Raw genomic sequence first — 115,343 nt, forward strand, 5'->3', positions numbered from 1 at the left:
TGCACGATCCAGCCGAGGTCACCGGGACCGGGCTCGCGCAGCAACACGTCCTCACGGCGGGGCGGCCGCCCCTCGGAGAGGAGGTCGCGGACGGTCCGCATGGCCTCCGCGAGCCGCGGCCGCTCGGCGGCGGGCACGGTGGCGAGCAGCGCGCCCACCGATTCGTCCGCCCGCTCGGCGAGCAGCGCGGCGGTCTCCCGCCCTCGGACGGTGAGCGTGACGCGCCGCCGCCGCGGGTCCCGCCGCGAGGCCGTCCGCTCGATCAGCCCGTCCTCCTCGAACTTGTTGAGAATCCGGCTCAAATAGCCCGCGTCCAGCGAGAGTTCGGTCCGCAGGTCGGCCGCGTCGGTACGCGGAGAGTGCGCGAGCTCGTACAGGACCCGGGACTCGGTGAGGGTGAACGGGGCGTAGAGGTGGCGGCTGTAGTCGAGGGCGCCGATGACGTTGGTGTAGAAGCGGTTGAAGGCGCGGATGTCCTGGACGGTCATGGCGGGCGACCCCCGGGTGGCGAGGCGGACAGGGCGGCTCGGATAGTTGACTCAGTCAGAGATAACCGTACGACCGCCCCGCCCCGCCGTCCAGATCCCGGCCGCACCGGCTCAGACCCGCACCGGCTCAGTCCCGCACCAGCTCAGACCCGCGCCGGCTCAGTCATACGTCGGCTCAGTCCCACCAGAACCGCCACTCCGTCCGACCGATCAGCGCGTCCGCGTATTCGGGGAAGGGGGTCGGCGGGTCGTCCACGATGTTGTCGGCGGTGGACAGCACGTGCTCCAGGGCGAGCCGGTCCGCGCTCGCCCGGTCGAGGGGCGGCCGGGCGACGGAGACGTGGACGTCACCGCCGTAGGCACCCACCACACGTGCCCCGAACCGGTCCTCCCAGCTGCGCAGGAGGGCGGTCAGAAGGGGGATGGGCGCTCCGTGGTTCCAGCCGATGACGGCCGGGACGTCGGCGGCGCGGTGGGCGGGGACGAGGGCGAGCGACGGCGTGAAGGGCTCGGTGGAGAGGAGGTCGGCGACGGTGCGCCGCGCGGCCTCTTCAGGTGTCGTACCGGGGCCGCCGTCCCCCGACCCCGGACCGGCGGGAGCGAGCCCCGGCCAGGTCTCGAAGGGCGGCCCGGGATCGTGTGGCCAGGGCTCGACGTCCTCAGGAGTGTCGTCCGGTGTCTCCGCGCCGGCGGGCGTGGACCACCACGGCGGCCGCTTCTGCCGGTACGCCGCGAAGTCGGCCGCGAGGACCTCGTCCAGGCGTATCGCGTCGGCGGCGGCCGGGTCCTCCGGCCGGTCGTGCGGGTCCGGCCGGCAGAGGTGCGGATACCGGCCGGTGACGGCGGCCTGACGCAGCAGCTCGGCGAACAACTCGTCGATGTCGTCCGGCAGTTCGTCGCAGACCCAGATCTCGGCCGGGCCGCGGCGCTCGAACCGACCCGGGGGCAGCCCGGCGGGCAGGGAGAAGACCATGCCGCGACGATAAGGGCGACCACTGACAACGCCGCATGTGCCGTGAGCGAACCGGGGTTTGTGCGGGGCGGGGTGTTCCCAGCGTCATAGGTATGACGACGACAGCGGCGTACGACGAACACGCGGACTGGTACAACGACTACATGTCGCCCGAAGCGGGCGGCGACTACATCCGCCAGGTGCACGGCACACTCGGCGACCTCCTGGGCCCCGGCGCGGGCGTCTGCCTGGACGTCTGCTGCGGCACCGGCGCCCACGCGGGCGTGACGGCGGACCTCGGCTGGACCCCGATCGGCGTCGACCTCTCACGCGGCCAGCTCCGCCATGCCGCCGCCCGGCTGCCGGTGGCGGTCGCCGACGCGGCGGTGCTCCCGCTGGCCGACGCCTCCGTGCCGGCCGCGGTGTGCGTGCTGGCCAGCACGGACGTCCCCGACTACGCCGCCGTGGTCGGCGAGATCGCCCGCGTCCTGGCTCCCGGTGGGCGGTTCGTGCACCTGGGCGTCCACCCCTGCTTCGTCGGCGCCTTCGCGGACCGGAGCGAGCCGGGGCGGGTGGTGCTGGACGAGGGGTACGCCGACCGCTCCCGGACCCTCGGCGGCTGGAACCCGGCGGGCGTACGGGCCCGGGTCGGCGCCTGGCACGTACCGCTGGCGGACCTGCTGAACGCGGCGCTCGCGGCTGGTCTGCGGCTGGAGCGGACGGTGGAGCGGGGGCGGGAGGGGGTGCCGGAGGTGTTCGGTTTCGCGGCGGTGAAGGGCGGTGTTCGGGGACGGTGAAGGGCGGTGTTCGGGGAAGGTGAAGCTCACCCACTGAAAGAAACGCTTGCGTTTCGCTAAGGGCCTCCGTAGCCTATCGGTACGAAACAGTTTCGTATTGATGCGGTCGGGCCTGTGCTCGGCCCGACAAGGAGGTGGGCCCGATGACAGCGTCCCCGGTGCTGCTGGCCGTGGCCCTCTCCCTCATCTCGACGGTGTGCTACGCCACGGCCGCCGTCGTCCAGGAACGGACGGCGGCGGCCACGCCGGGCATGCGCGGCGCGCTGGCCCGCGGCGCCTGGTGGGGGTCGGTGGCCCTCAACGCGGCCGGCGCGCTGCTCCACGTGGTCGCCCTGCGCTACGGCCCGCTGACCCTGGTCCAGCCGCTCGGCGCGCTGAGCCTGGTGCTGGCGGTGCCGCTGGGCTCGCTGGCCACGGGGCGCCGCACCTCCGGCACCCAGTGGCGGGGCGTCGCCTACACCCTCGTAGGCCTGAGCACGCTGCTCCTGGTCACGGCGACGGGTGGGGCGCCGCACGCCACGCTGGGCACCGCCGAGGTCATGGCCGTCGCGCTCTTCGCGGCGGGCGCGGTGGCGGTACTGGTGAGCGTGGGCACGGGAGGCCTGGCGTTCGCCGCGGCGTCCGGCATCGCGTCCGGCGTCGGTTCCACGCTGTCGCAGAAGCTGGCGGTGGGCCCGACGGTGTCCTGGGACACGGCTCTGGTGGGGGTCCTGACGGTGGGCTTCGCGGTCGGCGGCCTGCTGCTCTCCCAACAGGCCTACCGCAGCGGCCTCGGCGGCCCCCTCGCCCTCCTCACCCTGATCAACCCGGTCACCGCGTCCGCCATCGGCATCGCACTCCTGGGAGAGGGCTTCCAGTACGGCAGCACGGGCACGCTGCTCGCACTGGCAGGGGGAGCGGCGGCGGTCTACGGCGTGACGCTCCTGAGCCGCCCCCAGGGGACACCGAGCGGGCCGACGGCCACGAGCACCACACAGATTCCGAGCACACCGCCCACCGCAAGCCCCGGGCAGATCCCGAACGGGCTGACCGCCACGAGCACCTTGCAGACGCCGAGCGCCTTGGCCGCCACGAGCGCCGCGCAGGCATCGAGCGCCTTGGTCGCTGCGAGTACCGCGCAGGTTCCGAGTGCCTTGGTCGCCGCGAGCGCCTTGCAGACGCCGAGCGCCTTGGTCGCCGCGAGCACCGCGCAGACTCCGAGCGTCCTGGCCGCCACGAGCGCCGCGCAGGTTCCGAGTGGCCTGGCCGCCGCGATCGCCCCGCGGGCCCTCAGCCCTGCCGGCGCTCCGCGTGCTGCGAGCACTGCCGACGTTCCGGGCGCCGAGATCGCCCTGGGCTCTCCGCGCGCCGAGATCGCCCCGGCCGCACCGCTCGCCGCGAGTGGTGCGGCCGCTCAGCCGGCCTCGACCGGTCCGGACGCTCAGGGTGGTGCGACTGGCCCGGCCACTCGGCCCGCTGCAGGCGTCCTGACCGCTCCGCGCACGGCGAGCGCCCTGTCCGCATCGCCCGTTACGAGCGCCGCGCCCACGCCGCGTGCCACAAGCGCCCCAGTCACCTCGCAGGCCGCGAGCGCCTCGCCCCCTCCCGACCCTGCGAGCGCCCCGCCCACCGCGCCCACCCCCCGCCGGACGCCACCGGTCGTGCTACCCGGCCCTCGATCCCGCCTCGGCCCGGCCCTCCGCCTCCGCCCCCTCTTCGGCCCCCGCCCGGCCCTCACCCCCCTCACCCCCGCAACCGCAGAACTGACCGGCCCCGCCCGGTCGTTGTGAAAGGCAGACCACGAGCATGACGATCCTGCAGCTGCGCCCCCGTACCGCCGTCATCCGCCCGGCAGGCCTGGTCGACGTACCGGCGGTGGTGCGCCTGATCACCCCGCCGTCGCCCGCGCTCCGCTCGGGGGAGTGCCTCACCGACGACTGGGACCAGGCGCAGCGCGCCATGCGCCTGCTGCTGGCGCACCACGCCCTCGAGGAGGGCCAGGTGTGGGTGGCCGAGCGCGCGGACGGTGAACTTCTCGCGGCCGCCGTCTGGATGCCGCCGGACGCCGGCGCGGAGCCTCCGCACGCCCGTCTGGGCACCCTGTTCGCCCGCGAACTCACCGTCCGCCCGCCGGAGAACCCGATCCTCCCGGCGGCCCTGAAGAAGGCCGGCCCCGCCGAACCGCACTGGACTGTGGTCACCGTCTGCGCCCAGGACGACACGGAGGCCTGGGAGCCGACGCTGGTCGCCGATCTCCTCGCCCCCGGCCTGGCCGAGGTGGACGCGGAGACTGCAACGGCCGTGGCTCTCACACTCTCGGCCCGCCACACCGACCAGCTCCGCTCCCTGGGCTTCCGCCACCCCCAGCACGTCCCTCTGACGCCGGGCCTCGGCGTCTGGCTGACGACGCGCTATCCGGAGCAGCGCCTGGCGGCCTGACCCGACACGGCGACCTCGACCCCGACGCCCCGCAACCGACGCGCGAGCAACTCCGTCTCGGGCGCGATGACAGAGAACTCCCCGGCCAGGACCCGCTCCAGCAGAGCCTTGACCTGCGCGAGCCCGACCCCGTACGGGGAATCGCAGTACGGCGACCCCATGCGTCGCGAGCAGCAACTCCCGTACGTCGTCCGACAGTTCCCCACGCCACGGCACCTTGACGCCGGTCACCCCCTCACCGGCGGCGCGATCAACCCCGCGGCCCCCCGGTCGACCCCCGAACCATCAACTCCCCCCGAATCACAGCGATCCCCCCGGGCGGCGGCTCCTCCCGCCCCATCGCGATCCGCCCCGCCCGAGCCCCCGCCTCCGCCAACGGCAACCGCACCGTCGTCAGCGCAGGCACCGCGTCGATGCTGAACGGCAGGTCATCGAACCCGGCGACCGACACGTCGTCCGGAATCCGCAGCCCCGAGTCCCGCAGGGCCGCGCACGCCCCCAGCGCGACGGAGTCGTTCGCCGCGACCACCGCCGTGAGTGACGGGTCCCGCCGCAGCAGCTCCAGCGTGGCCTCGTACCCGGCCCGCCGGTCGTACGGCCCGTGCACGGTCCACCGCGGGTCCTCCTCGATCCCCGCGTCGGCGAGCGCGGCCCGGTGCCCCTCCAGCCGGTGCCGGGTGGTCGTCCGCTCCTCCGGGCCCGCGATGTACCCGAGCCGCCGGTGGCCGAGCCCGATCAGATGCTCGGTGAGCTCCCGCCCGCCCCCGCGGTTGTCGAAGGTCAGCGCGATCGCCGACGTGTCCGGCACCGCAGGGCGCCCGCACAGCACCACCCGCGTCCCCGCCTCGCCCAGCTTCCGCAGCTTCGCCGCCACGGCCGCCGCGTGCGGCGCGTCCTCGACGGCACCACCGGTCAGCACGACAGCTGCCGCGCGCTGTCTCTGCAGCAGCGTCAGATAGGTCAGTTCACGCTCCGGAGAGCCGCCCGTGTTGCAGGTCACCGCGAGCCGCTCACCGCCCGCGCGCCCGCCCGGCCCGCCGATCTCCGACTGGATCGCACTCGCCATGATCCCGAAGAAGGGGTCGGCGATGTCGTTGACGAGAATCCCCACCAGGTCGGACGTGGCCGCGGCCAGCGCGCTCGCCGGTCCGTTCAGTACGTAGTCCAGCTCGTCCACGGCCCGCAGCACCCGCTCGCGGGTGGAAGCGGCCACGGGATAGTTCCCGTTCAGCACGCGCGACACCGTCGCGGGCGAGACCTGTGCGCGCGCCGCCACGTCCGCCAGGGTCACCGTCATCTCGTCGTCCTCCGGTCGCGCATCTCAGTCGTACCTCGTTGTACACGCACAGGCGCCAGGCATTGGTTTCGTGCAGGTGGAGACCGCGCGAGCCGCGCAGCCAACCAGACCTTAAGGCCCGCACCCCCCGTTGTTCGCCCCCTCGAACAACTCAACCCCGTCACGGTCTTGTCCAGACCGCTGGTCAGAGGCTAGCTTCTTCGTAGATAGAAAGCGCTTGCTGTACCGCTCACCAGTCGAGGCGTACGCGGCGCGCACAACCGCGTACGGAATGCGCAGGGAACGCTGCGTACGACGCCTACGAAGGGATCGACGTGACACGCAAGACGGTGCGTATCGCCATGAACGGCGTGACCGGACGCATGGGCTACCGCCAGCACCTGGTCCGCTCCATCCTGGCCCTCCGCGAGCAGGGCGGCCTCGACCTCGGCGACGGCACCGTGCTGTGGCCCGAGCCGATCCTGGTCGGCCGCCGCGAGCACGCGCTGAAGGCGCTCGCCGAGAAGCACGGCCTGGAGCACTGGGCGACGGACGTGGACGAGGTCCTCGCCGACCCGACCGTCGACATCTTCTTCGACGCCGCGATGACCTCGGGCCGCGAGGAGGTCCTCAAGAAGGCCATCGCCGCCGGCAAGCACGTCTACACCGAGAAGCCGACCGCGGTCGGCCTCGAAGGCGCCATCGAGCTGGCCCGGCTGGCGCGCGAGGCGGGCGTCAAGTCCGGTGTCGTGCAGGACAAGCTGTTCCTGCCCGGCCTGCTCAAGCTCAAGCGGCTCATCGACGGCGGCTTCTTCGGCCGGATCCTGTCCGTGCGCGGCGAGTTCGGCTACTGGGTCTTCGAGGGCGACTGGCAGGAGGCCCAGCGCCCGTCGTGGAACTACCGCGCGGAGGACGGCGGCGGCATCGTCGTCGACATGTTCCCGCACTGGGAGTACGTCCTGCACGAGCTGTTCGGCCGCGTGACCTCGGTGAACGCGCTGGCCACCACGCACATCCCGACCCGCTGGGACGAGAACGGCAAGCCCTACTCCGCCACCGCCGACGACTCCGCGTACGGCATCTTCGAGATCGAGGGCGGTGTCGTCGCCCAGATCAACTCCAGCTGGGACGTGCGCGTCAACCGCGACGAGCTGGTCGAGTTCCAGGTGGACGGCACGGAGGGCTCGGCGGTCGCAGGGCTCCGCAACTGCCGTGTCCAGCACCGCAGCGCGACGCCGAAGCCGGTCTGGAACCCGGACCTGCCCGCCACCTACTCCTTCCGCGACCAGTGGCAGGAGATCCCGGACAACACGGAGTTCGACAACGGCTTCAAGGTCCAGTGGGAGCTCTTCCTCAAGCACGTGTACGCCGGTGCCGACTACCACTGGGACCTGCTCGCCGGTGCGCGCGGCGTGCAGATGGCCGAGCTGGGCCTGAAGTCGTCCGCCGAGGGCCGCCGTCTCGACGTTCCGGAGATCTCGCTGTGACCATCCAACTCCCGGACGCGACAGGGGCCTTGCGGGCGTACGAGCCCCGCCAGGAGCCCCTCGCCGTCACCACCGGTTCCCCCTTCACCTCCCGTACGGTCTTCTCGGCGGCGCACGTCGTGGCGGACCCGTTCGCGGACGCCACGCCCGACTCTCCCGCCGCCGTCGACTGGGACGCCACCCTCGCCTTCCGCCGCCACCTGTGGTCGCACGGCCTCGGTGTGGCGGAGGCGATGGACACCGCCCAGCGTGGCATGGGCCTGGACTGGGCGGGCGCGGCCGAGCTGATCCGCCGCAGCGCCGCCGAGGCCAAGGCGGTCGGCGGCCTCATCGCCTGCGGCGTCGGCACCGACCAGCTCACCGGCCCGGCGACCCTGGCCGAGGTACGGGCGGCCTACGAGGAGCAGCTCGCCCTCGTCGAGGAGTCCGGCGCGCAGGCCATCCTGATGGCCTCCCGCGCCCTCGCCGCGGCCGCCTCCGGCCCCGAGGACTACCTGGAGGTCTACGGCCACCTGCTCCGCCAGGCGTCCGAGCCGGTCGTCCTGCACTGGCTGGGCCCGATGTTCGACCCGGCGCTGGAGGGCTACTGGGGCTCGTCCGACCTGGACGCGGCCACGGACACCTTCCTGGAGGTCATCGCCGCCCACCCCGACAAGGTCGACGGCATCAAGGTCTCGCTCCTGGAGGCCCAGCGCGAGATCGACATCCGCCGCCGCCTCCCGCAGGGCGTCCGCTGCTACACCGGCGACGACTTCAACTACCCCGAGCTGATCGCGGGCGACGAGAAGGGCTTCAGCCACGCCCTGCTCGGCATCTTCGACCCGCTGGGCCCGCTGGCGGCGGAGGCGGTCCGCGTCCTGGACACCGGGAACGTGGCCGGCTTCCGTGAACTCCTCGACCCCACCGTCGAGTTGTCCCGCCACCTCTTCCAGGCCCCCACCCGCTTCTACAAGACGGGCGTGGTGTTCCTGGCGTGGCTGGCCGGCCACCAGAGTCACTTCACGATGGTCGGCGGCCTCCAGTCGGCCCGCTCCCTCCCGCACTTCGCGCGCGCCTACGAACTGGCGGACGGCCTGGGCCTGTTCCCGGACCCGAAGCTGGCGGAGGAACGCATGAAGAACCTGCTGAGCCTGTACGGAGTGAACCAGTGACCGGCGACCTCGCGCGCTTCTCCATCAACCAGATGACGGTCAAGCAGCTGTCGCTGCCGGAACTGGCCGATGCCTGCGGTCAGTTGGGCATTGTCAACGTCGGCCTGTGGCGGGAGCCGGTCCAGTCGTACGGCGTCGAGGCGACCGCCAAGCTGATCCGCGACGCGGGCCTGACCGTCACCACCCTCTGCCGGGGCGGCTTCTTCACGGCCATCAACCCGGCGGAGCGCACCGCGGCCCTGGCGGACAACCGCCGCGCGATCGACGAGGCGGCCACGCTGGGCACGGACACCCTGGTCCTGGTCTCCGGCGGCCTGCCCGCGGGCTCGAAGGACCTGCACGGCGCACGGGAACGGATCGCCGACGCGCTCGCCGAACTGGGCCCGTACGCCGAGCAGCACGGCGTACGCCTGGCCATCGAGCCCCTGCACCCCATGTACGCGTCGGACCGCTGCGTGGTGTCGACCCTGGCCCAGGCCCTGGACATCGCCGAACGCTTCCCGGCCCACCAGGTCGGCGTCACGGTCGACACGTACCACATCTGGTGGGACGACAACGCCCCCGCCCAGATCGCCCGCGCCGGCGCCTCGGGCCGCATCCACACCTTCCAACTCGCCGACTGGACCACCCCGTTGCCCGAGGGCGTCCTCAACGGCCGCGGCCAGGTCGGCGACGGCGCGATCGACATGCGCGAGTGGCAGCGCTACGTCGAGGCGGCCGGCTACACCGGCGCGATCGAGGTGGAACTGTTCAACGACGCGCTGTGGGCCCGGGACGGCCGCGAGGTACTGGCGGAGACGGCCCGACGGTTCGTGGAGAACACCGACTGAGCGCTCGCCGACCAGGGGCGGGCGGCGAGGAGTTGCCTCTTCGTCGCCCGCCCCGGGACTCATCGGTGCACGCTGGGCGTGGGCGGTTCCCGGCCGGTGCCGCCGGAGGCGCGGTCCTGTTCCGTGTCCCTGACCGTGATCAGGACGTCGGTGACCCGCGCGAGCCGCTCCCGCCCCAGACGGACCCGGGCCAGCACGGCGTTCGACGTCAGATGCAGCAGGTTCACGACGAGGATCGCCGGGGCGATGACGGCCACCGCCTTCGGCAGGGCGGGCTCCAGGAGCAGGGCCAGGATGATCGCCGTGATGCCGTTCTGCTGGCTCAGACAGAGGGAGTGGCGGTCGCGGGCCGGGAAGCCCAGGGTGACCACGGCACCGACCACACCCTGTGCCACGAACGTGGCGACTCCCAGCACCACGCCCACGGAGAAGTCGGCCCCCTCGGCCAGCAGCATCCCCAACAGGAACGTGGCCACCCACAACGCCGCGTTGGTCGCCCGCCCCAGCCACCGCCCCAGCGGCGGCCGGAAGAACAGTGCCGACACGGCCAGGCCCAGCATCAGGAACTGCCAGGTCGCCACGGCCAGCAGCGCCACCAGCACGGTGATCTGCACCGCCGCCCGCCGCGGCCCGACCGGCTCGTCCCGCCGTGCCCTCGGCTGCCGTACGACGAGCCACAGCCCGGCCGCGACCACCAGCAGCACCGCGTTCCCGGCCAGCGTCTGCGCGTACGACGTGGCGCCGGAGGAGATGCTGCCGGCGTCGGTCAGCACCATCGAGCCCAGGATCACCACGAGCACCGTCGTCACCGGGTCGTCGAACGACGCCCACGCCGCCAGCAGCGACTTCGCGCGCGGCGACATGTCGCGCGACTCCAGCATCGCCGACACCGACAGGGGATCGATCTGAGCCATCGCCACCGCGAGCACCAGATACTCCGGCTCCCCCCGGAACGCCAGCCACAACACCCCGGCGATGAAGGCCGCCTTGACACCCACGCCGAAGGTGATCGCGACGACGATCCGGTACACGTCACCCCGGCTCTCGGGCCGCCCGACGCCGCCGGCGCTGCCGTACAGACCGATCGCGAGCAGCCCCGCGGTCAGATGGCCGTAGAGCCCGCCCCCGGCCTGCGCCTCCATGGTCCAGAAGTGGCCGGTCAGCAGGCCCGCGCCCGCGATGAGCAGGGGCAGGACGAGAGTGAGCAGGAGGGCGTGGCGGCCACCCGCCCCGTGCCCTCCTGTCTCCCCGTCGGGTGACGGAGCGGCCTCCTCCTCAGCCATCCGTCAGCTCTCGCCCCAGCCGCGCGACCCGTTGGTCCGCCTCGGCCACCCGGGACTGGTCGAGGGTGACGCCCACGAGATACCGCTGGCCCGGCAGGGCGTGGTAGTACACGGCCCCCTGTTCGACGTCGAGGACGATCTGGAGGACCTCGCCCTCGAGGACGGCGTCCAGCGAGGCGTTCATCCGGCGGGCCACGCCGGGCAGCAGCAGGCCCATGCGGCCGTACTTGTCGCGGCGGCGCTGCGGGGTCGTCGCGACGAAGTACCGCCGGAGCGCCGGGTGGTGGAACATGTCCGCGCTGTACACGTCCCCGGCGTAGTAGGCGATGTAGTGGAGCCCGTCCAGATCCAGTGCCGTCCGCAGCGGATCGATCACCGGCCCGGGGGCAGGGTGGCTGGCGCTCACGACGTCGCCGTCCTCCGGGGCCGGATCGTCGGACCGGGACCAGGACGTGGGCCGCGCGGTCGTTTCCGACTTCAGACTCAGATAGGAACCGTAATCCAGCAGACTGTAATTGACCATTGCCCTCAGGTCGTTGACACAGTCGGCGACGAGTTCGTCGAGTTCGTCGATCCGGTGCGCTGCGGAAGTGGCGCCGTAAAGGTGGAGTCCGGGTTCCACGAGGTAATAGAAAATGGCGCCCGACGGGACGCGGAGCACGGTCCGGATGAGCGCTCCCGTACGTAATTCGGCGAAATCCGGCTCGAGTTCCTCGAGAAGGTAATAGAGGCGCCGCCCCGCCTGTTCGTGGAAGCGGGAGATCAGCGGGACGCCCTCGTCGTCCGTGTCGCCGGACACGTCGGCGTCCAGGACCACCTTCGCCAGGTCGCCGTCGTAGAGGACCAGATGGGCCAGGCCCTCGATACTGAGCAACCGCCGCAGGCGCTCGGCCAGTTCGGCCATCTGTGGGTTCTCGCCGTCGGGGTAACGCCCGTGAGCCTCGGCCGTGACGCCCGGGGGATCAGACACTCTGCACCTCCAGATCGGCTCCGTTCCTGCCGTACGGCTTGGCCAGCAGGGTCTTGGCGAGGGGGTGGCCCTTCAGGAAGTATTCGTCGACGCGGCGGGTGAGGATCGGTGCGAGTTCCTGGTGGGCCTCCGGCCGAGACGACAGGAGGTTGGCGATCGCCGTCAGGGTGACCGGGTGCCGAGTGCCCCACGCGGAGGGCTGCAGGCACCCCTCGTAGATGTCCTCGTCCTCGGTGGCCCGCTCGACGCTGGTCCCTTCCCCCAACACGGTCAGACAGTTGTTCTGGTTCATCCGGGCGACCAGGGTGAAGCGATGGGCGCGGCCGAAGCTCTCCTTGAGCTGGTGCACGGCCTTGCGGGCGTGCTCGGCGGCCTCCTCGGCGGTCTCCTCACGGGCGAGGAGGTACAGGGCCAGGTTGTTGTGACAGATGCCGGTGAAGGGGTGGCTGTCGCCGAACGCCCTGACGTACCGGTCGAGTTCCTCCCTGATGTACTCCGCGGCCTCGGTGGTCCGGTCCTTCGTCGTGAGCCCCTCCGCGTGCAGGCCGATGGCGACCGCCATGTGGCAGGACATCGTGCTCGGATGGTCGTCGCCCCACAGTTCGCGGAAGCCGACGTGGGCGTTCTGGAGCAGTGGCTGGCCGTGCTGCACCCGGCCCTGCCGGATCATCGTCAGCCCCAGGCTCGCGACCACGTTCAGGGTGTGCGGGGAGTGTTCCCCCGCGATGGCGTGCAGCTGGTTGCGCGCCTCCACCAGGCACTGCTCCGACGCCTCCAGCTGGCCCGCCTCCCGGTAGAAGGTGCCCAGATCGCCGTAGGCGACCCAGGTCCAGGGATCGTCCGGGGGCATGACCTGGCAGCGCTGGTCGTACGTCGACTGCTGCTGGCGTACGGCCGCCTCGGCGCCCTCCATGAAGTACTTGGACCAGGCGAGGTTGTGCGAGGCGGACAGGGTTGCGTTGTGTGAGCTGCCGATGAGCCGGTTCAGCCCCGAGAACGTCCGGCTGTCCTCCTCGTAGGCGTCCCGGAACTCGCCCTCGGCCCGCAGGTCCGCCGCGTACCCCCGGCTCGCCAGCAGGGTGTACAGGTCGGGTCCCGCGCCGCGGACCTGCTGCCGGCGCTGGGTGTGGACCGCGTGCCGGCTCAGCCGCAGCGAGTCGCGGTACCGGCCGAGCATCCGGCAGGCCGCGGCGACCTGCGACTCCATGCGCAGCACCATGGTGTCGTCGGGGCCCCGGGCGGTCCGCCACTGGTCGAGGACCAGTTCGCCCAGTTCCCGGGCTGCCTCCCAACGGCCCGACATCCAGCGGTGGTAGACCTGGCTGACCAGCCAGCCGTGCACCTTCGGGTTGTCGCTCTCCGGTGCCTTGGAGGGCAGGACGTGGCGGTCGAGTTCAGCGAAGATCTCGCGGAACTCCGGTTTGTGCCGGTCCATGTCCTCGGGAACCATGTCGGCCAGCACCGTCAGGGCCAGGTCGCGTGCCTGGTCGCGTTCCTCGTCGGACATCCAGTCGCGCACCAGGTCCTGCACGATCCGGTGCACCTTCAGGGTGCGCGAGCGGTAGTCCAGCACGCCGAGCACGTGATCGTCGATGCGCTTGACGCGGCTCTGCAGCTCGAGGGTGTCGGTCAGCCCCGGTTCCAGCCCCTGCACCACCGACAACATCCACTTCGACAGGATGACGTTCAGGCCGACGCCGTCGGGGGAGAGGAAGGAACACAGCTGGAGGATGCGCCCCGCGGCCGGCGAGCTCCGCAGCAGGTTGTCGTAGGCCTGGCGGTGGATGCGGGCGAAGGCGCCGTACTCGGAGTCGGGTTCCTCGTCGGTGCGCGGCAGGCCGCCGTCGTCGAGCCGGGCGATGTAGGCGTCGACGGACTGCGGGAAGCGCCGCAGATCGGCCGCCGCGGTCTGCTCGACCAGGGCCAGATGCCCGGTCCGTTCGGCCAGCCTGGACAGCTCCTCGTCGCTCGCGCCGGGCAGCTTCCGGCTGAGCAGGGCCAGGCTCTCCTCGGGCGTGAAGACGTCCACCAGGTGGGAGGTGAAGCGGTCCGACCAGCGGGAGTTGGTGGAGGTGAGCAGCACATGTCCCGTGCCGCCGCCCGGGATGAAGGGCTCGACGGTCGTCTCGCTCTCGGCGCCGTCGAAGACGAGCAGCCACCGGGAGGCGTGGCGGCGCTGCCGCAGGTCGTCCAGTACGGCCTCCGGATCCTCGCCGGTCCGGGCGCCGCCGGAGAGGCGGTTCAGGGCCCGGGCCAGCGCGGTGAAGGACTCCCGGATCAGCTCGGGGCCGGCGGCGGGAACCCACCAGACCAGGTCGTACTGGGAGGCGAAGCGGTGCGCGTACTCCAGGGCGATCTGCCGTTTGCCGACGCCCTTCATGCCGTACAGCACCTGGGGTGCGGAATAGGCGGACGCGCCGGACTCGAACTCCGCGCGCAGCGCGCTCAGTTGTTCGTCACGTCCGACGAACCCGGCGTTGGGCATGGGCAGGTTCCACACCGCCGGGCTCAGCCCGGGGAAGCGCGGGCCCGCCACCGGGGCCGGCTGGGGTTCCTCCCCGGGGCGCAGGCCGAACTGGGTCAGCAGGGTGCGCCGGGCCGACTCCTCGCTGGGCACGGCCAGGTCGGGTGTGCCCGGCCAGTCGAGGTACGTCGCGAGCCGGGCGGTGCCCAGACGCAGCCGGACGACCTGCTGCTCGCGGGGCCGACTGCCCAGCAAAGCCTCGCTGTTGAGGCGTCTGACCGTCTCCTCGGCCGGGGTTCCGGTCAGGTGCGGGGAGAGCAGGGCCAGGACGTAGTCCGGGTCGGGCAGTGCCTCGGCGGGTGCGCCGTGGTTCGGATGCGCCACGACCTCGAAGCCGGCCGGGCGCAGCTGCTCGGTGATCCAGTCGGCCCACAGCCGGTCGTTCGGCGCGTGGACGATGCTGAGGGTCTGCGGCTCGGTGACCTGCGCGGTCTTGTGCCGCAGGGAGTCGAGCAGCCGGTGGTAGCGGAGCAGGTCGGCGGGCGGGACCCGGTTGAACTCGGTGACGTCGCCGTCGGTGATCCGGGCGACGGCCTTCACGTACTCGGCGAGCAGGGAGTGGGACTGCCGGGGGTCCTCCTCCATCACGGCGAGCTCTTCCCCGTAGGCGTAGAACGCCCGGTACGGCACCTGCACCTGGCCCCAGTAGACGGCGAGCGCCGACTCGTCGGCGAGGTCCAGACAGGGGTCGAGCGCCTGGCGGGCCTCCGCCATGCAGTTCTCGAGCCTGATCTTCTCCGAGGTGTCGATGCGCATCGGCAGGACGTGCAGCCGGATGGGCCGGGGTGAGCGCTTGATGCGCTGGGCGATCTGGCGGGCACCCTGGATGGCCTGCCGGTTCATGGCCAAGGTGATGACGACGGTGTCCGGCAGCATGAGGGTGCAGATGCCCGCGCCGTCGGAGAAGCCGGTGCGGCTGTCGATGAGGATGTAGTCGTAGGGGCTCTCGTGCAGCATCCGGGCCCGCAGCGCCTCCAGGAACTCCCTGCCGTCGTCGCTGGCCTGGAACTTGCCCCAGTCGAACTCGTGCAGCCGGTTGGCGTAGTCGTCGTCCATGCGGCCGGGGCCGATGTAGTGCAGCTCGCCGCCCTTGGGGAACCGGTGGTCGAGTCTGACCCGGTAGCGGTCGAAGTTGGTGTGCTCGGCGTGCAGGGCCCGCAGGTCCTCCGGGATGTCGGCGCCGGTGGTGGCGGCGTCGGCGAACGCGGAGAACATGTCGAGCACCCCGGAGCCGTGGCTCAGATCGGACACCGGGAGGTAGGCCCCGTAGTAGAGGTGGAGTCCGGGCGCCTCCAGGTCCCAGTCCACGACCAGGACCGACTTTCCCTGACTCGCCATGATCCAGGCGGTGTTCGCGAGGGCCATGGTGCGCCCCGCCCCGCCTTTGAACGAATAGAACGAAATGATCTTTGCCGGTCGGCCGGTCGTCCCCATCCCCCGCCCCACGTGCTCATCCCCCGCCCAGCGACTCGCCAGGTGTTCTGCCCAGTAAGGGGGGCCACGGCCCCGCTCCTCGTTTCAGCCAGCCGACCCGCTCCCGCTGCCTGCGGATACGACGCTCGGCGGAGCTCTCCACGGACACGGCACCGGCGGGCACCGGCGGCGGCCCGGTGTCTCCCGCACCGGTTCCCCAGTCGGCCATCACGGCCGCCACGGCGAGCGTGAGCGATTCGGGCGAACCCACCTCGTGGTGGGAGGCGCCCAGCAGCCGGGCCGGGGTCAGCGCCAGCGACTCCCGCAGCGAGCCGGCGCTCTGCCGGCTCTCCTCGTCCAGCCGGGGCAGCACCACGACGACCGCGGCGATGTTCGCCCGGGCCCGGGCCAGCCGGTTCCACAGCGTGGAGAACGCCGGGTCCCGCGACAGCCAGGGATCGACCAGCAGTACGACGACCGCGGACTCGTCGACACCGGCCAGCACCTCCGGTTCGTCCAGCTCCGGGGTGCGGACGGTCAGTTGCTCGGTCCCGCAGGCCCGTACCGCGCGTCCGGCCACGGACAGGGCGGGTTCGTCGCTGTGCGGGCGAAAGGGACGCCACTCCTCAGGGGAGTCGCCGTACGCCCCGACGGAGCCGCGCAGGCCTCGCATCCGGTCCCGGGTGCCGGTCAGCAGGACCAGGACCGCCTGGCGTTCCCGCTCGGGCGGGCGCGGCGCGGGGGCGTCCTCGCGCTGCTGGGGGCCGGTCCGGCTCGGTCCGAAGCGGGACGGCACCTGGCGGCTCTCCGTCTCGGTCATGGCCGGCAGCGGTGCCCTGGAGGCCCTCAGCAGGCGCTCGGCGACCCTGCGGACGAGGTCGGGGTAGCGGCTGCGCCGGTCCGGGGCCTGGAGCAGGCCCATGACACCGGGGCCCTCGTACTCCTCGTCGACGATGTGTCCCGTGTTCGCCACCAGCCGCGGCAGCACCAGTCCCTCGGTGCGCCAGACCACGCCGACGAGACAGTCCGGCTGCTCACCGGTCTGCCGGGTACGGCGGTCCAGGCGCTCGCGGAAGACCGACCACTCCCGGGCGCACTGCGGGTCGGTGAGGTAGTCGGCCGAGTAGAGCACCAGCATCGAACGGCAGGACAGGACCGCCGGATCAGGGCCCGGAGCGGGCTCGGCGTGCTTCAGCCGGCCCTCGTGCGCGGGGCTGCGGCCCAACACGCTGTAGATCTCGTTCTGGACATCGATGTGAAACCGTTCGACCGGTCCTCTGTCACCGGTCGAACTGGCATAGCTGGTGTAGAACAAAGGCCCCACTGCAACCCCCCAAGGGCCTGCCTCCCGAACAACCCCGGCTTGGTCTTTGCTCCATAGCCCCACATCGACATCGGCGTGCGCAGCGACTTCGGCATGCTTGTGCGGCAACGTCAATTGAGCTCTAGCATAGGAGTTTTTGCCCTCGCCGAGCCCCGGAAAACTCGACATCAGGTCTCCTCTCGCTCAACAGAGAGTGAAGCGTTCGTCATTCGCGCTGGTCGGCGCCCCTGTGTGCGCCCCGTTTCCGGAAAACCTGTCAGCTTCCTTTCACTCTTGTCTGGATGTGTCGTATGAGCAGGGAGAGGTCCCTGCAATACACCGAGGGGTTGGCGAAGCCCCGTCCGCGGCCGTGGCGGTGAGCACGGAGTCCGGCGCCGCAGACGGTCACCAGGGGGCACTCGCGGCACGTGCGACACAGAGCTGCCACGCCGTGCTCCGGTGCCCCGGGAAGGGACAGCACGGCATCGAAGGAGTGGCTGAATATCGTTCCTCCGGTCTGTGCGGCACCGTCCGCGACGGCGTTCAGCGACCCCGCCCAGGTGATCGACCCGTCCGACTCGACGACCACGGCGGCGGCGGGCAGCGTTCCGATGACTTCGCTGCTGCTGCCGGCACCGTACTGGCACTCGGCCATGATCGACTCGAAGAGCCGGACCCGTGTCGGACGCCCGGAGGCCCACCAGCGGTCGAAGGCCGCGCACAGCCACCGTCCGTAGGCGCCGCTGCCGGCGCCCGGCGCCGGATGGTCCCAACTCCCGTAGGGCAGAAGGAAATCGACGGCCGGCGGGGCGTGATCGACGAGGGCGTCGAAGACGTCGGCCGCGTCGCCCGCCGCCGGGTCCACCACGCACAGCAGCCCGGCGAACAGGTGCCGGTAGCGCGGACCGGTCAGCCGGGCGAGCCCCGCGGTCACCCGTGCGTGGCTGCCCCGGTGCCGGCCGCCCGCCGGGCCGCGCCGGTGCCGGTCATGGCTGCGCTCGTCGCCGTCCAGGCTGACGCCGACTCGGATGCCCTGGCGCAGCAGCGTCTCCAGGGTCGGCTCGTCGAGCAGGACGCCGTTGGTCTGCAGGACGATCTCGGCCTCGGCTCCCGCCGCGGCGACGACCCGCCGGGCGGCCGCGCTGAACCGGGCGATCACGTCCCGGCCGGCGAGCAGCGGCTCACCGCCGTGCAACGCCACCTGAACGTGGGAGGGCCGATGTTGACGCACATGCTCCGCGATCCGCTCCAGGAGGCGTTCGCGCACCGCCTCGGGCATGGTCCGCGGACGCTCCCGCCATCCGGTGTCCTGTAATTCGTAGACGTAGCAGTAATCACAGGCCAGATTGCAGCGGCTGTGGAGTTTGACGACGAATTGGTCGAACGCCTTCAGTCGGGTCCGCCCTTCCGGCGTCACCGAAACAATAGGCTTTGGCCAAGGAATTGTGGGTGGGGAAGTGTCGTTCCACGTAGGTCCCTGATACCTGTCACCCGGCTCGCCGAATGCCGTACTGTCACCCCATGGCCGAACGGGTGGACATACGACGCCCCCGACAGATTCCCCGTACCGCGACAGCTCTTCCACCCTGACCCCCCGATCAACTCCAGGGGGCCGGTGCGTCTTTCGGGCCGCGACCATCGGCGGCATGGCTCTCGCAGACGTCCCCCACCCAACGTACGCAGAACCGCTGACCACGGGCGAGGTCTCAACTGGCCAACATCAGGCGGCCCTTGGGGTGGCCTGGGATGCCACGGGGCACAGGGGAGTGGAGGGGGCAGCCCATGTCGAACTTCTTCATCACCAGTTTCGCGCAGGCGGAGAACGAAAACTATGTGTGGCGGTTCCACGGCGATCTGACGCGAGCGGTCCGGGACCGCAGCGGGCACGAGGTCGTCACGGAGATATGCCGTGGCGGACGTGGGTCGGCGAACAGCGACCTCGTCGCCCGGACCGGCGTCCTGGTCGCGCTCTGCTCGCCGTCGTATTACGCCGATCCCGGCTGCCGCCAGGACCTGGCGCTCTTCCAGCACCGGCTGGGATTCGTCCCGGCGCAGCGGGGCCCGGCCCCGGCCGTGACCCCGGTGCTCGTGCGCTGGCTTCCGGCCGAGCCCCCGGCCGGCCTGCCCCGGGCGCCGGTGCTCACCGACCCCCACGACGTCTACGCCCGCAAGGGCCTGTTCACCGTCATCGACGACCTGGGCTGGAACTCCGGGGAGTACGCCACGGCCCTCCAGGAACTGGCCGAGCGGGTGTGCGCCGGCTACAAGAACCGACCGCCGGACCTGCCCGCGACCGACCGCCCGGCACCACCCCAGGCGTTCCCTGCGGCCCACACCGTCCCCGGCCCCCGCAGCGCGAGCCCCTCGGCGGCGCCGCCCCCATCCGGCCCACGCGTCTTCCTCTCCTACGCCCATGCCGACGCCCAGCCCGGCCACGCGGACAGCGTCCTCGCCCTGGCCGACCTGCTGAAGCGGCGGGGCATCAACGCGCGCACGGACCACGAGGCCGCCCAGGAACCGCAGATCTGGCGGCTGTGGATGCAGGAGGAACTCGACGCGGCCGACTACATCCTCACCGTGGCTTCCCCCGAATACCGGGTCCGGGCGGAGCAACGGCGGAGGGGAGGGGTCGGCCTCGGCGTGACCTGGGAGGGCAGTTACGTCCTGGACGAGGTGTACGAGAATCCGCAGACGTGGGTCAAGCGCGTCATCCGCGTCATCCTGCCCCCGTACGGCAGGGACGACCTGCCCGTCTTCCCGGGTTCCGCCTCCGCCACCTACTACCGCATCGACCCCAGCCCGGCGGCGGCCCCGGCCCACGATCAGCTGGACGCCCTGGTCCGCTACCTGAAACGCGGCCCCCGGCCATCGCCCTGAAAAAAATTCCGTCGGCCGTACAACCCTCCCCCCACCTGCCGAGTCGTACTTGGCATCAGGACTTCTGGGGAGGGGATCTGGGGGGATCGCGGGGGTTCTGATCTGGAGGGGGAAAGACCGAGGGGGCCTGGTCGACGGACCAGGCCCCCTCGAAGCATTCAGCGCGGGTTCAGAAGAACACCCCACAGCGCAGCAGCACATTCGCGTAGGGCCGCGCCTCGCCCGTCCGTACGACGAGCCGCGCTCCCGCCGACAGCTCCTTGAGCCGTTCATGGGAGACGAACTGCACGTCGGGGAAGGTCCCGCCCAGCAGCTCCGCCGCCGCCGGATTCGCCTCCCGCACCTCGGAAGCCGCCGTCGCCCCCTCCACCACCAGCTCCGCCAGCAGCCCCTCCAGCACCTCCGCGAAGGACGGCACCCCCGCCCGGAAGGCGAGGTCCACCACCCGGGGACCGTCGGGTATCGGCATGCCGGCGTCGCACACCAGCACCCCGTCACCGTGCCCCAACTCGGCCAGCGCGCCGGACAGATGACGGTTCAGGATTCCCGCCTTCTTCACAGCGCGTCGACCTCCGCCGCCGTCGGGAAGGAATCCTGCGCGCCCTCCTTCGTCACCGCCGCCGCCCCGACCCGGGCCGCGTACGCCGCCGCCTCCTCCAGGGACGCCCCCGTGCCCAGCCGGTAGGCCAGCGCCGCCGTGAACGCGTCGCCCGCGCCCGTCGTGTCCACCGCGTCGACCTTGACCGACGCCACCCGGCGCACACCGTCCTTGGACGCCACCAGCGCGCCTTCCGCGCCCAGGGTCACGACCACCGACCGCGGGCCCTTCGCCAGCAGGATGCGCGCCCAGTCCTCCGGGTCGTCCCCGATCGCCGAGTCGCCCAGGATGACCTTCGCCTCGTGCTCGTTGACGATCAGCGGGTCACAGGCCGCCAGCAGCACGGCGGGCAGCGGACGCGGCGGAGAGGGGTTCAGCACGAAACGGCTGTCCGGCGCCAGGCTCGACGCCACCGCCACGACCGTCTCCAACGGGATCTCCAACTGCGCCGACACCACCCGCGAGGCGTGGAACAGACTGCCCGCGGCCCGCACGTCCTCCGGCGTGAGACGGCCGTTCGCACCCGGCGACACCACGATGCTGTTGTCGCCCGACGGGTCCACCGTGATCAGCGCGACCCCCGTCGGCGCCCCGCCGACCAGCACGCCCACCGTGTCGACGCCGGCCGAGCGCAGCGAGTCCAGCAGCAGCCGGCCGTGCCCGTCGTCGCCGACCCGGGCCAGCAGGGCCGTGCTCGCGCCCAGCCGGGCGGCCGCGACCGCCTGGTTCGCGCCCTTGCCACCCGGGTGGACGGCCAGGTCGGAGCCGAGCACGGTCTCCCCGGCCGCCGGCCGGCGCTCGACACCGATCACCAGGTCGGCGTTGGCCGACCCTACGACCAGGAGGTCGTAGTCGTACATGAAGTAGCTCCCCTAGTAAGTGACTTCGGGTGAGCGGCCCTTGAAAGGTCTCCGGAGAGATCCCCGAACGGCCTCCGGGGAGTCCCCGCAAGGAACCGCCCACCCCGCTCGTCTCAGCCCGCGAAGTCGGCCACGTTCTCCTTCGTGACCACCTTCACCGGCACCATCACCGACTTCTCGACCTTGCCGCCCTCGGCCACCTTCACCGCGTTCTGCACGGCGATCCTGCCCAGTTCCGCCGGCTGCTGCGCCACCGACGCGTACAGCGTGCCTGCCTTGACGGCCTTCAGACCGTCCTCGGTTCCGTCGAAGCCGATCACCTGGACGGACTTTCCGGCCTTGGAACCGAGCGCCTTGATCGCGCCGAGCGCCATCTCGTCGTTCTCGGCGAAGACCCCGTCGATGTCCGGGTTGGCCTGGAGCAGGTTGGTCATGACGTCCAGGCCCTTGGTGCGGTCCCAGTCGGCGGGCTGCTTGGCGACCACCTCGATGCCCGGGTAGGCCTTGAGCCCCTCGGTGAAGCCGGCGCCGCGCTCCCGGCTGGCGGAGGTGCCGGCCTGGCCCTGCAGCACGACGATCTTCCCCTTGCCGCCCAGCTTCTCGGCGAGGTCCTTGGCGGCGAGCTTGCCGCCCGCCACGTTGTCGGAGGCGACGAGGGCGGCGGTGTCCGCGTTGTTGACCGCGCGGTCGACGGCGACCAGCGGGATGCCCGCCTTGTTGACGCCCTTCGCCGCCGGGGTCACCGCGTCGGAGTCGACGGCGTTGACGATGATCGTGCCGAGGCCCTCACTGGTGAAGTTCTGGAGCTGGTTGGCCTGCTGAGAGGCGTCGTTCTGCGCGTCGGTGACCGTCAGGTCCACGCCGAGCTTCTTCGCCTCGGCCTGCGCACCGGCGCGGATCTGCACGAAGAACGGGTTGTTGAGGGTCGACAGCGACAGACCGATCTTCTGGCTCTTCGCCTCCGAGGTGCCGCTGTGGAGGAGGGACGTGGCGCCGACGATCGCCGCCGCGACGACAGCCGCGAGTACATAAGTCGCCGCCTGCTTGCCCTTGTTGCCGCCCGTCCCGGCCGCGACCGGCGTCGCCCCCGCCTTGCGGCGGACCGTGTCGAGCAGCACCGCCAGCGCGATGACGACACCGATGACGACCTGCTGCCAGAACGCCGACACGGAGAGGAGGTTGAGGCCGTTCCTGAGCACCGCGAGGATCAGCGCGCCGATCAGCGTCCCGGACGCCTTGCCCGTACCACCGGCCAGCGACGCGCCACCGATGACCACCGCCGCGATCGCGTCCAACTCGTAGCCCTGCGCGGCCTGCGGCTGCGCGGAGGAGAGCCGGGCGGCCAGCACGATGCCGGCCGCGGCGGCGAACAGGCCCGAGAACGCGTAGATCGCGAGCTTCTGCTTCTTCACGCGGAGACCGGAGAGGCGGGCTGCCTCCTCATTGCCGCCGATCGCGTACATCGAACGCCCGATGTACGTCCGCCCGAGCACGAACGCCGTGATCAGCCCCATGCCGACCATCACCAGCACGGGCACCGGCAGCCAGCCGCCGAGCGTGTCACCGAGGTGCGAGATCGAGGACGGGAACGCGATCGGGGAGCCCTGCGAGATCACCAGCGACAGACCGCGCGCCACCGACAGCATGGCGAGCGTCGCGATGAACGGCGGCAGTTTGCCGTACGAGATCAGGAAGCCGTTGACCAGACCGCACGCTATGCCGGTCGCGATCGCGAGCAGTACGGCCAGGACGACCGGCATGCCCTCCGAAGTGGCGCTCCAGGCGAGGACGGTGGCCGACAGGGCGGCGACCGAGCCGACCGACAGGTCGATGCCCGCCGAGACGATCACGAAGGTCACGCCGAAGGCGAGGATGGCGGTCACGGCCGCCTGGACGCCGACGTTCAGCAGGTTGTCGGTGGTCAGGAAGTCGCCGGACAGTGCCGACATCGCGATGACGAGGACGATCAGCGCGGTCAGCGCGCCGTTGTCGAGGAGCAGCCGGCGCAGCCCTGAGGCGCCCGTCGTGCTCTTGAGCGTGTCAGTGGCCACGGGGGGCCTCCTTCTCAAGCGTGGTGGGGTTGCTGACGGCGAGCGCCATCACGGCGTCCTGGGTGGCTTCCGCGGCCGGGAGTTCACCGGCGATCCGGCCCTGGGCCATGACCAGGACCCGGTCGCTCATGCCGAGGACCTCCGGCAGATCGCTGGAGATCATCAGGACGGCGGCGCCCGCGGCCGTCAGTTCGTTGATCAGCTGGTAGATCTCGACCTTCGCGCCGACGTCGATGCCGCGCGTCGGCTCGTCGAGGATCAGCACCTTGGTGTCGGCGAGCAGCCACTTGCCGATGACGACCTTCTGCTGGTTGCCGCCGGACAACGTCCGTACGTGCTGGCCCAGTCCGGCCATCCGCACGCCCAGCTGCCCGGCGATCCGGGCGGCGGCCTCCCGCTGCCCCTTGAGATCGACGAGCCCCGCGCGCGTGGCCGAACGCAGCGTCACCAGACCGAGGTTCTCCTCGACGGACGCGTCAAGGACCAGCCCCTGGCCCTTGCGGTCCTCGGGGATCAGCCCGATGCCCGCCGCCATGGCCGCGTTGACGTCGTGCCGCCGCAGCGCGGCCCCGGCGACCTTCACCGCGCCCTTGTCGTACGGGTCCGCGCCGAACACCGCGCGCACCACCTCCGTACGCCCGGCGCCGACCAGCCCCGCGATGCCGACGACCTCACCGGCGTGCACCTCGAAGGACACGTCGTGGAAGACGCCGTCCCGGGTGAGCCCCTCGACGGTCAGCAACGCGGCGCCCTTCTCGGGCTGTTCGCGCGGGTACTGCTGCTCGATGGACCGCCCGACCATGAGCCGTACGAGCTCGTCCTCGGGCGTCGAGGCGGGCACCTGGCCGACCGACCTGCCGTCCCGGATGACCGTGACCCGGTCGCCCAGGGCCGCGATCTCCTCCAGGTGGTGCGTGATGAAGACGATCCCGACGCCGTCCTCGCGCAGCGTGCGCACGATCGCGAAGAGCTTCTCCACCTCCTCGGAGGTGAGCACCGCGGTCGGCTCGTCCATGATCAGCACGCGCGCGTTCAGGCTCAGCGCCTTGGCGATCTCGACCATCTGCAGGCGCGCGATGCCGAGTTCACGCACCCGCGCGCGGGGCGAGACGTTGACACCCACGCGCGCGAGCAGGACCTCGGCGTCGGCCTCCATCCGCTTGCGGTCGATCATGCCGAGGCGGCGCGGCTGGCGGCCCAGGAAGATGTTCTCGGCGACCGTCAGATCGGGGACGAGGTTGAACTCCTGGTAGATGGTGGCGATCCCGAGGCGCTCGGAGTCCTGGGCGCCATGGATGCGCACCTCCTCGCCGCCGGCCAGGATGCGGCCCTCGTCGGGCGTGTAGGCGCCGGAGAGCATCTTGATGAGGGTGCTCTTGCCCGCGCCGTTCTCACCGAGGAGGACATGCACCTCGCCCCGGCGCAGGTCGAAGTCGACGCCGTCCAGCGCGACCACGCCCGGGAAGGTCTTCCGGATGCCTTCGATGCGCAGCAACTCGTCCGGGTCGCTCACGACGTGCTCCTGTTCTGTACGGGGTCCGGCTCGGGGGAAGCCGGTTGCTCGCCGCACGAGCGGCGTACGACGAGACGGGCGGGGAGGGTGACGGACCGTGGCTCCCGGCCCTCGATGCGGTCGACGAGCGCGCGCACGGCGGCCCGCCCCAGCTCGCCCGTGGGCTGGGCGATCGCGGTGATCGGCGGATCGGTGTGCACGAACCACCGGATGTCGTCGAACGCGGCGAGCGCGAGGTCTTCGGGGACCCGCAGCCCACGCGCGCGTACGGCGTCCAGCGCGCCGAGCGCCATCAGGTTGTCCGCGGCGAACACGACCTCGGGCGGCTCGGGCAGGTCGAGGAAGCCCTCGGTGACCCGCCGCCCGCTCTCGGCCTGGAAGTCGCCCTGCCCTATGTAGGCCTCCGGGAGCGGGATGCCGTACTCGGCGAGGGCCTCGCGGAAGGCCTCGACGCGCTCGCTGCCGGTGGTGGTGGCGGCGGGGCCCGCGATGATCGCGAGCCGGCGGTGCCCGAGCGCGTGCAGATGCGCCACGAGGTCCCGGACGGCGGCCCGTCCGTCGGCCCTGACCACCGGCACGTCCACGCCCGGGATCCACCGGTCCACGAAGACCATCGGCGTCCCCGCGCGCGCGGCGTCCAGCATCAGCGGGGAGCCGCCGTCGGTGGGGGAGACCAGGAGGCCGTCGATACGGCGGTCCAGCAGGGTCCGTACGTGGTGGTCCTGGAGGTCGGGCCGCTCGTCGGCGTTGCCGATGATGACGCTGTAGCCGAGCGCGCGGGCCTCCTCCTCGACGGAGCGGGCCAGTTCGGTGAAGTACGGGTTGAGCACGTCGCTGATGACCAGGCCGAGGGTGCGGGTCTGGTCGGTGCGCAGCGAACGGGCGACGGCGTTCGGGCGGTAGCCCAGTGCCTCTACGGCGGCCAGCACGCGGGTGCGTGCGTCGGCGCTGACCGACGGATGGTCGTTCAGGACGCGCGACACCGTGGCGACGGAAACCCCCGCCTCGGCAGCGACGTCCTTGATGCTCGCCATCGCCGTTCCACCTCCTCGTGGATCGATCGTGTGCAGCCGTGCAACCGGTTCATGGAATCGATTACATCGGCGTGTACGGAGGATTGGAATCGATTACACGGCGATTAATCAAGCCCTCAACCACATCCCGAGACCGGATCGTGATGAAGGATGCTCAGGAGAGCGGCAACCGCATGATCGTCAGGTCCAGCCACCGCCCGAACTTGATCCCGACCTCCCGGACCGTCCCCGCGTGCTCGAACCCGTACCGCTCGTGCAGCCGGATCGACGCGGCGTTCCCGGCCTCGATGCCGGCGACCATCACGTGGTGACCTGCGGCCCGGGCCGAGTCGATGACGGCGGCCAGCAGGGCGGACCCGATGCCCAGACCGTGCCGCCCCTCACGGACGTAGACCGAGTTCTCCACGGTGTGGCGGTAGCCCTCCTTCTCGCGCCACGGTCCGTAGGTCGCGAAGCCCACCACCTCGCCGTCGGCCTCGGCGACGAACGCGGAGCCGCGCTCCAGATGGGCGGCCAGCCAGTCCGCCCCCTCCGCGGCGGACAGCGTCCGGTCCGTCCACAGGGCCGTGGAGTGCTCGATCGCGTGATTGCGGATGTCCCGGACGGCCTCGGCGTCCCCGGGAAGTGCCGGACGTACGGTCACCCCGGTGGCGGCCTTCTCGTATATTGGATTCATGTCCAACATAGTAGATCCGCTGGTCCGCCAGATCGCCGCACGCGTGCGTGCCGAGCGGGAGCGCCGCCGCTGGACCCTGGCCCAGCTCGCCGAGGCCTCCGGCGTCTCCCAGGCGATGATCAGCCGGATCGAACGGGAGGAGAGCAGCCCCACGGCGGTCGTCCTCGGCAAGCTGTCGGCCGCGTTCCAGCTCAGCGTGGCGTCGCTGCTGGCGTCGCCGGAGGGCGAGACCGCGACCGACGAGGAGCGCGTGCGCCGGCAGGCCGACGCGCCCGAATGGCGCGACCCCGAGACGGGTTACCGGCGCCGCCAGATCACCACCCCCCGCTTCCCCACGGACATCGCCGAGATCCGTCTGCCCGCCGGCGCGCGAGTCCCTTACCCGGCGGGGGCGTACGCGTTCATCCGGGGGCTGGTGTGGGTCCTCGACGGGCAACTGACCTTCCACGACGGCGGCCAGGTGCACGAGCTCCACCCCGGCGACACCATCGAGCTCGGCGAACCGGTCCCGCGCATCTTCGCCAACGACACCGACACGGAATGCCGTTACGTCGTCGTCCGGGCCCGGCACCAGCAGCCGTGAGGCGGCCGATACGACTCACCGGGCGCCGCGCATCGACGGCCCCCCGCGGCACCGCCGTCCCGGGGCCCCCGCCCTCGGTACCGGAGCCCGGCCGCCGGGGCCGTACCTTGCTGCTCGCCGTCGTCGCCGGCACCGCGATCGCCAACAACTACGCGATCCAGCCCGCGCTCACCGACATCGCCGCCCAGCTCCACGTCCCGCTGTCGGTCATCGGCCTCGTGCCCACCGCCGCCCTCCTCGGCTGCATGACCGGCTTCGTGCTGCTGCTCCCACTGGCCGACCGCGTGGCGCCCAACCGTCTGCTGGCCGCCCAGCTCACCGCCCTCGCCGCCGCCCTCACCCTGGCCGCGGCCGCCCCCGGCGCGGGCGTCCTGCTCGCCGCCTACCTCCTCGTCGGTGCCACGGCCGGCGTCGCCGCGCAGGCCGGCACCATCGCGGGCCGCCTCGCCCCGCACGGACGCCGCGCGCGTGCCGTGGCCGGCGTCGCCGCCGGGATGTCGGCCGGCATCCTGCTCAGCCGCCTCGTGGGCGGAGCCCTCGCGGACGCCCTCGGCTGGCGGGCCATGCTGCTGGTCTTCGCCACCGCCGTACTGCTGTGCGCGACCGCCGCCGTCAGGCTGCTGCCGGCCGAACGGCCGCCCGCGCGCGGCACGTACCCGGCCGCGCTCCGAGCACTGCCCCGTCTCCTGCGCCAACTCCCCGGCCTGCGCCGGGCGGTGGCCGCGGGAGGCCTGTGGTACCTCGCCTTCAACCTGATCTGGGTCGCCCTCGCCCTGGCCCTCGGCCGCCCGCCGTACTCCCTCGACCCCACCGCCATCGGCCTCTACAGCCTGGCGGGCCTCCTCGGCTTCGTCTCCCTGCCGGTCACCGGCCGCCTCGCCGACCGCCACAGCCCCCGTACGGTGATCACGGCCTCGCTGGCCACCGCCGCGACCGGCACCGCCCTGCTCGCCACCGGCCTCGGCAACCCTCTGGTCACCGCCCTCGGACTGGCCCTCTTCGACGCGGGCGCGTTCGCCGCCCAGGCGGCCAACCAGAGCCGGATCATGGCCCTCGACCCCGCCCGCAGCGGCAGCCTCAGCAGCGTGTACCTGGTGCTGTACTTCACGGTGGGAGCCGTCGGTACGACGATCGCGGCGCCGTTGCTCGAAGCCGTCGGCTGGACCGGCACCGCGCTCACGGCGCTCGCCGCGCTGCCGGCCGCCGCCGGCGTCGTACTCACCGGGGACAAGCGGTCCGCCGCCTAGCCGTCCGATCGCGCTGTCCGCGCCCCCCACGCGCGGGCGACGCGCTCGGCCACGGCGTACGCGTCGGCCGCGTGCCGCTCCTCGCCGAGGAACCGGTACAGGTCCCCGAGGGCATGGGCCAGGGGACGCGTCGCGTAGGCCCCGCCGGCCGTCCCGGCGAACTGCTCCCGCAAGGGCAGCAGATGGCCGATCAGCATGCGGGCGGCGTCCCGGTCGCCCAGCAGGACCGCGAGCTGGCTGCGGTAGTCGAGCTCCACGCCGTAGAGATGATCCGTCACCGGCCGCACCGGGAGCTCCACGGCCCGCGCCTCCGCCGGCCGCCCCAGCCGGGCCAGGACGAGCGCGAGGGCCACCGCGACGGGAGCGCCGACCGCCGCGTGCACCGCACGGACATCGGCCTCGATGTCCGCCTCCCGGCCCTGCGCGAGCCGGATCGTCCACAGGCCCAGCGTGCGCGGCCCCGTGGCGTGGTGCGTCCCGACCCGCTGGAAGAGCCCTTCGGCCTCGGCGTACCGGGCCTCCGCCTCCTCGAACCGGCCGGCGACCGTGGCCAGCATCGCCGAGGTGGCGACGTTGATGCCCTGCGCCCAGCGCATCCGGTAGCGGTGGGCGAGTTCCAGTCCGGCGGCGGTGTGCCGGCGTACCGCGTCCGGGTCGTTGCGGGTCGCGGCCGTCAGACCGTCGAGGTGTTCGCACACCCAGCGGTGGGCGGGCAGGTCATGAGCCCGGGCCAGCTCGCGCAGTTCGGCGACGAGCGGGGTGCGGGCCGTGCCCTGCGCCTCGTGCGGCAGCACCCGCGCGGACGTCATCAACGCCGAGGCCAGCAGCCGGGGTTCGCCGTCGGCGCGGGCCAGCGCCAGCTGGCTGTGTGCCGCGTCGAGGGCCCGTGGCGCGTCCTCGCCCGCCACCGCGTCGGCCAGCACCTGGAGCACGCGCGCGCGGGTCGGGCCGTCCAGCGCGGGGTCACGGGCGAGCCGCTCCAGATGGGCCAGGTCGGTCCGGTCCAGGAACCCCTCCAGGCGGCTGCGCCAGGGGGAGGGTTCGGTCCAGCCGCCGTAGACCGCCGCGGCGAGGTCGTCCCGGCCCGCCCGTACGGCCAGGTCGACCGCCCGCCCCCGGGTGCGCCGGGCGGCGTCCGTGGCACCGGCCCGCACCTGTACGCCGAGCAGCCGCACCAGCAGCGCGACGGTGCCGTCCGGATCGTCCGCGGGATCGGCGGTCGCCCCGGTGTGCGCCTCCAGTGCCTGCTCGATCAGTCCTACGGCCACGTCGTGGGCGTACCGCCGCTCGGCCCGCTCGGCGGCCTGCAGCGCGTAGTCGACGGCCAGGGGGGCGTTCGCCGTACGGCCGGAACGGGCGAAGTGGTGGGCCAGCGCGGCCAGATCGTCGGGTCGGTGGCGGCGCAGTTCGACGGCGATCCGGTCGTGCAGGCGGGCCCGCCGGGTGCCGGACAGGTCCGTGTACACGGTGTCGCGGACCAGCGCGTGCACGAACCGCACCCGCCCCGGCCGCGGCTCGGTCAGCAGATCCGCGGCGACGGCCGCGTCGAGTCCCGCCAGCACGGTCCCCTCGTCCGCCTCGGCCGCATCCGCGAGCAGCGCGACGTCCGACTCCAGCCCCGCCACCGCCGCGAGCCGTACGGCCGCGAGCGCTTCGGCGGGCAGCAGGGCGAGCCGCCTGCGCAGCACGTCCCGTACTCCTTGCGGCACTTCGGACACGGCGACCAGGGCGCCCTCGTCGGCCAGCAGACGCGCGCTCTCCCACACGTAGAACGGGTTGCCGCCGGTGCGCTCGGCGAGCGCCGTCACCGTAGCCGCGTCCACGGGCCCGCCGCGGACCGCGGTGACCACGGTGGCGATGTCCCGCCGGGACAGGCCGCCGAGGGTGATCCGGTGCGGGAACCGGGGCGCGAGGTGGGCCAGGCTCTTGGCCAGGTGCCCGTTCACCTCGGCCGGCCGGTAGCAGGCGACGGTGAGCAGCGGCACCCCGGTGATCGCGGCGGCCGCTTCGAGCAGGGCGAGGGTCTGTCCGTCGGCGCGGTGCAGGTCCTCGAGGACGACGGCGACCGGCCGCCCGCCCGCCGCCTCCCGCAACCAGCCGACGAAGGCCCGATGCAGCCGGAAGCGACCCGCGGTGGCCTCGTCGCGGGTGGTGGGGGTGGCGGCGGTGGAGGACGGGACCGGGGTGTCGCCGGCGGGCGTGGTGCCCTCCGAGTCCGTGCTCGCCATGCCGTCGGACTCGCGCAGCAGGGCCGCCAGTTCCTCCGGCCGCGCGGGGGGCGCCGTCCGCGCGAGTGCGCCGAGTGCCTCGGTCCAGGCCCAGGCCGGTGGGGCACCCTCGTCCTCCGGGCAGCGGCCGACGACCACCGTCCAACCGCTGCCGCGCAAGCGGTCGGTGAGCCGCGCGAGCAGGGCGGACTTGCCTGCCCCCGCCGCTCCGGTGACCAGCACCAGACCTCCGGCGTGCCGGGCCGCCTGCGCGGCACTGTCCAGGGCCCGCAGCTCCTCGTCCCGGCCGACGAAGAGGTCGTGACCGCCGCGGGGTGCGACAGGCTGGGACGGGGGAGCTATGGCCACCGTCCGCAGCGATGCCGGTACCGCCGCCCGCAGGACCTCCAGTCGTTGGGCGAGGATGGCGTGTTCCAGGTCGGTCAGGGCCGGTGAGGGGTCGCAGCCGAGTTCGTCGCGCAGGACCGCGCGCGCCCGGCGCAGCGCGGCGAGCGCGTCGGCGCGCCGGCCGCCCGCCCAGTGGGCGAGCGCCAGCAGCCGCCAGCCCTCCTCGCGCAGCGGCCGGTCGCGGACCATGGCCTCGGCGTCGAGGGTGGCCTCGGCGGTGTGCCCGGTGCGCAGACCGGCGGTGACGGCGAGTTCGTGGGCCTCCGCGCACAGCGCGTTCAGGCGGGCCGCTTCGGGCACCGCCCAGGTCTCGTCCGCGTGCTCCAGGAACGGTGGCCCCTGCCACCAGCTCAGGGCCTCGGTCAGCAACTCCCGGGCCTGCGCCGCGGGCGCGCGACGGGCGCGGCTCACCCAGGACTCGAAGCGCCAGGCGTCCACGGTGTCCTCGGGCAGCCGCACGGCGTATCCGGGAGCGGCGGAGACCAGCACGGACGCGGGTGTACGGGGCGGCCGCCCGGGTTCGAGCACACGGCGCAGGTTCGACACGTACGACTGGAGGGACACGGTCGCCTTGGCCGGAGGCGTCCCGCGCCACAGCTCGTCCACCATGCGGTCGACGGACGTCACCCTGCCGCGGGCGGCGACGAGGAGAGCGAGGACGGCCCGCTGCCGCGGAGGCCCCAACTCCACCGGCGCACCCGCGACATCGGCACCCAGGGGACCCAGGACTCTGATGGACAGCACGCCGCCGAAATGTAGCCGAGCCCGCTGCCCGCACCGTCAACAGGTGCTAAACGCGCTGGTCGGGCGGGACATCGGCAGCGGCGTCGAGGGGGCTCCAAGCGGACTCCATGCCACCGCCAAGCGGGCGCCGCGAGCGTGGCCACCGTCTGTATCCGAACGTCGAAGGACACCCGCGTGACCCCCAACCCCACACCGTCCGGCCTGCCCGCCGACGGCCGCCCCCACACCCACGAGATGGTCGTGGTGCACCGCGTCTTCCGCCGGGAGTCCGCGCTGCTGCCGCGCCTGGTCCGTGCCGTGCCGGACGGGGCGTCGGCCCGGGCCGGTGAGGTCGCGGCGTATCTGGACGACTACGTGATGGGGCTGCACCATCACCACACGCTGGAGGACGAGCTGATCTGGCCCCTGCTGCGGGCGCGGGCCGCCGCGCAGGACGATCTGGTGGCCCGGATGGAGGACCAGCACGGCCACATAGACCGGACCCTGGCGGCGGTCGGGGAGTGGGCACCCCAGTGGCGGCGCTCGGCCGACAGCGTCGCCGGGCAGGAGCTCGCCCTGGCGCTGGAGGAACACCGTCTCGCTCTCCTCGACCACCTGGACGACGAGGAGAAGCTGGTCCTACCGCTTGTCGCCGAGCATCTGACGGTCGCCGAGTGGGACGAGGTGGGCCGCCGTGGCCTGGAGACCCTCCCGAAGAACAAGGTCATGCTGGCCCTCGGCGCGATCCTGGAGGACGCCACGGAGGACGAGCGGGCCTACTTCCTGGGCCGGGCACCGCTGCTGGGACGGCTGCTGTGGCGGTGGGTGGGGCGGCGCCAGTACGCCGCGTTCTGCCACGCCATGCGGGGCCCGCTGGCCGGGGGGACGGGACGGTGACCGTACTCGACTCCGCCCCGTCGGCCGTCCTGGACGCCTACCGCACCTGCGAGTTCGTCACCCTGGGCCGGGACGGGACACCGCTCGCCTGGCCGACGGCGGTGCGGCGCCGTGCGGACGGGACGCTGGTGCTGACGACGTCCCTGGCCTTCGCGCAGAAGGCGCTGAACATCCGCCGGGACGGCCGCGTCGCGCTGCTCTTCTCCGACCCCACCGGCAGCGGTCTCACCGACGCCCCGCACCTCTTCGTCGGCGGCAGCGCCGAGTGCCCCGACGACATCAGGACGGGCCCGCAGGGCCTCGAGGACTACTGGCGGACGCTCTTCGAGCGGCAGCCCCACAGCCGGTCGTATCTCTCGCGCCCGATGCGGCGGCTGATGGACTGGTACTACCTGCGGCTCGTCATCACCGTCACCCCGGAACAGCTGATCGTGCGGTCCGCCGGGGCGCCCCCCTTCCTGAAGGTGTCCGCCGGGCCGGACGGCTCGCCCTTGCCCGGCGCGGAGCAGCTCGCCCGCCATCCCACGGCGGTCCTCGCCGCACGCGACGCCTCCGGGGCGCCCGCACTGGCCCGCACCAGGACCGCGCCCACGGTGGGCGGCTTCGCGGTGAGTCCGCCGGACGACCACGCGATGGTGCCCGGCCCCGCCTCGCTGCTGGTGCACCGGCACGACGAGAAGCTCAACCGGATGCGGAACGCGCTGGTCCGCGGCGAGTTGAGGCAGACCGACGACGGTTGGCTGCTCGTGCCCGCGAAGGTGCTGGAGCCGATGGGCTCGGGACGGCCGAGCGACGCGATACGGGTCCTGCGCCGCACCCAGCAGGCGACCGACCGCTATCTGCACCGCCGTGGTCTGACCCGGCCCCCGGTGGAGTGGGACCGGTTCCGCGCGCTCGCCGAGTCCGCCCGCCGGCACGGCACCCTCGACGAGGAAAGGCTGCGCACCACATTGCGCTCCCCGCACCACTGACCCCCACCTGTGGACAACCCCTGCCGCTGTCACACCCCACCGGTACCGTCGGATCATGGCTCAACAGGCGGGGAACGCGACGGGCGAGCGGCGACTCGCCGTCCTCGAGGGCGTGCTGGAGCGCATCACGTACGCCAACGAGGAGAACGGCTACACCGTCGCGCGCGTGGACACCGGCCGGGGCGGCGGCGACCTGCTCACGGTCGTCGGCGCGCTGCTCGGCGCCCAGGTCGGCGAGTCCCTGCGCATGGAGGGGCGTTGGGGCTCCCACCCGCAGTACGGCAAGCAGTTCACCGTGGAGAACTACACGACGGTGCTGCCCGCCACCGTCCAGGGCATCCGCCGTTACCTCGGCTCGGGCCTGGTCAAGGGCATCGGCCCGGTCTTCGCCGACCGCATCACCCAGCACTTCGGCCTGGACACCCTCCAGATCATCGAGGAGGAGCCCAAGCGGCTCATCGAGGTCCCCGGCCTCGGCCCGAAGCGCACCAAGAAGATCGCCGACGCCTGGGAGGAGCAGAAGGCGATCAAGGAGGTCATGCTCTTCCTCCAGACCGTCGAGGTGTCGACGTCGATCGCGGTCCGGATCTACAAGAAGTACGGCGACGCCTCCATCTCCGTCGTCAAGAACCAGCCCTACCGCCTCGCCGCCGACGTCTGGGGCATCGGCTTCCTCACCGCCGACAAGATCGCCCAGTCCGTCGGCATCCCGCACGACAGCCCGGAGCGCGTGAAGGCCGGCCTCCAGTACGCCCTCTCGCAGGCCACCGACCAGGGCAACTGCTACCTGCCCGAGGAGCGGCTGATCGCCGACGCGGTGAAGCTGCTCCAGGTCGACACCGGCCTGGTCATCGAGTGCCTCGCCGAACTGGCCGTACCGGCGGAGGAAGGCGAGGACCCGGGCGTCGTACGGGAGAAGGTCCCCGGGGAGCACGGCGAACCCGTCACCGCCGTCTATCTGGTCCCCTTCCACCGCGCCGAACTCTCCCTCGCCGCCCAGCTGCTGCGCCTCCTGCGCACCGACGAGGACCGGATGCCGGGCTTTAGGGACGTGGCCTGGGACAAGGCGCTGACCTGGCTCAAGGGCCGTACGGGAGCCGAGCTGGCGCCCGAGCAGGAGGCCGCCGTCAAGCTGGCGCTCACCGAGAAGGTCGCCGTCCTGACCGGCGGACCCGGCTGCGGCAAGTCCTTCACGGTCCGCTCGATCGTGGAGCTGGCCCGCGCCAAGAAGGCCAGGGTGGTGCTGGCCGCCCCCACCGGCCGCGCCGCCAAGCGCCTCGCCGAGCTCACCGGCGCCGAGGCCTCCACCGTCCACCGCCTCCTGGAGCTGAAGCCGGGCGGTGACGCGGCCTACGACAAGGACCGCCCGCTGGACGCCGACCTGGTCGTCGTGGACGAGGCGTCCATGCTGGACCTGCTGCTCGCCAACAAGCTGGTGAAGGCGGTGCCGCCGGGGGCGCATCTGCTGTTCGTGGGGGACGTGGACCAGCTGCCGTCCGTCGGCGCGGGCGAGGTGCTCCGGGACCTGCTCGCCGACGGCAGCCCGATCCCCGCCGTGCGCCTCACGCGCGTGTTCCGCCAGGCGCAGCAGTCCGGCGTGGTGACCAACGCGCACCGGATCAACGCCGGGCAGCATCCCGTCACCGACGGCATGAAGGACTTCTTCCTCTTCGTCGAGGACGACACGGAGGAGGCCGGGCGGCTCACGGTGGACGTGGCGGCCCGTCGGATTCCGGCCAAGTTCGGCCTCGACCCGCGCCGGGACGTCCAGGTGCTCGCGCCCATGCACCGCGGGCCCGCCGGCGCCGGCAACCTCAACGGCCTGTTGCAGCAGGCCATCACGCCCGGCCGGCCCGACGTGCCCGAGAAGCGGTTCGGCGGCCGGGTCTTCCGGGTCGGCGACAAGGTCACCCAGATTCGCAACAATTACGAGAAGGGCAAGAACGGTGTCTTCAACGGCACCGTGGGCGTGGTCACCTCGCTCGACCCGGTCGACCAGCGCCTGACGGTGCTGACCGACGAGGACGAGGAGGTGCCGTACGAGTTCGACGAACTGGACGAGCTGGCCCACGCGTACGCGGTGACCATTCACCGCTCCCAGGGCAGTGAATATCCGGCCGTGGTGATCCCGGTCACCACCGGCGCCTGGATGATGCTCCAGCGGAACCTGCTCTACACGGCGGTCACCCGGGCCAAGAAGCTGGTCGTCCTGGTCGGTTCGCGCAAGGCGATAGGCCAGGCGGTGCGCACGGTGTCGGCGGGGCGGCGCTGCACGGCGCTGGACTTCAGGCTCTCACCAAAAAATGATCGATCAAATGAGTCACCTAGGTCACAGAGCCCTTCCGGAACCGGGTAGAGGAGGGGCAGGATGGGCAAGTTGGCGGCACTGAGTGCCGCCAATAGGCCCAATGGTCGACCCCCAGTGCACTCTCCTGCGCCGAATGGGGGATGGTAGAGACAGTCAGGGCAACCTCGAAGATGAGGCACAACGTCGGGTGAGGGAAGACGTGAGCGACAACTCTGTAGTACTGCGGTACGGCGACGGCGAGTACACCTACCCGGTGATCGACAGCACCGTCGGCGACAAGGGCTTCGACATCGGCAAGCTCCGCGCCCAGACCGGTCTGGTGACGCTGGACAGCGGCTACGGCAACACGGCCGCGTACAAATCGGCGATCACCTACCTCGACGGCGAGGCGGGCATCCTCCGCTACCGCGGCTACCCGATCGAGCAGCTGGCCGAGCGCTCCACCTTCCTGGAGGTGGCGTACCTGCTGATCAACGGCGAGCTGCCGACGGTCGACGAGCTCACCGTGTTCAAGAACGACATCACGCAGCACACCCTGCTGCACGAGGACGTCAAGAACTTCTACCGCGGCTTCCCGCGCGACGCGCACCCGATGGCCATGCTGTCGTCGGTCGTCTCGGCGCTGTCCACCTTCTACCAGGACAGCCACAACCCGTTCGACGAGAAGCAGCGCAACCTCTCGACGGTCCGTCTGCTCGCCAAGCTTCCGACGATCGCCGCGTACGCCTACAAGAAGTCGGTCGGCCACCCGTTCGTCTACCCGCGCAACGACCTCGGCTACGTCGAGAACTTCCTGCGCATGACCTTCTCGGTGCCGGCGCAGGACTACGAGCTGGACCCGGTCGTCGTCTCCGCGCTGGACAAGCTGCTCATCCTGCACGCCGACCACGAGCAGAACTGTTCGACGTCGACGGTCCGCCTGGTCGGCTCGTCGCAGGCGAACATGTTCGCGTCGATCTCGGCCGGCATCTCCGCCCTCTGGGGCCCGCTGCACGGCGGCGCCAACCAGTCCGTCCTGGAGATGCTGGAAGGCATCCAGGCGACCGGCGGTGACGTCGACTCCTTCATCCGCAAGGTGAAGAACAAGGAGGACGGCGTCCGGCTGATGGGCTTCGGCCACCGGGTCTACAAGAACTTCGACCCGCGCGCGAAGATCATCAAGGCGGCGGCGCACGACGTCCTGTCGGCCCTCGGCAAGTCCGACGAGCTGCTGGACATCGCGCTGAAGCTGGAGGAGCACGCGCTCTCCGACGACTACTTCGTCTCGCGCAGCCTCTACCCGAACGTCGACTTCTACACGGGCCTCATCTACCGCGCGATGGGCTTCCCGACCGAGATGTTCACGGTCCTCTTCGCCCTCGGCCGCCTCCCGGGCTGGATCGCCCAGTGGCACGAGATGATCAAGGAGCCCGGCTCCCGCATCGGCCGCCCGCGCCAGATCTACACGGGCGTGGTCGAGCGCGACTTCGTCCCGGTCGAGGAGCGCTGACCGTTGCGCTGAGCCGCGCAGGCCACACAGGGCCCCGCATGCCGATGCCGGCTGCGGGGCCTCGTCGTATGCCGGGAAGTGAACGGTGAATAGAAGAAGGCGCCCTGGCGGCGGTCCCCCCACGGGCCGACGTCCAGGGCGCCTTCCCATGTCCCGGTGCGGATTCCCCCCACGGGATCCGGCCGGGCGTCTGTGAGAAAACAGCGCCTGAATCGCTGTGTTGAGCAGAACGAGCAAAACTCGTCGTACTCCTACTTGTGTGTACTGCTGTGTGCGATCTGCCGGGACAGCGCACGGTCGGGAGGGCCGCTCAAAGCTTCCCGACGTACGTGCCCCGGCAACGCATCTCTGAGGAAGTCCCCCAAGACATCCCCAGATGCCAGGATGCGCCCCCCAAGACGCGGCCTGACATCGTCAACTTAGACCTTCGAACCCCTTCGATGGTTACGTTCACATCACTGTGATCTGCGTCTCTTGCATTTGTCCGTTTGATACGCAAGGGGCCGAAACGTCGATCGGGACCCAAGCGTAAGGATGATGCGCGAGCCTTGTGAAGAGCTTATGTGAGCCTCGCGCCGGACTCCAGAGGGTCCCGCCTAACGGAATGACCGCAATCGCAGGCTGTTCGTCACGACGAAGACCGAGGAGAACGCCATGGCGGCGCCCGCGATCATCGGGTTCAGCAGTCCCGCGGCGGCCAGCGGCAGCGCGGCCACGTTGTAGCCGAAGGCCCACACCAGGTTCCCCTTGATCGTGGCCAGCGTCCGCCGCGACAGCCGGATCGCGTCCGCGGCCACCCGCAGATCCCCGCGCACCAGCGTCAGATCGCCCGCCTCGATCGCCGCGTCCGTCCCGGTCCCCATCGCGAGTCCCAGGTCGGCCGTCGCGAGTGCGGCGGCGTCGTTGACCCCGTCCCCGACCATGGCGACGACCCGCCCCTCGCCCTGCAACCGCCGTACGGCGTCGACCTTGTCCTCGGGCAGCACCTCGGCCACGACCCGCGTGATCCCGACCCGCTCGGCCACCGCCTCCGCGACCGTCCGGTTGTCCCCGGTCAGCAGCACCGGCGTGAGCCCCAGCGCCCGCAGCTCCCGCACCGCCTCGGCGCTGGTCTCCTTCACCGCGTCCGCGACGGCCACGACACCGCGTGCCACCCCGTCCCAGCCGACCACGACGGCCGTACGACCGCCCCTCTCGGCCTCCCCCTTGGCCCGGGCCAACTCCTCCGGCAGCGCATCGAAGAGGCGCCCCACGGCCACGTCATGGCCCTCCACGCGCCCGCGCACACCCCGCCCGGGGACGTTCACGAACCCCTCGGCCGCCGGCAGCGGCCCCACCCGCTCCTCCGCACCGGCGGCGACCGCCCGGGCGACGGGATGCTCGGAGGCGTGCTCCACGGCGCCCGCGAGTCGCAGTACCTGCTTCTCGTCGGCGCCCTGGACGACGTACACCTCCTGGAGGGTCATCCGGCCGGTGGTCACCGTTCCCGTCTTGTCGAGGACGACGGTGTCGACGCGGCGCGTGTTCTCCAGCACCTCGGGGCCCTTGATGAGGATGCCGAGCTGGGCGCCACGGCCCGTGCCGACCATCAGGGCGGTCGGGGTCGCCAGGCCCAGCGCGCAGGGGCAGGCGATGATCAGGACGGCGACGGCCGCGGTGAAGGCGGCGGCCAGGTCGCCGGTCGCGCCGAGCCAGCCGCCGAAGGTGGCGACGGCGATCGCGATGACCACCGGCACGAAGACGGCCGAGATCCGGTCGGCGAGCCGCTGCACCTCGGCTTTGCCGTTCTGCGCCTCCTCGACCAGCTTCGCCATCCGCGCGAGCTGCGTGTCCGCGCCCACGCGCGTGGCCTCGACGACGAGCCGCCCGCCGGCGTTCACGGTCGCGCCCGCGACCGCGTCCCCCACCGTCACGTCCACCGGCACCGACTCGCCGGTCAGCATGGCCGCGTCCACGGCGGAGACGCCCTCGACGACGGTGCCGTCGGTGGCGATCTTCTCCCCGGGACGTACGACGAAACAGTCCCCGACCGTGAGCCGGGACACCGGGACACGGACCTCACGGCCGTCCCGCAGGACCGCCACGTCCTTCGCGCCCAGTTCCATCAGGGCCCGCAGCGCGGCTCCCGCCCGCCGCTTGGAGCGGGCCTCGAGATAGCGGCCGAGCAGGATGAACGTGGTGACGCCCGCGGCCACTTCGAGGTAGATGGTGGAGGCGCTGTCCATGCGCGAGACGGTGAGCGTGAACTCGTCCTTCATGCCTGCCATGCCCGCGTCCCCGAAGAACAGCGCCCACAGCGACCAGCCGTACGCCGCGAGCGTGCCCAGCGAGACGAGGGTGTCCATGGTGGCCGCGCCGTGCCGGAGATTGGTCCAGGCGGCGCGGTGGAAGGGCAGCCCGCCCCAGACGACGACGGGGGAGGCGAGGGTGAGGGCCAGCCACTGCCAGTTGTCGAACTGGAGGGCCGGGATCATCGACAGCAGGACGACGGGCACGGCGAGGAGCGCGGAGACGACGAGCCGCTGCCGCAGGGTCGCGAGCTCGGGGTCCTCCTCGGCCACGGGTTCCTCGACCCGTACCGGTTCCTCGGCCGTGTACCCCGTCCTCACCACCGTCGCGATGAGATCCGCGACCTCGACGCCGTCGGCGTAGGTGACCTTCGCCTTCTCCGTCGCGTAGTTGACGGTGGCGGTCACGCCGTCCATCCGGTTGAGCTTCTTCTCCACGCGGGCGGCGCAGGAGGCGCAGGTCATGCCGCCGATGAGGAGCTCGACCTCGGCGGGCGGAGCTATCGGGGCGGTGGTGCCGGACATGTTCCGTACTCCGGTCGGTGCTGGTTACGCCTTGCCGACGAGCTCGAAGCCGGCCTCGTCGACGGCCGCGCGCACGGCTTCCTCGTCGAGCTCGGCGGTGGAGACGACGGTGACCTCGCCGGTGGAGGCGACGGCCTTCACGGAGCTGACGCCGGGGAGCTCGGAGATCTCGCCGGAGACCGAGCCCTCGCAGTGGCCGCAGCTCATGCCGCTCACCTTGTAGACGGTGGTGACCTGGGTGTCGCTCTGGGCGGTCATCTCGTTCTCCTCTTCGAGGCGTGTGGGTTCTACGGGACCCGCGGTGGCGTCCACGCATTCCACACTATACCCCTAGGGGGTATTTCTCCAAGAGGGGTCGCGGCGGTCCGGCGACCGGGGAATTACCGGGACTTTATGGTAGATACCGATCATGTCGCAGGCCGGGACGCTCATCCTGATCATGTCCATCGCGGTGCTGGCACCCCTGCTGGCCTACGGGATCAGCCGCTGGCTGCCGGTGCCGCTCGTCATCTTCGAGATCCTGCTGGGCATCCTGTCCGGCCCGGACGTGCTGGGCTGGGCGGGCGACGGGCAGGTCATCGACACGCTGTCCGACCTCGGGCTGGCGATGCTGATCTTCCTCGCCGGGTACGAGATCGAGTTCGACCGGGTCCGCGGCGCCACCCTGAAGCGCTCGCTGTGGGCGTGGCTGACCGCACTAGTCGTCGGCCTGGCGCTCGCCTCCGCCCTCACCGGTCTGTCCAAGGGCGTCTACATCGGTACGGCCCTCACCAGCACCGCCCTCGGCACGGTCCTGCCGGTGCTGCGGGACGCGGGGGACCTGCACACGCGGTTCGGTTCGGTGATGACGACGTTCGGCGCGGTCGGCGAGTTCGGGCCGATCATCGCCATCGCGCTGCTGCTGAGCGGGCGTTCGCCGGGTCGCTCGACGGCGGTCCTCGCGGCGTTCGCGCTGCTGACGGCCGCCGCGGTGTGGTGGGCGATGCGTCCGCGCCCGCCGTGGTTCCCGCGGGTGATCGCCAGGACCCTGCACAGCAGCGGCCAGTTCGCCGTACGCCTGGTCGTGCTGCTCCTCGCCGTGATGCTCGGCATCTCCCAGGCCCTCGGCCTCGACACCCTGCTCGGCGCGTTCGCCGCCGGCATGCTCACCCGGCTGCTGCTGCACGGGGCGGCACCGGAGAGCGCGGGGCCGGTCCTGGAGAAGGTCGAGGCGATGGGGTTCGGCTTCCTGGTGCCGGTGTTCTACGTCGTCACCGGCATCGAGTTCGACCTGGACGCGCTGCTGTCCGGCGGCAGGGCGCTGCTGCTCCTGCCGGTCTTCCTGCTGCTGTTCCTGGCGGTCCGCGGCCTGCCGGTGTACGCGCTGGCCCCGCCGGATCTCGTACGACGCGATCGGCGCGCCCTGACCCTCTTCGCGTCCACCGCGCTGCCGCTGGTCGTTGCCATCACCACGATCGGCGTCGACGACGGGGTCCTGAAGACGGAGGAGGCGGCGGCGCTGGTCGGTGCAGCGATGCTGTCGGTGCTGCTGTTCCCGCTGGCGGGGCTGAGGCTGCGCGGGGAGCGGAGGGTGGTGGAGGAGCCGCTCGGGGGGTCGGAGTCGTGGTGAGAGCGGGCCACCGGCCACCTGCGGCGGCGTGCTGCCGGGTCAGGATGTACCCGGCAGACATGCACGTCGATGGGAGCGCACATGCGGGCAGTGGTGTTCGAGCGGTACGGCGAGCCGGCCGAGGTGCGGGAGGTGCCCGACCCGGAACCGGCCCCGCACGGGGTCGTCGTCCGCGTGGCGGCCACCGGCCTGTGCCGCAGCGACTGGCACGGCTGGCAGGGCCACGACCCTGACATCACGCTCCCGCACGTGCCCGGCCATGAACTCGCCGGAGTCGTCGAGGCGGTCGGCGACCGGGTCACCGGCTGGCGCCCCGGCGACCGTGTCACCGTCCCCTTCGTGTGCGCCTGCGGAAGCTGCGCCGCCTGCGCGGCCGGCGACCACCAGATCTGCGAGCGGCAGACCCAGCCCGGCTTCACCCACTGGGGTTCCTTCGCGCAGTACGTGGCGCTGGACCATGCCGACGTGAACCTGGTGGCGGTCCCGGAGGACCTCTCCTTCGCCACCGCCGCCTCCCTAGGCTGCCGGTTCGCCACGGCGTTCCGGGCGGTGGTGCAGCAGGGGCGGGTCGCGGCGGGGGAGTGGGTCGCGGTGCACGGCTGCGGCGGGGTGGGTCTGTCGGCGGTGATGATCGCGGCGGCTTCCGGAGCGCGGGTGGTGGCGGTGGACGTGTCGCCCCAAGCGCTGGAGCTGGCACGGAAGTTCGGGGCGGTGGCGGCCGTGGACGCGTCGGCGGTCGGTGACACGGCCGCGGCGGTACGTGAACTGACCGGTGGCGGCGCCCACTTGTCGCTGGACGCGCTGGGCTCCCCGGTCACCTGCGCGGCCTCCGTCAACTCCCTGCGCCGCCGTGGCCGGCACCTCCAGGTCGGCCTGCTGCCCTCGGCGGACGGCACGACCCCCGTCCCGATGGCCCGCGTGATCGCCCTGGAGCTGGAGATCCTGGGCAGCCACGGCATGGCGGCGCACACCTATCCCGGGATGCTGGAACTGGTACGGGCGGGCGTGCTCCGGCCGGACCTGCTGGTGACGTCCACGATCGACCTGACCGCGACCCCGGCCGCCCTGGCGTCGATGGCCACGACACCCGGCGCCGGGGTGACGGTCATCGAGCCGTGGAGCTGAGAGAGCGGCGGCCGATCAAGGAGCCGTGACGTTGAGGGCGGCCCACTCCGGCCCGGGTGTTGTGCCCGTAGACCTCCAACTAGACGCGATGCAGCCCGAGTTCCTCGAAGCCGTACCCGACGACGAGGCGCGTCGCCTCGGTGCCGAGGCCGCGGTCACGGCCCCGGGGTCCGAGGAGCGTGCGGAACGTACAGCAGCGCGCCCGCGCGTCCCACTCGTACAGCACGACCTCGCCGACGAGTTCGCCGGTGGCACGGTCGGTGACGGCGAGATCGAGACGGTCGGGCTGGGCGGACCGGGAGCCGTACCAGGAGCGCAGGTGCTCCAGGGTGAACTCGGCGTCCGGCCCGCCGGTGAAGCGGACGACCTCGGGGTCGGCAAGCGTGTTTCCGCTCAGTCCTCTCGTCTGCCGCGGTTGCCCGGCCGGGCGGCGACCCACGCCCGTACGGTGTCCGCGTACCAGAAGGGCTTGCCGCCCTCCACATGGTCGGGTGGCGGCAGGAGCCCGTGCTTGCGGTACGACCGCACGGTGTCCGGCTGCACCTTGATGTGCGCGGCGATCTCCTTGTACGACCAGAGCCTTCGGTCGGTCATGAGGTGCACCTCCCTGCGCGCGCCGCGGCGGCGGCCGGGAACGGCCGTCGGGGGTACCGGGCGCTGCGCTGGCGTCACAAAGCCTGTGCCCCGTGAACGACGGAGAGTGAGCGCAGGTCAGGCGCTGTGCACCGGGTGTGACGCAAGACCCGCGTATCCGCGACATGCGTGACACACAAGGGGCGTTCGTGACACGAGTGCAGCAAAGGCGCACGCGGGCGCGTGGGCGCGGCGCGTTGACAGGGCGACGCAAGAGCGTCCACACAGGTGGAGCCGGACCCGCTGCGCCGGGCCCGGCTCCACCAGCTCCCCCGCCTCCCCGGTGGCCACTAGGGCGCACAACGGCCGGGAGCCACAGACTGCATTCAGCCAACCCCGGGGGTCTTGGAAAAATCCGCACTCCCCCTCGATCCGGGCGCCGCGAGCACCAGACTCGTCGCCTCGCCGCTGATCCGGTCGCCCGCGGCCGGACCGTGTGCCCCGCGCCGGGCGAGCGTGAACTCCCGCGGCGTGCACCCGGTCATCGCCTTGAACTCCCCGCTGAGATGGGCCTGGTCGTAGAACCCGCACATCGCCGCGGTCTCCGCCTGCCCCCGCCCCGCGGCCAGCAGCCGCCGCGCCCGCTGCAACCGCAGCACCCGCGCCGCCGCCTTCGGCCCGAGGCCGATCTGCTCCCGGAACCGGCTCTCCAACTGCCGCACACTCCAGCCGACATCCTCGGCGAGCCGCGGCACGGGGATCGCCCCACCCGTCCGCACCAACTCCGCCCACGCCCGCACCACCCGAGCCGACGGAGCCGTACCGCCCCGCGACCACCGCACCAACACATCGTCCAGCAGCCCGAACCGGGCCCCCCAGGACGGCAAAGCACCGAGTGCGGCGGCGAGTTCATCGACCCGCCCGGGCAGCACATGCGGCAACTCGTCAGGATCGACGGTCCGGTTGGCGAGCTCGTACTGCGGCGTCCCGAACAACGAGAAGGCGGCCCAGGGAGCGAGCAACACCTCGATCCCCGAGAGCCGCCCGTTGTGCTCACCGATGGCAGGGGTGGTGGTCGGACCGCAGTAGACCGACACCAGCGTGTCCGGCGCCCGCCCCGCCCGACTGATGCGCACCGACTCCCCGAACCCCAACAGCAGCGTGGCCGCCCCGATGGGCGCCTCCAGCCGCCGCCGGGGCCGATCAAGCGCCAGCCGAACCCCGCGATACGAGATGACACCAGGCCGAAGGCGGGCATGAGGCAGCGAGAGCGCAACTTCCCAGGACCCCAACGGCCCATGTCCAGAACGGACACTTGTCATCGCCCCATGCTGCAACACCCCCAGGGGCGCGGGGAACTGCGCGACAAGCCACGAACAACCCGCACCCACCACCTCACAGCCCCCGGCACCCCATTAGGCGCCCCTCAAGCCCCGCAGCTCCTCAAAAACGCCCGAGTCCGCTGAGCAATAGGCAACGGCTTGTCCGGGTCACACGGATACATGTCCTGTTCCACGATCGCGAACAGATCCACATCCAGAGCCTGCGCAGCCTCCAGCACCGGCCCCAACGCCGGCACCCCGGACGGCGGTTCACACATCACACCCTGCGCCACCGCAGGCCCGAACGGCGTCCCCTTGGCCCGCACGTCGGCGAGGATCTCGGGATCGACCTGCTTGAGATGCAGGTACCCGATCCGAGAGCCGTACGTCTCGATGAGCTTCACGCTGTCCCCGCCGCAGTACGCGTAGTGCCCCGTGTCGAGACACAGCGACACCAGCGACGAGTCCGTCCCGTCCAGGAACCGCACGACGTTCGACTCGGAGTCGATGTGCGTGTCGGCATGCGGGTGGACGACGATCTGGAGCCCGTACTCCTCCCGCACCCGCCGCCCCAGCCGCTCGGTCAGCGACGTGAGGTTCCGCCACTGCTCCGGCGTCAGCGTGTCCGACTCCAGCACCTCACCGGTCTTGTCGTCCCGCCAGAAGGACGGGATGACGACGAGGTGCTTCGCGCCCATGGCCTGCGCCAGCACCGCGTTGTCGGCGACATGCGCCCAGGTCTTCTCCCAGACGGACTCCCCGTGGTGCAGCCCGGTGAAGACCGTGCCGGCCGACACCTTCAGCCCGCGCCGGCCCACCTCCTCGGTGAGCACCGCGGGATCGGTCGGCAGATACCCGTAAGGGCCAAGCTCGATCCACTCGTAACCGGAATCCGCGACCTCGTCGAGGAAGCGCTGCCAGGGGACCTGCTGGGGGTCGTCGGGGAACCACACACCCCAGGAGTCGGGAGCCGACCCGATCCGGATGCGGGACAGTGAGGAAGAGGGTGACAACGACGTCATGCCGGTCAGCTTCCGCGTGAGCGGTAAGCGCTGTCAAGGGCTGGTCCGAATGTCTGGACAAAACATTGACAGGGCTCCTCGTCGGGGGCTACAAAGCCGTGGAGAGCCGATTGCGAAGTCCGGGGCGAGACGTGAGGGTCCGACCGGCATGAAGGGAACTCGATGGCGTACGACCTGATCACCATGGGGCGGATCGGAGTGGACCTCTATCCGCTGCAGACGGGCGTCCCGCTGCCGCAGGTGTCGTCCTTCGGCAAGTTCCTCGGCGGCTCGGCGGCGAACGTCGCGGTCGCCGCGGCCCGCCTGGGACGGCGGAGCGCGGTGATCACCCGGACCGGCGCCGACCCCTTCGGCACCTACCTCCACGAGGCCCTGAAGGGCTTCGGCGTGGACGACCGCTGGGTCACCCCGGTCGCGGGCCTGCCGACCCCGGTCACGTTCTGCGAGATCTTCCCGCCGGACGACTTCCCGCTGTACTTCTACCGGCAGCCCAAGGCCCCCGACCTGGAGATCGACGCCCACGAGCTCGACCTCGACGCCATCCGTGAGGCCCGTATCTTCTGGGTCACCGGCACCGGCCTGAGCGAGGAGCCCAGCCGTACGGCGACCCTCGCGGCCCTCGCCCACCGCGCCAAGGCGGGCATCACCGTCTTCGACCTGGACTGGCGCCCGATGTTCTGGAGCGACCCGGACGCGGCCCGCCCGTTCTACGCCGAGGCCCTCAAGCACACCACCGTCGCGGTCGGGAACCTCGACGAGGTCGAGGTCGCGACGGGCGTCCGCGAGCCCCGTGCGGCCGCCGAGGCGCTCCTCGACGCGGGTGTCGAGCTCGCCGTCGTCAAGCAGGGCCCCAAGGGCGTCCTCGCGGTCGACCGGAACGGCAACTCCGCCGAGGTCCCGCCGCTCCCGGTGGACGTTCTCAACGGACTCGGCGCCGGAGACGCCTTCGGCGGCTCCCTGTGCCACGGCCTCCTCGACGGCTGGGACCTGGAGAAGATCATGCGGCACGCCAACGCGGCCGGCGCGATCGTCGCCTCCCGCCTGGAGTGCAGCTCGGCGATGCCCACACCGCAAGAGATCGAGACCGCGATCGCGGCGGGAGCTGTCAAGTGAGCGTCGACATCGCCGAACTCGTCCGCCTGCGCACCCGCCACCCCGAGGCGATCGCCGAGGCCGCCGCCCGCCGCACCCGCAGGCCGCTCCTCGGCGACACCGACCGTCTCATGATCGTCGCCGCCGACCACCCCGCCCGGGGCGCACTCGGCGTCGGCGGCAACCCGAAGGCCATGGCCAACCGAGCCGACCTGCTGGAACGCCTCTGCCTCGCGCTCTCCCGCCCCGGCGTCGACGGCGTCCTCGCGACGGCCGACATCCTCGACGACCTGCTGCTGCTCGGCGCCCTCGACGGCAAGGTCGTCATGGGCTCGATGAACCGCGGCGGCCTCCAGGGCGCCAGCTTCGAACTCGACGACCGCTTCACCGGCCACCGCGCCGAGGACATCGAGCGGCTCGGCTTCGACGCGGGCAAACTGCTCCTCCGTATCGACTACGACGACCCGGGCTCCCTCACCACCATGGAGTCCACCGCCCGCGCCATCGACGACATGGCCGCGCGCCGACTCCCGGTCTTCGTCGAGCCGTTCATCAGCAGCCGCACGGCCGAGGGCAAGGTACGGAACGACCTCTCCGCCGAGGCCGTCACCCGGTCCATCGCCATCGCCTCGGGCCTGGGCGGCAGTTCGGCCTACACCTGGCTGAAGGTGCCGGTCACCGAGAACCCGGACGACATGGCCGAGGTCATGGCCACCTCCACGCTGCCCGCCGTCCTGCTGGGCGGCGAGGTCGGTGGCTCCATGGAAGAGCAAGCCGGGGCGTACGAGAAGTGGCGGGGCGCACTCCAACTGCCCACCGTGCGCGGACTCGTGGTCGGCCGTTCGCTGCTCTACCCGGCGGACGGGGACGTCGCCGCCGCCGTGGACACCGCCGTAGGACTCCTGTGAGGGCCGCATGAGTAACGATCTCCACATCCCCAAGGGTTCCTCCACCAACTCCCTGTACACAGTGGACATCGATCCGAAGCGGGCCGGCTGGACGTACTGCGCTCTGCGGATCGTCGCGCTGGAACCGGGTGGCACGCACACCTTCACCACCGGTGACAGTGAGTGGATCGTGCTTCCGCTGAAAGGCGGATGTACCGTACAAACGGAAGAAAAGGAGTTCCAACTCCTGGGCAGGGAAAGCGTGTTCGCGTCGGTATCCGACTTCGCGTACGTGCCCCGCGACGCCCAGGCTTCGATCGCCTCCGGCGCGGGAGGCCGCTTCGCCCTGGCAGGAGCGAAGTGCGAGCGACGACTCCCCGCCCGCTACGGCCCCGCGCCGGAGGTCCCCACCGAGGAACGCGGCAGCGGCAACCGGCTGCGCCACGTCCGCAACTTCGCCTCAGCCGACGCCTTCGACTGCGACAAGCTGATCGCCGTCGAGGTCATCACCCCCGGCGGCAACTGGTCCTCGTACCCGCCCCACAAGCACGACGAGCACCGGCCGGGCGTGGAAGCGGAGTTGGAGGAGATCTACTACTTCGAGATCGACGGCCCGAACGGTTTCGGCTATCAGCGCGTATCCCCTTCCCGTGAGGGCGGATCGGACGTCCTCGCGGAGGTCCGCTCCGGTGACGCCGTCCTCGTCCCCGACGGATGGCACGGCCCGTCGATCGCCCAGCCCGACCACGACATGTACTACCTGAACGTCATGGCGGGCCCGGGTGAGACGCGGGAGTGGCGGATCTGCTTCCACCCGGACCACACGGAGGGGTACCGATGACGACCACCCGGCTCACGGTCGCGCAGGCCCTTGTACGTTTCCTCGCCGCCCAGTACACCGAACGCGACGGCACCCGGCAGCGGTTGATCTCCGCGACCTGGGGCATCTTCGGCCACGGCAACGTGGCCGGCCTCGGCCAGGCGCTCGTCGAGTACGCCGACGACATGCCGTACCACCAGGGCCGCAACGAGCAGTCGATGGTGCACGCGGCGGTCGGCTACGCCCGCCAGTCCAACCGCCTGTCCACGCACGCCGTCACCACCTCCATCGGCCCCGGCGCGACCAACCTGGTGACGGGCGCGGCCCTCGCGACCATCAACCACCTCCCGGTCCTGCTCCTCCCCGGCGACATCTTCGCCACCCGCCCCGCCGACCCGGTCCTCCAGCAGCTGGAGGTCCCGTACGCGGGCGACCTCAGCGTCAACGACTGTCTGCGCCCGGTGTCGAGGTACTTCGACCGCGTCACCCGCCCCGAGGCCCTCATCCCGGCCGCCCTCCAGGCGATGCGGGTCCTCACCGACCCGGTGGAGACGGGCGCGGTCACCCTCGCCCTCCCGCAGGACGTCCAGGCCGAGGCGTACGACTGGCCCGAGGAGTTCTTCGCCGAGCGCACCTGGGTCGTACGACGTCCGGGCGCCGATCCGACCGAACTCGCCGAAGCCATCGCGGCGATCAGGTCGGCCCGCAGGCCGCTGGTCGTCGCGGGCGGCGGAGTCCACCACAGCCGCGCCGAGGAGGCCCTCGCCGAGTTCGCCGAGGCGACCGGCGTCCCCGTCGCCTCCACCCACGCCGGCAAGGGCTCGCTGCGCCACGACCACCCCCAGGACGTCGGCGGCGTCGGCCACACCGGTACCGCCACCGCCAACGAACTCGCCCGCCAGGCCGACCTGGTGATCGGTGTCGGCACCCGTTACACCGACTTCACCACCGCCTCCGGGACGCTCTTCGAGACGCCCGGCGTCCGCTTCCTCAACCTCAACATCGCGCCCTTCGACGGCCACAAGCTCGCCGGACAGCCGCTGGTCGCGGACGCCCGCAGCGGCCTCGCCGAGCTCACCGAGGCCCTGGGCATGCACGGCCACCGGGTCGCCGACTCGTACGTCGCCGAGTACACCGAGGACAAGCAGCGCTGGGAGCACCGCGTCGACGCCTGCTACGAGGCCGACGAGATAGACGTACGCCCCACCCAGCCCCAGGTCCTCGGCGCCCTGGACGCCCTGGTGGACGAGAGCGACATCATCATCAACGCGGCCGGCTCCCTCCCCGGCGACCTGCACAAACTGTGGCGGGCGCGCTCCCGGGACCAGTACCACCTGGAGTACGGCTACTCCTGCATGGGCTACGAGATCCCGGCCGCGATCGGCGTGAAGATGGCCGCCCCCGAGCGCAATGTCTGGGCGCTCGTCGGCGACGGGACCTACCTCATGATGCCGACCGAGATCGTGACCGCCGTCCAGGAGGGCGTCGCGATCAAGATGCTGCTGATCCAGAACCACGGGTACGCCTCGATCGGCGGCCTGTCGGAGTCGGTGGGCGGCGAGCGGTTCGGCACCGCGTACCGGTACCAGTCGGACGACGGTACCTACACCGGGGCGCCGCTCCCGGTGGACCTGGCCGCCAACGCGGCCAGCCTGGGCATGCGCGTTCTGCGCGCGAAGACCGTGGGTGACCTGCGCGAGGCTCTCGCCCAGGCACGCGCGGCGGACACTCCCACATGTGTCTACGTCGAGACCGAAACGGCAGACACAGTGTCGGGCGCGCCTCCGGCGCAAGCCTGGTGGGATGTACCTGTGGCCGAGACGGCGACCCGACCGTCCGCGGTGAAGGCACGTGAGCTGTACGACCGGCACGTCTCTACCCGACGCCGCCATCTGTGAAGGAGCAACTGGGCATGACGAAGATCGTCAACCACTGGATCGGCGGCAAGACCGTCGAAGGCGCGTCGGGGAACTACGGGCCGGTCACCGACCCTGCGACCGGCGCGGTCACCACGAAGGTCGCGTTCGCGTCGGTCGACGAGGTCGACTCCGCGGTCGCCGCCGCCAAGGACGCGTTCCAGACCTGGGGCACCTCGTCGCTGGCCAAGCGGACCACCATCCTGTTCAAGTTCCGGGCGCTGCTCGAAGCCAACCGGGACGCGATCGCCGAGCTGATCACCGCCGAGCACGGCAAGGTGCACAGCGACGCGCTGGGCGAGGTCGCGCGCGGTCTGGAGATCGTCGACCTGGCGTGCGGCATCACCGTGCAGCTGAAGGGCGAGCTGTCGACCGAGGTCGCCAGCCGCGTGGACGTCGCCTCGATCCGCCAGCCGCTGGGTGTCGTCGCCGGCATCACGCCGTTCAACTTCCCGGCGATGGTCCCGATGTGGATGTTCCCGATCGCCATCGCGACCGGCAACACCTTCGTGCTGAAGCCGTCCGAGAAGGACCCGTCGGCGTCGATCAAGATCGCCGAGCTGCTGGCCGAGGCCGGTCTGCCCGACGGCGTCTTCAACGTCGTCCACGGCGACAAGGTGGCCGTCGACCGCCTCCTGGAGCACCCGGACGTCAAGGCCGTCTCCTTCGTCGGCTCGACCCCGATCGCCCGCTACATCCACACCACCGCCTCCGCGAACGGCAAGCGCGTCCAGGCCCTGGGCGGCGCCAAGAACCACATGCTGGTCCTCCCGGACGCCGACCTCGACGCGGCTGCCGACGCGGCCGTGAGCGCCGCCTACGGCTCCGCGGGCGAGCGCTGCATGGCGATCTCCGCGGTCGTGGCGGTCGGCTCGATCGGCGACGAGCTGGTGGACAAGATCCGCGAGCGCGCCGAGAAGATCAAGATCGGCCCCGGCAACGACCCGACCTCGGAGATGGGCCCGCTCATCACCAAGGTCCACCGCGACAAGGTGGCGTCCTACGTCACCGGCGCCGCGGCCGAGGGCTGCGAGGTCGTCCTGGACGGCTCCGGCTACACGGTCGAGGGCTACGAGGACGGCCACTGGATCGGCATCTCGCTCCTCGACAAGGTGCCGACCACCGCGAAGGCCTACCAGGACGAGATCTTCGGCCCCGTCCTGACCGTCCTGCGCGTCGACACGTACGACGAGGGCATCGCGCTCATCAACGCCTCGCCGTTCGGCAACGGCACCGCGATCTTCACCCGGGACGGCGGCGCCGCCCGCCGCTTCCAGCTGGAGGTCGAGGCCGGCATGGTCGGCGTGAACGTCCCGATCCCGGTCCCCGTCGGCTACCACAGCTTCGGTGGCTGGAAGGACTCGCTCTTCGGCGACCACCACATCTACGGCAACGACGGCACCCACTTCTACACCCGCGGCAAGGTCGTCACGACCCGCTGGCCGGACCCGGCCGACGCACCCGCGGGCGTCGACCTGGGCTTCCCGCGCAACCACTGAGTGGCTCCTGAGCCCGGGCACCTGAAGGCAGGCGCCCGGGCTCCGTCATGTCCTACTGCCCCTGGGCTTCCTTGAGCGCCTCGGTCATGTCGGCGGTCTCGGCGGCCGGGGGAGCCTTGATGGTGGCGGTGTCCCCGAACTCGGCGAAGTCCATGGTGACGGTGATCTTGCCCATCTCCTGGACCAGGCGGACGGGCAGGTCCTTCTCGCCCAGCCAGACGTCCATGGTGATGGTGTCCGCGCCGCCGGTCATCTGGTTGAGCAGGCTGCCGTCGCCGGTGTAGGCCTCCTTGAAGCTGCCCATGTGCTCCTGGTCGATCACGGCCCGGTAGTGGGTGGCCTTCTGGCCGTTGACGGTCTGCGAGCCGAGGTCCTCGACGTCGCTCGCGTACTTCAGGCCCTTCAGCGAGGCCGTCGGGTTGCCGCCCGCGTTCATCGAGGCGGCGCCGCTCTCGCCGAACACGGCGGAGGCGTCGACCTTCATCCACTCCTTGCCCTCGAGCGGGCCCGAGGCCTGCGGGTCGACGTCGTAGTAGTAGACGCCGTCGACGAGCAGGCAGTGGATCTTCGGGTCGTCCTGCACGGCCTGCATCTGGGCCGCGGCGGTGTCCATCCGTACGTCGTAGGCCATGCCGTCGCCCCACGAGTACGTGCCGTCCATCGCGATCGGCGTGCCGGTCCCGAGGTCGGTCGACACCTTCACCTCAGCCGACCCCAGCTGCTCCGTCCGGTCCGTGGCCCGGGCGAGCGCCGCCATGATCGCGTCGGTCTTGTCGACCGCCTCGGCGGCCTGCTTCACGGAGTCCGCGCCGCACGCCGACGTCGTCAGAAGCGCCGCCGCCGTGAACCCCACCCAGGCAGCCGTGTGCTTCACCTTCATCTGTCCCCACCCCACGCTGTGAAATCTGTGCGTCCACTGTGACTGGTGACTCTAGCGGGAGCCACTGACTTGTTCGGATTCCGGACACCCTGACGATTTTTTGACGCCCGAGCTGCGATTCTCGTACAGCTGCGAGAAGCGGAATACCTTGCCTTGAATTGCCGTATCCGCGATTTAGGCGCTCTTGATCTACGGATTCCGTAGGTAAACGGCTATTGACGGTTGGGTTTTCGTCGGGGTTCGATGCACCGCAATCCAGTAGCGCAGCGCTCTGCACGAGTCGATCGGAACCGCCGCATGACCGACACGCTCCGCCCGCCCGCGACCATCACCCCAGAGGCCTCGGACAACCCCCGGAAGCTCAAGCGCTCGATCGGCGTCGTCGGCGGCACCCTCCTCACGCTCTCCTGCGTGACACCCGCCTCCACGCTCTTCGTGGTCGTCCCCGACCTCTTCGGCTCCCTCGGCACCGCGACCGCCCTGACGATCGCGATCGGCTCCCTCCTCTGTATCGCCGTGGCCTTCTGCTACTCCGAGCTGGGCACCCTCATCCCCAGCGCGGGCGGCGAGTACGCGATGGTCTCGACGCTGGCGGGCCGTCTCGCCGGCTGGCTCGTCTTCGTCCTCTCGCTCCTGGTCGTGATGATCGTCCCGCCGGTGATCGCGATGGGCACGGCGGACTACCTTGCCCCCGTGATCCACCTGGACCCCTCCCTCGCGGGCGCCGGCGTGATGCTCCTGGCCACCCTCGCCGGCCTCCTCGACCTGCGCGCGAACGCCTGGATCACGGGCGTCTTCCTGGTCCTGGAGGTGATCGCGGCGGCGGTCGTCGCGGTGCTGGGCTTCGCCCATGCCGAGCGCGGCGCGGACAGCCTGGTGTCGATGCAGGTGGCGGGGTCGAACGGCGGTACGGACACGGTGACGGCCATGCTGGTCGTCTCCGGCCTGGCGATCGCCCTGTTCGTCACCCAGGGCTTCTCGACGGCCGTCTACCTCTCCGAGGAACTGGAGCACCCGCGCCGCAACGTCGCCCGCACGGTGCTCGCCACCCTCGCCATCTCCTCGGTGATCATCCTGGTCCCGGTGGTGGCGATCACCATGGGCGCGAGCGACCTGTCGGAGCTGACCGGCGGTGACATCAGCGCGATGGTCACGGCCTGGTCCAACTCGGCGGTCGGCACCTTCGTCAGCCTCTGCGTGGCCCTCGCGATCATCAACGCGGGCATCGTCATGGTCATCCAGAACTCCCGCGTCCTCTTCGCCTCGGCCCGCGACAAGGCCTGGCCCCAGCCGGTCAACGACGTCTTCTCCAAGCTCGGCCGCTTCGGCTCCCCCTGGGTCGCCACCCTCGCCGTCGGCATCCCCGGCGCGGCCCTCTGCTTCGTCAACCTGGACACCCTGTACGGCGTGACGGGCGTCTCGGTGACCGGCATGTACCTGCTGGTCGCGGTGGCCGCCCTCCTGGCCCGCCGGGGCAGCCACCGGCACACCCCGGCCTGGCGGATGCCCCTGTGGCCCGCGATGCCGGTCCTGCTGATCGGGGTCCTGGCCTACATCCTCAGCCAGCAGGAGACCCAGTACCTGCTGTGGACGGGTGGCATCACGGCGGCGGCGACGCTCTACTGGGCCCTCTACCTCCGCCCGCGCAAGGACACCCGCTGGCTGGTGGAGATCCCCGAGGACGCACGCGCCTAGGACGGGCCGCCCGCCGACACCATCAACGCCCGCAGCCTCTCCACGTACAGCCGCATGTTCTTGTAGGCGACATCGGTGTCCGGGTACCGGCAGGCGAACCACACCCCGTCGTGCAGCCGGTTCAGCCACACGCACACCTGGTCGCCGTACGACACCCGGATCAGCCCGTACGCCGACAGCGCGTCCCACCGCTCGGCCCCCGGCAGGGCGCGCGCGTCGGTGAACGACACGATGGAGTACAGGTCGGGCGAGGTGGGCCGGAAGTCGGTGCCCAGCAGGCGCAGCATCCGGGCCAGCGGCATCCGGGACAGCGGCCGGGCGGCCTGCAACTGCGCGCGTACGGCGGGCAGCGCGCTCCGGAAGTCCGCGGGCACCGGCACCTCGATCGGTGCCCCGCCGACGTACCAGCCCACCGAGTCGGACCACTTGGACTTCACCCGGGTGTGGAAGGGCACCACCGTCCGGTAGACGGAGGCGCCCCCGATCTCGCCGGCGATCAGCGCGGTGGCCGCGAGCACCCCGACCAGGCTCCCGCCGTACGGCCGGCAGTACGCCTCGAAGGCGGCGGCGTCCTCGGGACCGACGAGCATCTCGCACATCATCTTCTGCTCGGGCAGCGGACCACCCGGCTCCACCCCCAGGTCCAGGGGAAAGGTCGGCAGCGTCCCGTCGCACCGGCGGATGAACTCCCGCCAGCGCGCGACGGCCTCGTGGTCCTCGTCGATCCGGTCCGCGTCGGCCCGCTCGATCCGGCAGAAGTCGATGTAACTGCTCACCGGCGCCCCGTCGTCGGTCCCGCCCCGGCCCGCGTACAGCTCGTGGATCTCCGAGGGAATCCGGTAGATCGAGTACGCGTCGACGTTGCTGTGGTCGAACGCCATGTACACACTCGCCGAGTCGTCCCGGACGACCGCCGCGTACATCAGGTTCGGCCAGCGCAGCGCGTCCGCCGTGACGTCGAAGCGGTCCTGGAGGTGCCGGACCAGAGCGGTCGCGTCCGTGAACTGTCCGGCGTCCTCCCGGTGCAGGGACACGTCCCCGGCGTCCAGTGTGAACCGCCGCAGCGCGTCCCCGTCCGCCCGGAACCCGCTGCGCAGCGTCTCGTGCCGCAGGGTCCACGCGCGCAGGGCCCCTTCCAGGGCGTCGAGGTCGACCGGCCCCGGGATGTCGAAGGCGGCGCCGAGCCAGGTCGGGACGAAGAGGCCGTCCTCGCGGACCGTGCGGGCGGTCCGGATGTGCGACTCCTGGATGTACGCCGGTGGCCGGGTGTCCTCCGGCAGCCCCCGCGCCGCGGCCACGGTCGCCGGACTGAGCGTCCACTCGACGAGCCGTCCGGGCCGGATGTCGCAGCGCTGGATGTCGGTGATACGCACGAGGGCGTCTCCATTCGCAAAGGGGCGGACCCTCAAGCGAAGACCGCGCTTGCCGCGGACACGCTCACTTTCCCCGCTTTTCAATGCATCGGGTGGTACCTCGAACACTGTTCCTCGTACTTCGACCGCGGTACACGCGAGGACAGGCGTACGCCCGTGGGAGGTCGGCCGGTTCGGTCTGTGGTCGATAACTCCCCGACAGCTTCAGCCCGTACCGTTGAAGCATGGATCTTCGACTGCGAGGGCTGCCGCGGCGGCCCCGGCGACTGCTGGCCGCCGGGGCCGCCGTCGTCGTACTCGCGGGGGCCGGTACCTGGACGGCGGTCGCCGACGACGACCCGTCCCCGGTGCGCGCGACCGACCAGGTCATGGCGGTGAACGGCGTCCGCATAGACACCTCGTACTTCGTCTCGGGAGGCTCCGGGCGCCGCCCGGCCGTCCTGCTGGGCCACGGCTTCGGCGGCTCCAAGGACGACGTACGCCAACAGGCCGAGGACCTCGCCCGGGACGGCTACGCGGTCCTCACCTGGTCGGCGAGAGGCTTCGGCAGGTCGACCGGCAAGATCGGCCTCAACGACCCCGACGCCGAGGTCGCCGACGTCTCGAAGCTCATCGACTGGCTGGCGCGGCAGCCCCAGGTCCAGCTCGACAAGAAGGGCGACCCGCGCGTGGGCATGGCGGGCGCCTCCTACGGCGGAGCCATCGCCCTCCTCACCGCGGGCCACGACGACCGCGTGGACGCCATCGCCCCCGCGATCACGTACTGGAACCTCTCGGACGCCCTGTTCCCGAACGGCGTCTTCAAGAAGCTCTGGGCCGGCATCTTCGTGAACACCGGCGGCGGCTGCGACAAGTTCGAGAAGCAGATCTGCGCGATGTACGACCGGGTCGCCGAGTCCGGCACCCCGGACGCTGCCGCCGAGAAGATGCTCACCGAACGCTCCCCCTCCGCGGTCGGCGACAAGATCAAGGTCCCCACCCTGCTCTTCCAGGGCCAGACCGACTCCCTCTTCACCCTCGACCAGTCCGACGCCGCCGCGAAGGCGATCAAGGCCAACGGCGCCCCCGTCGACGTCGACTGGATCGCGGGCGGCCACGACGGCGGCGACATGGAGGGCAGCCGCGTCCAGGCCCGCACGGAGTCCTGGTTCGACCGCTACCTCAAGAAGGACACGGGGGTCGACACCGGCCCCGCCTTCCGCGTCACCCGCACCGGAGGCGTCGACTCCACCGACGGCGCCGCCCAGCTCAGGGGCGCGAGCTCCGACACCTACCCCGGCCTGCACAGCGGCGACCGCACGTTCACCCTCACCGGCCGCGAGGAGCAGCGGGTCACCAACCCGGCCGGCGCCAACCCGCCCGGCGTCTCCGCCCTCCCCGGCCTCGGCAGCGCGGGCGGCCTCGCCCAGCTCTCCTCCCTCGGCGTCGGCGTCTCCCTGGACTTCCCGGGCCAGTACGCCCAGTTCGAGTCCGCGCCGGTCACCGACGACCTCCGCATCACCGGCGCCCCGACGGCCACGGTCCACGTGCAGTCCACGTCCGACGACGCCGTCCTGTTCGCCAAGCTGTACGACGTCGGCCCCGGCGGCACACAGCAAGTGCTGCCCTCCCAGCTGGTGATGCCCCTGCGCGTCGAGGGCGCCAAGTCCGGCAAGGACGTGACCGTCACCCTCCCGGCGATCGACCACAAGATCGAGAACGGCCACCGGCTCCGCCTGGTCCTCGCCTCCACGGACCTCGGCTACGCCTCCCCGGCGGCCCCGGCGACGTACACCGTCTCCCTGAAGGGCGACCTGACGGTCCCGACCGCCCCCGGCGTGGAGACCGCCGCCGCCCCGCTGCCCTCCTGGGTCTGGTGGCTGCCGCTCGCGGGCGCGATCGTCGCCCTGACCCTGCTCCTGACGGCCCGCCGTCGCACGGCCACCCCCGCCCCGGACCCGGAGCTGGCCGAAGTCCCGCTCCAGATCATGGACTTGAGCAAGAAGTACCCGGGCAGCGACCGCTACAGCGTCCGCGACCTCTCCTTCCGCGTCGAGAAGGGCCAGGTCCTGGGGCTCCTCGGCCCGAACGGTGCCGGCAAGACCACGTCCCTGCGCATGCTGATGGGCCTGATCAAGCCGGACGGCGGCGAGATCCGCGTCTTCGGCCACGCCATCCGCCCGGGCGCCCCGGTGCTCTCCCGGGTCGGCGCCTTCGTCGAGGGCGCGGGCTTCCTGCCGCACCTGTCCGGCCGGGAGAACCTGGAGCTGTACTGGGCGGCGACCGGCCGCCCGCCCGAGGACGCCCACCTGGACGAGGCGTTGGAGATCGCGGGCCTCGGCGACGCGCTGGCCCGCGCGGTCCGCACCTACTCCCAGGGCATGCGCCAGCGCCTGGCCATCGCCCAGGCCATGCTCGGCCTCCCCGACCTCCTCATCCTCGACGAACCGACCAACGGCCTCGACCCGCCACAGATCCGCGAGATGCGCGAGGTGATGATCCGTTACGCGGCGGCAGGACGCACGGTCATAGTCTCCAGCCACCTCCTGGCCGAGGTAGAACAGACCTGCACCCACCTGGTGGTGATGGACCGAGGCCAACTGGTCCAGACGGGCCCGGTGGCAGAGATCATCGGCGCGGGCGACACGCTGCTGGTCGGCCTGGCGGCCGACATCGACGATCCCTTGGTGGAGAAGGTGGCGGCTCTGCCGCAGGTCGCTTCGGCAACGAGGACAGAGGGTGGCCTCTTGGTGCGCCTGGGATCGTCGCCGCTCAGGGGCGCGGGGAACTGCGCGCCAAGCCACGACGAGCCCGCAGCCGAACAACAACCCGCCGCCACCCTTCTCGTGGACCTGGTTCGCCTAGAAGTACCGGTCGCCTCCCTGGGCCCCCACCGCCGCCTGGAAGACGCCTTCCTCACCCTGATCGGAGGCTCCGCATGACCACGCTCACCGAAACGGCCTCCGGTTACACGGCACGCCACACCCTCCCCCTCCGCGTAGAGCTGGTCCGCCAACTAAAACGCCGCCGCACGATGGTGATGTTCGGCATCCTCGCCGCCCTCCCCTTCGTGCTGCTGATCGCGTTCGCGATCGGCGGCGAGCCCGGCGGCCGCAACAACACCGTCTCCCTGATGGACACGGCGACGGCGTCCGGCGCCAACTTCGCCGCCGTCAACCTGTTCGTGTCCGCGGGCTTCCTGCTGGTCATCCCGGTCGCCCTGTTCTGCGGGGACACGGTCGCGTCGGAGGCGGGTTGGTCCTCCCTGCGCTATCTCCTCGCGGCGCCCGTACCCCGGGCCCGCCTCCTCTGGTCCAAGCTCGTCGTCGGCCTCGGCCTGAGCCTGGCCGCGATGATCCTGCTGCCGGTGGTGGCGCTGGCGGTGGGCACGGCCGCGTACGGCTGGGGTTCGCTGGAGATCCCGACCGGCGGTGCCCTCTCGCCCGGCACGGCGGCCGGACGACTCGTGATCGTCGTAGCGTTCATCTTCGTGTCCCAACTCGTCACAGCCGGACTGGCGTTCTGGCTGTCCACCCGCACCGACGCCCCGCTCGGCGCGGTCGGCGGTGCGGTGGGCCTGACGATCGTCGGTAACGTCCTGGACGCGGTGACCGCCCTCGGCGACTGGCGTGACTTCCTGCCCGCGCACTGGCAGTTCGCGTGGGCGGACGCCGTACAGCCCAGCATGGAGTGGTCCGGCATGATCCAGGGCACCGCGGTCTCGGTAACGTACGCCCTCGTGCTGTTCGCGCTGGCCTTCCGCGGTTTCGCCCGCAAGGACGTGGTCTCCTAGGTCAACGGAAGATCGCATACCGGTCTCAACGGCCCTGCACCGTGCCCTCTTCGAGACACTTCCGCAACGCTCCGTAGCGCACGTTCCGGCCCCCTGGCCCGTCACAGTCACAGAAGTCGACGTCAACGGACCAAGGGGGCACGGAAGATGGAGCGGTATCGAATACGACGCCTGCGCGTGGCGTTGCTCGCGGTGACCGCGGCGAGCGGTCTGCTGCTGACAGGTTGCAGCGGCACGGACGACAGCGGCAGCGGCAAGGCGTCGGACAGCTCGGGCAGGGGATACGCCCCCGCGCCCGGCGGCGAACAGCACAGCAGCCCGGACGACGGCTCGCAGGACGACTCCCGCGAGGTGGCCCCGTCGCCCGACTACCTCTCCACCTTCGCCCTCGACGTCGACACAGCCTCGTACGGCTACGCTCGCCGCACCCTCGCCGACGGCCGGCTGCCCGACCCGTCGACGGTCCGGCCGGAGGAGTTCGTCAACAGCTTCCGCCAGGACTACGACCGCCCCGACGGCAACGGCTTCACGGTCACCGTGGACGGCGCCCGCACCACCGAGGACGACTGGTCCCTGGTCCGCGTCGGCCTCGCCACCCGCAGCGCCGGGGATCCCGACGACCGTCCGCCCGCCGCACTGACCTTCGTCATCGACATCTCCGGCTCGATGGGCGAACCGGGCCGCCTCGACCTGGCCAAGGACTCCCTGGACACGATGACGGACCAGCTCCGCGACGACGACTCCGTCGCGATCGTCACCTTCAGCGACGAGGCCGAGCGGGTCCTGCCGATGACCCGTCTCGACGGCAACCGCGACGACGTCCACGACGCGATCGACAGCCTGGAGCCCACCGACTCCACCAACCTCGGCGCGGGCGTCGAGACCGGCTACGAGACCGCCGAGGACGGCCTGCGTGACGGCGCCACCAACCGCGTCGTCCTCATCTCCGACGCCCTCGCCAACACCGGCGACACCGACTCGGAGACCATCCTCGAACGCATCGCGAGCGAGCGCCGCGAGCACGGCATCACCCTCTTCGGCGTCGGCGTCGGCAGCGACTACGGCGACGCACTGATGGAGGAGCTCGCCGACAAGGGCGACGGCCACACCGCGTACGTCTCCGACGACGAGGACGCCCGCAAGGTCTTCGTCGAGCAGCTCCCGCAGAACATCGACCTGACCGCCCGCGACGCCAAGGCCCAGGTCGCCTTCGACCCGGAGACGGTCGAGGAGTTCCGCCTGGTCGGCTACGACAACCGCAAGGTCGCCGACGACGACTTCCGTGACGACAGCGTCGACGGCGGCGAGGTCGGCCCCGGCCACACCGTCACCGCCCTGTACGCCGTCCGCACCAAGGAGGGCGCCGACGGCCACCTCGCCACGGCGAGCGTCCGCTGGCTCGACCCCGACACCCGCGATCCCCACGAGGAATCAGGCCAGTTGGAGACCGACGCCCTGGACACCTCGGTTCACCAGGCCGGCTCCCGCTTCCAAGTCACCACCCTGGCCGCCTACTTCGCCGACACCCTCCGCTCCACCGACGGCGACCGCACCTCGCTGCCCGGCTGCCCCTCCCTGTCCGAACTGAGCGAACAGGCCCGGGACTTGGCACGGACCACGGAGGACGAGGACGTCTCACAACTGGCCGCCACGATCGAGGACGCCCAGCGCCTCCGCGACTGACTCGCACACCAGTCCAGGTGCTGCCGGCCCCATTGACCTTTCCTTACGCGTGAGTAAGTTGACGTCCCAGTCAGCGCCGACCGGGGAGCCGTCATGGGCGTACGCAAGGATCTGAAGCGGGCGAAACAGCGCACCGACCTGGCGAACCGCACCAAGGTCGAGATCGTCAGGGACGAGAGGGGAGTGGTCCGCGAGGCCCGCACCACCCCCCTCGCGCCGCCCGCCCCGACCGGCAGCACCGCCGACATCCCGTTCACCAACGCGGCCGAGGCCCCCGGCACGGTGGTCCTGCGCCGCAAGCGGGGGACCACCTGGCAGCCCGTCACGGCCGCCGCGTTCGCCCGCGAAGTCACCGCCGTGGCCAAGGGATTGATCGCGGCGGGCCTCGAACCCGGCGGCCGCGTCGCGGTGATGTCCCGCACCCGCTACGAGTGGACGGTCCTGGACTTCGCGATCTGGGCGGCGGGCGGCCAGAGCGTCCCGATCTACGCCACCTCCTCGGCGGAGCAGGTGGAGTGGATCGTCCGCGACTCGGGCGCCCGCCACGTCATCACCGAGACCGCGGAGAACGCCGTCACGGTGACGACCGGCACCGCCCGCCACCAAGAGCTGCCGCGCATCTGGCAGTTGGAAGCCCAAGGCCTGGCCGAACTCGAAGAACTCGGCCGCGACCTCCCCGACGAGGAGGTCACCAAGCGCCGCACGAGCCTGACCCCCGACACCGTCGCGACGATCTGCTACACCTCCGGCACCACCGGAAAACCCAAGGGCTGCGTCCTCACCCACGCCAACCTGTACGCCGAGGCCGCCAACACCGTCGAGCTGCTCCACCCCATCTTCAAGGAGGTCACCCGCCAGGTCGCCTCGACCCTGCTCTTCCTCCCGCTCGCCCACATCCTCGGCCGCACCCTCCAGATCGCCTGCCTGATGGCCCGCATCGAGATCGGCCACTGCCCGAGCATCAAGCCCGACGAACTCCGGCCCGCCCTCAAGGAGTTCCGCCCCACCTTCCTCGTCGGCGTCCCGTACCTCTTCGAGAAGATCCACGACACCGGCCGCGCCACCGCCGAGAAGATGGGCCGCGCCGCCTCCTTCGACCGCGCCGACCGCATCGCCGTCCGCTTCGGCGAGCGCTACCTGGAGAAGTTCCTCGACCGCGGCAAGGGCCCCGGCCCCGGCCTCTACGCCGCCTGGGCCCTGTACGACCTGCTGGTCTACCGCCGGGTCCGCAAGGAGCTCGGCGGCCGCATGCGCTACGCCATCAGCGGCGGCTCCCCGCTCGACCGCGACCTCAACCTGTTCTTCTACGCCGCCGGGATCATCGTCTACGAGGGCTACGGCCTGACCGAGACGAGCGCGGCCGCCACGATCGTCCCGCCCCTGCGCCCCCGCCCCGGCACGGTCGGCATCCCGGTCCCCGGCACCGCGGTCCGCATCGCCGACGACGGTGAGGTGCTCATCAAGGGCGGCATCGTCTTCGGCGCGTACTGGAACAACCCGGCCGCCACCGACGCCGTGCTCCAGGACGACTGGTTCGCCACCGGCGACCTCGGCTCCCTCGACGAGGACGGCTATCTCACCATCACCGGCCGCAAGAAGGACATCCTCGTCACCTCCGGCGGCAAGAACGTCTCACCGGCCGTCCTGGAGGACCGGCTGCGCAGCCGCTCGCCGGTCGGCCAGTGCCTCGTCGTCGGCGACAACCGCCCCTTCGTCGCCGCCCTGATCACCCTCGACCCCGACGCGGTCGCCCACTGGCTGGCGGTCCGCAAACGCCCCGCCGACACCCCGCTGTCCGAACTCGTCCGCGACCCCGCGCTGCGCGCCGCCGTCCAGAAAGCCGTGGACCACGCCAACGAGGCCGTCTCGCGCGCCGAGTCGATCCGCGCCTTCACCCTCGTCGAGGGCGAGTTCAGCGAGGACAACGGCCTGCTCACGCCGTCCCTGAAGGTCAAGCGGCACGCGGTCCTCGCGGCGTACGCCGAGGAGATCGAGGCGCTCTACCGCAAGCAGAAGTAGCCGCACCTGCCGGAACAGCCGAACGGCGGGCCACCGGAGGAACCGGTGACCCGCCGCGGCGGGAGATCCGAGGATCAGCCGTTGCCCTGGCCGTTGCCGGAGAGGGCCGAGATGTCGTCCAGGATGTGCGACAGCGGCTCGTCACCCTTGGCCTGGGTGGAGTTCTCGACACACTGCTGGTTCTGCGGCGCCGACAGGATCGGAACGTCCTGGAGCACACCGACGGCGACGATGCCGAGGAGGCCCTGGGCGTTCAGCTTCGCAGGCAGGCCGACACAGGGCTTGTTCAGCGAACCCTGGACCAGCGAGAGCTGCGGGCTCATGTCGCCGAAGGTCGCCGAGTTGCCGAACTCCTGCGAGGCGCCGTTGCCGCTGGCGGACGTGGTGCCGTCGTCACCGATGGCCATGGCGGGGGAGCCGGCGCCGACAACGGTGGCGGCGATAGCCGCGGTTGCCCACAGCTTCTTCATGTTCATTCCCTTCGAGAAGCGGACTCCGGTGAGGAGCTGCGTGATCGTCAACGGGCGCACCCCGGCCGGGGTTGCGCTCTTTGCCCCGATTGGCCCAGCGCGTGTCCGGGCCGTCCGGGCGCCCCCGCCGCGCTCACTTGCAGGCGAACCGGCTGCCCCGCACCGGGGCGTAACCCATCAGGCCGGGCGGGTCCTTGGGCTTGGGGTCGGCGTCGGCCTTCAGCAGCGGCCGGTCGGCGCGCAGCTTGTCGAACATCGCGTCCGCGCGCTTGCGGTCCCAGGCCAGCGTCGAGCCGATGTCCGGCCTGGTCGCGTTGAACCCGGCGATCGGCACGGTCGTGAACTCCAGGGCCCGCGCGGGCACCTTGTCCAGCGCCGCCGCCAGCTGCACCAGCTCGCCCGCGGCGAAGCCCTGCTCGACCTTCCCGGACCCGAGCAGCGTCTCCACCACCCGCGCCATGCCCACCGGGTCGGTCAGCACCTTCTTCGCCTTCAGCCCGCGCAGGGCGTTCACCAGGAACCGCTGCTGGCGCTGGATCCGCCCGAGGTCGGCACTGCCGTCGACATGGCGGGAGCGCACGTACTGCAACGCCGGCCCGCCCTTCAGGCGGTGTTTGCCGGGCTTGAGGTTCAGCTTGGTGGCCGAGTCCTTCAACGTCCGCGGTGTGCACACCTCCACCCCGCCGACCTCGTTCACGGCGTCGATGAAACGCCGGAAGTCCACCTGGAGGAAGCGATCGATCCGCACCCCGGTCATCGACTCGACCGTGTTCACGGTGAGCGCGGGACCGCCCTCGGCGTACGCGCCGTTGATCTTCGAGGGATGCGGGCCGCGCTCCTCGCCGCTGTCGGAGTCGCGGTACGGCGGGATGTCCGCGTAGGAGTCACGCGGCATGCTCACCACGCTGACCCGGTCCCGGCGCGCGGAGACGTGCACCAGCATCAGGACGTCGGTGCAGTTGCAGGCGATGCCACCGGCGTGGAACTCGCGCTTCTCGGCGGCGGTGATGGTGTCCCGGCCGTCCGTACCCATCAGCACGATGTTGAGGGGGCGGGGGGCCTGCCGCTCGGGGAAGGGGGCACTGCCGAGCAGGGTCGAGCCGGCGGCGAGGACGAGTACGGGGATGGCCAGGGAAGAAAGGGTTCTCTTCGTCGTCACGCGACGCACGCTAAAACAGCGGGCCGCCGGGAAACCGGCGGCCCGCTGACGCAGACTCAGATTGCAGCCCCAAGGCTCAGCGACCGGAGCCCCTGAGGACGGCTCAGTGGTTGTCCTTGCCGTTGCCGGCCAGCACGGAGATGTCGTCCAGGATGTGCGACAGCGGCTCGTCGCCCTTGGCCTGCGTGGAGTTCTCGACACACTGCTGGTTCTGCGGCGCCGACAGGATCGGCACATCCTGCAGAACGCCGACGGCGGCGATGCCGAGGAGACCCTGGAGGTTCGCCTTGGCCGGCAGGCCGATGCAGGGCTTGTTGAACGAGCCCTGGATGAGCGCCATCTGCGGGCTCATGTTGCCGTACGTGGCCGAGTTGCCGAACGACTGGTGCGCACCGTTGCCACTGGCGGAGGTGGTGCCGTCGTTCCCGATGGCCATGGCGGGGGAGGCGACACCGACGACGGAAGCGGCGACCGCGGCGGAAGCCAGAACCTTCTTGATCACTTGCTAGTCCCTTCTGAGGAAACCCCGTCCACCGGAGCGCACTGGTCAACTGCCCCGGACCCGCATGGTTCCTGACATTCACTCCGATGGCCCACAAAGGAAGCGGGTGGAACCCGATAGTCGGGCCGGTCGGGCCTTTCCGTTAATTCGCCGTGCGTACGCGGCCCGATCGAGTGAAGCCTCGAAACCATTCCCCGTGCAGGGGGTTGATGCGGAGGCAGGAGCATGCGTCGTGGTGATGCACGCCAGGAAAGGAAACCCAAATGCTGAAGAAGGCAATGGCCGCTGCGGCGGTCGCCGCCTCCGTCGTCGGTGCGGCCTCCCCGGCCATGGCCATCGGGAACGACGGCACCACCTCGGCCAGCGGCAACGAGGCCCACTCGAAGTTCGGCAACTCGATCACCAAGGGCAAGATGAGCCCGCAGGCCACGCTCGTCCAGGGCACCGCCAACAAGCTCTGCCTCGGCGTGCCGGTGAAGGCCAACGCCCAGGCCATCCTGGGTATCATCGCCGCCGTCGGTGTCGCCCAGGACGTGCCGATCCTGTCGGCCCCGCAGAACCAGCAGTGCGCCGACAACTCCACCCAGGCCAAGGGTGACGAGCCGGTGTCGCACATCCTGGACGACATCTCCGTCCTGGCGGGCAACGGCACGGGCAACCACTGATCCTTCCGCTCGAAAGAGCTCGGATCTGAACGGCTCGGGCCGCCTGAATTCCCCGCAGGCTGCCCGGGCCTTTTTCCGCCACTCAGGCGAAGCGTTTCTCCTCGTATGGGGGGCCGGTGTCAATTCTGTGAAGGCGTTCGAGTGAATTACCAGGCGCCACACGTTCCGTAGTTTCCCTGGATGTCTATCCCTCGTTTACAGCCTGCAGGTCACGTCATTGGGGCATGACCGCAGAGAAGGGATAGCTCATGAAGAAGACCGCTGCTGTCGTCGCGGGCGCGATCATGGCCCTGGGTATGGCCGCCCCCGCATTCGCCGACGCGGGTGCCGAGGGTGCCGCCTTCGGTTCGCCGGGCGTTCTCTCGGGCAACGTGGTCCAGGTCCCGATCCACGTGCCGATCAACGTGTGCGGCAACTCGATCGACATCATCGCCCTGCTGAACCCCGCGTTCGGCAACACCTGCATCAACAAGTGACGTCGTAACGCATCGGCCGCTCCGGCTATGTGACAGCCGGCCTTGGACTGCTTCGTTGCCTTCCAAGGCCGGCTTTTCCCACTTCTTCAAGCAGGAAGACAACGAGATTGCGACAGACCCTGAGTAGGGGAATGGTCGCGGCGGCCGCCGCGACAAGCATTCTGTCCCTGTGCGGCAGCAGCCCCGTCCACGCCGACTCGGACGCGAGCGGGGCGACCAAGGGTTCGCCGGGAGTCCTGTCCGGCAACAACGTCCAGGTCCCGGTCGACGCACCGGTCAACGCCTGCGGCAACTCGGTGGACGCCATCGCCCTGTTGAACCCCGCGTTCGGCAACTCCTGTGCCAACGACTCGGGTTCCTCCAGGGGCGGGTCGTACGGGGGACCGTACGGCGGCGGCGACTCCGGACACGGCTCCGGGCACGACACGACCGGCTCCGGTTCCTCGACGCACGGCCGCACCGAGGGCTCGCCCGGCGTGGGCTCCGGCAACAACGCCGGCGCGCCGGTCGACGTGCCGGTGAACGCGTGCGGGAACACCGTGGACGTGATCAGCGGGCTCAACCCCGCGTTCGGCGACGACTGCGACAGCGGTGGCTACGGCGACGAGCACACGGCGCCGCCGTACGGCGGGGAGGACACCCCCACCCCCACGCCGACGCACACGCCGCCGAACGGTGGTGACCACCCGACGCCCACGCCGACGCAGACACCGCCGAACGGTGGTGGCCAGCCGACGCCCACGCCGACGCACACGCCGCCGAACGGTGGTGGCCAGCCGTCGACCAGCCCGACGCACACGCCGCCCACGGGCGGCGGCCAGCCCTCGTCCCCCGGGCACCACAGTCCGCCGCCCCACCTGCCCGACACCGGCGCCAGCAGCGAGGCCCTGCTCGCCGCGTCCGGTGCCAGCGCCGCCCTGATCGCGGCCGGGGCCGTCCTGTACCGCCGGGGCAGAAACGCATCCCACCGCTGAAGCGCCGGGTGCCGGACCCCCTGTCCGGCACCCGCGCCCCTTCATCGCCCGGCTGTCTCCGGCGTCCCGTGCCGGCCCGGTGCCGGGATCAGGGGCGGGCCCGTTCGCAGGCGGCGCCGCACCCCTCGTACGAGTGCAGCCGCCGTGTAGGTCGCGCCGTGCACGAAGCGCATCGCCGGGCCGAAGGCGGAGGCCGTGGTCAGGCCGGCCAGGAACAGGCCGGGGTGGGAGGGGGACTCGAAGTCCCGGGTGACCTGCGGGGAGCCGTCGGCGGCCGTGGCCAGGGCGGTGCGCAGGTCGGCGGGGAGGAGGGTGAGGCGGTCGGTGGTCGCCTTGAAACCCGTGGCGGCGATGACGTGTTCGGTCTCCAGGGTGTGCTCGGAGCCTGCGCCGTCCGTCACGTCCAGGCGTAGTCCGCCCGGCACCGCACGTGCCGCCGCCACCTCGTGGCCCAGCCGCACCTCCACGGCCGGCTCGAATCGGTCCCGTACCCACCAGGCGCCCGCCGGGCCCAGCGCCGTCGCTGCGATCCGCGCCCGTGTCGGCTCCGGGAGGCGGCGGAAGAGACCGGGGCGCTCGGCGTAGAACCAGTTCCGCCAGCCGCAGCCCAGGCCGCTGTGCGGGGAGCGGGCCGACCGCCACCACGGGCGCTCCCACGGCGGGGGCACGTCGTTCCAGCGCAGCTGCCCCGTCCGGGCCAGCACCCGTACCCGCGTGCCCTGTTCGGCGAGGAGCGCCGCCGTCTCCAGCGCCGCCTGGCCGCCGCCGACGACCGTGACGTCCTTGTCCCGGAAGCGGTCGAGGTCGCTGTGATGGCTGCTGTGTGTCACGAGCGACGCGTCGAGGCCGGTGAGGGAGGCGGGGATCTCGACGAACGGCATGACGCCGACCGCGAGCGCGACCGTACGGGCGGACACCACCTCCCCGTCGTCCGTCACCGCCTCGAAGCCGCCCGCGCGCCGGGCCACCCGGGTCACCATCCGCTCGTCCACCTCGGGACAGGCGTTGCGGGCGAACCACAGGCCGTACTCGGCGAACACCTCCACCGGGATCGGCTCGCCGTGCCGGGCCGTCATGCCCCGCTCGGCGCAGTAGACGTCGAGGCGCCGGCGGCGGTCGGGGTCGGACAGGTGGGACGCCCAGGGCTCCGACTTCAGGAACATCCCGCGCGGCATGTGGTCGCGCCAGGACGCCATGGGCCGTCCGAAGACGCCCACCCGCAGCCCGGCGGCCGCGGCGTGGGACGCGACGGACAGGCCGTACGGGCCCGCGCCCACCACCAGCAGGTCGTACATCAGCGGCTGCTCGCTTTCTCGTCGTCCGACAGGCCGGTCAGGTCCGGCGAGGATCCCTGACGCACCACACGCGCGCCCGCCCCTTCACCGGGCGGCGCGCACACCCCGCGCAACCGCTCCAGGACCCGCCGGGACACGTGCCGGGCCCACCGTCCCCACATCGCCAGTCCCGGCCCCCGGTCGTCCCGGGCGTACCAGGCCGGCTCCCGGCCGTCGGGCGCCGGGCGCAGCGCGGTCAGCGGGGCGTAGTTCTCCACCACGAACTCCCGCCCGGCCCGCGGCACCCCGTCCGGCAGCGGACGGTGTGTCAGGTCCAGGTGCAGGGCGCGCACGACGTCCAGCTCGGCGGTGTCGCAGAACAGCCGGAACTGGGCGCCCGGGCGCGGGTTGAAGTCGAGGAGGTGAGGGTGGCCGTCCGGGCCGCGGCGGAAGTCGAGGTCGAAGATGCCGCGGTAGCCCAGTTCGGCGGTGAGGCGTTCGGCGAGCTCCTGCACGATCGGGTCCGGTGTCCACCGGCCCACCGCCGTCAACCCGGCGCCGCGCGGCCAGGACCGCAGCTTGACGCCGGCACCGCCGCCGCGGACGGCGCCCGAGCGGTCGGCGTACCCGTGGCAGAAGAGGTCGCCGTCCGGTTCCGGCGGCAGGAACGCCTGGAGCAGCAGCCGGCTGCCCGCCTCCGCGGAGCGCCGGTACAGCTCGCCGGCCTCGTGTGCGGAACGCAGCAGGACCGTGCTGCGCAGGCCGCTGCCGGCCGGCAGCAGCCAGGGGCGGCTCCACTTCGCCACCACCGGCAGCCCGAGATGCCAGGCGGCGGCAGCGGCGTCGGCGGGGCTGTCCGGGATCAGCGTGAGCGGATGCGGCACGTCCACGGACGCACACAGAGCGGCCAGTTCCGCCTTGTCGGCGACCTGCTCGGCCAGCGGACCCGGCGTCGCGGGCAGCAGATAGGAGGGCGCCAGCTCCGCCCGCAGCCGGCTCACCGCGACCGCGCTCGCGTCGTCCATCGGGATCAGCACCGCGGGGCGCGCGATCCGGGCGGCGATCCGGCGCAGGGCGACGGCGACGTCGGCGGCGGGCGCGCCCGGGGGCGGCGGGGGATGGAGCTGCCGTACAAAACGCGATCGGGACACCGGACTTCCGGTGGAATCCGCGATCACATGCACCTCCACTCCGGCCCGGCCGAGCGAGCGCACGGCTCCGAGCGTTCCGTGGTGAAAGGGATTCCGGTCGATCCGCAGCAGAACGGCGGGGACGCGGGTGTCGAACAGCGACACGGATTCAATTCCTTCGGTCGTTTCACCCGTGCGGGCGATCGGGCCACCCGAAAGCCGTAAGCACGGTGGCGTCGTTCATATTCATATGACTGAGTGTCAGGTAACGCGTTTCAGCTGTCCCCAGAGCGCGAGAGTGAGAAAGGAGCAGGCATGGACTCACAGCAGCGAAGGGCCCGGACCGGTCGGCTGGCGTTCATCGCGGTGGCGACCGCCGCGTCCGCCGCCCTGGCCGCGGGGCCCGGATTCGCCGCGGGGGTGGGGGCCGCCGATCCGCCCGCTCCCACGCCCGCCGTGCCCGCGGTCCCGGCGGAGCCGTCCCCGGCCGCCGACCCCGTGATCGAACCCGAGACCAAGCCCGCCCCCAAGGTGCCCGCCTTCGGCGCCTACCTCGACTACGGGCCGCGCGGCGTGGCCCGGATGGCCGAGCTCAGCCGCTGGCTGGGCGGCGCCGACCTGCGCGTCGGCCACACCTATCTGCCCGGCGACCGCTGGAGCAACATCGAGGGCGCCCCCGGCTTCCTCGACGTGTGGGCGGACTGGCGCAACGAGAAGGACGACCGGATGTTCGTCCTCAACGTCCCCATGCTGGAGCGCAACGAGGACCATGTCTCCGACGCCGAGGTGCGGCTGCTGCTGCGCCGGGGCGCGGCGGGGCAGTTCGACGATCACTTCCGCCGCCTCGCCGAGCGGCTGGTCGAGCTGAACGTGCCGGACACGGTGATCGTGCTCGGCTGGGAGATGAACGGCATCACGTACACCCATCGCTGCGGGCCGGACCCGGAGGCCTGGAAGACGTACTGGAACAGGATCGTCACCACCATGCGTTCGGTGCCGGGCCAGAAATTCCGCTTCGATTTCACGCCCAGCCGGGGCCGGGACGCGATCGCCTGGACGAAGTGCTATCCGGGTGACGACACCGTCGACATCATCGGCATGGACTCGTACGACCAGCCGGAAGGACTCTCGTTCGACGAGCAGGTGAAAGAGCCCTACGGACTTCAGGAGCACGTGGATTTCGCCAAATCCCACGGCAAGGCAATTTCCTATCCTGAATGGGGACTCTTCCGCAACGGTGACAACGCCGAATACATGCGGCGCATGCTCGCGTGGATGGACGAGCACAAGCCGCTGTACAACACGCTGACCGACTACTGCCCGCACGGCGTGTGGCAGTGCGAGGACAACCCGAAGGCGTCCGACGTCTACCGGTCGATCCTCTTCGGCCGCACTCCCGAGGAGCCGACGACGGAACCGACGCCGGTCGACCCGACGCCCGAGCCGACCCCCGACCCCACCCCGACCAACCCGCCCAACTGTTCGCCGATGGACCTGGGCGAGTGGGTCGAGTACTGGATCGGCGGGAAGCTGTGCATGCGCTTCGACTGGTGGTCGCGCAGCCGGTGACGGAAGGCAGTCTCGGTGGCGGTGGGTCGTTCACGATCCGCCGCCACCGCCGCGTTCGCGCCACCGGCGCAGCACCTCCTTGCCGTGCCGGCGGGCCGCGACGTCGCACAGCGCGGCCGCCAGCAGCGGGGCGGTGTGCCGGCGGGCCAGCAGCAGCCGCTGGTTGGCGACCGGTTCGGGCTTCCAGTGGTGCTTGTACGGCTCGTTGCCGCGCAGCAGGCTCAGCGTGCCGCGGGCATGTCCGGTGCACGCGTCCAGCAACATCACCGCCACGTCCGCCTTGCGTTCCCGCAGGCACGGATGGGCGCCGTACAGATAGCCGCCCGTCAGCCGCCGCGACTGCAGGGTCAGGTCGACGGCGACCACGTCGTCGTCCAGCCGGAACTCGGTGACGACCGCGTCCCCTTCCGCCACCATCGGCCCGACCGAGCGCACCAGATGGTCGCGGAACCGGGACCGCAGGTGCTCGCTCGTCACCTTCCGTCCCTGCCACTGGAGTTGATGCAGCTCCAGCAGCCGGCGCAGTGCCTTGTCGACCTCGTCCGGCTCGACGACGTGCCGTTCGACGCCGAGCGAGGTCAGCTTGCGCAGCTTGGCGCGCACCCGCTGCTGGGCCTTGGCGGACGGCAGCCGGGCGACCAGTTCGTCCATGGGTACGGCGGGCAGCTCCAGGCACAGCGAGTCGTCGACCCGGCGCCGGAGGCCCGGCCAGTGGTCGTAGAGCCGCTCGGCCGCGCCGCCGGGGCGCACTTCGCGCAGGTCGACCAGCGCGGTGCGGGCGGCCGCCGCGAGCCCCTCCGCCAGCGCGGCCACCGCCTCCTCGCCCCGCTCGTCGTCCAGCAGGACGTCCCCGTAGTCGGAGATCGCCCCGCCCAGCGGCACGAGCGACGGCACGGGACGGTGGACGCGCATCAGGGGCGCGGCGGCCACCAGGTCGCCGTGGTCGCGCACGACGAGGACGCGCAGCCGGCCGCGACGGCCGTAGGAGAGCCACCAGGAGTGCAGCCAGGCGTGGCTCTGGAACGGGGTCGCGGCGGAGCAACGGCGGTACAGGCGCGCCCAGTCGGGGGCGAGGGCGGCGAAGACGGTGTCGTCGGTGACGAGTTCCGTCGTGTACGTCACAGCTGGCCGTGGGCGTCGGCGGCGACGGCCGGGCCGGGCACGGAGGCCGGGCGTCCCGGCTCCTCGCTGGTGCGGCGCGGCCGGACCAGCAGCACCAGGCCGGCGAGGAGCCCGCCCGCGCTCGCCCCGACCAGGCCGGTCAGCACGGGCGAGGCCGAGGAGGGCTCGGTGGGCTTGGTGGCGCGGGCGAACTGCTGGAGCTCGACGTTGGTGGCCGACTCGGTGTTGTCGGCGTGCCGGGTCAGGGCGCGGGCCACCGCGTTGGCCATGTCGGCGGCCAGGTCCGGACGGGAGGACGTCGCCGTGATCGCCACCATCGGCGCGTCCGGCGAAGTCGCCGTCTGCACACTGGACTTCAGCGTCTTCACGGGCACGCCCGCCCACACCTGAGCGTCCCCGAGGACCGCGAGCTGGGTGGCGACCCGGCCGTATGCCTGCGCGAAGCCCAGCGCGGACGCCGGGTCGGACTTCTCGGTGGGGACGGCGATGACATAGCTGGTCGCCGTGTAGGTGGGCGTCTTGGCGAGGCCGTACACGCCGCCGAGCAGGCCGCCCGCGACGGCGCCGGCCGCGAGCAGGGACCAGGCGGGGAGCGTCTTGGCGCGGGTGAGGACCGCCGGGCGGCGCGGTCCGGTGGGGTTCTCGGTCATGAGGAACTGACTCCCTGGGGTGACGGGGACGACGAGGATGCGGCCGCGTAGACGTCCATCAGCTGGGCGGCGCTGCGGGTGATGCAGTAGTGGTGGGCGGCTTCGGGGGCGGTGCGCGGACGCGGGCCCTCGGTGCGGGCCGTGGCGATCGCGCGGGCGAACTCGTCGGCGCCGCCGCGGACTTGGCGGGCGAGGGCGGCAGCCTCGGCGGGCAGGTCCTCGATCGCGGGGCAGGAGCTGTAGAGGACCGGCAGCCCGGAGGCCAGCGCCTCGACGACCGCGAGGCCGAACGCCTCCTCCGGCGAGGGCGAGGCGAGGACGTCCATCGCCCAGGTGAGGGACGGCAGATCGGGACCGGGCGAGCCGTCGGGGACGTAGGGCCGTTCGCCGGTGAACAGGACCCGGTCGGCGACGCCGGCCTCGTGGGCGGTGCGCCGCAGGACGCTCTCGTCCGGGCCGCCGCCGACCAGCAACAGCCAGCAGTTCTCGGGAAGTTGGGCGAGGGCGTGGATGAGGGTGCCGAACCGCTTGCCCGCGGTGAGGCGTCCGATGCCGCCGATGACGTACGCCTCCTCGGGCAGGCCGAGGCGGCGGCGGGTGTGGAGGCGCTGGAGGGGGTCGAAGCGGAAGCGGGTCAGGTCGATGCCGTTGGGGACGACCTCGATGCGGGGGGCGGGGACCCCCCAGTTCCTCAGGCGCTGGGCGACCGTGGGGGAGACGGCGACCGTGGCGCGGCCGAGGCGCTCGCTGGCCAGGTAGAGGCCGCGGACGCCGGCGGTGAGGCGGCGGCCCTCCATCTGGGAGTCGCCCAGGGAGTGTTCGGTGGCGACGACCGCCCGGACCCCGGCGAGCCGGGCGGCGAGGCGGCCGTAGACACAGGCCCGGTACAGGTGGGTGTGGACGAGGTCGTAGCCGCCGGAGCGGATCAGGCGGACCAGCCGGGGCAGCGCGGCCAGATCCCGGTTGCCGGCCATCCCGAGGTGCGTCACCCGCACCCCGTCGGCGATCAGGCCGTCGGCGACCGCGCCCGGGTTGGTGAGCGTCACGACCTCGCAGTCGACCGGCAAGTGCCGCAGCAGCAGCCGCAGTTGCTGCTCGGCGCCACCGACGCCGAGGCCGGTGATGACATGAAGTGCCTTCACCTCAGACCCCCTCGACGGGGCGGCGCCGCAGCCGGTGCAGCCGGTGCTTGAGGAAGAGGCGTACGGCGGTGTCGTTCTGCCCGATGTGGACGCGGGGCAGGGCCAGGGGGCTGTCGACCGGGCCGGGGTCGATGGCGCAGGCGTACCGGTACCCGGCCTCCCGTACGGCGTCGACGGCCCGCTGGTCGAGGGTGCCGTAGGGGTAGCAGAAGCCGCCGACCTCCGTGCCGGTGATTTCCTCCAGCACGGCCCGGCTCTCCACGATCTCGGACTTCAGCCGGAGGTCGTCGGCCCGGGTGAGGTCGACGTGGGTGAGACCGTGCGAGCCGATCTCGACGCCCGCCCGAGCCGCCTGGCGGATGCCGTCGGCGGTGAGCAGCGGCTTGCGCGGGCCCAGCGGGTCCCAGGCGTTGTCGCCGCCGAGCCGCCCGGGCAGCACGAAGAGCGTGGCGCCGAAGCCGTGCCGCCGCAGGACGGGCAGGGCGGCGGTGACGAAGTCGGCGTACCCGTCGTCGAAGGTGAGCCCTACGAGGTCCGTGCGGTCGGGCGCCGCCAGCAGATCGGCCACCGAGACTCCGCGCAGACCGCGGCGGCCGAGCCAGGTCAGCTGCCGGTCGAGACGGTCCGGGGTGACCGTGATGCGGTACGGGTCGTCGGAGCAGTCGCCGACCGAGTGGTACATCGCGATCCACGGAACGGTGCGCGATCCGGCCGGAGCGGCGGGATCAACGGGTGCGGCCATGCGTGAGCCTCCGCGTGAGGGTGCGTACGGGTCGGAGTGCGGGTACGACGCCCTGGGCGTCCAGCGCCCAGGCGAGCAGGACGAACACGGCGACCGCGGTCGTGCCGGCCGCGGCGAGCCCGGGCACGGCCGCCGGCACCTGCTCGGCGACGAACGTCCCCGCCACGGTCGCGATCACCGCCGCCCGCACCGGCTTGCTCAGCTCGCCCAGCACGCGCCGGACCCGGATCGGCACACTGCGCGGCCCCATCCCGGCGAGCAGCACCACGGCCGTCACGGTGATGCCGGAGGCGTTGGCGGCGGCGATGCCCAGCACCCCCCACGGCCCCACCGTCCAGGCGCCGATCCAGGACGTGGCGACGATGCCGGTGGCCATCGCGACGACCGGGTACCAGCTGGGGCGGGCCGCCGAGAAGTACGACCGCACGAGCACGCCGGTCAGGGTCTGACCGAGCAGCCCGAGTGCGTACACCCGCATGACGTCCGCGGTCGCGGCGGTGTCCCGGGCGGTGAACGCGCCCCGCTGGAAGAGGAGTTCGACGATCTGCGGAGCGCAGGCGATGACCACGGACGCGCCGAGCAGCAGCACGCAGGTGGCCAGCGCCAGATCCCGCTCCACCCGGTTGCGGGCCCGCTCGACGTCACCGTCGGCCAACGCCCGCGCGACCACCGGGAAGGTGACCGTGCACAGCATCATCGACAGCGTCATCGGGATCTGGGCGACCTTCTGCGCGTAGTTCAGATGCGAGATGGCCCCGGCGTCGAGCGTGGAGGCGAGGAACCGCTCGATGAGCGTCTGCGACTGCCGGCACAGCGCGAAGAGCAGGACGGTGGCGACGAGGGCGCCGGTGACGGCACGCTCGGAGTCCCCGGCCGCCGGCTCCTCGACGGCGGGCGCCTTCCGCCGCAACTCCCTGACGAAAGACGGCAGTTGTACGACGACCATCAGCGCGCCGCCGACGGCCACCCCGACCGCCGCCGACCGTACGCCCCACTGCCCGCCCAGCACGAACATCGCGGTGATGATGCCGACGTTGTACGCCACGTAGATCGCGGCCGGTGCGAGGAACCTGCGATGCGCGCGCAGGGCCGCGCTGCAGTACCCGGCGAGCCCGAAGCCGAGCACGCAGACCGCGGTGAGGCGGGTGCAGTCGACGGCGAGCGCCGGGTCGGGCAGGCCGGGCGCGAGGGCCTCGACGAGATAGGGGGCGGTGCCGGCGATGAGCGCGGACACGGCGACGAAGGCGAGCGAGAGGCGCGGCAGCGTACTGCCGACCAGCACCCGCACGGGGTCGCCGGGAGCGCCCTGCGCCCGCCGGGCGAGCGCGAGGCTGAACGCCGGGACCAGCGCGAAGGCCAGGCCGTCCTCGATGAGCAGCGTCGACGCGAACTCCGGGATGGTCCACGCGACGAGGAACGCGTCCGTCTCGCTCCCGGCCCCGAACAGCCGCGCCAACGCCTGATCCCGGGCCAGCCCGAGCACGGCACCGGCGGCGGTGAGGACGGCGGTGATGAGGGTGGCCTTGGCGAGGAAGCCGCGGGAGGCGGGGGCTACGTCGGTGGCGCCGGGCGCCGGTACGGCGGTGCGGGCGGCGGGGAGGGCCGGGGCGCTGACGGGACGGGGGGCGGCCTTGGCATGGGCCTCGGCGTAGGGACGGGCGTCGGAGTCGGCGCGGGGCTCGGCGTGGGGAAGGGCGTCCGAGTCGACATGGGCGAGGGTCTTGGCGCGGGTATCGGCGTTGCCGCGGGTGGCGGCCTTCGCGCGGGCGCCGGCACCGGGCTCAGCGCCCTTGGTGTCCTCCGCGTCGCCCCGAGGCAGCCGGGAAGGCGTCAGCCTCATCGCGCTGCGGCCTCCTCGGCGCGGGCGGGCACCGGCGGCGGCAACGGCACGGACTCCCGCGGGCCGCTCCCGACCAGCCCCCACCACGCCGCCAACCCGAAGCACACGGCCGTCAGCACGGTCGAGGGCCCGCCGATGTCCGCGTACATGAAGTCGGTCAACTGCCAGACCAGCAGCCCACAGGCGACGAGCCCACAGTCGAGCGCTTGCCCCGACAGGCGTACCCGCGCCAGCCCCCGCAGCCCGCACACCACCAGCGCCAACCAGCCCCCCGCCAGCGCCAGCAGTCCGATCAGGCCCTGTTCCGCGAGGATCAGGAGGTACATGTTGTGCGGGGACAGCAGCGGCTGCTTGCGGAAGGCCGCGCCCGCGCCCTCCGTGTCGCTGCCCGCGGACAGCGCGAGGGAGGCGTGGGCGTCCCGGTGTTCGGGGAAGCCCTTCAACCCGACGCCGGTCAGCGGCTGTTCGCGCCACATGTCGACCGCCGCCGCCCACATCGTGTACCGGTCGGTGACGGACTGGTCGGGTGCGTCGGTGACCTGCGTGATGCTGTTGACGCGTTCCTGGAGCATCGCCGAGCCGACGCCGAAGCCGCCTACGAGGATCACCCCGAGCGCGGCGACCACGGCCCCCACCTTCAGCGCCCGCCGCATCCCGGCCAGCACCAGCTGCACCGAACAGGTCACCGCGGTCGCGATCCACGCCCCGCGGCTGAAGGACAGGGCCAGCGGCACGAGCAGCGCCAGCCCACAGCACGCGGCAACCGCCCGCTGCCGTACGGCGGTTGTGCCCAGCGCCAGCCCCACCGCGCAGATCAGCCCGAAGCAGACGACGGTCGCCATCCCCATCACGTCCTGCGCCCCGAAGGTGCCGACCGCGCGGATCTCCTGCCCCTGGTACGAGGCACCGGTCCCGGTCAGGAACTGGTGCACGCCGATCGCCCCCTGCCACAGCGCAAGGCCGACGAAGGACCAGGCGAGGACGCGGAAGTCACCGCGGTGCCGGATGAGGAGCAGGACGGCCGCGGGGACGAGGACGAAGATCTGGAGGTAGCGGCCCATGCCGCTGATCCCGGCCCCCGGAGTCGCGGCGCCCGTCGCGGCGATCGCCAGCCCGACCACCGGCAGGCCCAGGATCACGGCGGCGGTACGGGACAGGGGGCGCCGCCGGTCCCGTACGAGACGGATCCCGCAGTACAGCACCATCAGCGCGGAGACCGCGTCGGCCGGACCCGCGCCGCCCTCGCCGCCCGGCCCGATCGGCAGCCCCAGCAGGGCGATCACGGCGATGGCCGGGAGGACCGGCAGTACCCGAGGCAGCCTCATGGTCAGCTCCCCGTCGGGCGGACGAGCGCGGCGGCGGTGCGGGCGAGGATGCAGATGTCCTGCCACAGCGACCAGTTGTCGATGTACGCGTTGTCGAAGCGGGCCCGGTCCTCGATGGAGGTGTCGCCGCGCAGGCCGTGGATCTGGGCGAGCCCGGTGATGCCGGTGCGCATCCGGTGGCGGGCCGCGTAGCCGGGGTACATCTGGCTGAACTTGCCTACGAAGTAAGGGCGTTCGGGGCGCGGCCCGACCAGGCTCATGTCGCCCCAGAAGACGTTCCACAGCTGGAGCAGCTCGTCGAGGGAGGTGCGTCTGAGGAAGCGGCAGAACCACGACATCTGGCGTTCGTTCGCCACGCTCCAGCGGGTCGCCGACTCGTGCTCGTCGACCGGGCGGTGGGTGCGGAACTTCAGCAGCGTGAAGGGCCGCCCGTCCTTGCCGATGCGCTCCTGCCGGAAGACGACCCCGGGCCCGTCGGTCAGCCGCAGCACCACCGCGCACACCAGCAGCAGCGGACTGACCAGCAGCAACAGCGTCCCGGCCACCACCACGTCCAGGAGCCGCTTGCCGGCACTGCCCGGCCGTCGGCCGCCCATGTCGAGACGCCGGCAGGCGTATCCGGCGAGCTGGTCGCGGGAGGCGTACGAGGGGGAGTCCGCGTCGACCTCCCACACCGCGCAGCCCGACTCGGCCAACGCCCGCAGCAGCGGCCCCTGTTGGGATCGTACCGAGGGGTGCACGACGAGGACGTCCCGGACGCCGTTCTGGATGAGCGCCCGCTCGACCTCCTCGCCGGTGGTCAGCACGGGCAGGCCGTCGCTGCCGTCGGGCTGCTCGGCCACCACGCCCACCGGTCGCACCCCGCAGCGCGGGTGGCGCAGCAGGCCGGCGGACACGCGCTGCGCGGTCGCGGCGGGGCCGATGACGAGGGCCGCGCGCGGGCGGTCGCGCAGGGCCGTGCGGCGCCGCCAGTGCACGGTGCCGCGGGCCGCGCAGGCGGCCGTCGACTGGAGCAGGAGACCGGTGGCGAGGGTGCCGTAGGACAGGGCGTACTGCGGGGTGTGTGCGGCGACCAGCGCGCCGAGCGCCAGCCAGGCGACCGCGATCCGGCCGCACACGGCGGGCAGTTCGTCGAGGACGCCCGGCACCGCGCGCGGCACCTGCGGGCGCAGCAGCATCGACGCGGTGACCAGCAGGGCCGCGAGCAGCGGCTGGTGCGCGGTGCCGGTGAGGGCGAGGGCGCCCAGCAGTGCGGCGGCCAGGTCCGCGGCGAGCAGCGGCACGGGCGATGCGGGCCGGGGCTGCGGGCGGCGGTGCGGGAACCGGAAACCGCCGGTGACGCCGCGCGAGGCGAGGACCGCGACGGGCGAGAAGCCGGGGTCGCGTGGCTGCCCGCCGGGCGAGGGGAGTGTGCTTTCCGCGGTCACGAGTGGATCGACTCCCTGTACTCGGAGGGCATGACGCGACCTGTCGTACCGAGCAGTTCGCGGTACAGGTCCGCCACCGCCTCGGTGGTGTGCCGCACGTCGTGCGTGGACAGGACGTGCCGGCGTCCCTGATGGCCGAGCGACTCGCACAGCAGCGGGTCGAGCAGCAGCTCGGCGACGGCCCCGGCGAGCGGCGCGGGCTGCTCCGGCGGGACGAGACAGTGCGGTACGAGACCCGGCGGCAGGCTCTCCCGGGCGCCGTCCACGTCCGTCAGCACCACCGGCCGCCCGCACGCCATCGCCTCCAGCGGGGCGAGCGCCATCCCCTCCCAGCGCGAGGGCAGGACGACCAGATCGGCGGCCTGGTACCAGGGGGCGGCATCGGCGACGGCACCGACGAAGAGCACCGACTCCGGTGCCAGAGCCCGCAGTTGATCCTGGTCGGGCCCGTCGCCGACCAGCGCGAGCCGGGCCCGCGGCACCCGCTCCAGCACCGCCTCCCACGCCCGCAGCAACACGTCCTGCCCCTTCTGCCGGCACAGCCGCCCCACGCACACGACGAGCGGGGCGGCGGGATCGACATCCGGCAGGAGAGAGGCTCGTACGGTGCCCACGGCGGCGGGGTGGAAGCGGGCGGGGTCGATGCCGTTGGGGACGACACTCCAGGGGGCGGCGATCCCGGCGCGTACGCCGGTCGCGCGCTCCGCCTCGCTCACGCACACCACCCGGGAGGCCCAACGCGCCCCCCATCGCTCCCACTTCAGGGCGAGCGCCGCGGTGGTCCCGCCGACCGCCTCGAACGACCAGGCGTGCGGCTGGAACACGGTCGGGATCCGCCCGCGCACCGCGAGCCGGCCGGCGAGACCGGCCTTCGCACTGTGTGCGTGCACCAGTTCGGGCCGTACCTCTTCGACCACCCGTGCGAGCCGCCGTACCTCCCCCGGCAGAGACGGCCCCGGGGACCGCGTCGCGGCCCAGTGCCGTACGTCGGCGCCCAGCGCCCGCAGCCCGTCCGCGAAGTCCCCGTCGGGACAGGCCACCGCGACCCGGAAACCGGCCGCGAGCTGGGCCCTCACCAGGTCCGTCACGACCCGGGCGACCCCGCCTTCCACAGGCTGCGTAAGGTGCAGGACCCGTGGCCGAGGGTCGGTTGCTGACTGGTGCATTGCGCGGTTTCCTCGCTCACGGATGGCACTCGGGACGGGCGGGAACGCGCCTCAACTGCGGGCGTCGACGGCGACGAAAAGCGCGCCGGCCCACGCCGCGTCCCGCTGGGAAACGAGCCGGAAGGCCAGCTGGTCACCACCGCGCCGCAGAGCCGTCCCGAGATCGAACACATCGGAGTCGTAGCCGAGGGTGTTCGCGTACGACGGGACGCGCGTCGCCGGCCGTTCGCCGGGCTCGCTGATCGTCGAATTCAGCACGTCGGTACCGGGGTTGGCGGAGTCGGCCAGTACCACGGGGGCCCGGCAGTCGGCCGAGAGGGTGAGGCTGTCGCCCGTTCGGCCGCGGTCGCCGTCGTAGGCGACGAGCCCCACCCGGCCGGAGGCACCCGCGGGGAAGCGCAGACCGCTCGGCGCGAGGTCCTGACCGGACGTCAGCGTGTCGAAGCCGTCCCAGAGGGCCACGTGCCGCAGCGGCTCCGCCGCCTTCTCGTACGCCACCACCAGCGTCCAGCCACCCCACGCGCCGGCCTTCGACTTCCCCATGGCCACGTTGAGCTGCGCGACCGTGTAGAGCCCCGAACCGCTCTCCCGCACCAGCTTCGTGACGTCCGCCGAGGCCTGATAGGCGTCCGCGCCCCGGTCCACCCGGTGGCCGACCAGGGTGTCGGCGAGGACCTCCTTGTACTGGCCGCCGGGCTCGGCGATCAGCACCCGCCCGTTGTCCTTCGGCGGCTTCTGCTCGCCGACGCGCAGGTTGCCGCCCCAGTACAGGCGCGCGTACGTGGCCCGGGCGCCCTCGGGCAGGCGGACCTCGGCGCGGGAGGAGTTGTAGGTGTTGGGGTCGGTGTCGACGTCGACGTAGAACATGTCGAGGTCGCCGTTGGCCGCCGTGCCGCCCTCGCGGACCGCCGGGCACGAGGGCTGGGCCGCGGTCACCCGGCAGCTGATGGCGGCGTTGGCCGCGCGGACGATCCCGCCGTGCTGGAGCGCGCGGTACCGCTCGGTGAACGGCAGGCGTTCGGCCTCCGGGGAGGGCGGGGCCGCCGCGAGGGCGCCGCCCGGTGCCCAGACGGAGACGAGGACGAGGGCTCCCACCGTCGCTCGGCGCAGCAGCGGACGCAGGGATTGGCGCATGACCGGGGTGGCCCTTCCGGGAGGTTGCGGGGCACAGGTGGCACGCCCGGGTCGTGGTGCCAGGGCGTCAAATGAGTGCGATTTGCTGGCTATAAGGGTGCGTCGGGAGGTCCGCAACTCTAGCCGCTATGCGTATTAATCCGGAGAAAGCAGACAAGTGTGTCGGAATGGTGAAGTCGAGCCCGTCGCGAGATCACCCCATTGGCGGCACAACTCCCGCGCGTGCCGCGCGTTGACACAGCGCCGGGCATCCGCCCGGGTGTTTGTGTCAACCCAAGGAGCACCTCTCCATGTCGCGTATCGCGAAGGGCCTGGTCCTTACCTCCGCTGCTGTCGCGGCCGTCGCCGGCGGCGCCGGCATCGCCGCCGCCGACGCCGGCGCGCAGGGCGCGGCCGCCCACTCCCCGGGCGTCCTGTCGGGCAACGTCGTTCAGGTTCCGGTCCACGTTCCGGTCAACGTCTGCGGTAACACCGTGAACATCATCGGTCTGCTGAACCCCGCCTTCGGCAACGAGTGCGTCAACGACTGACGTCCACTCGGACCCCTTCGCCGGCCGTCCTCCTGTGGTTCCCCCTCAGGAGGACGGCCGGTTTTGCGTTGCCCCGAGCGTTGCCCCGAATGGGGGGTGGTCGCGGCGACACGGTGAGCGGGGCTTGACAGGGCGTCTCACCAGGGATGACGCGCGAGCCGGACGGTCACGCCCCGCGTTCCCTCGGTTGCAGGGTGTGGCGAGCGCTTTCACGGTGGGCTCAAGATCCGCCCCCACCGAAAGGGAATCTCCATGCGTGCTCTGCCCGCACTGCGTCTCGCTTCCACCGCCGTCACCGCCGCCCTGCTGTTCGGAATCACCGCGCCCGCCGCGGTGGCGGCCGACCACGAGTCGAAGCGCGAGCGCGTCGAGTCGGCGGCCAAGGCACCCCTCCCGGGCGCGGACGCGCTCCTCGGCCAGGTCCAGACCCTGGGCAACCTCGGGTCCCTGCTCGCCCCGGTCACCGATGTGCTGAACACCGTGCTCAAGGCCGACGACGGCCAGATCTCGCCCGAACAGGCCACCCAGCTCCTGGACACGGTGAAGGCGGCCATCGCCAAGATCACCGCCGCGGCCCCGGTCCCGGTCCCGGAGACCCCGGTGACGCCGACGACCCCGTCGACCACCACGGCTCCCACCACCCCGCCGGCCACCACCACGCCGACCACCCCGGCCGCGACCGCGCCGGTCACCGGGCTGCTCCCGCTGCCCGCGACCAAGAGCGGCGACGACTCCAAGGCGCCGTCCGCGGACGCCGTCGGTGACGCGCTCGCCGCGCTGCAGCAGGCGGTCAGCGACCTGCTCGCGGCGGCCACCGGTGGCGACCCCACCAAGGTGATCCCGGCCGCGACCGCGGTCGTGGGCAAGCTCCTCAACGCCGTCCTCGCACTCCTGCTGGCCGGCGGCCTCCCGCTGCCGCTGCCGGTACCGCTCCCGGTGGACACCGGTGCCGCGACCGGCGCGGTCGGAGGCCTGCTGCCCACCTCCTGAATGCCATGACAGCCGTGGTGCGGGCCCGTCGGCCGGCACCACGGCTGTTTTGTTTTCCTATTGTTTTCTCTTGGGTCTTTCGGGTTGCAGAAAATTTCTGCGTGCGGGGTTTCCGGTCCGGTCAACAGTCGTTAGGCACGGTGTCAGAATTCTCTCTGAAAGGAACACGATGAAGTCCCTGAAGGCTGCCGCTGTAGTTGCCGGTTCCGTGGCTCTCGCCGGTGCCGCCGCGCCCGCGTTCGCCTACAGCGCCGCCGACGTCACGCCCACCAGCCTCACCGGTGCCGTGAACCAGCTCACCAGCGGCCGGCTCGCCCCCGCCGACGTGATGCCGCTCCAGCACCAGTCGAACGCGCTCGACACCGAGAACAAGGACTCCGTGCTCAACACCGTGAAGGGCGCGACCGGCACGCTGAACTCCAGCGGGCTGCTCGGCGGTCTGCCGGTGGGTAGCTGAGGTATTCCGCGCCCGCCGTACAAGGGTCGATTCCGCGTCGTACGGAATCGGCCCTTTGTTTTTCTGCGTGTATTCCGCGATGTGTTTTTCACGGCGTGTTCGAGAAGGCGTCCCTCGATCGTGTGGACCGTGTGCGGGATGTCGCCCGGTCGAGTGAGAACGGACGGGAACCCATTCGGACCCGTCGATATGGTCGCGCGGTGACCTCAACCTCAAGCGAAACCCGCCCCTTCAACGCCGCCGACCTCGGCACGCTCGTCGTCATGGCCTGGAGCGGCGAGGCCCCCGACGGGGACATGCCCTACCTCCTCGCCTACACCCTCGGGGACGCCGCGGCCGGACCGGAGGCCGCCACGGCCGCCGTGGAAGCGCTGCTGGAGAACAACGGCCTGCCCGTCGGCGGCGACCTCGTCGACGGCAACGCCCGGCCGAGCCTGCCGGTCAGCCTGCTCGTCGAGGCGGGTTCGGCCGTCGTCAACATGCCCGGCTTCAACGCGCAGTGCACCCCGCCGCCGGAGTGGCTGGAGGCCGTCGCCGAACGCGGCTTCGCCTACTTCGTGTTCACCACCCGCCCCTGGCCCGAGGCCGAGCCGGGCAAGCCCGTCGAGCCGGAGGCGCTGGCCGCGTTCGCCGGGGCGGACGAGACGCTGAACGCCGCGGCGCACATCGTGCTGCCGGCGCGGAGTCTGCGGGGCTGAGAGAACTGGGGCGGCAGGGGCCGAGGCGGCGTGACCGGGCCTCGGCCCCTCGGCATGCCGGCGCCGGTCCGCCGGTGGGCTTTGCGGACGAGCCGACTTTTCGGCCTGTTGATAGTCAGCCTATGGAGCCGTCGTACTACTGCGGCAGCCGGGGGAATCTTGCGCTGGTGACCGGCTCAGGATCGTTACGCGGTACGGACGTTGAGACCGCCGAACCCTGAAAGGGACCGTGCCTGAGATGAAGCCGACCACCCGCCGAACCCTTGCCGCCGTCATCACGGGCGTCGCTGCCGCGGTGGGCGCCGCCGCGACCCCCGCCGCAGCGGTGGACACGGTCCCCGTCCCGGTGCCGCTGGACGGAGTCGAGAAGTCCCTCAACGTGGAGCTGCCCAAGCTCGGCGGCGAGATCCCGCTGCCGATGCCGGGTGCCCCCGAGGGCCCGCAGTACGTCGAGGGACGGCTCCTCCCCGAGCGGGTCATCCCGCAGCTGCCGGTCTCCGGCGGGCTGCCCGGCGCCGGTCTGCATGCGCCCCTGCCGCACCTCCTCGGCGACGACTTCGACCACGTCGGCGTCGGCGCCCCCGCCTCCGACCTGCGCACGCTGGCCCCCGGCCTGTCCGTCGACGCCCCGCTGACCGCGCCGAACGCCGACAACTTCGGCCTCCCCGAGCCGAAGCTGCCCCAGGTGGGCGTGCTCACCCCGGTCCTGCAGACCGTGCCGGCCGCGAACCTGGTCGCCGGGCCCGGCCTCTAGACGCGGCGGCCCGCGCCCGCGTCGGGAGCCCGTACGGCTCCGGACGAGGCCCATGCCTGCCCCCGGGAGCCCGTACGCCTCCGGACGAGGCCCGTGCCTGCCCCTGGGAGCCCGTACAGCTCCGGACGAGGCCCGCGCCCGCCCCCCCGGGAGCCCGTACGGCTCCGTCCGGACCACCGGACGGTGACCGTGCGGGCTCCTTCTCGGTTACCGGTACGGATCGACCGAACCGGGAGGAGCACAGGATGGTCGTCAGTGTCGGTGGAGGCGGAGTCGGAGTCGGAGTGGCAGTCGGGGCGGACCCCTCGTTGGGCGGTCCGGCCGGACCCGGCCCGGTCAGGGGCGCGCTGCGGGGCGGTCGACGGGACGTCCTGCGCGGGCTGTTCGCCGCGGCAGGCGCGCTGGCGCTGGCGCCGCTCGTCGCCGCCTCCCGGCCGCCGCACGGCGCGGACGACCCCGGCGAGGTCGCCTTCGACGAGACCTACCGCGGCCGCCACATCCGCGGCATCAAGACCACCGCGGGTCGCGCCTCCGGCGCCGATCAGTGGCATGTCACCGTCGACGGCCGCCAACTGGAGCTGATGCGCCGCGCCGACGGCACCTGGCTGAGCATGGTCGACCACTACCGGTCGTACGAGACCCCTCTCGAAGCGGCCCGCGCCGCCGTCGACGAACTGGGGCCGGGGCAGCAACTGCGCGAGATCCCCATGGGACACGCGGGAACCATGAGCGGGATGGATGACATGGGGGGCATGGGCGAGATGGATGACATGGGGGGACACCATGGCGTACGTCCGTAAGGACGCGAGCACGCTCACGAGCGCGGAGAAGCGGCGCTTCGTGAAGGCGATGCTGGAGATCAAACGGCGCGGCGAGTACGACGAGTTCGTACGGATGCACATCGACTTCTACGTCACCGACGGCGAGGGCGGACTCCGTACGGCCCACATGGCGCCCTCCTTCCTGCCCTGGCACCGCCGGTTCCTGCTGGACCTGGAGCGGGCGCTGCGCCGGGTCGACGCGTCGGTGACCGTGCCGTACTGGGACTGGACCAAGGACCGCAAGGCCGGTGCCGGGCCCTGGACCAAGGACCTGCTCGGCGGCACCGGACGGCGCTCGGACCGGCAGGTGACGACCGGGCCGTTCGCCTACGCGACGGGCAACTGGACCATCAAGGAGGGCGTCACGGACGGGGAGTTCCTCACCCGGGACCTCGGCCGCGCCCGCGACCCGATCGAACTGCCGACCAAGGCCGAGCTGGAGTCGGCGCTCGCCGACCCGGTCTACGACGTCTCGCCCTGGGACTCGACGTCGGCGAAGGGGTTCCGCAACCGACTGGAGGGGTGGGGGAGCGGGCGGGGGTCCGCCGCCTGGCGCAATCACAACCGGGTGCACCGCTGGGTCGGCGGTGTCATGGTCGGCGGCGCGTCCGTCAACGACCCGGTGTTCTGGATGCACCACGCGTTCGTCGACCTGCAGTGGTCCCGCTGGCAGCGCCGGCATCCCGGCGCCCGCTATCTGCCCGCGAAGCCGATGGAGCCGGGCAGTGCGCAGTACCGGCGGATCGTGGCGCGGCACGAGAAGTTGCCGCCGTGGGACGTGACGCCGGACTCGCTGGAGGATGTCAGCAGGATCTACCGGTACGCGTGACCCCTTCCCGGGGGGCATGGGAAGAGCCCCGGCGCTCGGAGTGCCGGGGCTCTTCGGTACGGACGGGACGTCAGTCGCCGTAGCCGTAGCCGCCCTTGTCGTCGTGACCGTCGCTGATGTTGGCGCAGGTGTTGCCGAACGCCGGGTTCAGCAGACCGACCAGGTTGGCGGTGTTGCCGCACACGTTGACCGGCACGTGGATCGGGACCTGGACGAGGTTGCCCGACAGGACGCCCGGCGAGCCGACGGCCTCACCGTGGGCGCCCGCGTCCGCCATGGCCAGACCGGCGCCGCCGAGCGCCATGGCACCGGCGCCGAGGGCGACACCGGCAGCCTTCGCGATGCGAGACATCACGTTCTCCTTTTGGATCGATGACCGCGCGGCAGCAGGACGAGCCACCGCACTGCCGGTTCAACGCCGCCGCTCACCACTGGTAACGGCGATCATGTGCGGATCACCCTTTTTGAACAGGGGGTCGCCTGGAGGGGGCGGAAAATCGCTTAGCCGGGGTGTGGGCCCTCCACTAGCCTCCGGGCATGGCTACCGACCAACTCATCCGTCTGTTCACCGACGAGAACCGGGTGCGGGTCTTCGCCGCGGTCGCACTGGGGGCCGGTACCCCGGAGGAGGTCGCGCGGGCGGCCGGCGTACCCGCGAAGGAAACGGCCCTGGCCCTGCTGAAGCTGCGTGAGCAGGGGGTGGTGAGGGCGACGGCGGCGGACGCTGACGGGGGCGAGACTCGGCTGGCCGTCGCCTACGACCTGTTCCGTCAGTACGCGCGCGAGGATCGGGAGGCGACGCGGGCCGCCGGGAACCCGGGGTCGGGGGACGAGGACACCGACCAGCTCCTGCGGACCTTCGTACGGGACGGCCGACTCGTACGCCTGCCCGCGCAGTGGACCCGTAAGAAGCGGGTACTGAAACACATCGCCGAGCAGACCTTCGAACCGGGCGTCGAGTACCCGGAACGGACGGTCAACGAGAAGCTCCGGGCCTGGTGCGAAGACGGCGACACCGACCATGTGACGCTCCGGCGCTACCTGGTGGACTTGCAGCATCTGCGACGGAGCGAGGGAGTTTACCGGCGGGTGGCCTGAACATCGCATTGCGAGAAAAGGGCGCCCCCGGCAGGACTCGAACCTGCGGCCAAGCGCTTAGAAGGCGCCTGCTCTATCCACTGAGCTACGGGGGCCGGTGTGGTGGCCTCGTGTCTGGTGCCCGGGTGTGGGCTGATCCGTGACGTTGCCGGGGACAAGGATAGGGCTCCCGGATCCTTGTCCCTGTTGCTTCGCCTCCGTGGCTCAATGTGGAGGTTCGGTGAAGCGGTCCTGATAATCGCAGGCAGGTACGAATCGTGCATCGCTTTTGGCGTCTCACGCCACGGGTGTTGTGTACTCGTTATGCCTGGACTATGCCGTTGTCCCGGTCACCCCTTCCGTCCCTTGTGTCCTGTCGGCGCGCAGACATGCTCATATGCTTCAGAAATCCCCTAAAATTGGGCATTCTTCGCATGTGGTGACCTTGGACGTACGGCCTCAGCTGCTCGACGCACTCTCCGCCCTGCGCGACCGTGTCGCCGCCGCACGCTTCCCGCTGCCCCTCCCAGGGGCTCCACGCGCGCGTGCCAACCGCGACGAACTGCTCGCCCAGCTCGACGACTACTTGGTGCCCCGCCTACGGCAACCCGAAGCGCCTCTGCTGGCCGTGGTGGGAGGTTCGACCGGGGCCGGGAAGTCGACCCTCGTCAACTCCCTTGTGGGGCGCCGGGTCAGCGAGGCCGGTGTGCTGCGACCCACTACCCGCACGCCGGTGCTCGTGTGCCATCCGGAGGACCATCACTGGTTCAGCGGCATGCGGGTCCTGCCCGACCTCACGCGCGTGTGGGTGCCCCAGCAGGACGGCGGCGACGACCTGTTGCTGCCCGGCGAGGACCCCACGCGCGTGCTGCGCGTCGAGACCGCCGACACCCTCCCGCCCGGCCTCGCCCTCCTCGACGCCCCCGACGTCGACTCCCTCGTCGCCGACAACCGCACCCTGGCCGCCGAACTCATCTGCGCGGCCGACATCTGGGTCATGGTGACCACCGCCGCGCGGTACGCCGACGCCGTCCCCTGGCATCTGCTGCGCACCGCCAAGGAGTACGACGCCACCCTCGTGACCGTCCTCGACCGGGTGCCCCACCAGGTCGTCTCCGAGGTGTCGCGCCAGTACGCCGCCCTGCTCACCAAGGCGGGACTCGGCGACGTACCCCGGTTCACCGTGCCCGAGCTGCCCGAGTCCGCCTGGGGCGGCGGACTGCTGCCCGCCACCGCCGTGGCGCCGCTCAGGACCTGGCTCGTGCACCAGGCCCAGGACCCCGCCTCCCGGCAGCACACCCTCGCGCGCACCGCGCGCGGCGTCCTCGACTCCCTCAAGGCCCGCATGCCCGAACTCGCCGGCGCCGCCGCCGCCCAGTACGCCGCCGCGCTGCGGCTCACCGCCGCCGTCGACGGGGCGTACGACAGCGAGCACGCGCGCGTGCGGGGGCGGTTGCAGGCCGGGGCCGTACTGGCGGGGGACGCGCTCAAGCGGTGGCGGGCCTTTCCGCTCGACTGCTCCGCCGCGGAACTTCTCGACGCGCTCGTGGAGAGCCTCGCCGCGCTCCTGCTGTGCGCCGTCACCGCCGCCGACGAACGCGTCGACGAGGCCTGGCGGCGCGAACCCGCGGCGGGCGCCCCGGAACTCACCGGCCGGGACCCGGCACTGGAGACCCCCGAGCACCGGATCGGGCTCGCCGTACGGCGCTGGCGGCGCGAGCTCGAGGAGTACGCCGAGGAAGAGGTGCGCGACCTGGAACGGAGTGTCGCACCCGACCCCGAGGTGATCGCCGCCCTCGTCGCCACCGCGCTGCTCGGCGGCCGTCGCGCGCGGACCGCCGGTGAGGGCCTCGCCGAGCGCCTCGGCGCCCACGGCGCGCTGCGGTTGCGCGACCGGGGCGGGCGGCTGCTCACCGAGCACCTGGACCGGGTCGTGCACGCCGAACGCGAGCGCCGTCTCGCGCCGCTCGACGCGCTCGACGTACACCCCGAACCCCAGGCCGAACTCATCGCCGCGCTGTCCGTACTGCAGAAGGAGAGGTGACCGGTGACCGCCGTCACTGACCAGGACCACACCGATCACACCGATCGCGCCGATCACACCGATCACGCCGCTCATCCTGCTGATCACGCGGAGGAGGCCGTTTCCGAGGGGGGGAGCGGGGAGGACGGGGGTGGGGCTCCGGTGGAGGGTGGTGCCTCGGGCGCCGTAGAGGTCGTAGAGACGGAAGGAGTCGTAGAGACGGAAGAGGTCGTGGAGGTCGAGGAAAGCGTGGAGGGCGCGCACGCGCGCGTGGGGGACGACTCCTGCGGGCGTACGGACTCCTCCGGGGCCTGGGACGACGGGCTGATCGCGCGGCGGGTGAACGAGACCGCCGGGGGTGAGCCGGTCGCCGTCGTGGAGGCGCGGGGGGCCGGGGCGCCGGTGGCCGCGCCCTTGGCGTACGACGGGGCGCTGCGGTCGCGGCTCGACGCGTTGCGGGAGCTCGTGGGGCTCTCCCGTACCCGGCTCGACAGCCGGACGCTCTCCGAGGCGGGCCGGGTGCTCGACGAGGCGGCCGCGCGGCGCAGGCTGTCCGGGCAGCACACGGTCGTCGCCATCGCGGGCGCGACCGGCAGCGGCAAGTCGCAGCTGTTCAACGCGCTGGCCGGGGTGACGATCTCGGAGACGGGGGTACGACGGCCGACCACCGCCGCGCCCATCGCGTGCAGCTGGAGCGACGGTTCGGCCTCGCTCATCGAGCGGCTCGGCATTCCGCCGCGGCTGCGGCGGCGTCCCCTGCAGAGCGCCGAGATGGAGGCGCAGTTGCGTGGGCTGGTCCTTGTCGACCTGCCCGATCACGACTCGGCGGCCGTGCAGCACCGGGAGCAGGTCGACCGGGTCCTGGCGCTGGTCGATGCCGTGATCTGGGTCGTCGATCCTGAGAAGTACGCGGACGCGGTGCTGCACGAGCGCTATCTGCGGCCCATGGCGGGTCACGCGGAGGTCATGTTCGTCGTCCTCAACCAGATCGACCGGCTGCCCGGCGAGGCCACCGATCAGGTCCTCGACGATCTGCGGCGGCTCCTCGACGAGGACGGGATCGCGCTGGGGGAGTACGGCGAGCCGGGCGCGACCGTGCTGGCGCTGTCCGCGCTCACCGGCGACGGCGTGGGTGAACTGCGGGAGGCGCTCGGGCAGTTCGTGGCGGAGCGCGGGGCGCCCGCGCGCCGGATCTCCGCCGACGTGGACGCCGCCGCGTGGCGCCTGCGGCCCGTGTACGCGACCGGGCGGCGGACCGGGCTGAGCGAGGAGGCGCGGGACGAGTTCGCCGTGCGGCTCGCCGACGCGGTCGGCGCGACGGCGGCCGGGGAGGCGGCCGAGCGGGCCTGGCTGCGCAACGCCAACCGCGCGTGCGGGACGCCGTGGCTGCGGCTGTGGCGGTGGTACCAGGTCCGGCTCGAACCGGTCACCGGGCGGCTGCCGTTGCGCGCCCAGGCCGAGGAGGAGGCGACCGCGCGGCAGCGCGTCGAGCAGGCGGTGCGGACCGTCGCCGACCGGGCCTCCGCCGGGCTGCCCGCGCCGTGGGCGCAGGCGGTGCGGGAGGCGGCTGTACGGGGCTCGCAGGGGCTGCCCGAGGCGCTGGACGAGCTGGCGGCGCGGGCCGGACTGCCGCCGGGGCGGCCGCCGCGGCCGGGGTGGTGGCCGGCGGCCGTGCTCGCGCAGGCGTCCATGACGCTGCTTCAGATCGTGGGTGGGCTGTGGCTGGTCGGGCAGATCGTCGGCTTCATGGCGCCGAACCTCGGGGTGCCGGTGCTGCTGATGGTGGCCGGGATCATTGGTGGTCCGCTGGTGGAGTGGAGCTGCCGGATCGCGGCCCGGGGGCCGGCGAGACGGTACGGCATGGAGGCGGAGCGGCGGCTCCGGGAGGCGGCGGCCGGGTGCGGGCGGGCCCGGGTGCTGGATCCGGTGGCGGCGGAGTTGCTGCGGTACCGGGAGGTTCGGGAGCAGTACGGGAGGGTTTTGGGGGTGGAGGCCGGGGTGCGGTGAGGCCGGTTCCGTGGGTGGGGCGCGGCCGTCCGGTTCCCGTGGGTGGGGTGCGTTGAGCCGGTTTCGGTGGGTGGGGCGCTCGTGCCGGTTCCCCTCGGGGGCTGGGGCCGCCCGGTTCCCGAGGGCGGGTCGCTCGGGCCGGGTTCCTAGGGGTGGGGCGCCGGGCCGGGTTCCTACGGGTGGGGCGCTCGGGCCGGGTCCTCGTGGTTGGGGCCCTGGGGCTGGGTTCCCGGGGGTGGGTCGCTCGTTGGGGTGGCGGGGTTTTCCACAGGTGGGCGGTGGTCCACAGCGCTCAGCGGGCTCGGCCCGGCGGAGGCAGTCTGGCTCCACGGCGATCGCGGCGGACGCGGTCGACGGGACAGGAGACGGACGCAGCCGTACGGGACGGGCCCGTACGACGGACGCAGCCGTGCGGTACGAGCCGTGCGCGTGTCCGCCGTCCGCTATCCGCCCGGTGCGGAGGGCCGGCCGGGCGAGGGAGGGGTTCGAGATGAACGAGACGATCGTGTGTGTGGTGGGCAACGTGGCGACGCAGCCGGTGTACCGGGAGCTGGCGGCCGGGCCGTCGGCGCGATTCCGGCTGGCGGTGACCCAGCGCTACTGGGACCGCGAGAAGAGCGCGTGGACGGACGGGCACACCAACTTCTTCACCGTGTGGGCCAATCGGCAGCTCGCCACGAACGCGGCGGCCTCGCTGAACGTGGGCGACCCGGTGGTGGTCCAGGGCCGGCTGAAGGTCCGGTCGGACGTGCGCGAGGGGCAGAACTGGACCTCGGCCGACATCGACGCCGTGGCCATCGGGCACGACCTGGCGCGCGGGACGGCCATGTTCCGGCGCGGGCAGAAACCGGAGGCGGGGGCGGCGGACACGACCCCGGCCCAGCCGGAGCCGAACTGGGAGACACCCGTGGGTGACGGTGCCGGCCAACAGGAGCCGGAGCCCGTCGCGGTGACGTGACCTCAGTCGACCGCGGTGGACGGCGCCTTGTGCCGTACCGAAGTGCGGCTTATCGGCGAATGCTCCCTGAACTGCCCGGGTGGATTTGTCGATAAGCCCTGCTCGCGGGTGATCTTGGCGATAACGATTCCGAGTCGGATCGGCCGTGCGACCGCCTCACCGGGAACCGTGGTGCGGCGCTTCCTTAGGATGCCGAACGTGGCTCTCGGGGCTTCTGATTCTGCTGGTGGGACCGTTCCCCCCACGTCAACGGGTCCTGCCTGAAGGGGAATTCTGTGTTTTCTTCGCTCTCTGCGCCCAGCACGCGGCGGTCGGCACGCGGACGAGGGGTGGCCCGGCTCGTCGCCGGGACGCTGATGTCCGGGCTTGTCGCGGCCGGTGTGCTGGCCGGTGCCGGCACGGCCGCCGCCGGTGACGGGACGGCGCAGGTCCAGGGCGGGGCGACCGCGACCATAGGCGGCCTGAAGACGTACGGCACGGCAGTCATACACGACGACTCCGGGGACATGGAGGTCTCGGCGGGTCTGTTCGAGATGTCCGTCGAGGGGGGCGGCATGCTCCAGACGTACTGCGTCGACCTCTACAACCCGACCCAGCGGGACGCCAAGTACCACGAGACGCCCTGGAGCGGGACCTCGCTGGGCGCCAACCAGGACGCCGGCAAGATCCGTTGGATCCTGCAGAACTCCTATCCGCAGGTGAACGACCTCGCGGCGCTCGCCGCGAAGGCGGGCATCGGCAGCGGCCTCACCGAGCAGGACGCGGCGGCCGGTACGCAGGTGGCCATCTGGCGCTACTCGGACGGCGCGGACGTCGACGCCGCCGACCCGCAGGCGGAGAAGCTCGCCGACTACCTCCATGACAACGCCCGCGCGCTGGCGGAGCCCTCGGCCTCGCTGACGCTCTCGCCGGCCGCGGTGTCCGGTCGCTCCGGGGGGCTCCTCGGGCCGGTGACGGTGCACACCGACGCGGACAGCGTGACGGTGACGCCTCCGGCGGACGCCGTCACCAGCGGGGTGCGGATCGTCGGCAAGAACGGCATGGACCTCACGTCCGCGAAGGACGGCAGCCAGATCTTCTTCGAGATCCCCGAGGACGCGGCGGCCGGGTCGGCCGAGGTGGCTGTGCAGGCGTCCACCACCGTGCCGGTGGGCCGTGCCTTCACCTCGGAGAGCAGGAGCCAGACGCAGATCCTGGCCGGCTCCAGCGAGTCGACGGTGTCCGCGACGGCCAGCGCGACCTGGGCCGACAAGGGCGCGATACCGGCCCTCTCCGCGGCGAAGAACTGCGCCGAGGGCGGCATCGACATCACCGCGGCGAACGAGGGCGACCAGCCGTTCACCTTCGAGCTGCTCGGCCTGGAGCACACCATCCCGGCAGGCGAGTCACGGACGGTGACGATCCCGCTCCAGGAGGACCAGGCGTACGACTTCACGATCACCGGCCCGGCCGGGCTGCAGAAGCGCTTCACAGGCGTCCTCGACTGCCAGACCCAGGGCAACGAGACCGGCGACACCACCCAGACCCTCAGCGAACCGAGCCCGGCCACGGTGGGCGGCACCTCCACCGGCACCAACCTCGCCGAGACCGGCGCGTCCAGCGTGACGCCGGTGATCACGGGCGTGGCGGTGGCGCTGGTGGTGATCGGCGGGGCGGCGCTGGTGCTGACGCAGCGGCGGCGGACGCAGGACTGAGCGGAGCCGGAGGGCCGGGGAAACCCCAGGTCACAGCCCCACGACCAAACGGGTTACCACCCGAGGGTGGACGTCAGGCAAGATGGGGTGTATCTGCCCACTGCCAGATTTCAAGCTGCCGGACGGTTTCTCTTGGCTGAGTACATCTACACCATGCGCAAGACGCGCAAGGCAATCGGCGACAAGGTCATCCTTGACGACGTATCGCTGAACTTCCTGCCCGGCGCGAAGATCGGTGTGGTCGGCCCGAACGGTGCCGGTAAGTCGACCATTCTGAAGATCATGGCGGGGCTGGAGCAGCCCTCGAACGGTGACGCGTTCCTGTCGCCGGGGTACACCGTCGGCATCCTGCTCCAGGAGCCGCCGCTCAGCGAGGACAAGACCGTCCTGGAGAACGTCCAGGAGGGTGTCGCCGAGGTCAAGGGCAAGCTCGACCGGTTCAACGAGATCGCCGAGCTCATGGCGACTGATTACTCCGACGCGCTGCTCGACGAGATGGGCAAGCTGCAGGAGGAGCTCGACCACGCCAACGCGTGGGACCTCGATGCTCAGCTGGAGCAGGCCATGGATGCGCTGGGTTGCCCGCCCGGCGACTGGGCCGTCACCAACCTCTCCGGTGGTGAGAAGCGGCGTGTGGCGCTGTGCAAGCTGCTGCTGGAGGCCCCCGACCTGCTGCTGCTCGACGAGCCCACCAACCACCTCGACGCCGAGTCGGTGAACTGGCTGGAGCAGCACCTCGCCAAGTACGACGGCACCATCGTCGCCGTGACCCACGACCGGTACTTCCTGGACAACGTGGCCGGCTGGATCTGCGAGGTCGACCGCGGCCGGCTGCACGGCTACGAGGGCAACTACTCCAAGTACCTGGAGACGAAGCAGACCCGTCTCAAGGTCGAGGGGCAGAAGGACGCCAAGCGTGCGAAGCGCTTGAAGGAAGAGCTCGAGTGGGTGCGGTCCAACGCCAAGGGGCGGCAGGCCAAGTCCAAGGCGCGTCTCGCTCGCTACGAGGAGATGGCCGCCGAAGCCGACAAGATGCGGAAGCTGGACTTCGAGGAGATCCAGATCCCGCCGGGTCCGCGCCTGGGCAGCATCGTCGTCGAGGTCAACAACCTCAGCAAGGGCTTCGGCGACAAGCTCCTCATCGATGATCTGAGCTTCAGCCTGCCGCGCAACGGCATCGTCGGTGTCATCGGGCCCAACGGTGCCGGCAAGACCACTCTCTTCAAGATGATCCAGGGCATCGAGACCCCGGACTCCGGCTCCATCAAGGTCGGCGAGACCGTCAAGATCTCGTACGTCGACCAGAGCCGCGAGAACATCGACCCGAAGAAGACCCTGTGGGCCGTCGTCAGTGACGAGCTCGACTACATCAATGTGGGTCAGGTCGAGATGCCGTCGCGGGCGTATGTCTCCGCCTTCGGCTTCAAGGGCCCGGACCAGCAGAAGCCGGCCGGGGTCCTCTCCGGTGGTGAGCGCAACCGCCTCAACCTCGCGCTCACCCTCAAGCAGGGCGGCAACCTGCTGCTCCTCGACGAGCCGACCAACGACCTCGACGTCGAGACCCTCGGTTCGCTGGAGAACGCGCTGCTGGAGTTCCCGGGCGCGGCCGTGGTCGTCTCCCACGACCGGTGGTTCCTGGACCGAGTGGCCACGCACATCCTCGCCTACGAGGGTGAGTCCAAGTGGTTCTGGTTCGAGGGCAACTTCGAGTCCTATGAGAAGAACAAGATCGAGCGGCTCGGACCGGACGCCGCGCGTCCGCACCGTGCCACCTACAAGAAGCTGACCCGGGGCTGATCGATCTTGCGGCACCTCTACCACTGCCCGCTGCGCTGGGCGGACATGGACGCGTACGGCCACGTCAACAACGTGGTCTTCCTCCGCTACCTGGAGGAAGCTCGTATCGACTTCCTGTTCCGCCCGGAGAAGGACTTCAAGCAGGGGTCCGTGGTGGCGCGCCATGAGATCGACTACAAGCGGCAGCTCGTCCACCGGCACACGCCCGTGGCCATCGAGCTGTGGGTCACGGAGATAAGGGCCGCGTCCTTCACCATCGCCTATGAGGTGAAGGACGAGGATCTCGTGTACGTGCGGGCCTCGACCGTCATAGTGCCGTTCGACTTCGAGGCCCAGCGGCCGCGCCGGATCACCTCCGAGGAACGCGAGTTCCTGGAGGGATACCGGGACGACGACGAGGAGGAGGCCGTCGCCGCATGACGGTGCTCCACCTCGCCGACGAGGGGGAGGCGGCGGATCTCGCGGCCTTCCTCTCCCGTCTGCTCCACTACGACCGCGGGGCCGCCGTACGGCTCCAGGCCGCCGGGACCGCGCTCGCCGTGTTCGGGCGGCCGCCGTCCTTCGAGGTGCTGGCGATCCGCGCGGTGCGGCTTGCCAAGCCGTACGAGGACGGGCTCGACGTCACGCTCGATGTGACCGTGTCGGCGGGGGAGTTGCTGGAGTCCGTCGACGAGGACGCCGCCACGGCCGGGGTGCCGGAGGCGGTGACCGGGCCGCCGTGGGCGGGGGTGCTGCCGCCGCGCGGTGGGTGGCAGGTCGTCGCCGGGCTGCCCGCGCCTGATGCCCTGCGGGGCATGGTGGGGGCCGGGGTCGCCGAATTCCGGGCGCGTACGCAGGAGTTGGCGGCCGAGAGTCGTACCCGTGCCGAACTCGACCGGGTCGGGCGGGAGATCTGGTCCCGGACCGTCGGGGAGACGGAGTTGCCGGTGCGGGCCGTGCATGCCGCGCAGTCGCTCGGATTCCTGCGCGGTGACGGGGAGTTGGCGCTGCTGTCGTGTGGTGCGTGGCTGCGGTTGCGTACGCCGTACGGGTCGGTCGCCGTGCGGCGGGCGGGGCTTGGGGCGTTGGGCGTCAGCGTGCGCTGAGCGCCCCTGCGCTGTGTGCCTCTGGGCCTCTGTGCCGCGTATCCCTGTGTGCGGTCAGTTGTGGTCGCTGTCGTCCGGCCAGATGCCGATGTGGTCGGGCTCCAGTTCCAGGGCCACGCGGTCGCGCATGTTGAGGGCCTCCGTGTACTCGGCGGGGAGTTGGAGGCGGCCGGCTCGGTCGAGCATGGCGTATTCGCGGGCCACGACCGTCTCGTGGCCGGTCGTCGCGTCGACCTCGCTGCGGCGCAGGACCTCTGTGGAGGTGCGGCCGTCCCTGATGGCGACCGTGCGGCGGACCTCGTCGGCGACCGCCTGGTCGTGGGTGACGATGACTATGGTCGTGCCGAGTTGTTCGTTCGCGGTGCGGAACGCGGCGAAGATCTGTTCCGCGGTCTGGGAGTCGAGTTCGCCGGTGGGTTCGTCGGCGAGGAGGACCGCGGGGGCGTTGGCGAGGGCGACGGCTATCGCGACGCGTTGTTGCTGGCCGCCGGACATCTGGTGGGGGCGGCGGTCGTGGCAGTCCGCGATGTCCAGCAACTCCAGGAGTTCCAGGGCTCGTTCGGATTTCGCCTTGCGTGGGGTGCGGGTGGCGGAGAGCTGCATCGGGAGGGTGATGTTCTGGGCCGCGGTGAGGTAGGGGAGCAGGTTGCGGGAGGTCTGCTGCCAGACGAAGCCGACGGTTTTGCGGCGGTAGGCGAGGCGGTCCTTCGCGGTCATGGTGAGGAGGTCGTGGCCGGCGACTCGGGCGGCGCCTGCGGTGGGGGTGTCCAGGCCGGCGAGGATGTTCATGAGGGTGGACTTGCCGCTGCCGGACGCGCCTACCAGGGCCATGAGTTCGCCTTCGCGGACCAGGAGGTCGAGGCCTTGGAGGGCTTGGACCTCTATGCCGTCCGTGGTGAAGATGCGGACCAGGCGGTCGCAGGTGATGAGGGCGTCGTGGCCGTAGGTGGGGGTGTTGCGGGCTGCGGTGGCCTTGGTGGTCAGGTCGGCGAGGGTGGGGTTGGTGGTCACTGGGGCCTCCTGTTGTCGCTGGCCTGAGTGGGGGTTGCTGTGGGCGGGGTTTCGCTCGCCCGCGCTGGCGGGGTGCCGCTTTCTTTGGGCCGGGTGCCGCCCCAGCGGCACGACTGCCCGCAGCTCAGCGCTCCGCTGGAGGCGCCGCGTGGTGTCGTTGTTCGGCTGCGGCGCCGTTGTGGCTGGTCGCGCAGTTCCCCGCGCCCCTTCACGGCGTTGCTCTGACCGGTCATCGCGTGTCGCCCGCTCTCAGTTCTGCCACCGACCCTCGTCTCCCCGACCACCACGCCTGTACGCCCGCCACCCCCACCGTCACCAGCACCACCGCAGCCGCCGGGATTGCCAGGGACGCGGGGGACGTGCGCAGCTCCGCCCCTCCTGGGGCGGACGGTGAGGTTGCCAGGGCGATGGTCGTGAGGTCGATGCCTGGGGAGAGGAGGTGGACCGTCGCCCAGCCCGTCAGGATGCCGCCCGCCGCCGCCAGTACCGCCTGTGGCAGGGACTCCAGGATCAGGAGGTGGCGGGCCTGGGAGCGGGTGAGGCCCATCGTGCGGAGGCGGGCCAGGAGGGCGGTGCGTTCCGGGGCCGCGCGGAGGAGGGAGAGGAGGAGGGCGAGGACGGCGTAGCCGGAGCCGGCCGCCACCGCTGCCGTGTAGATGTCCTCGGCGCCCGACTGGAGCGGGGAGTTCACATAGCGCGCCCGTTCCTCGGAGCGGGTCTGGACGTGGGCCGCCGAGCCCGTCGCCTTGCGCAGATCCTTGCCGGACAGGCCCGCGCCCGTCAGCAGCAGCGTTGTCGGGCGGGCCGAAGCGCCGCTCAGGGCCGATCTGTCCACCACCAGGAACTCCGTGCCGTTCACCGCCGGGGTCCGGTCCCGTACGAGGGTGATGCGGACGGTGATCGTCGTCGTGCCGTCCTCCAGCAACACGGGGAAGGGGCGGGTGCCGTACGTCTTCGCCACCGACGGGGAGGCCAGGGCCGGGATCGCTCCGGATGCCCGCGCTCTCGTCAACTGGCCCTTGGCGTACGGGCCGAGGTCCGCAAGCCTCGCCAACTCCGCGTATTCGTCCGGCTTCACGCCCACCAACGGCACCGACTGGCTGCCGTCCGTCGGTTTCGCCTGGTACGCGATGCTCACCTCGGTCAGACCCTCCACCCCCGGTTGGTGGCGGAGTCGAGCCGCCAGGCCCCTGGGCAGGGGGCCGTCCGCATCGACCCGGGCGTCCGCACCCACCGCCAGCAGCGCTGCCTGGTCGCGGGCTTCGGAGACGCCCGTCAGGACCGAGCCGCCGAAGGCCGCCGTCGTCAGGGCCGTCAGCAGAGCGAGGAGAGGCAGTACCGCGGAGGCGGACGTGCGGCCCGCGCGGGCCAACGAGAGGTGGGCCACCGCGCCGCGCAGGCGGCCGGCGGGGCGGGCCAGGCCGCGCAGCGGGAAGGGGTAGAGGCGGACCAGGACCAGGGCCGCGATCACGCCCGTCAACGCCGGTGCCACATAAGCCAGTTCGTCTCCCGACGAGCCCCTTCGCCGCAAGGTCTCCACCGCCGCCAGCGCCAGCACCAGCAGCGTCAGCTCCGCGACCGTGCGGCGCCGTGAGGGTCGTAGCGTCGCCACGTCCTCGCGGCCCGTGTGCACCCGTACGACCCGGTGGGCCGCCACCGCGCGCAGCGGGAGCGCGGCGCAGGCCGCGGCCGTGACGGTGGCGGCCGCGGCGACGGCGTACGTCGTCCGGCCCTCCGGAACCGTCAGCAGGGCCGCCGTGAGGCCGAGGGCGCCGGCCGGGACGGCGACCGTGGCCGTCTCGGCGAGGAGGCGGCCGGCCAGGCCGCGCAGGGACGCGCCCCGGGCGCGCAGCAGGGCGAGCTCGGTGCGGCGGCGGTCGGCGGCGAGGCCGCCCGACATGAGCAGGACGACCGCGGCGACCGTACCGGCGCCGAAAGCGGCCACGGCGACCAACGGGGCGACACCCTCGCGCAGTTCGGAGTAGCCGGTCAGGATTTCACTGAGGTCGGTGTCCGCGTCGGTGAGGCCGCCCGTGATCGTGCGGGCCTGCTGGAGGGCCGGGCCGGACTCCAGGGAGGCGACGGCGGACTTCAGGCGGTCCACGTCGTAGGCGTGCAGGGCGTCCAGGTCGGGCGCCAACTGCCAGTAGCGCCATGGGACCGCCGGGGTGCCCAGCATGGCGGGCGCCGACTCGGGGGCCAGCAGCAGGGCGCCGAGCCAGTACTTGTCGGCGTCCGAGCTCGGCCCCGGCATCCGGATCAGGGCGGGCTCGTGGAGGAGCGGCTGGGCCGACCAGAAGGCGCCGGACGGCTCGCTCGGGGTGACGATGCCGGTGACGCGGACGGCCAGCGGGGCGCGGGACTCGCCGGGCACGTGGATGACCGAACCGACCTTGATGTGCAGGGACTTGGCGGTCCGCGCGCTGACCGCGGCCTCCACCTCCGGCGTCATCGCGTCCGCGGGCGTGGCGCGCGGCAACCGGCCCCGGACCGAGCGCACGTGGTCGGCGAGGCCCTGCTGGGCGATGAGGGCGACCTGCGCGGGCGTCCCGGTCGGCCGCGGGATCCAGGGGTCCGGCACCTCCAGGTTGGTGGAGCTGCGCACGCCGTACGTCGACTGGTCGCGGTCGACGACGAGGGGCCTCTCGACCGTGGCGAGGATCTTCTCGTACTGCGCGCCGAGCGTGGCGGGGCGCAGGTCCATGTCCGAGACGATGCCGTACTCGGGACGGGCGTACAGCTGGATCGAGGTCCGGTCGGCGCCCGCCTGTTCCACGGCCCGGTGCAGGCCCGCGTCCGCGTACCGGTCGACGGCCCGGGGCAGGGCCGCGGCGAGGCACGCGGTCAGCGCCACCAGCAGGGCGAGCGCGAGCGCCGCGCCGGGGGCGGTGCGCAGCCGGGTGCGGACCCACGGGGCGACCACAGAGGTCCTACGGGCTACCGCGGCGGCCATGTCACTCCCCTCCCTGTTCCCGCAACGACACCAGCGGATTCGCCCGCCGCAGCGCGAGTACGGCCGTGACGACCAGCGGCGTCACCGCGACCGCCGCCAGCAGCAGGGCCACCTGTCCCACCGGCAGCTCCACCAGCACGTCCGGCACGGGCCGGGTCGCGTCGGTGGTGAGGACGACCAGCGGGATCACCGCCCGCGCCAGGACCGTCCCGAGCGCCGCCCCCACGATCAGCGCCAGCGTCACCAGGACGCCCTGCTCGACGGCGATCGTGCGGGCCAGCCGGCGGCGCGGGGCGCCCAGGGCGCGCAGCACCGCGAACTCGGTGTCGCGCTCCCGCAGCGAGCCCGTCGCGCTCACCGCGAAGCCCAGCGCGGCCAGCGCCGCCGCCACCCCGGCCGCCGCGGTGAACGCCGCCTCCGGGCCCGCCCCGAACGGGTCGTCCCGCAGCTCCTCGGCGATCTCGTCGCGTACCACGACCTGGGCGGGGTCCAGGTCCGGGCGGGCCCGCAGCGCCGCGGCGACCGAGGACGGCCGGTCCGTCTCCAGCCACCACTCCGTCGGCGTGACGCTCTCGCCGTACTTCGCCTCCAGCACCCGGTTCACGGACCGCAGATCGACCAGCAGCGCCCCGCCGGTCTCGCTCCCCGTCGTGGGCAGCGCCCGTACCGCGGCGACGATCCGCACCGGCAGCGTCCGGCCGCCGAACGTCACGTCCACGCGCTGCCCGGTGCGGGCGCCCGCCGAGTCGAGGAAGCGGTCGGTGGCGACGGCGGTGATCTGCGCCGCCTTGGGCTGCGTGGCCTGGAGCCGGACCGTCAGGGAGGCCAGGGTCCAGGTGTCCTCGCGCGGGACGTAACCGGTGCCGTACTCGACGGTCGTGCCGTGCACGCGGGGCGGGGCGGGGGCGTTGCTGCGGTCCGGGAGCTCCGAGGTGTTGTCGGAGACGGTCCGGGCCGTCCAGGCGGCGGGCAACACGAGCCGCTCTTCCACGTCTTGGGCCATCAGGGCCGTCAACTTGTCGAGCGAGAAACGCTGTTGATCGGCCCGTCCGCTCGGGACCGGCAGCACCAGCTGTACGTCGGTGAGCGTCAACTTGCCCGAAGGGACGGCCAGTTCCAGGGTGTGCGGGCGGTCGTCGGCCGGGAGCGAGCCGGCCGGGAGCCGGTACGGGGTGCCGTGGCGGTCCTCCAGGGTGACCGTCACATCGGCGGCCGTGCCCGTGGCCGCGCCGCGCAGGGTCGCCGTCAGGCGCAGGCGCGCGCTGCCCTCGGGGACGGCCGCCCCGGCCGACGCCCGCTGCGGACCGAGCCCGGCCAGCAGCGGCCGTACCGGCTCGGACGACAGGTCCCGGCGCAGCAGTACGGAGTCCGCCGCGTGCGCGGTGTCCAGCGCCAGCACCGTCGCCGAACGGTCGCCGGACAGGGGCAGTTCGGTACGGACCGCCGGAGCGGCCTCGCGTACGTGGGGGACGGCGGCGTAGGCGTCGGTGCGGCCGAGGTCGTCCTCGCCGTTGGCCAGCACCCGCACCGGCACGCCCGCGCGGAAGTCGGCCTGGTCGTCCTGCGAGCGGTCGAAGGAGGCGCCCTGCCCGATCGCCAGCATGCCCAGCGCCACGGCGAGCACCAGCAGCAGCACCGGGCCCGCGCCCCGCATCGGACGCCGCCCGATCTGCCAGCCCGCGAGGGCCGCGGCGAGGCCCCGCCCGGCGGCGGCCCGGCGTTCGGCGAGCCGGGCCAGCGGCGGCAGCAGCCGCAGGGTGAGGACCGTACCGGCGAGCAGCGCGAGGGCGGGGGCGGCGACCAGCAGCGGGTCGACGCCGAGGGTGCCCGAGCTGTCGCCGGTCACCGCGCCGGTCGTCTGCCGGCCCAGCTGCCAGTACGCCACCCCGGCCACCACCAGCAGCCCCACGTCCGCGCCCGAGCGCACGACGCCGGGCAGCGGGCGGGCCCGCCCGATCGCGAAGGACGACGTCAGCGCGGGCAGCGTCACCGCCAGCGCACAGCCCAGCGCCACACCCGCCGCGACCAGCCACACCCCGAGCGACCCGGCCGCCGGCACCTCCAGCTCAAGGCCGATCCGGGACAGCGCGCCCTGCCCGGCCAGCAGCCGGGTCAGCGGCCCCGCCAGCAGCGGCGCGCACGCCACCGCGGGCACCGCGAGCAGCAGCGCCTCCAGCGCGGCCAGCCCCGCGACCCGCGGCCGGGAGGCGCCGCGCGCCCTGAGCAGCCGGGTCTCGCCCGCGCGCTCGGCGCTCAGCAGCCGGGCCACCAGCAGCAGCGCACAGCCCGCGAGGAGCGCGAGCTGGAGCGCGACGATCAGCAGGGTGGAGCGCGAGACGAGCAGCGAGCGGTCGACGCGGTCGAGGACGGCCGGCAGATCGGTGTGCGCGGCCGTGGTGCCGCTGAGCGCCGCCTCGCCGCGCAGCGCCGCGCTGCCGTCGCGGGCCGCCTCGCGCAGGGCGCCGATCCGGCCGGTCGTCAGGGTCGAGAAGTCGGCCGTCGCCAGCCACGCCGAGGGCCCGGCGCTGACCTTGCCGCCGGTCAGGGCGTCGGGAGCGGCGAGCAGCGGCCCGTACGTGGTGAAGTCGAGCTTGTTGACGCCGCGGCCGTGGAGGTCGTCCAGGAGCTGCCAGTACGGGGCGTCCGTACGGACGGGGCGGTAGAGGCCGACGACGTCGACCTGCACCTTCGGGCCGCCGAGGCGGTCGACGAGGGTGAGGCGGGCGCCCGGCTTCAGCTTCAGCAGCCGGGCGGCGCTCTGGGGCAGCGCGACCTCGGTGGTGGCGGCCGGGGCCCTGCCGTCCGTGATCCGCACCTGGGAGGTGTCCAGGGCCGCGAAGTGGGTGAGATCCGGGTCCCCGGACCGCTCGGCGGGCGGCCGCAGCGAGCGGGGCAGCGCGTACGGGCCCGACTTCAGCAGGGTCCGCACGGTGACCGGCAGCCCGTCGAAGGTCTTGCGGGCGCCTTCGCGTACGGCGGTGTCGGAGGCGTCACGGGACGTGGCCGGGACGTCGGCCTTGACGACCAGGGCGGCGTCGGCGGCGTTGCGGGAGTCCGCGAGGGAGTGGCGCAGGGCGGCGTCGCCGATCGCGCCCGAGTACGCGGCGAGCGTCGCCAGGACCGCGGTCGTCAGCAGGACGGTCAGCAGCGCGGCGGCGAGCAGCGGGCGATGCGCCCGCGCCCGCTGAAGGACGAACCTCGCGAACCCCCCGTACCACGTCACCCCGTCACCCGACCCCCGTCGTGACCGTCATCCCCACCGCGGTCCGTCGTGTTGTCCAGACCTCCGGGCGATGCTGTCAGAGGGGGCGAGGGCGGGTAAGCGGTTGTGCGCCGGACTTGACCGGATCGTGATCGGAAATCGGCGTCGTACGACCGGAATTCGGGACTCAGCGCAGGAGCGCCGGGATCAGCCCTCGGTGTTCACCATCGACGCCGCCGCGTACGTCAGGTAGTTCCACAGCGTGTGCTCGTGCTCCTCGGACAGGCCGAGCTCGTCCACCGCCACCCGCATGTGCTTCAGCCACGCGTCGTGCGCCGCCCGGTCCACCTGGAACGGGGCGTGCCGCATCCGCAGCCGGGGGTGACCGCGGTTCTCGCTGTACGTCGTCGGACCGCCCCAGTACTGGATGAGGAACAGCGTCAGCCGCTCCTCGGCCGGGCCCAGGTCCTCCTCGGGGTACATGGGCTTCAGGAGCGGGTCCTCGGCCACACCCTCGTAGAAACGTCGGACGAGGCGGCGGAAGGTCTCCTCCCCACCGACCTGCTCGTAGAAGGTCTCCGTCTGAAGCGTGCCGCGCCGAATCTCTTTCACCCGTCCATCGTCTCAGACGGAGGGAACCAGGACTTGGGGCTTAGGACCCTTCCGCAGGACAGTGGAGACATGGGTGCGCACGCTCTCCACAAGGACCTGGAAGAACTGGCCGCCGAGGCGCGGGCCGCGCTGGTGGCGCAGATCGACGCGAGCGGGGCCTGGGCGGACGACCCGGTGTGGCGGGAGGCCTTCGCGGCCGTACCGCGGCATCTCTTCGTTCCGTACTACTACGTCGGCGTCATGGGCGGCTACGAGCGCCGCTGGGGCGAGAGCCCCGACGCCCGCGCCCGGGAACGCTGGGTGCGCGGCGCCTACGCCGACGCCCCGCTGGCCACCCGGCTGCGCGACGGCGAACTGGTCTCCTCCAGCAGCCAGCCCTCCCTCATGGCGATGATGCTGACCGCCCTGGAGGTCGAGGACGGCGACCGGGTCCTGGAGATCGGCGCCGGTACGGGATACAACGCGGCGCTGCTCGCCCACCGGCTCGGCGACGACGACCTCGTCACGACGGTCGACCTGGAACCGGACATCACCGAGGCGGCCCGGCAGCATCTGGCCGCCGCCGGCCACCACCCGGTCGTCGTCACCGGCGACGGCGCCCGCGGGGTGCCTGAACGCGCCCCCTTCGACCGGATCATCGCGACCTGCGCCCTGACCTCGATCCCGCCGGCCTGGCTCGCCCAGTGCAACCCCGGCGCCCGCATCCTGGCCCCGCTCGCCACCGGCCTCGTCGCGCTGACGGTCCGGGACCCGGGGTACGCCGAGGGCCGCTTCCTGCACACGCCCGCCTACTTCGTGCCGCTACGGGGCGAGGGGCGGCCGGAACCGGAGCCCGCCTCGCTGGGCGGGGTGCCGCGCCGGGCACGGGAGGACGAGCTGTTCCGCTTCCTGCTGGACCTCAGCCGGGGCAGCCTCACGCCGCAGGAGGCGTATCAGCTGTGGGAGCGGGAGGGACGGCCGCCGCGTCGGCGGTACGGCCTGACGGTGAGCGGCGGGGACGAGTGGGCGTGGCTGGACGATCCGGAGGGGCCGTACGCCTGGCCCCTCCGGTTGCCGTAGCGCTGCGTGCCGCTATCCGCGGCGGACCGTGATCGTCGTCCAGGCGCCCACGTGCACCCGGTCGCCGTCCTGGAGCGGCACCGGGACGAAGGGCTGGATGGGCTCCTCCGCGCCGTTGACCGTCGTACCGTTCGTCGAGTTCTGGTCGACGACCGCCCAGGAGCCGTCGGGCTGCTGGACCAGCACCGCGTGCTGGTGCGAGACGCCCGGGTCCTCCGGCGGCACCGACAGGTCGATGTCCGGGGTGTCGCCGGTGGAGTGCCGGCGGCGGCCGATGGTGACCTGGTTGCCGGTGAGCGTGCGCTGCTGCTCGGGCGAGTACGCGGGCAGGTTGAGACCGGCGGCCTCGGGTCCTGAACGCTGCATCATCGCCATGAAGTACTCGCGGTCCGGGCCGATGGTCGCGGTCCAGGTCGCCGGTCCCGCGGGCCGCTGCTGGAAGCCGGGGCCGGGCGGGGCCTGGGTGGAGCCGGGCTGCGGGTAGCCGTAGCCGCCGGGGGCACCACCGGGACCGCCGGGGGCGCCGGAGGACGGCGGGGAGATCACCCAGTCGTCCTCGCCGCCGCCGAAGGACGGACCGCCGGGCTGGGGCCGGTTCGTCTCCTGCGGGAAGGCGGGCGGGGCGGAGGGGCCGGACGGCGAGAACGCCGACGGGGCACCGGGACCACCGGGTCCCGCGGGCGGTGTCGGGCCCGGCGGGGGCGGGACCGGACGGGAGGGGTCGTTGCCGAAGGGGGAGGCGCCGCCGGGGCCGGGCGGGGCCTGCGTGGAGCCGGGCTGCGGGTAGCCGTAGCCGCTGGGACCACCGGGGCCGCCCTGGGTGCCGAAGCCGCCGGGACCGTTCGGGCCACCAGGACCGCCAGGACCACCAGGACCGGAGGGGCCACCGGGACCGCCAGGCCCACCCTGCGTACCGAAGCCGCCCGGGCCGCCCTGCGTGCCGTAACCGCCGGGACCGTTGGGCCCACCGGGGCCACCCGGACCGCCGGGAGCATTGGAGCCGCCGAAGCCACCCGGGCCGTTGGGCCCGCCAGGACCGCCGGAACCGCCGCCGGGACCACCGAAGCCGCCCTGGCCACCGGGTCCGCCCGGGCCGGGCGGCGGGGGCGGACCCGAGGGGTCGTTGCCGAAGGGCGGGATCGGCTCGGCGGGGCGGTTCATCTGGGACGGGCGGGAGCCCTGGTACTCGTACGAGTCACCGCCGCCGTACGACGCACCCGGCGGCGGGCCCTGGAAGCGCACGCCCGGGCCGGGGGCCGGCGGGCGCGGGGCGGCCGGGGTGTACGAGGTCGCCGTGTTCGTCAGGAAGTTCCACCGGCACTCCTCGCAGAACGGCGCACCGCCCTCACGGGGCGTGCGGCACTGCGGGCAGAGCTCCGGCTCGGGGTCCGGTACGGCGGACAGATGGGAGCGTCCGGGCTGGCCGCCGGCGCCCGGCGGGGGCGGCGGGAAGCCGTAGCCGCCGCCGGGGGGCGGCGGGGGAGGGGGCGGAGGCACGGCACCGGCCATGCGGTGACCGCAGACCTCGCACCAGTCGTCGGAACCCGACTGGTGTCCGTTCGGGCAGGTCGGCATGTCGGCGCTTCCCCCTCTCACGTAAGGAGACTTCTAGGTCGCTTCTGTCTACTTCTTTACACGAACAGTCTTTGTGGACCGGGTCTCGAGAGTCATCTCGTCGGCCTCCTCGACCTTCGCCTTCAACCGCACAGTACCTGTCGCGGCATCGACCACGTCCACCACCTTCGCAAGCAGTTTCGCAGTATCGGCGTTGCCGGAAGCGCTTGCGAGCTGAACGGCCCGGCCCAGTTTGGCCGTTGCTCCATCCATATCGCCCGCTTTGCGCAGATCGAGGCCTTGTTGGATGACTTGTGCAAGTTCGGCCTGGCCGGTGTAGTGGGCGACTTGGGGGTTGATCGACGTCGAGGCGACCATGTCGTCGGTCCACACCGCCCGTACCAGCCCCTGGGCGCCCAAGTTCTGTGCGCTGCCGTCGGGTTGGGGGATGACGAGGGAGACCCGGGCGGCCAGCATCTCCTGGCCGAGGTTCGCGACCGGGACCTCCACGCAGACGTGGTAGTCACGGGACTCGTCTCCCCAGGAGCCGGTGGGATAGTCCCCCGCGCGCGGGCCCGCCTCGGTGCGGCGGTCGGTCAACTCCTCGACGGTGGGCGCGACCTGCTTCACGAACCTGATCGTGGTGCCGACCGGCGTCCACACCCGCAGGGAGACGTCCGCGACCTCCTTGCCCATCGCCGTCTCCATCATCTGCGTGAAGTCGGCGGCGAGTCCGGCCGGGTCGGCGACGATGTCGGCGGTGCCGAGCAGGGCCGAGGCGATGCCTGTGACTTCACTCACTTCCCAGTCGGTGCCCACGCCTCGGGCGTCACAGGTGAAGCGTCCGGCGCAGGAGTCGAGGGCCGCCTTGAGGTCCTCGGGTGACTCGTGTTCATTGCGGCCGTCGGTGAGCAGGATGCCGTGCCGGATGGTGACGTCCGCCGAGGACAGCAGCCGGTCGGCGAGCCGCAGCCAGGTGCCGATGGCGGTGCCGCCGCCCGCGCTGAGCTTGCGCAGGGCCTGCTTGGCCTGCTCGCGGGTGGTGGCGTCGGCGACCGCGAGCCGCCCGCCGCCCGGATACACCTCCTTGGCCACGTGCGTGCCGCCGATCACCGCGAAGTGCACGCCGTCGCGCAGGGTGTCGACGGCCGCGGCCGTGGCGTCACGGGCGTTGCGCATCTTGGTCGGCGGGTAGTCCATCGATCCCGAGCAGTCGACCATGATCGCCACGGCCGCGTCCGGGCCCTGGCCCGGCGTGTAGAGATGGGGCGCCGCGACCGCGCTGCCGATGGTGCCGCCGCCGGTCGCGCTCACCGTGACGATCGCGTTGACCTCGCGGCCGCCCTCCGGCAGGTACTCGTTCTGGTACACGTCCACCGAGAACTGCGGCACGTTGGACTTCGAGAAATTGGCCATGCCTGATCGAATCCCCCTCGAAAACCCCACGGTTGCAGGGCATACGACTGTGTGCGGACCGGTCCCCTCCGGTCCCGCGAGGCATCCCCGTACGAATCGGCCTCAGGCCGATCCTGCCCCCTGAGGCGGGGCGGGGAACGGCACGAGGGCCACTGTTACGTTGTCGTGGCCGCCGCCGTCCAGGGCGTGACCGACCAGGACCTGGGCGCCGTGCAGGGGGCGTACGGCGGCATCGAGCGGTACGGCCTCGGCCATCTCCTGGGCGGCCTCCGCGTAGTTCCACAGTCCGTCGGTGCACACCACCACTACACCCGGCCGGTCCGGCTTGAAGGAAGCGGTGTGCGGCTCCAGTTCGTAGGCGTCCGCGCCGAGCCAGCCGGTGATCGCGTGGGCGCGCTCGTCGGCGTACGCCTCCGCCTCGTTCATCAGGCCCGCGGCGACCATCTGCGCGGCCCACGAGTCGTCCTCGGTGAGGCGGGCCGGCAGCGAGCTGCGGTCGACGGGCACCCAGTAGGCGCGGCTGTCGCCGACCCAGCCGACGATCAGCAGGCCGGACGTCACCACGGCGCCGACGATGGTGCAGGCCGGGGCGTTCTGGTGCGGGGCGTGCTCGCGGGCCGTCTGCGGCTCGGCGGCCAGGGCGTTGACCGCGCGGGAGGCGGCGACGATCGCGTCGTGCATCGCCTGCTGCGGGTGGGTGCCGCGTGGCAGGGCGGCGAGCAGCGACTCGCTCGCCGCCCGGGACGCGGCGAGGGAGGCGTCGTCGGGGCGGGTCGCCGAGGAGACGCCGTCGCAGACGATCGCCACGGACGCGGGGGAGCCGTCGGGCAGGGTGGCCGTGCCGATGCCGAACGCGTCCTCGTTGCGGTGGTGGCGCAGGCCGCGGTCGCTGACGGCCGCCATCGGGCCGCACTCCTGCTCCATGTGGTCGCGCTCGCGGGGCTGGGCGTGCCCGCAGTTCTCGCAGTAGCCGTCGTGGTCGACGCGGCCCGCGCGGCAGGCCACGCACACCTTGACGCCCTCCGGCGGGGTCGGCGTCTCGGCGGTCACCCGCGGGTCCGGAGCCTGGAGCGGGTACTCGTCGGGCTCCGGCGGCCGGTCGAAGCGCACTCCGGAGGCCGGGGAGACGGGGGAGCCGCTCGGGGGCGGGACCGGTTCATGGTCGCCGGGTGCGGCGGCCACGGGTTCGTGGGCGACCGGCCAGGGTTCGCCGGCGGCGGGCGGCGACACCGGCGCCGAGCCGTTCACGGCGAGCGTCGGGTGGTCGTCTGGAGGTGCCGGTACGGCGGACAGGTCGTATCCGCACGCACCGCAGAAACGGTCACCCGACTCGAGCGGCTCCTCGCAGCTCGGGCAGTTCGTCAGGGCGGCCTGCTGGGGCATCTGCGACATCAACTACACCCACGTCCGGGGGCGGTAACGGTTGGCACGTTCCACCAGGTCGATCCTCTCCTCGCCGCCCCGCGCGAGCCGGGCCAGCGTGCGGTACGAACGCTCCAGTCCGAAGCGGAGTCCCCGCTCGTCCAGCTCGCTGCCGAGCAGCACCCGGCGGGCGGCCGGGTCGGCGCCCTGGCCACCGGAGAGTACCCAGTCCAGCGCGCAGCCGAGGACTTCGGCGGACAACTGCTCGCGGCGCGCCGGATCCAGTCCGTACGCGTCCAGCGCCTCGACCTGCCCGGCGGCGGCGGTCAGGTCGTCAAGGAACGGTACGTCACCGGCGGCGGCCGTGCGTTGACGCAGCCGCGCCCGCACGGCGGCCACGCGGGCGGCGGTGTAGTGGATGGACGACTCCGGAACCGACTCCAGGGTCCGTACGGCACTACGGCGGTCCCCCGCCGCGAGCTGGACCCGCGCGAGCCCGAAGGCGGCGCTCACATAGCTGGGGTCGGTCGCCCAGACCAGGCGGTAGTACTCGGCGGCATTGTCGAGCTGGCCGAGCACCTCCGCGCACAGCCCGAGCGCCAGCTTCGGCGCGGGCTCGCCGGGGAAGGCGTCGTAGATCGCGTCGAAGGCGAGCGCGGCGGCCTCGTGGTCGCCGGTGACGAGGGCGGCGACCCCGCGGTACCAGACCACCCGCCAGTCGTCGGGCCGCTCGTCCTCGACCCGCGTCAGCGCCTCCAGCGCGGTGTGCGCGTCGCCGTTCTCCAGCCACGCCCGGATCTGCCGCAACCGCGTCTCGATCGACGGCGCCGGCGCGGCGGCGAGCGCCCCCAGCAGCTCCGCGGCGGCGGTCGCCATGAGCCCGGCGAGGAAGCCGGCGTTGGGATCGGAGGGGTCGACCCGCGGAACGGGCAGCGCCAGAGCCGCGGCGGGCGTCGCCACGGACTTCACCAACGCCGCAGCACCCCCGAGCGCCGGGACGGCTCCGCCGCCGGGATGCTGGGCACCTCCGGTGCCCACAGAAACAACAGGGGAATTACGCGCAGGACGCACCACCCGCGCCCCCAACCGCGACACCTCCCCGTCCAGCTTCGGGAACAACTCCGTGTCCGTCACCCGCAGTTCAGGACCGAACAGGGTCGACAGCGCCGGCCGTGCCCGCCCGGTCTGGAGCGACACGACCTCGCGCAGTACGCCCGTCAGCTGCTCCGCCATCTCCTGGGCGGAGGCGAAGCGGCGGGCCGGGTCGGGGTCGGTGGCGCGGACCAGGAGGCGGTAGAAGGACTCGTACTGGCGGAAGACCTCGATGTTGTCGGGGTCGGGCAGGGAGTCCACGAAGACGTTCGTGTAGCCCTGGAAGTCGAAGGTGAGGACGGCGAGGGTGCGGGCGACCGTGTAGAGGTCGGACGCCACCGACGGGCCGACCTCGGCGACCTCCGGCGCCTGGTAGCCGACCGTGCCGTAGATGGCCGACTCGTCGTCGTCCATCCTGCGGACCGCGCCCATGTCGATGAGCTTGAGCTGGTCCTCGGTCTGGATGGCGTTGTCGACCTTGAAGTCGCAGTAGAGCAGGTTGCGGCTGTGGAGGTGGCCGAGCGCCTCCAGGGCCTCGATGCCGTATGCGCAGGCCTGTTCCACCGGGAGCGGGTCGCGCTTGCCGTCCGGGGTGCGGCGGCCGTTGGCGATCTCCTTGAGGGACTTGCCGCCGACGTACTCCATGACGATGTAGCCGTCGAGCGAACCCGTGCGCTGGTCGAGGTGCTCGACGAAGTTGTAGATCCGCACGATGTTGGCGTGCTCGATCTCCGCGAGGAAGCGCCGCTCGGAGATCGCCGCCGCCATCGCGTCCTGGTCGCCGGTGTCGAGGAGGCCCTTGAGGACCACCCAGCGGTCGGAGACCGCGCGGTCGACGGCCAGGTACACCCAGCCGAGCCCGCCGTGCGCCAGGCAGCCCACGACCTCGTACTGGCCGTGCACGATGTCGCCGGCCGTCAGCTTCGGGACGAACGAGTACGGGTTGCCGCACTTGGTGCAGAAGCCCTCCGTGCGCCCCGGGCGGTCGCCGCGGGCCCGGCCCACCGGCGCCCCGCAGTCCGAGCGGGAGCAGAACCGCTTGCGCTCGGGGACCTCGGGGTTCTCCAGCACCATCGCGCGCGGGTCGGGACGCGGCACGTCCGGCACCTGCACCAGCCCGGCGCCCAGCCGGCCGCGGGCGCTCGACCCGGTGCTGGAACCCGAACTGCGCACCGACACCGAGCGGCCCGTCGTACGGCCCGACAGCGAGCGCGAGAGGCGGCCCGACACCGAGCGGCGGGACTTCGACGACTGCGAGGTGCTGCGTGACGTGCTGCGGCTGCTGCCGGAGCGCGAACTGCCGCTGCCGGAACCGCGCGAGCCCTTGCCGCCGCCGGTGATCCCGGTCGGCGGGGACCCCACCATGCCGCTCGCCGACACCACGGGCGCGAGTCCGCAGGTGTCGCAGTACAGCTCACCGCCGCCGACATCCTCGTACGACCCGCCGCAGCCTGGCCGCTGACAGGTCTGCTGTGCTGCCTGAGTCATGACCGGTCCTCCCCCCTACGGTCCTCTGGCCCGCTCTGCTCCGGCACCCGCGGGGCGCGGAGCAGCTCGGCGGCCGCGTGCTGGTAGCGCAGCACGGCCTGTTCGGCGACGCGCAGATCGCAGGGCGCGCTCCACAGCATGCGGCGCGCCGCGTCGTACCGCTCGATCAGGAACGGGTCCTCGGCGAGGCCGTGCCGGGCGACCTTCGCCTTGTACGCGTCGAGGCGGCCGCGCAGCTCCGCGCGGACCGCCAGTGGCTGGGTGACCGCGGTCAACGACTCGCGGGCGCGCAGCAGTTCGTCCTCCGCCTTCTGCTCCAGGGACTCCAGGAGCGGGGACAGGCGGTGCCACTGGGCCTGTCTGCGGTACTCGGCGGCCGTCGCCAGCTGCTCCTGGAGCACGGTCGGCGGACCGCTGACGACCGGCACCTCCGTGGCCGCGATCTTCGCCAGCACCTCGCCGCGCGCGGTACGGGCCTCGGCGAGCGTGCGGTCCGCACGGGAGAGCACGTCACGGAGCCTGACCAGCCGCTGCTCCGCGTCCTGCCGGACCGTCAACACCGCGTCGATCTCCCGGCGTACGTCCTCCAGGGCACGCGCCTCACGGTCGTACACCGTGGTGTCGGGACGGCCGCCGCCCGGGGCCGAGCTGCCCGGTGTGGGGTTCCAGTAGGCGAGCGGGTCGGAGACCACCTGCTCGCGCAGGTGCGTCAGCGTGCGCGTGATGCGCTCCAGGTCGTCGCCCGCCGGGTGCTCGCCCGGGCGGACGCCCACCGAGTGCGCGAGCTTGCGGGTGCGCTGGAGTTCGGCGGCCAGTAAATCTATCCGCGCGGGCAGCGCCGACCAGACCGCGTCGGCGGCGACGACCATGTCGAGCGAGGTCGCGTACAGCTCGTTCATCCGGTCGACGAGCGTGGCCAGGCTGAACTGCTCGCTGAGCTTGCCCGAACCGCCGTGCAGCGTCGGGGCGTTGGCCGTTGCCGTGGCGCTGCCCGCTACCGTCACCGACTCGCCGCGCAGCAGCTCCGTCAGCTCCACCAGGTCCTCACGGCTGGACCAGCGGCGCCGCGACCTGATCTCCCGGGCGCTGCGCAACGCGTCCGTGTACGCGTCGAAGTACGCCCACAGCAGCGTGATCGACGCCTCCGCGGCCGTCCAGCGCTCCCGGGTCACACCCGTGAGCGCGGCGCCCTCCAGGAGCCTGCGGCCGGAGTGGTCCTGCAGGGCGAGGAGCGAGGTCTCGATCGCCTCGTACTCCGCGCCGAGCCGCGCCAGCGCACGGTCCACCTCGTCCCGGTCCATCACCGGCCCGGGGGGTCCCGTGACGCCCATCGATCACCTCTCGCTGCTGGTCTCGTTGTCGGGGGTGGTTGCTCGCCGTTCAGGTGCCTGTCGGTGCCTGTCTGTGCCTGTCTGTGTCTGCCTCAGCTCGTGCGGAGGTACTCCGCCGGGGTCGGCGGCTTCGACTTCGCGGAGTCCTTGTCCAGTGTCGCCGACAGCCACTTGTCGTACGACGCCTGCCAGCCGTTCGCGGTGTCCTTGCGGTAGTCCGCCAGGATCTGGTTGACCCGGCGTACCAGATCGTCGGCCTTCAGGTTCATCGCCACGCCGTAGTACTCGGTCGTGAACGGGTCGCCCTTCAACTGCACCGTCGGGTCCTGGGCCGCCTGGCTT

General features: G+C 72.1%; 93 protein-coding genes, 1 tRNA gene and 1 pseudogene (2 of these 95 running past the window's edge). 45 read left to right on the top strand and 50 right to left on the bottom strand.

The window, feature by feature from the left end; all coding sequences use genetic code 11:
- Together IQ210_RS01555 and IQ210_RS01560 are read right to left on the bottom strand one after the other, a co-directional pair.
- A protein-coding gene (locus tag IQ210_RS01555; protein ID WP_194075932.1) for a bifunctional helix-turn-helix transcriptional regulator/GNAT family N-acetyltransferase crosses the window boundary here: on the bottom strand, window positions 1-488 show its 5' portion. The gene continues 445 nt to the left of window position 1, outside the view; only the first 488 of its 933 coding nucleotides appear in the window; its start codon is at window positions 486-488; its stop codon lies beyond the left edge, outside the window.
- A gap of 175 nt (window positions 489-663) precedes the next feature.
- Window positions 664-1,461 carry a DUF4253 domain-containing protein gene (locus tag IQ210_RS01560; protein WP_194075934.1) on the bottom strand — a complete coding sequence of 266 codons (798 nt, stop codon included), beginning with the start codon at window positions 1,459-1,461 and terminating at the stop codon, window positions 664-666.
- Between the two features lie 92 nt (window positions 1,462-1,553).
- Between IQ210_RS01560 and IQ210_RS01565 the strand changes: the two genes are divergently transcribed.
- The 3 genes from IQ210_RS01565 to IQ210_RS01575 all read left to right on the top strand — a co-directional run bounded on the left by IQ210_RS01565 (window position 1,554) and on the right by IQ210_RS01575 (window position 4,655).
- The gene (locus IQ210_RS01565) at window positions 1,554-2,237 is read left to right on the top strand and encodes a class I SAM-dependent methyltransferase (RefSeq protein WP_194075936.1); all 684 of its coding nucleotides are present in this window, start codon (window positions 1,554-1,556) and stop codon (window positions 2,235-2,237) included.
- Between the two features lie 143 nt (window positions 2,238-2,380).
- Window positions 2,381-4,006, top strand: a complete 1,626-nt coding sequence (locus IQ210_RS01570) for a DMT family protein (protein WP_194075939.1) — start codon at window positions 2,381-2,383, stop codon at window positions 4,004-4,006.
- Window positions 4,007-4,022: 16 nt separating this feature from the next.
- A complete protein-coding gene (locus IQ210_RS01575) occupies window positions 4,023-4,655 on the top strand; it encodes a hypothetical protein (RefSeq protein WP_194075941.1) in 633 nt (210 codons plus the stop codon).
- On the opposite strand, the gene IQ210_RS01580 is transcribed toward IQ210_RS01575, so the two are convergent.
- Window positions 4,628-4,861 carry a hypothetical protein gene (locus IQ210_RS01580; protein WP_194075944.1) on the bottom strand — a complete coding sequence of 78 codons (234 nt, stop codon included), beginning with the start codon at window positions 4,859-4,861 and terminating at the stop codon, window positions 4,628-4,630. The two genes, IQ210_RS01575 and IQ210_RS01580, sit on opposite strands and share 28 nt — an antisense overlap.
- A 44-nt stretch (window positions 4,862-4,905) precedes the next feature.
- On the bottom strand, window positions 4,906-5,952 hold the full coding sequence (locus IQ210_RS01585; protein ID WP_097264370.1) for a LacI family DNA-binding transcriptional regulator: 1,047 nt from the start codon (window positions 5,950-5,952) through the stop codon (window positions 4,906-4,908).
- A 314-nt stretch (window positions 5,953-6,266) separates the two neighbouring features.
- Here IQ210_RS01585 and IQ210_RS01590 point away from each other — a divergent pair, with 314 nt between their 5' ends.
- The 3 genes from IQ210_RS01590 to IQ210_RS01600 are packed head-to-tail and all read left to right on the top strand — an operon-like array spanning window position 6,267 to window position 9,399.
- On the top strand, window positions 6,267-7,418 hold the full coding sequence (locus IQ210_RS01590) for a Gfo/Idh/MocA family protein (protein WP_194075946.1): 1,152 nt from the start codon (window positions 6,267-6,269) through the stop codon (window positions 7,416-7,418).
- Window positions 7,415-8,569 (top strand): dihydrodipicolinate synthase family protein, encoded by a 1,155-nt coding sequence (locus IQ210_RS01595; RefSeq protein ID WP_194075949.1) that lies wholly within the window; start codon window positions 7,415-7,417, stop codon window positions 8,567-8,569. Before IQ210_RS01590 ends, IQ210_RS01595 begins: the two co-directional genes overlap by 4 nt.
- A 32-nt stretch (window positions 8,570-8,601) precedes the next feature.
- The gene (locus IQ210_RS01600) at window positions 8,602-9,399 is read left to right on the top strand and encodes a sugar phosphate isomerase/epimerase family protein (RefSeq protein WP_194077030.1); all 798 of its coding nucleotides are present in this window, start codon (window positions 8,602-8,604) and stop codon (window positions 9,397-9,399) included.
- Window positions 9,400-9,458: 59 nt separating this feature from the next.
- On the opposite strand, the gene IQ210_RS01605 is transcribed toward IQ210_RS01600, so the two are convergent.
- From IQ210_RS01605 to IQ210_RS01625, 5 genes are all read right to left on the bottom strand, one after another.
- Window positions 9,459-10,682, bottom strand: coding sequence for a hypothetical protein (locus IQ210_RS01605; protein ID WP_194075951.1), 1,224 nt, complete (start codon window positions 10,680-10,682; stop codon window positions 9,459-9,461).
- Complete coding sequence (locus IQ210_RS01610; protein WP_194075953.1) at window positions 10,675-11,652, bottom strand: hypothetical protein; 978 nt, start codon at window positions 11,650-11,652, stop codon at window positions 10,675-10,677. Before IQ210_RS01610 ends, IQ210_RS01605 begins: the two co-directional genes overlap by 8 nt.
- Window positions 11,645-15,610 (bottom strand): FxSxx-COOH system tetratricopeptide repeat protein, encoded by a 3,966-nt coding sequence (fxsT, locus tag IQ210_RS01615; RefSeq protein ID WP_228046683.1) that lies wholly within the window; start codon window positions 15,608-15,610, stop codon window positions 11,645-11,647. Before fxsT ends, IQ210_RS01610 begins: the two co-directional genes overlap by 8 nt.
- A 16-nt stretch (window positions 15,611-15,626) precedes the next feature.
- Window positions 15,627-16,904 (bottom strand): FxsC protein, encoded by a 1,278-nt coding sequence (gene fsxC, locus IQ210_RS01620; RefSeq protein ID WP_194075966.1) that lies wholly within the window; start codon window positions 16,902-16,904, stop codon window positions 15,627-15,629.
- 265 nt (window positions 16,905-17,169) lie between these two features.
- Window positions 17,170-18,540, bottom strand: a complete 1,371-nt coding sequence (locus IQ210_RS01625) for an FxsB family cyclophane-forming radical SAM/SPASM peptide maturase (protein WP_322656296.1) — start codon at window positions 18,538-18,540, stop codon at window positions 17,170-17,172.
- A gap of 134 nt (window positions 18,541-18,674) precedes the next feature.
- On the opposite strand from IQ210_RS01625, the gene IQ210_RS47815 reads away from it, so the two are divergent.
- Window positions 18,675-19,769, top strand: a complete 1,095-nt coding sequence (locus IQ210_RS47815; protein WP_194075968.1) for a toll/interleukin-1 receptor domain-containing protein — start codon at window positions 18,675-18,677, stop codon at window positions 19,767-19,769.
- Between the two features lie 169 nt (window positions 19,770-19,938).
- On the opposite strand, the gene rbsD is transcribed toward IQ210_RS47815, so the two are convergent.
- The 6 genes from rbsD to IQ210_RS01660 form a co-directional block, all read right to left on the bottom strand.
- Entirely contained in the window at window positions 19,939-20,328 is a 390-nt protein-coding gene (rbsD, locus tag IQ210_RS01635; RefSeq protein ID WP_194075976.1) for a D-ribose pyranase, read from the bottom strand.
- Window positions 20,325-21,227: a ribokinase gene (locus IQ210_RS01640; protein ID WP_194075977.1), complete on the bottom strand. Its 903-nt coding sequence runs from the start codon at window positions 21,225-21,227 to the stop codon at window positions 20,325-20,327. Before IQ210_RS01640 ends, rbsD begins: the two co-directional genes overlap by 4 nt.
- A 113-nt stretch (window positions 21,228-21,340) precedes the next feature.
- Window positions 21,341-23,278 (bottom strand): ABC transporter permease/substrate-binding protein, encoded by a 1,938-nt coding sequence (locus IQ210_RS01645; protein WP_194075978.1) that lies wholly within the window; start codon window positions 23,276-23,278, stop codon window positions 21,341-21,343.
- Window positions 23,268-24,791, bottom strand: a complete 1,524-nt coding sequence (locus IQ210_RS01650; protein ID WP_194075979.1) for a sugar ABC transporter ATP-binding protein — start codon at window positions 24,789-24,791, stop codon at window positions 23,268-23,270. The genes IQ210_RS01645 and IQ210_RS01650 overlap by 11 nt, the downstream gene beginning before the upstream one ends.
- Entirely contained in the window at window positions 24,788-25,825 is a 1,038-nt protein-coding gene (locus IQ210_RS01655) for a LacI family DNA-binding transcriptional regulator (RefSeq protein WP_194075980.1), read from the bottom strand. The genes IQ210_RS01650 and IQ210_RS01655 overlap by 4 nt, the downstream gene beginning before the upstream one ends.
- A gap of 154 nt (window positions 25,826-25,979) precedes the next feature.
- Window positions 25,980-26,501: a GNAT family N-acetyltransferase gene (locus IQ210_RS01660; protein ID WP_194075982.1), complete on the bottom strand. Its 522-nt coding sequence runs from the start codon at window positions 26,499-26,501 to the stop codon at window positions 25,980-25,982.
- Between IQ210_RS01660 and IQ210_RS01665 the strand changes: the two genes are divergently transcribed.
- A complete protein-coding gene (locus IQ210_RS01665; RefSeq protein ID WP_194075984.1) occupies window positions 26,500-27,084 on the top strand; it encodes a helix-turn-helix domain-containing protein in 585 nt (194 codons plus the stop codon). The genes IQ210_RS01660 and IQ210_RS01665 overlap by 2 nt on opposite strands.
- A 107-nt stretch (window positions 27,085-27,191) precedes the next feature.
- Window positions 27,192-28,331, top strand: a complete 1,140-nt coding sequence (locus tag IQ210_RS01670; RefSeq protein WP_228046685.1) for an MFS transporter — start codon at window positions 27,192-27,194, stop codon at window positions 28,329-28,331.
- On the opposite strand, the gene IQ210_RS01675 is transcribed toward IQ210_RS01670, so the two are convergent.
- Window positions 28,328-31,690 carry a BTAD domain-containing putative transcriptional regulator gene (locus IQ210_RS01675; RefSeq protein ID WP_256781006.1) on the bottom strand — a complete coding sequence of 1,121 codons (3,363 nt, stop codon included), beginning with the start codon at window positions 31,688-31,690 and terminating at the stop codon, window positions 28,328-28,330. The two genes, IQ210_RS01670 and IQ210_RS01675, sit on opposite strands and share 4 nt — an antisense overlap.
- 174 nt (window positions 31,691-31,864) lie before the next feature.
- Here IQ210_RS01675 and IQ210_RS01680 point away from each other — a divergent pair, with 174 nt between their 5' ends.
- The 4 genes from IQ210_RS01680 to IQ210_RS01695 all read left to right on the top strand — a co-directional run bounded on the left by IQ210_RS01680 (window position 31,865) and on the right by IQ210_RS01695 (window position 37,334).
- Window positions 31,865-32,566 carry a hemerythrin domain-containing protein gene (locus IQ210_RS01680; protein ID WP_256781007.1) on the top strand — a complete coding sequence of 234 codons (702 nt, stop codon included), beginning with the start codon at window positions 31,865-31,867 and terminating at the stop codon, window positions 32,564-32,566.
- On the top strand, window positions 32,563-33,537 hold the full coding sequence (locus tag IQ210_RS01685; RefSeq protein ID WP_194075997.1) for a pyridoxamine 5'-phosphate oxidase family protein: 975 nt from the start codon (window positions 32,563-32,565) through the stop codon (window positions 33,535-33,537). Before IQ210_RS01680 ends, IQ210_RS01685 begins: the two co-directional genes overlap by 4 nt.
- A 55-nt stretch (window positions 33,538-33,592) precedes the next feature.
- Window positions 33,593-35,893, top strand: a complete 2,301-nt coding sequence (gene recD2 / locus IQ210_RS01690; protein ID WP_194075999.1) for an SF1B family DNA helicase RecD2 — start codon at window positions 33,593-33,595, stop codon at window positions 35,891-35,893.
- A gap of 151 nt (window positions 35,894-36,044) precedes the next feature.
- On the top strand, window positions 36,045-37,334 hold the full coding sequence (locus tag IQ210_RS01695) for a citrate synthase (RefSeq protein WP_194076009.1): 1,290 nt from the start codon (window positions 36,045-36,047) through the stop codon (window positions 37,332-37,334).
- Window positions 37,335-37,930: 596 nt separating this feature from the next.
- Here IQ210_RS01695 and IQ210_RS01700 read toward each other — a convergent pair.
- On the bottom strand, window positions 37,931-40,147 hold the full coding sequence (locus tag IQ210_RS01700; RefSeq protein WP_194076011.1) for a heavy metal translocating P-type ATPase: 2,217 nt from the start codon (window positions 40,145-40,147) through the stop codon (window positions 37,931-37,933).
- A gap of 24 nt (window positions 40,148-40,171) precedes the next feature.
- A complete protein-coding gene (locus IQ210_RS01705; protein ID WP_194077035.1) occupies window positions 40,172-40,405 on the bottom strand; it encodes a heavy-metal-associated domain-containing protein in 234 nt (77 codons plus the stop codon).
- 151 nt (window positions 40,406-40,556) lie between these two features.
- On the opposite strand from IQ210_RS01705, the gene IQ210_RS01710 reads away from it, so the two are divergent.
- Window positions 40,557-41,756 carry a cation:proton antiporter gene (locus IQ210_RS01710; protein WP_194076014.1) on the top strand — a complete coding sequence of 400 codons (1,200 nt, stop codon included), beginning with the start codon at window positions 40,557-40,559 and terminating at the stop codon, window positions 41,754-41,756.
- Window positions 41,757-41,837: 81 nt separating this feature from the next.
- Complete coding sequence (locus IQ210_RS01715) at window positions 41,838-42,881, top strand: zinc-dependent alcohol dehydrogenase family protein (RefSeq protein WP_194076016.1); 1,044 nt, start codon at window positions 41,838-41,840, stop codon at window positions 42,879-42,881.
- An 82-nt stretch (window positions 42,882-42,963) separates the two neighbouring features.
- Here IQ210_RS01715 and IQ210_RS01720 read toward each other — a convergent pair.
- From IQ210_RS01720 to IQ210_RS01735, 4 genes and pseudogenes are all read right to left on the bottom strand, one after another.
- A pseudogene (locus IQ210_RS01720) lies at window positions 42,964-43,263 on the bottom strand (GNAT family N-acetyltransferase); the annotation flags it as partial.
- Window positions 43,264-43,274: 11 nt separating this feature from the next.
- Entirely contained in the window at window positions 43,275-43,475 is a 201-nt protein-coding gene (locus tag IQ210_RS01725; RefSeq protein ID WP_059191908.1) for a helix-turn-helix transcriptional regulator, read from the bottom strand.
- A gap of 365 nt (window positions 43,476-43,840) precedes the next feature.
- Window positions 43,841-44,776 (bottom strand): helix-turn-helix domain-containing protein, encoded by a 936-nt coding sequence (locus IQ210_RS01730; RefSeq protein WP_194076018.1) that lies wholly within the window; start codon window positions 44,774-44,776, stop codon window positions 43,841-43,843.
- A gap of 104 nt (window positions 44,777-44,880) precedes the next feature.
- Complete coding sequence (locus IQ210_RS01735) at window positions 44,881-45,798, bottom strand: sugar phosphate isomerase/epimerase family protein (protein ID WP_194076020.1); 918 nt, start codon at window positions 45,796-45,798, stop codon at window positions 44,881-44,883.
- A 162-nt stretch (window positions 45,799-45,960) separates the two neighbouring features.
- Here IQ210_RS01735 and iolC point away from each other — a divergent pair, with 162 nt between their 5' ends.
- The 5 genes from iolC to mmsA are packed head-to-tail and all read left to right on the top strand — an operon-like array spanning window position 45,961 to window position 52,012.
- On the top strand, window positions 45,961-46,911 hold the full coding sequence (gene iolC / locus IQ210_RS01740) for a 5-dehydro-2-deoxygluconokinase (RefSeq protein WP_194076022.1): 951 nt from the start codon (window positions 45,961-45,963) through the stop codon (window positions 46,909-46,911).
- Complete coding sequence (locus IQ210_RS01745) at window positions 46,908-47,798, top strand: Cgl0159 family (beta/alpha)8-fold protein (protein WP_194076023.1); 891 nt, start codon at window positions 46,908-46,910, stop codon at window positions 47,796-47,798. The genes iolC and IQ210_RS01745 overlap by 4 nt, the downstream gene beginning before the upstream one ends.
- A gap of 7 nt (window positions 47,799-47,805) precedes the next feature.
- Window positions 47,806-48,618, top strand: coding sequence for a 5-deoxy-glucuronate isomerase (gene iolB / locus IQ210_RS01750; RefSeq protein WP_194076032.1), 813 nt, complete (start codon window positions 47,806-47,808; stop codon window positions 48,616-48,618).
- A complete protein-coding gene (gene iolD, locus IQ210_RS01755) occupies window positions 48,615-50,495 on the top strand; it encodes a 3D-(3,5/4)-trihydroxycyclohexane-1,2-dione acylhydrolase (decyclizing) (protein ID WP_194076044.1) in 1,881 nt (626 codons plus the stop codon). The genes iolB and iolD overlap by 4 nt, the downstream gene beginning before the upstream one ends.
- 14 nt (window positions 50,496-50,509) lie before the next feature.
- On the top strand, window positions 50,510-52,012 hold the full coding sequence (mmsA, locus tag IQ210_RS01760) for a CoA-acylating methylmalonate-semialdehyde dehydrogenase (protein ID WP_194076055.1): 1,503 nt from the start codon (window positions 50,510-50,512) through the stop codon (window positions 52,010-52,012).
- A gap of 52 nt (window positions 52,013-52,064) precedes the next feature.
- On the opposite strand, the gene IQ210_RS01765 is transcribed toward mmsA, so the two are convergent.
- Complete coding sequence (locus IQ210_RS01765; RefSeq protein WP_194076057.1) at window positions 52,065-52,892, bottom strand: hypothetical protein; 828 nt, start codon at window positions 52,890-52,892, stop codon at window positions 52,065-52,067.
- Window positions 52,893-53,189: 297 nt separating this feature from the next.
- On the opposite strand from IQ210_RS01765, the gene IQ210_RS01770 reads away from it, so the two are divergent.
- Window positions 53,190-54,587: an APC family permease gene (locus tag IQ210_RS01770; RefSeq protein WP_194076059.1), complete on the top strand. Its 1,398-nt coding sequence runs from the start codon at window positions 53,190-53,192 to the stop codon at window positions 54,585-54,587.
- On the opposite strand, the gene IQ210_RS01775 is transcribed toward IQ210_RS01770, so the two are convergent.
- Window positions 54,584-55,960 (bottom strand): condensation domain-containing protein, encoded by a 1,377-nt coding sequence (locus tag IQ210_RS01775; RefSeq protein ID WP_194076062.1) that lies wholly within the window; start codon window positions 55,958-55,960, stop codon window positions 54,584-54,586. The genes IQ210_RS01770 and IQ210_RS01775 overlap by 4 nt on opposite strands.
- Window positions 55,961-56,184: 224 nt before the next feature.
- On the opposite strand from IQ210_RS01775, the gene IQ210_RS01780 reads away from it, so the two are divergent.
- From IQ210_RS01780 to IQ210_RS01795, 4 genes are all read left to right on the top strand, one after another.
- Entirely contained in the window at window positions 56,185-58,881 is a 2,697-nt protein-coding gene (locus tag IQ210_RS01780; protein WP_194076064.1) for an alpha/beta fold hydrolase, read from the top strand.
- Window positions 58,878-59,732, top strand: coding sequence for an ABC transporter permease (locus tag IQ210_RS01785; protein ID WP_194076067.1), 855 nt, complete (start codon window positions 58,878-58,880; stop codon window positions 59,730-59,732). Before IQ210_RS01780 ends, IQ210_RS01785 begins: the two co-directional genes overlap by 4 nt.
- A gap of 147 nt (window positions 59,733-59,879) precedes the next feature.
- Entirely contained in the window at window positions 59,880-61,415 is a 1,536-nt protein-coding gene (locus IQ210_RS01790) for a vWA domain-containing protein (protein ID WP_194076069.1), read from the top strand.
- 93 nt (window positions 61,416-61,508) lie between these two features.
- A complete protein-coding gene (locus IQ210_RS01795; protein WP_194076072.1) occupies window positions 61,509-63,434 on the top strand; it encodes an AMP-dependent synthetase/ligase in 1,926 nt (641 codons plus the stop codon).
- Between the two features lie 74 nt (window positions 63,435-63,508).
- Here the strand turns inward: IQ210_RS01795 and IQ210_RS01800 are convergent, their stop codons facing one another.
- From IQ210_RS01800 to IQ210_RS01810, 3 genes are all read right to left on the bottom strand, one after another.
- On the bottom strand, window positions 63,509-63,904 hold the full coding sequence (locus IQ210_RS01800) for a rodlin (RefSeq protein ID WP_194077037.1): 396 nt from the start codon (window positions 63,902-63,904) through the stop codon (window positions 63,509-63,511).
- Between the two features lie 133 nt (window positions 63,905-64,037).
- Window positions 64,038-65,063, bottom strand: coding sequence for an LCP family protein (locus IQ210_RS01805; RefSeq protein ID WP_322656297.1), 1,026 nt, complete (start codon window positions 65,061-65,063; stop codon window positions 64,038-64,040).
- A gap of 103 nt (window positions 65,064-65,166) precedes the next feature.
- Window positions 65,167-65,565: a rodlin gene (locus tag IQ210_RS01810; RefSeq protein ID WP_194076074.1), complete on the bottom strand. Its 399-nt coding sequence runs from the start codon at window positions 65,563-65,565 to the stop codon at window positions 65,167-65,169.
- A gap of 263 nt (window positions 65,566-65,828) precedes the next feature.
- Here IQ210_RS01810 and IQ210_RS01815 point away from each other — a divergent pair, with 263 nt between their 5' ends.
- From IQ210_RS01815 to IQ210_RS48165, 3 genes are all read left to right on the top strand, one after another.
- Window positions 65,829-66,230: a rodlin gene (locus IQ210_RS01815; protein WP_194076076.1), complete on the top strand. Its 402-nt coding sequence runs from the start codon at window positions 65,829-65,831 to the stop codon at window positions 66,228-66,230.
- Window positions 66,231-66,478: 248 nt separating this feature from the next.
- Complete coding sequence (gene chpD, locus IQ210_RS01820) at window positions 66,479-66,706, top strand: chaplin ChpD (RefSeq protein WP_194076078.1); 228 nt, start codon at window positions 66,479-66,481, stop codon at window positions 66,704-66,706.
- 107 nt (window positions 66,707-66,813) lie between these two features.
- Complete coding sequence (locus tag IQ210_RS48165; RefSeq protein WP_228046689.1) at window positions 66,814-67,680, top strand: chaplin; 867 nt, start codon at window positions 66,814-66,816, stop codon at window positions 67,678-67,680.
- Between the two features lie 41 nt (window positions 67,681-67,721).
- Here IQ210_RS48165 and IQ210_RS01830 read toward each other — a convergent pair whose 3' ends face one another.
- Together IQ210_RS01830 and IQ210_RS01835 are read right to left on the bottom strand one after the other, a co-directional pair.
- On the bottom strand, window positions 67,722-68,975 hold the full coding sequence (locus IQ210_RS01830) for an NAD(P)-binding domain-containing protein (protein ID WP_194076083.1): 1,254 nt from the start codon (window positions 68,973-68,975) through the stop codon (window positions 67,722-67,724).
- The gene (locus IQ210_RS01835; RefSeq protein WP_194076086.1) at window positions 68,975-70,249 is read right to left on the bottom strand and encodes a carboxylate--amine ligase; all 1,275 of its coding nucleotides are present in this window, start codon (window positions 70,247-70,249) and stop codon (window positions 68,975-68,977) included. The genes IQ210_RS01830 and IQ210_RS01835 overlap by 1 nt, the downstream gene beginning before the upstream one ends.
- Before the next feature lie 150 nt (window positions 70,250-70,399).
- Between IQ210_RS01835 and IQ210_RS01840 the strand changes: the two genes are divergently transcribed.
- The gene (locus tag IQ210_RS01840) at window positions 70,400-71,653 is read left to right on the top strand and encodes a glycoside hydrolase family 26 protein (protein ID WP_194076089.1); all 1,254 of its coding nucleotides are present in this window, start codon (window positions 70,400-70,402) and stop codon (window positions 71,651-71,653) included.
- Window positions 71,654-71,683: 30 nt separating this feature from the next.
- Here IQ210_RS01840 and IQ210_RS01845 read toward each other — a convergent pair whose 3' ends face one another.
- From IQ210_RS01845 to IQ210_RS01885, 9 genes are read right to left on the bottom strand one after another with little or no spacing between them, the layout of a single operon-like run.
- Complete coding sequence (locus tag IQ210_RS01845) at window positions 71,684-72,775, bottom strand: GNAT family N-acetyltransferase (protein ID WP_194076092.1); 1,092 nt, start codon at window positions 72,773-72,775, stop codon at window positions 71,684-71,686.
- The gene (locus IQ210_RS01850) at window positions 72,772-73,425 is read right to left on the bottom strand and encodes a YveK family protein (protein ID WP_194076095.1); all 654 of its coding nucleotides are present in this window, start codon (window positions 73,423-73,425) and stop codon (window positions 72,772-72,774) included. Before IQ210_RS01850 ends, IQ210_RS01845 begins: the two co-directional genes overlap by 4 nt.
- Complete coding sequence (locus IQ210_RS01855; RefSeq protein ID WP_194076098.1) at window positions 73,422-74,567, bottom strand: glycosyltransferase; 1,146 nt, start codon at window positions 74,565-74,567, stop codon at window positions 73,422-73,424. Before IQ210_RS01855 ends, IQ210_RS01850 begins: the two co-directional genes overlap by 4 nt.
- A 1-nt stretch (window position 74,568) precedes the next feature.
- The gene (locus IQ210_RS01860) at window positions 74,569-75,309 is read right to left on the bottom strand and encodes a polysaccharide deacetylase family protein (protein ID WP_194076101.1); all 741 of its coding nucleotides are present in this window, start codon (window positions 75,307-75,309) and stop codon (window positions 74,569-74,571) included.
- On the bottom strand, window positions 75,293-77,149 hold the full coding sequence (locus IQ210_RS01865) for a murein biosynthesis integral membrane protein MurJ (protein WP_228046691.1): 1,857 nt from the start codon (window positions 77,147-77,149) through the stop codon (window positions 75,293-75,295). Before IQ210_RS01865 ends, IQ210_RS01860 begins: the two co-directional genes overlap by 17 nt.
- The gene (locus IQ210_RS01870) at window positions 77,146-78,474 is read right to left on the bottom strand and encodes an O-antigen ligase family protein (protein WP_194076103.1); all 1,329 of its coding nucleotides are present in this window, start codon (window positions 78,472-78,474) and stop codon (window positions 77,146-77,148) included. Before IQ210_RS01870 ends, IQ210_RS01865 begins: the two co-directional genes overlap by 4 nt.
- Window positions 78,475-78,476: 2 nt before the next feature.
- Window positions 78,477-79,901 (bottom strand): sugar transferase, encoded by a 1,425-nt coding sequence (locus tag IQ210_RS01875; RefSeq protein WP_194076105.1) that lies wholly within the window; start codon window positions 79,899-79,901, stop codon window positions 78,477-78,479.
- Window positions 79,898-81,067, bottom strand: coding sequence for a glycosyltransferase (locus IQ210_RS01880; protein ID WP_194076108.1), 1,170 nt, complete (start codon window positions 81,065-81,067; stop codon window positions 79,898-79,900). The genes IQ210_RS01875 and IQ210_RS01880 overlap by 4 nt, the downstream gene beginning before the upstream one ends.
- Window positions 81,068-81,118: 51 nt before the next feature.
- On the bottom strand, window positions 81,119-82,201 hold the full coding sequence (locus tag IQ210_RS01885; protein ID WP_194076110.1) for a DUF3344 domain-containing protein: 1,083 nt from the start codon (window positions 82,199-82,201) through the stop codon (window positions 81,119-81,121).
- Window positions 82,202-82,491: 290 nt separating this feature from the next.
- Between IQ210_RS01885 and IQ210_RS01890 the strand changes: the two genes are divergently transcribed.
- The 7 genes from IQ210_RS01890 (at window position 82,492) to IQ210_RS01920 (ending at window position 87,280) form a co-directional block, all read left to right on the top strand.
- Window positions 82,492-82,731 carry a chaplin gene (locus IQ210_RS01890; RefSeq protein ID WP_194076112.1) on the top strand — a complete coding sequence of 80 codons (240 nt, stop codon included), beginning with the start codon at window positions 82,492-82,494 and terminating at the stop codon, window positions 82,729-82,731.
- A 252-nt stretch (window positions 82,732-82,983) separates the two neighbouring features.
- A complete protein-coding gene (locus tag IQ210_RS01895; RefSeq protein ID WP_194076115.1) occupies window positions 82,984-83,721 on the top strand; it encodes a hypothetical protein in 738 nt (245 codons plus the stop codon).
- Between the two features lie 169 nt (window positions 83,722-83,890).
- The gene (locus IQ210_RS01900) at window positions 83,891-84,178 is read left to right on the top strand and encodes a hypothetical protein (RefSeq protein WP_194076117.1); all 288 of its coding nucleotides are present in this window, start codon (window positions 83,891-83,893) and stop codon (window positions 84,176-84,178) included.
- Window positions 84,179-84,378: 200 nt separating this feature from the next.
- Window positions 84,379-84,876, top strand: a complete 498-nt coding sequence (locus tag IQ210_RS01905; RefSeq protein ID WP_194076120.1) for a DUF5949 family protein — start codon at window positions 84,379-84,381, stop codon at window positions 84,874-84,876.
- A gap of 238 nt (window positions 84,877-85,114) precedes the next feature.
- Complete coding sequence (locus tag IQ210_RS01910; RefSeq protein ID WP_194076122.1) at window positions 85,115-85,630, top strand: hypothetical protein; 516 nt, start codon at window positions 85,115-85,117, stop codon at window positions 85,628-85,630.
- A 245-nt stretch (window positions 85,631-85,875) separates the two neighbouring features.
- The gene (locus IQ210_RS01915; protein WP_194076124.1) at window positions 85,876-86,430 is read left to right on the top strand and encodes a tyrosinase family oxidase copper chaperone; all 555 of its coding nucleotides are present in this window, start codon (window positions 85,876-85,878) and stop codon (window positions 86,428-86,430) included.
- Window positions 86,414-87,280 (top strand): tyrosinase family protein, encoded by an 867-nt coding sequence (locus tag IQ210_RS01920; protein ID WP_194076126.1) that lies wholly within the window; start codon window positions 86,414-86,416, stop codon window positions 87,278-87,280. The genes IQ210_RS01915 and IQ210_RS01920 overlap by 17 nt, the downstream gene beginning before the upstream one ends.
- A gap of 70 nt (window positions 87,281-87,350) precedes the next feature.
- Here IQ210_RS01920 and IQ210_RS01925 read toward each other — a convergent pair whose 3' ends face one another.
- Window positions 87,351-87,632, bottom strand: a complete 282-nt coding sequence (locus IQ210_RS01925; RefSeq protein ID WP_194076128.1) for a chaplin — start codon at window positions 87,630-87,632, stop codon at window positions 87,351-87,353.
- Window positions 87,633-87,817: 185 nt separating this feature from the next.
- On the opposite strand from IQ210_RS01925, the gene IQ210_RS01930 reads away from it, so the two are divergent.
- On the top strand, window positions 87,818-88,378 hold the full coding sequence (locus tag IQ210_RS01930) for a DUF2087 domain-containing protein (RefSeq protein WP_194076130.1): 561 nt from the start codon (window positions 87,818-87,820) through the stop codon (window positions 88,376-88,378).
- A gap of 22 nt (window positions 88,379-88,400) precedes the next feature.
- Here IQ210_RS01930 and IQ210_RS01935 read toward each other — a convergent pair.
- A tRNA-Arg gene (locus tag IQ210_RS01935) sits at window positions 88,401-88,473 on the bottom strand.
- Window positions 88,474-88,793: 320 nt separating this feature from the next.
- On the opposite strand from IQ210_RS01935, the gene IQ210_RS01940 reads away from it, so the two are divergent.
- The 7 genes from IQ210_RS01940 (at window position 88,794) to IQ210_RS01970 (ending at window position 97,921) form a co-directional block, all read left to right on the top strand.
- Window positions 88,794-90,401 carry a dynamin family protein gene (locus IQ210_RS01940; protein WP_194076144.1) on the top strand — a complete coding sequence of 536 codons (1,608 nt, stop codon included), beginning with the start codon at window positions 88,794-88,796 and terminating at the stop codon, window positions 90,399-90,401.
- 3 nt (window positions 90,402-90,404) lie between these two features.
- Window positions 90,405-92,387, top strand: coding sequence for a GTP-binding protein (locus IQ210_RS01945; RefSeq protein ID WP_194076154.1), 1,983 nt, complete (start codon window positions 90,405-90,407; stop codon window positions 92,385-92,387).
- A 490-nt stretch (window positions 92,388-92,877) separates the two neighbouring features.
- Complete coding sequence (locus tag IQ210_RS01950; protein ID WP_194076166.1) at window positions 92,878-93,345, top strand: single-stranded DNA-binding protein; 468 nt, start codon at window positions 92,878-92,880, stop codon at window positions 93,343-93,345.
- A gap of 275 nt (window positions 93,346-93,620) precedes the next feature.
- On the top strand, window positions 93,621-95,039 hold the full coding sequence (locus IQ210_RS01955; RefSeq protein ID WP_256781043.1) for a Cys-Gln thioester bond-forming surface protein: 1,419 nt from the start codon (window positions 93,621-93,623) through the stop codon (window positions 95,037-95,039).
- Window positions 95,040-95,171: 132 nt separating this feature from the next.
- Complete coding sequence (gene ettA / locus IQ210_RS01960; RefSeq protein WP_194076176.1) at window positions 95,172-96,836, top strand: energy-dependent translational throttle protein EttA; 1,665 nt, start codon at window positions 95,172-95,174, stop codon at window positions 96,834-96,836.
- A gap of 6 nt (window positions 96,837-96,842) precedes the next feature.
- Entirely contained in the window at window positions 96,843-97,256 is a 414-nt protein-coding gene (locus IQ210_RS01965; protein ID WP_194076178.1) for an acyl-CoA thioesterase, read from the top strand.
- Entirely contained in the window at window positions 97,253-97,921 is a 669-nt protein-coding gene (locus tag IQ210_RS01970) for a hypothetical protein (RefSeq protein ID WP_194076180.1), read from the top strand. Before IQ210_RS01965 ends, IQ210_RS01970 begins: the two co-directional genes overlap by 4 nt.
- Before the next feature lie 54 nt (window positions 97,922-97,975).
- Here IQ210_RS01970 and IQ210_RS01975 read toward each other — a convergent pair whose 3' ends face one another.
- From IQ210_RS01975 to IQ210_RS01990, 4 genes are all read right to left on the bottom strand, one after another.
- Window positions 97,976-98,932 (bottom strand): ABC transporter ATP-binding protein, encoded by a 957-nt coding sequence (locus tag IQ210_RS01975; RefSeq protein ID WP_194076182.1) that lies wholly within the window; start codon window positions 98,930-98,932, stop codon window positions 97,976-97,978.
- 229 nt (window positions 98,933-99,161) lie between these two features.
- Window positions 99,162-101,885, bottom strand: coding sequence for an FtsX-like permease family protein (locus IQ210_RS01980; RefSeq protein ID WP_194076184.1), 2,724 nt, complete (start codon window positions 101,883-101,885; stop codon window positions 99,162-99,164).
- Between the two features lies 1 nt (window position 101,886).
- A complete protein-coding gene (locus tag IQ210_RS01985; RefSeq protein WP_194076186.1) occupies window positions 101,887-105,108 on the bottom strand; it encodes an FtsX-like permease family protein in 3,222 nt (1,073 codons plus the stop codon).
- A gap of 186 nt (window positions 105,109-105,294) precedes the next feature.
- Window positions 105,295-105,699, bottom strand: a complete 405-nt coding sequence (locus tag IQ210_RS01990; RefSeq protein WP_109498755.1) for a globin — start codon at window positions 105,697-105,699, stop codon at window positions 105,295-105,297.
- A 69-nt stretch (window positions 105,700-105,768) separates the two neighbouring features.
- Here IQ210_RS01990 and IQ210_RS01995 point away from each other — a divergent pair, with 69 nt between their 5' ends.
- Window positions 105,769-106,758: a methyltransferase domain-containing protein gene (locus IQ210_RS01995; RefSeq protein WP_194076189.1), complete on the top strand. Its 990-nt coding sequence runs from the start codon at window positions 105,769-105,771 to the stop codon at window positions 106,756-106,758.
- A 12-nt stretch (window positions 106,759-106,770) separates the two neighbouring features.
- On the opposite strand, the gene IQ210_RS02000 is transcribed toward IQ210_RS01995, so the two are convergent.
- From IQ210_RS02000 to IQ210_RS02025, 6 genes are all read right to left on the bottom strand, one after another.
- Window positions 106,771-108,333 (bottom strand): FHA domain-containing protein, encoded by a 1,563-nt coding sequence (locus tag IQ210_RS02000; protein ID WP_194076191.1) that lies wholly within the window; start codon window positions 108,331-108,333, stop codon window positions 106,771-106,773.
- A gap of 48 nt (window positions 108,334-108,381) precedes the next feature.
- Window positions 108,382-109,728, bottom strand: a complete 1,347-nt coding sequence (locus IQ210_RS02005; protein WP_194076193.1) for a vWA domain-containing protein — start codon at window positions 109,726-109,728, stop codon at window positions 108,382-108,384.
- 102 nt (window positions 109,729-109,830) lie between these two features.
- Entirely contained in the window at window positions 109,831-111,123 is a 1,293-nt protein-coding gene (locus tag IQ210_RS02010) for a PP2C family serine/threonine-protein phosphatase (RefSeq protein ID WP_194076196.1), read from the bottom strand.
- Entirely contained in the window at window positions 111,124-113,670 is a 2,547-nt protein-coding gene (locus IQ210_RS02015; protein ID WP_194076198.1) for a serine/threonine-protein kinase, read from the bottom strand.
- Window positions 113,667-115,001 carry a hypothetical protein gene (locus IQ210_RS02020; RefSeq protein WP_194076200.1) on the bottom strand — a complete coding sequence of 445 codons (1,335 nt, stop codon included), beginning with the start codon at window positions 114,999-115,001 and terminating at the stop codon, window positions 113,667-113,669. The genes IQ210_RS02015 and IQ210_RS02020 overlap by 4 nt, the downstream gene beginning before the upstream one ends.
- Window positions 115,002-115,093: 92 nt before the next feature.
- A protein-coding gene (locus IQ210_RS02025; RefSeq protein ID WP_194076202.1) for a glutamate ABC transporter substrate-binding protein crosses the window boundary here: on the bottom strand, window positions 115,094-115,343 show its 3' portion. The gene runs 818 nt beyond the window's last position; the window shows 250 of its 1,068 coding nt (coding positions 819-1,068); its start codon lies beyond the right edge, outside the window — the gene reads right to left on this strand; it ends in the stop codon at window positions 115,094-115,096.

This window comes from Streptomyces justiciae (genome assembly GCF_015163075.1).
GTDB lineage: Bacteria > Actinomycetota > Actinomycetes > Streptomycetales > Streptomycetaceae > Streptomyces > Streptomyces justiciae.

Coding starts and splice junctions, on each gene's coding strand:
- IQ210_RS01560 (WP_194075934.1), bottom strand. CDS start 1,461: ATGGTCTTCTCCCTGCCCGCCGGGCTGCCCCCGGGTCGGTTCGAGCGC.
- IQ210_RS01565 (WP_194075936.1), top strand. CDS start 1,554: ATGACGACGACAGCGGCGTACGACGAACACGCGGACTGGTACAACGAC.
- IQ210_RS01570 (WP_194075939.1), top strand. CDS start 2,381: ATGACAGCGTCCCCGGTGCTGCTGGCCGTGGCCCTCTCCCTCATCTCG.
- IQ210_RS01575 (WP_194075941.1), top strand. CDS start 4,023: ATGACGATCCTGCAGCTGCGCCCCCGTACCGCCGTCATCCGCCCGGCA.
- IQ210_RS01585 (WP_097264370.1), bottom strand. CDS start 5,952: ATGACGGTGACCCTGGCGGACGTGGCGGCGCGCGCACAGGTCTCGCCC.
- IQ210_RS01600 (WP_194077030.1), top strand. CDS start 8,602: ATGACGGTCAAGCAGCTGTCGCTGCCGGAACTGGCCGATGCCTGCGGT.
- IQ210_RS01605 (WP_194075951.1), bottom strand. CDS start 10,682: ATGGCTGAGGAGGAGGCCGCTCCGTCACCCGACGGGGAGACAGGAGGG.
- fxsT (WP_228046683.1), bottom strand. CDS start 15,610: ATGGGGACGACCGGCCGACCGGCAAAGATCATTTCGTTCTATTCGTTC.
- IQ210_RS01625 (WP_322656296.1), bottom strand. CDS start 18,540: ATGCCGCCGATGGTCGCGGCCCGAAAGACGCACCGGCCCCCTGGAGTT.
- IQ210_RS47815 (WP_194075968.1), top strand. CDS start 18,675: ATGTCGAACTTCTTCATCACCAGTTTCGCGCAGGCGGAGAACGAAAAC.
- IQ210_RS01640 (WP_194075977.1), bottom strand. CDS start 21,227: ATGTACGACTACGACCTCCTGGTCGTAGGGTCGGCCAACGCCGACCTG.
- IQ210_RS01655 (WP_194075980.1), bottom strand. CDS start 25,825: ATGGCGAGCATCAAGGACGTCGCTGCCGAGGCGGGGGTTTCCGTCGCC.
- IQ210_RS01665 (WP_194075984.1), top strand. CDS start 26,500: ATGTCCAACATAGTAGATCCGCTGGTCCGCCAGATCGCCGCACGCGTG.
- IQ210_RS01660 (WP_194075982.1), bottom strand. CDS start 26,501: ATGAATCCAATATACGAGAAGGCCGCCACCGGGGTGACCGTACGTCCG.
- recD2 (WP_194075999.1), top strand. CDS start 33,593: ATGGCTCAACAGGCGGGGAACGCGACGGGCGAGCGGCGACTCGCCGTC.
- IQ210_RS01700 (WP_194076011.1), bottom strand. CDS start 40,147: ATGTCCGGCACCACCGCCCCGATAGCTCCGCCCGCCGAGGTCGAGCTC.
- IQ210_RS01705 (WP_194077035.1), bottom strand. CDS start 40,405: ATGACCGCCCAGAGCGACACCCAGGTCACCACCGTCTACAAGGTGAGC.
- IQ210_RS01710 (WP_194076014.1), top strand. CDS start 40,557: ATGTCGCAGGCCGGGACGCTCATCCTGATCATGTCCATCGCGGTGCTG.
- IQ210_RS01715 (WP_194076016.1), top strand. CDS start 41,838: ATGCGGGCAGTGGTGTTCGAGCGGTACGGCGAGCCGGCCGAGGTGCGG.
- IQ210_RS01725 (WP_059191908.1), bottom strand. CDS start 43,475: ATGACCGACCGAAGGCTCTGGTCGTACAAGGAGATCGCCGCGCACATC.
- IQ210_RS01730 (WP_194076018.1), bottom strand. CDS start 44,776: ATGACAAGTGTCCGTTCTGGACATGGGCCGTTGGGGTCCTGGGAAGTT.
- IQ210_RS01735 (WP_194076020.1), bottom strand. CDS start 45,798: ATGACGTCGTTGTCACCCTCTTCCTCACTGTCCCGCATCCGGATCGGG.
- iolC (WP_194076022.1), top strand. CDS start 45,961: ATGGCGTACGACCTGATCACCATGGGGCGGATCGGAGTGGACCTCTAT.
- iolB (WP_194076032.1), top strand. CDS start 47,806: ATGAGTAACGATCTCCACATCCCCAAGGGTTCCTCCACCAACTCCCTG.
- iolD (WP_194076044.1), top strand. CDS start 48,615: ATGACGACCACCCGGCTCACGGTCGCGCAGGCCCTTGTACGTTTCCTC.
- mmsA (WP_194076055.1), top strand. CDS start 50,510: ATGACGAAGATCGTCAACCACTGGATCGGCGGCAAGACCGTCGAAGGC.
- IQ210_RS01765 (WP_194076057.1), bottom strand. CDS start 52,892: ATGAAGGTGAAGCACACGGCTGCCTGGGTGGGGTTCACGGCGGCGGCG.
- IQ210_RS01770 (WP_194076059.1), top strand. CDS start 53,190: ATGACCGACACGCTCCGCCCGCCCGCGACCATCACCCCAGAGGCCTCG.
- IQ210_RS01780 (WP_194076064.1), top strand. CDS start 56,185: ATGGATCTTCGACTGCGAGGGCTGCCGCGGCGGCCCCGGCGACTGCTG.
- IQ210_RS01785 (WP_194076067.1), top strand. CDS start 58,878: ATGACCACGCTCACCGAAACGGCCTCCGGTTACACGGCACGCCACACC.
- IQ210_RS01790 (WP_194076069.1), top strand. CDS start 59,880: ATGGAGCGGTATCGAATACGACGCCTGCGCGTGGCGTTGCTCGCGGTG.
- IQ210_RS01795 (WP_194076072.1), top strand. CDS start 61,509: ATGGGCGTACGCAAGGATCTGAAGCGGGCGAAACAGCGCACCGACCTG.
- IQ210_RS01800 (WP_194077037.1), bottom strand. CDS start 63,904: ATGAAGAAGCTGTGGGCAACCGCGGCTATCGCCGCCACCGTTGTCGGC.
- IQ210_RS01815 (WP_194076076.1), top strand. CDS start 65,829: ATGCTGAAGAAGGCAATGGCCGCTGCGGCGGTCGCCGCCTCCGTCGTC.
- chpD (WP_194076078.1), top strand. CDS start 66,479: ATGAAGAAGACCGCTGCTGTCGTCGCGGGCGCGATCATGGCCCTGGGT.
- IQ210_RS01830 (WP_194076083.1), bottom strand. CDS start 68,975: ATGTACGACCTGCTGGTGGTGGGCGCGGGCCCGTACGGCCTGTCCGTC.
- IQ210_RS01840 (WP_194076089.1), top strand. CDS start 70,400: ATGGACTCACAGCAGCGAAGGGCCCGGACCGGTCGGCTGGCGTTCATC.
- IQ210_RS01850 (WP_194076095.1), bottom strand. CDS start 73,425: ATGACCGAGAACCCCACCGGACCGCGCCGCCCGGCGGTCCTCACCCGC.
- IQ210_RS01860 (WP_194076101.1), bottom strand. CDS start 75,309: ATGGCCGCACCCGTTGATCCCGCCGCTCCGGCCGGATCGCGCACCGTT.
- IQ210_RS01865 (WP_228046691.1), bottom strand. CDS start 77,149: ATGAGGCTGACGCCTTCCCGGCTGCCTCGGGGCGACGCGGAGGACACC.
- IQ210_RS01870 (WP_194076103.1), bottom strand. CDS start 78,474: ATGAGGCTGCCTCGGGTACTGCCGGTCCTCCCGGCCATCGCCGTGATC.
- IQ210_RS01880 (WP_194076108.1), bottom strand. CDS start 81,067: ATGCACCAGTCAGCAACCGACCCTCGGCCACGGGTCCTGCACCTTACG.
- IQ210_RS01885 (WP_194076110.1), bottom strand. CDS start 82,201: ATGCGCCAATCCCTGCGTCCGCTGCTGCGCCGAGCGACGGTGGGAGCC.
- IQ210_RS01890 (WP_194076112.1), top strand. CDS start 82,492: ATGTCGCGTATCGCGAAGGGCCTGGTCCTTACCTCCGCTGCTGTCGCG.
- IQ210_RS01895 (WP_194076115.1), top strand. CDS start 82,984: ATGCGTGCTCTGCCCGCACTGCGTCTCGCTTCCACCGCCGTCACCGCC.
- IQ210_RS01900 (WP_194076117.1), top strand. CDS start 83,891: ATGAAGTCCCTGAAGGCTGCCGCTGTAGTTGCCGGTTCCGTGGCTCTC.
- IQ210_RS01910 (WP_194076122.1), top strand. CDS start 85,115: ATGAAGCCGACCACCCGCCGAACCCTTGCCGCCGTCATCACGGGCGTC.
- IQ210_RS01915 (WP_194076124.1), top strand. CDS start 85,876: ATGGTCGTCAGTGTCGGTGGAGGCGGAGTCGGAGTCGGAGTGGCAGTC.
- IQ210_RS01920 (WP_194076126.1), top strand. CDS start 86,414: ATGGCGTACGTCCGTAAGGACGCGAGCACGCTCACGAGCGCGGAGAAG.
- IQ210_RS01925 (WP_194076128.1), bottom strand. CDS start 87,632: ATGTCTCGCATCGCGAAGGCTGCCGGTGTCGCCCTCGGCGCCGGTGCC.
- IQ210_RS01930 (WP_194076130.1), top strand. CDS start 87,818: ATGGCTACCGACCAACTCATCCGTCTGTTCACCGACGAGAACCGGGTG.
- IQ210_RS01950 (WP_194076166.1), top strand. CDS start 92,878: ATGAACGAGACGATCGTGTGTGTGGTGGGCAACGTGGCGACGCAGCCG.
- IQ210_RS01970 (WP_194076180.1), top strand. CDS start 97,253: ATGACGGTGCTCCACCTCGCCGACGAGGGGGAGGCGGCGGATCTCGCG.
- IQ210_RS01980 (WP_194076184.1), bottom strand. CDS start 101,885: ATGGCCGCCGCGGTAGCCCGTAGGACCTCTGTGGTCGCCCCGTGGGTC.
- IQ210_RS01995 (WP_194076189.1), top strand. CDS start 105,769: ATGGGTGCGCACGCTCTCCACAAGGACCTGGAAGAACTGGCCGCCGAG.
- IQ210_RS02000 (WP_194076191.1), bottom strand. CDS start 108,333: ATGCCGACCTGCCCGAACGGACACCAGTCGGGTTCCGACGACTGGTGC.
- IQ210_RS02005 (WP_194076193.1), bottom strand. CDS start 109,728: ATGGCCAATTTCTCGAAGTCCAACGTGCCGCAGTTCTCGGTGGACGTG.
- IQ210_RS02015 (WP_194076198.1), bottom strand. CDS start 113,670: ATGACTCAGGCAGCACAGCAGACCTGTCAGCGGCCAGGCTGCGGCGGG.
- IQ210_RS02020 (WP_194076200.1), bottom strand. CDS start 115,001: ATGGGCGTCACGGGACCCCCCGGGCCGGTGATGGACCGGGACGAGGTG.